Genomic DNA, 111,614 nt, shown 5'->3' with positions numbered 1-111,614 from the left:
CCGGAAGAGCCGAAATCAGCCCATGCCAAGCGCATCCATATAGAGCTGCAGCATGGCTTCTTCTTCCTGTCGTTCATGGTCTTCTTTTTTACGCAGACGAATAATGGTCCTCACGACCTTGCTGTCAAACCCAGAACCCTTCAATTCCGCGTAAACTTCCTTGATATCGTCGGCGATGGTCTTTTTTTCTTCTTCCAGGCGCTCGATGCGCTCGATGAAAGCGCGCAACTGGCCGACAGCAATGGTTTGGGCTTCGCTGGTAATATCGTCGCTCACGAGGAGTTCTCCAATTCAAAGTCTATGATGGTGCGGACACGCATTGCGCGAAAACCGCTTATCGAAAGTCTGGACCGTTTTTCCCGCGAGTCGCAGGTAAAATTAAGAGCCTTTTTCGATGCACGACCCGATTTGGCGGGTCAAGCCCTGTGGATAGCGGGTAAAGCTTCTCCTGACAGGCCTGTTACTCACCGCGATCAGCACGCGAGCCGAAATGCTGGACCACATGAATGCCGGGCAAGGTGTTGATGTGCGCGATCATCGGCGCTAACCTTTCAGTCCACTCAGCCGCGCCCTTGTCATCGGCAATCAGATCCTGCCGCACCTCGATCAGGACATGGGCAAAACCTTTGGCTGTCGCGTGCCGGTACATAGCGTCGTTCCTGAGTGCACCGTCATAGGGCTCGTTGTCGCCGACTGTGAGACCCGGTTCGGCACGCAGCAGAGCCAGGAGCGGGGCAACGGCGCGGTCGTCCTTGTCCCAGAGAAGGCCGATTTGCCAGGGGCGTGCGTTGTTCTTCCAACGCGGCGTGAAGGAATGGATCGCAATGATGAAGGGCGCCGCTCCGCTTTCGGCCGCTACACGCCCGCTCGCCCGTGCAACAGTCTCGTGATAGGGGCGATAAAAGCGTTCAAGGCGCTCCTCGCGCTCACCTGCCGACATTGGATAGTTGCCGGGGATGACCGCACCGTCGGATAGTTGCATGATAAGCGTCGGATCGTCTTCGCCACGATTGGGATCGATCAGCAGTCGCGAAAACCCGCCGAGGACCGCAGGCGCGTTCAGACGGCTTGCAAGTTTGCGGGTCAGATTCTCGACGCCGATATCATAGGCGATATGCCGGTCGAATTCACTTGTCTGCAAACCAAGCGTGCCATATTCGGCCGGAACATCGCGGCGTGCGTGGTCGGCGGTTAGGAGCAGACCGAGGCTGAAATCACCGTTGACATTGTGCACCGGCGAGAATGACATCGAAACATTTGGTCCGGATTGAAGCAGCATGGGGCGAGATCCCGAGGTTAAATTAGGGAATTATTTCTGTGTTGTGCGGGAAGCTGTTTCAGGTCTGTCATGAGAAAGCCCGGATTGCAACGATCATTCTTTGGTCAAGAGTACCTGTTCTCATTGGGATTGCGTTGACATCAAAGGCGAAACTGCCGAAAAGAGAGCGACCCGAGATGGGATTTCCCCGAGATGGGATTTCCCTGTGCAATACAAATTGTTCGATAAAACCGATAGCGGGCTGAAGGGGTTCTGCGTATGCGACTTCCACTATCTCTAGTTTTGTTTGCCGGTGTGCTGATGACTGCGCTGGGGATGACATCCATAGAGGCCCGTGCGGATTTCCGCGTATGCAATGCAACCCAGAACCTGGTTGGCGTATCCATCGGCTATAGAGCCAAGACGGGCTGGGTGACCGAAGGCTGGTGGCACATCGACGGATCGAGCTGCAAGACTCTCATCGAAGGGCCGCTGACCTCGCGCTATTATTACCTCTACGCCGAAGACGCTCAGGGCGGCGGACGTTGGGAGGGCAAGGTCAATATGTGCGTGGCCGAGAAAGAATTCCGTATTACTGGCGTCCAGGATTGCTTTGCGCGGGGGTTCCAGCGCAACGGCTTCCAGGAATACGACACCGGGGAACAATCGAGCTGGATGGTTCAGCTCACCGATGAAACGCCGACAGAAAACCCCACTGTTACAGGAACGAATAGTCAATGAAGCGCAACCGCAAGGTCAAGATTCTCGCCACACTAGGTCCGGCGTCGGGTGAGGAAGCCGTCATCCGCAAGCTGTTCGAGGCAGGCGCGGATGTGTTCCGCATCAATATGAGTCACGCTGACCATGATCTGATGCGCACCCTCGTCAAGCGCATCCGCAATGTGGAAAAGGAACTGGGGCGTCCGATCGGCATTCTGGCCGACCTCCAGGGTCCGAAGCTGCGCGTTGGCAAGTTCAAGGACGGTAAGGCCGATCTCGTTCCCGGTCAGACCTTCACCCTCGACAACAATGAAGCGCTCGGTGATGAACATCGTGTCTATCTTCCGCATCCCGAGATTCTTGAAGCTGTCGAACCGGGTCATCGTCTGCTGATCGATGATGGCAAGCTGCATCTAGTTGCCGAGGCAAGCGATGGCAAGTCGATCCGTTGCAAGGTGATTTCCGGAACGCGTATTTCAGATCGCAAGGGCGTCAGCCTGCCGGATACGACGCTTGGCGTCGGCGCACTGACCGAAAAGGACCGCAAGGATCTCGATGCTGTTCTGAAGGAAGAAATCGACTGGGTTGCGCTTTCCTTCATCCAGCGTCCGGAAGATCTGGCCGAGGTGCGCAAGGTATCGCGCGGCAAGGTCGGCATTATGTCGAAGATCGAGAAGCCGCAGGCGGTGACGCGCCTTGATGAAATCATCGAGCTTTCCGACGCATTGATGGTTGCGCGTGGCGATCTCGGTGTTGAAGTGCCACTTGAAAGCGTTCCGGGTATCCAGAAGCAGATTACCCGCAAGGCGCGCCGTGCCGGCAAGCCGGTCGTTGTCGCGACGCAGATGTTGGAATCGATGATTACGGCTCCGGTCCCGACCCGCGCTGAAGTGTCCGACGTTGCAACCGCAGTGTTCGAAGGTGCCGACGCGATCATGCTTTCCGCGGAATCGGCTTCGGGCCAATATCCGGTCGAAGCTGTCGCCACCATGAACCGCATCGCCGAGCAGGTGGAAAAGGAACCGACCTATTCGACCATCATCGATGCACAGCGTGCTGCGCCAGAACCAACGGGTGCCGACGCGATTTCACTTGCTGCACGCCAGATCGCAGAAACGCTGAAGCTTTCGGCTATCGTTACCTATACCGCTTCCGGCACGACCGGCCTGCGTGCCGCCCGCGAGCGTCCGCGCACACCGATCATTGCCCTGTCGCCGGTCGTTGACACCGCGCGCAAGCTGTCGCTCGTCTGGGGCCTGCATTGCGTGGTCACTGCCGATGCGCATGATCTTGAAGACATGGTCAACCATGCCTGTGAAATCGTCTTCCACGAGGAGTTCGGCAAGGCTGGTGATCGCGTCATCATTACCGCCGGTGTTCCATTCGGAACGCCCGGTGCGACCAACATGCTGCGCATCGCCTATATCGGTCCCGATGGAAAATCAGGCATCTAGACCGGCATATTCCGGCCTTGACGGCCTGCAAATGGCGTTGTTTGCGCTTCCGGTTCTCATGTACCCAAATGTACATTGCGCTCCGGTTCTCAAACTTCACCATTTTCGACTCATCACAGCCGGAATCTCATCCAGTCGCGGCGCACGGCATCTAAAGAAACGCACTCCTTCGGAGTGCGTTTTGTTTTGGTCTGGATAAATTTTGAGAATGTTTCGCGGACAGGTGCGAAGCAGCCCTAAGTCCGTGTATCTGTCAATTCGTCGGCAAGATCGTTGAAGTTCTTTTGTGCGTCGCGCATCATCGGATAGACGAGAAGCGCCTGCTCATAGGCTTTCAGCGCCTGTTCCTTGAGGCCACGCAGGCGCAAGATGGCTGCCATGCCTGTCAGGGCGCCATAATGGCGCGGCTCCAGCTCCAGCGTCCGATTGATGTCGTACATCGCGTGGGCATAGTCTTTTTGCAGGAAATACACCGTAGCGCGGCGGTTCCAGGCTTCCGCATATTCCGGGTCGAGTGCGATCGCCTCGTTCAGGAAGTCGATAGCCGAAGGATAGCGGCGCTCGAGCATCGCAGCATTGGCCCATTGCATCAGGAGATCGACTGTTGCGCTGCCTGACTGCGACCACAGCGTATTGATCTGTGAAGCGATACGCCGTGCCTTGGCCTCATCCGTTGTGCGACGAAGATCGGCAAAGAGCTTGTCGAGGCGCTCTTCTGGCGTCTGTGCTGCGGCTGATGCGGGCTTTTCGGGGGCGGGGTTCTGTTCGCTGTCGGGGCCGGTCTGAACGGGCGTCAGAGGTGCGATAAGCGGTACTTTGCCGGGCGCCACTTCGGCATAAGCCGATAGCATCGTCGTGCCAAGCGACGCGAGCGCAGAAAAAGAAATCAGACATGCAAAAACGTTCCGCATGCGCATAGATTTTACCATGCGCAGCGAAACGTCAAATGCAAAATCAGAAATAAGATTAGCCCTGACGAGCCTTGTAGCGCGGGGCAGTCTTGTTGATGATGTAAACGCGGCCCTTGCGGCGGACCAACTGGCAGTCGCGATGACGGGCCTTAAGCGCTTTAAGCGAGTTCTTGATCTTCATGTCAATCACCGGTCTTGTTGGCCCGTTGACGTGCAGATGCCGCGGGGCTTCATAAAAACAGGCGCCCAAGGCGCCAATTGGTTACAGGCACTGTTAGATGCCCGAAGGGTTGGCCGAAATACACAAGGTTTCAGGCAAATGTCAACTCCTGAGCCGCAGATTCAGGGCGCTGGAGCTGAAATTCTTGGCGAGTAGCAAAAGATTCATTGGGAATCGACGGGATTCCCGATGAACATTATTTCCCGCTGGCGTGGATGCGCGTCACATGACCCATCTTGCGGCCCGGACGCGCTTCCTTTTTACCGTAAAGATGCAGCACCGCGTCCTTTTCGGAGAGAATCGCCGGTACTGTGTCGACATCGTCGCCGATCAGGTTTTCCATCACGCAATCCGAATGTCGGTCGGTGTTACCCAAAGGTAATCCGGCGACGGCGCGGATGTGTTGCTCGAACTGCGAAATGGCGCAGGCCGCTTCCGTCCAGTGGCCCGAATTATGGACACGCGGGGCAAATTCGTTTGCCAGCAGCGTGCCGTCCTTCAGGACGAAGAATTCAAGTCCGAGTACGCCGACATAATCAAGCGCGTTCAGAAGCTTCGTAGCGGCCTTGCGGGCTTCTTCCGCCGTGCTATCGGAAATGGCAGCCGGTACTGTTGAGGTCGCCAGGATGCCGTCCTTGTGCACGTTTTCAGCAATATCGAAAATGGCGACATTGCCAGTACGGTCGCGCGCTGCGATTACCGAGACTTCGCACTCGAAATCGATGAAACCTTCGAGGATTGCCGGGGCACGATTAATGGCGAGAATTGCCTTGTGGGCTTCTGCCTCGTCGAGCGATGTCAGGCGGACCTGTCCTTTGCCGTCATAACCAAGACGCCGCGTCTTGAGAATACCGCGCTCGCCAAGTGCGGCCAGAGCCGCGATCAGGGTTTCTTCGTCGTCCACAAGGCGCCAGGGTGCCGTCGCGATGTCGCTGGAGTTGAGAAACTGCTTTTCCGTAAAGCGATCCTGCGAGACTTCGAGCGCTGCCGGGGGAGGAAAGACCAGAGCGGTTTCGGCCAGCTTGTCGGCGGCGCTGACCGGCACGTTCTCGAATTCGTAGGTGATGACGTCGGAGGCTGCTGCAAGTTCTGCGAGCGCTTTTGGATCGTCATAGGCAGCGACGATCTGGCGATTGGCGACCTGTGCTGCCGGGCAATCGGCCTGCGGCTCCAGGATCACGGTTTCAAAGCCGAGACGCGCTGCGGCCATGGCAAGCATTCTGCCAAGCTGTCCGCCGCCGATAATGCCGATGGTTGCACCGGGCTTCAGTACAGAATTTTTCATATCAGGCCTCATTCGAAGGGCGCTCGGCCACGCTTTCCGTTTGCGCCTTGCGCCACTCGTCGAGGCGGGCGGCCAGCGCTTCGTCATAAAGCGCCAGAACGGCTGCGGCCAGGAGGGCTGCATTGACCGCCCCAGCGCGGCCGATGGCCAGCGTGCCGACAGGAATGCCGGCTGGCATTTGCACGATGGAGAGGAGTGAATCCTGGCCTGAAAGCGCCTTGGATTGGACCGGAACGCCGAAAACAGGCAGCGGGGTCATGGCAGCGGCCATGCCCGGCAGGTGAGCTGCGCCGCCAGCGCCCGCGATGACGACCTTGAACCCTTCCGCCTTGGCGCCCTTGGCAAAGGCAACGAGCCGATCAGGCGTGCGATGCGCGGAAACGATCCGGGCATCGAAGGAAATGCCGAGTGCTTCCAGTGTGTCTGCTGCATGGCGCATGGTTTCCCAGTCAGACTGGCTTCCCATGATGATGGCGACATCGGCAGTAACGCTCATTGATCTTCCTGCTCCGCTTCTTTCATATGCATTTAGCGTGATGTTAAAATGATAAAGCCGGGCGAACCCCGGCTCTGTCATGGATTATTCTGGACATTCAGGCGATGATGTCGGGGATTACCTGATCTTCCATCTCCTGCAGCTTGTCCTTGATTGCGAGTTTTTTCTTCTTCATGCGCTGGACGCGCAATTGGTCGCAGCCAACAGCTATCATGGCGTTGATGGCAGCATCGAAGTCCGCGTGTTCCTGTTTCAGTCGTGCGACGGCCAATCTGATTTCGGCCTGTTCCTGATCGGACATGCGGTGCCCCGTTCTGTTGAATAATTTTACGGGCCGCGCCAAACCATAAAAAGGTGCGGCGTCAGCCCGTTTCTGGCGAAGCCCTTATCACATTTTTCGCGTCAGGAAAATGCTACCATGACAAAATCGACTTTGCATCAAACTCGTGCCAAACTGTCATGGTTCTGTCATGGATAGCGGCTGTCGAAGGCGACAACAATCCGTATCCTTGGCAGCCGGGACTGCGTGTTTGGCCCGGAATACAGGAGGTGTGCCGGGCGTTCATGCAGGTTGAATGGCGGGATAGCGGAAAAACGGGCAAACGAGGTCCGCGCTGTTCCGTAAATCAGGGAAATCAACCAAAGGAGATCTGATGATGGCTATCGAGTCCCATCTTGCCACGCTCGAAAAGAAGCACGGCGCTCTGGAGCAGGAAATTTCCGAAGCTATAGCGTCACCGGCAATGGACGACCTGCACGTTGCATCTCTCAAGCGCAAGAAGCTTATGCTTAAGGACCAGATCGAAAAACTGAGATCCCAGGTAACACGTCACTGACAGGGAAGCCGCGCTTAGAGCGCCTGCGTCCTTATGGATGCACAAAGGATGCTCTAACCTCTTGAGTCTACGCATCGCGCTTTCCGAAAGTCGATTCCGATTTTCGGGCCGATGCTGTAGGTCGCGGTTCGATAAGGTGTATCAAGCCAAAGACATCGGCTGTTGAAAGGTTCTCGCGAGCCTGAATTGCCATGTCGTGGTTATGACGCCGGATTGCCGTGTTGGCGGCTGCGCCACAGCCGCCGAACATATTGATTCAACTATTTAATTAGCTTTATTTATCGGCGTCATTTTCAACGCTCGTCATCCTTCCGTCTCAGCTCTCGGATCGAGGTTCAGCGCTTCCGGTGTTGCACCACGTTCCGAAGGCATGCTCTTGAACTGGTCCTTCTCTTCCTTCGGAACGGAAGCACGCTTGCGGGAACGGAACAATGCGTAGCCGGTGATGGAAATATGGGCGAGCATGGTGATGGCGAAGAGCCCGGATGGCCAGAAAATATCCATAGCCACCGCCGCCAGCAATGGTCCGAGCATCGTGCCGAAGCCATAAAGCAACAGAAGCCCGCTCGATACTTTCACAAAGCTTTCGGACGTCGCATGATCGTTCGCGTGAGCGACTGCAACGGGATAAAGCGCATAGGCAAGCGCGCCATAACAGCCGGTCATCGTGATGATGACTGGGCCGCTGGAAGGGGCGACCAGAAAGGCGATAAGGCCGACCAGTGCCGCCAGCGCCGCAACGCTTGCCAGTACGAAACGCCGATCGACCAGATCGGATATGCGTCCGATCGGAATCTGCATCAAGGCGCCTGCTGCGATAGTGACACTGACCATCAATGCGATTTCGGTGGTCGATATGCCGGATTTCGCGCCGAAGACGGCTCCGAGCGTACCCCAGGCTCCGTTGGCGATGCCGATCAGAATACAACCCACAAAAGCCGCGGGTGAGTTATTATAGAGCGCCTTGAGATCGAGTTGCACTTCCGTCAGTGGCTTGGGGCTGACAGCCGTAGAGATTGCAGTCGGAATGAGAGCCAGACAGAAGAAGATGCCGCTGATCATGAACAGATGATCGGAGTGCACGTCTCCCGCTGCAACCAGCATCTGGCCGGACATGGTCGCCCCATAATTGACCATCATATACATGCCGAAAATCTTGCCGCGCGATTCATTGGTTGCACGCTCATTCAGCCAGCTTTCGATAACCATGAAAGCGCCCGCCATGGAAAAACCGGTGAAGGCGCGCAGGATCACCCAGATCGTCGCATCCACGAAGATGCCGGAAAGCAGGGCGATGATTGCCGCCGATGCGGCAAAGCAGCCGAACGCCCTCACGTGGCCGACGCGACGCACAAGGCGCGGCGCAAACAGACAGCCCGCGACGAAGCCGCCTGCCCATGTCGTGCCGAGCATGCCGAGCGATGCGACCGAAAAGCCTTCCGCGCCGCCGCGCAATGGCAACAGAAGGCCATGAAGGCCCGAAGCGATGAGGAGAAAGGCTGTGCCGCAGAGAAGGGCCAGAACCTGAATGTAAATGCGCAAAATTCTATTCCCGAAATCTGAAACTGGACCGTCAGTACGCAGGCTTATGAGTGGTTGGTGCGATCAATGCCTATTGTTCCCAAACGTTTCGTCCGCAATTGGTTCCAGTTCTTTCGCACTGGTATCCATCTTCGTGGGCGACCCGATCCCTATCGAAACAATGCTTCCGCCGCAGCGCGACTGTCGCCCTTTTTGAGGCGCTCGGTTTTTAGCCGCTCTATCTCGGATTGCAGAAAGGCAATGCGCTGGTCGATCTCGGTGACCGAAAGCAGCGACAGTTCTTCTTCGCTTAGTACCACGCTGTTGCGCGGCTTCACTACATCCTCATCAAAACCGCTCATAGCCGTCCTCCGTGGTCAATGATGGCTCAGAAAAGATTTAACACCTTGAATCTTCGCATATATATTTGGGAAAATCGATGACGATTTCCCTAACGTGACGTCTTGCATCCGTCTTGAGGCATTTCTGCGACGACGCGTAGGGCAAGAAATCTGAATGGAGTTTGAAGATGATGGCCGACTTGCCTTCCCAGATGACCGCTATTGAAATCTCCGAGCCGGGTGGAGCCCATATGCTTCGCCCCGTTCAGCGATCGGTGCCGGACCCGAAGGAAGGTGAAATTCTGGTGCGGGTACGCGCCGCCGGGGTTAACCGACCGGACGTCCTGCAGCGACAGGGGCAATATGCGCCACCACTCGGCGCGTCGGATATTCCAGGGCTGGAAATTGCCGGTGATATTGTTGCGGTCGGCAGCGGCGTCAATCGGTTCAAGACCGGGGATCAGGTTGTGGCACTGCTGGCTGGCGGCGGCTATGCCGAATATGCGGTCGTGCATGAAACCAATGCGCTGCCGTTGCCTTCCGGCTATGGCTATATCGAAGCAGCAGCGATCCCGGAAACTTTTTTCACTGTCTGGCATAATGTGTTCGAACGCGGTGGGCTGAAGAAGGGCGAGACTTTTCTGGTTCACGGTGGATCGTCCGGTATAGGCACGACGGCTATCCAGCTTGCAAAAGCTTTTGGCGCGACCGTCATTGCAACTGCGGGTTCAAAAGAGAAATGCGAAGCCTGCGTGAAACTCGGGGCTGATCGCGCGATCAATTATCGGGAAGAAGATTTTGTCGAGGTCGTAAAGGATATGACCAAGGGCAAAGGCGTCAATGTGATTCTCGATATGGTTGGTGGTGATTATGTCGACCGCAATTATAAAGCTGCGGCCGAGGATGGTCGCATCGTGCAGATCGCTTTTCTCAACGGTGCGAAAGCCACGGCCAATTTCGCACTCTTGATGACCAAGCGTCTGACCCATACCGGTTCCACGCTGCGACCGCGCCCGGTTGACTTCAAGGCTGGCATCGCACGGGAGCTGGAAGCAAAAGTCTGGCCGCTTCTCGCGCAGCGTCGTGTTGCGCCGGTGATGGACATGATCTTTTCGCTGAAAGACGCCTGGCGCGCGCATGAACGCATGGAGGAGGGAAGGCATATCGGCAAGATTGTGCTCGATATCGCTTAAGCTCGCGCGCCATTCTTGCTCTGGCGAAAAAAAAACGATATATAGGCCGTGATTTCCCGGAAATTGTGGTTTTGCCCACGTCCCGCGCCACCGGAGCGGACGAACAGAAGGATTATATCTAATGGCCACCCAGCTTCTTATGCCGAAGGCAACGGCCGTTTGGCTTGTCGATAATACGGCTCTGTCGTTTGACCAGATTGCCGCTTTCTGCAAGCTGCACCCGCTGGAAGTGAAGGCTATTGCCGACGGTGAAGCTTCGCAGGGCATCAAGGGTCTCGACCCGGTCATTACAGGTCAGATTTCGCGTGAAGAGATCGCGAAGGGCGAGAAGGACCCATATTATCGTCTAAAGCTTTCCGAACCGAAGGTTCGTGTTCCGGAAGCCAAGCGCAAGGGTCCGCGTTACACGCCGCTTTCCAAGCGTCAGGATCGCCCGAATGCGATTCTCTGGCTGGTTCGCAATCATCCGGAACTGAAGGATGCGCAGGTCTCGCGCCTGATCGGCACGACCAAGTCGACCATCGAGCAGATTCGCAATCGCTCGCACTGGAACTCGGCAAATCTGACGGCGATGGATCCGGTTACGCTCGGCCTCTGCTCGCAGATCGATCTCGACATTGAAGTCGAACGCGCCTCCCGCAACCGTCCGGCCACGCCGGAATCAGACAGCACCTTGCTGCCAGCTTCTGCGACCGAGAATTTCGACTATCGTGACGAGCAGCCCGCAGAAGAAGAACTCGATGCGGACAAGGTTTTCGCCAAGCTCTCTTCGCTCAAGAGCTCGACCCCGGACGAAGACGAAGACGAATAGTCGCAAAGCGACATCGCCTTACCGAAATATCAAAAAGCCCGGCTTCATCAGTCGGGCTTTTCTGTTGAATCAGGCGGCTTCCTCATTTTTGGAAAGAGGTGTCGCAGCTATCCAGTCTTTCAAAATGTCTGCATAGCGGCTGGCCGCATCCTCAAGTGCTTCGGTTGAAAGCTTGTCGGCGGCGTAAAGCACGAAGGGGGCTGTCCAGTCCAGCCCGCAACGATTTGCTGTTGCCCGCAGAGGCGCAAACAAATCGATCATCGGGAACATATTGCGCCCGCCCTCGCAATAAGCCTCGGGAACATTTCCTGCCGTCGCTGCGATCATGAACGGCGTACCTTCGAGCCTTCGCCCTTCCTGGTCGTAAGCAACGTAAAACATGCGGGTTAGTGCAGCATCCTGCCATGCCTTCAGAAGCGGGGGCGTGGAATACCATTGAACTGGAAATTGCAGGACAATGCGATCGGCAGACAAAAGACGTCGGGCCTCCTGCTCTCCATCTTTGAAGAAGTCGATCCCCTGCGGATAAGTGGCCTGCATATCGACGATCTCTACGCCCGGCAGTTTTGCTGCGGCTGCGGCAAGCGTTGCATTGGCTCGTGATTGCGCCAAATCTGGGTGAAAAAGTAAAATCAGCGTCTTGCTCATCGTCGTCTCCTTCAGGGTTGGAAGGACGATGCGGCGAATAGTGAAATTATTCCAATTTATTATCAATATAGTCTATTATTGATTTCATGAATTTACGTCGTCTCGATCTGAATCTTCTGGTCATATTGGATGCCCTTCTGGATGAAGCGCATGTGAGCAGGGCTGCCGATCAGCTTAACCTGACACAACCAGCCGTATCGAATGCTTTGCAGCGCTGCCGTGCCTTGTTCAACGACCAGCTTCTGGAACGTGGGCAGGGCACGATGAGGCGCACACCGAAAGCGGAAGCGTTGCGAGCTCCGCTCAAGACAATTCTTGCGGGTGTGGTCGATCTGGTTGATCCGCCCGAAGTGCCTCTTGCGTCACTGCGGCAGACGATACGCATCTGCATGGCGGATTATCCGGCCATTTTTGTCATAAGACCGCTGTTGAAGGCGCTTGGGCTCGCTGCACCCGGTATCGATATCATCGTCCAGCCCTGGCAGGGGCCTGTCGTGGCGCGTGATGCGCTGGTGACAGGAGAAAGCGATCTTGCTCTGTCCGTTTTTCCTGACGCCGATGGAGAACTTCAGCGCAGACTGTTGCTTGAGGAAAATTACGTCATCGCGATGCGCCGGGACCATCCGGCAGCAAAGGCATTTTCGCTGAAGTCCTGGCTCGACCACCCGCATATCCTTGTTTCAGGACGCGGAGACAACAGAAGCCCCGTCGACAGCGCTCTGGCCGAGCGGGGATTGAGCCGCCGGGTCGGCGTGGTTGTGCCCAATTTCGGCATGGTGCCTGAATTGCTGGCCAGCACCGATATGATTGCCATGCTGCCATCGCGCTGTATGCCGGAGGATATGTCTGCTCTCGTCGCTTTTACGCCGCCTGTCCCCATTGCAGGATTTCCTTTGCATGTTGCCTGGCACAGGCGACGTCAGGAGGATCGGGGGCTGCGGTATGTCATTGATCAGCTAATTGCCATCATGACTGAAAAAGAGAGCCAGCCCGACATGTCTGCATGAACAGACTGCCGGACCAGCTCGCGCGGTCGTCTTGGGAGTATTGCCGCAATAATCAGTCTTTGAAGGCGTTGTATTCGCTCAATTCCATGAGACGATAGAAATCGGAGAGCGTCTTGCCGCGTTCAGCCCGGAAGAGGCGACCAGCGTCGCTGGCTTCGACGATACGGTCGGTGCGAAACGTGCGGAACGCGTTGCGCAACTCGCACCAGCCGATAACCGTCCAGACCTTGCCCCAGAACCACAGTCCCAGTGGACGAATATCACGCTCGCTTTCGCGCGCTTCCAGATCGCGATAGCGGATATTGAGAACATTGCCCTGATCGACGGCGCGTTCCACTGCGTCGATGATGCGGCGTTCGTCCATGCTGATGCGGGCCGTAGGCGCATGAATCTGGGTGCTGGTGATACGGGCGCGCTCTTCCTTGGGTAGGACGGCTTCGATCTTGACCAGCGCCTCTTCCGCGCCACGCGCCATGGAAACGCCGCCCCAGGCGCGAATGAGACGCGCTCCGGCGACAAGAGCGACGATTTCATCGCGCGTGAACATGAGTGGCGGGAGTTCGAAACCCTGCCGCAGAATATAGCCGACACCGGCTTCGCCGTCGATGGGAACGCCTGTCGACTGCAGATCGGAAATGTCACGATAGATGGTGCGTTCGGAGACTTCCAGCCGTTCCGCAAGCTGGCGCGCGGTGACAAGCCTGCCACCGCGCAGGTGCTGAACAATCTGGAAAAGGCGGTCTGCACGGCGCATTCCGGTTTATTCTCCGTTGCAGTACTTGGTGTTGCGCTGCTCCAGATAGCGATCCGGCCAGCCCAAATCCTTGCGCAGGTCTCTTGGCAGGCCGTCGATGACGCGCTGTGTTCGGATAAACCGGCGGCGCTCATCCTGCCTACGCCTGTATTCCTTCAAAACTGCGATCAATGGTGCGATTGCGAGTGCCATGGTGAAATCTCCCTCATCCTTGGATACGCAGTATCGCACACCCCTCCTGACAGCTATCTGTCAGGAGCGAAGTTCTATTTCATTATCTTCCTAATATTACGAAGCCGCAACGTCACGCCTTGTAGCGTGGTGCTGCCGTATAGCTGAGGGGCAGGCGCCCGCCATCCGCATAGATGGTTTGTCCTGTCACATAGCTCGCATCCCGCGATGCCAGAAACGACACTATTGAAGCAATTTCAGAGGTTTGGCCTATACGACCAAGCGGGGTTCTGGAAAGAATCTTGTTGCGAGCTTCCACGTCGGTATTCACAGCGGAAAGCATGTCAGTCTCGATGGAGCCGGGACCGATCGCGTTGACGCGAATCCCCCAGCGGGCGAGTGCTACTGCCATGGTGCGTGTCAGTTGGTTCAATCCGCCTTTGGAAACAGAATAGGCGAGTTGCTCCGGCAAACCAAAAATCGCATTGATCGACGACATGTTGATGATCGTGCCTGGATCGCCGCCCGATTCGACCCGTTCCACCATGCGTTTGGCCACGGCTTGACCGCACAGAAAAGCACCCTTGAGATTGACCCGCATGACGCGGTCAAAATCCTCTTCCTTCAGGTCGAGAAAATCTGCCTGATGAACGATGCCGGCATTGTTGACGAGAATATCGATCTCTCCGACATTGGTGACGGTAAAAGTCAGGAGATTATGAATGTCGAGCTTGTCGCCCACATCCGCCGCCATATGGCGAACCGGGCCAAATTGCTCCAGATCCTTGGCTGCGCGCATCGCTGCGGTGGTGTCGATGTCGGACAACACGACGCTTGCACCGTCCATCAGGAAGCGCTTTGCTATCGCATAGCCAATACCGCGGGCAGCTCCGGTGACGATTGCCACCTTGCCTTCTAATTGCATGGTTGATCTCCAATTCGCGCGGAGAGTGGACCGGCGAAAACCGCCGGTCAATAGTCCTGAACCTTACGGTCAGGCAAAGGCGAGGCCGGTGTGACGCTCGCGCAGAACGATACTGATTTCGTCCAGAATCGCCGGATCGTCGATTGTGGCCGGCATCTTCCATTCTTCGCCGTCGGCAATCTTCTGGATGGTTGAGCGCAGAATTTTGCCGGATCGTGTCTTGGGCAGTCGTTTTACGGTCAGTGCCAGCCGGAAGGCTGCAACCGGTCCGATGACGTCACGCACCATGCTGACACATTCCTTCTCGACCTCTTGCGGGTCGCGGTCGATATTGGATTTAAGCACGAGGAAACCGCATGGCACCTGGCCCTTCATCGGGTCGGAAATGCCAAGCACGGCACATTCGGCAACGTCGGGATGGCTGGAAAGCACCTCCTCCATTGCACCCGTTGACAGGCGATGGCCGGCGACATTGATGATATCGTCCGTCCGGCTCATGATATATAGATAGCCGTCCTCATCCATATAGCCCGCATCGGCGGTTTTATAGTAACCGGGAAATTCGTTCAGATAGGCTTTGCGGAAACGCTCATCGGCGTTCCACAGCGTCGGCAGGCAGCCGGGCGGTAGAGGCAACTTGATGAGAATATTGCCGAGCTGGCCGCGTTCGAGCTCATGGCCTTCGTCATCCAGCACGCGGATATCGTAACCCGGAAGACAGACGGCGGGCGAGCCGTATCTGGTTTCCAGAAGACCCAGGCCGAGCGGATTGGCGACCATGGGCCAGCCGCTTTCCGTTTGCCACCAATGGTCGATCACGGGGCAGCCCAGCAGGTTTTCGGCCCAGTGGATCGTATCGGGGTCGGCGCGTTCGCCAGCAAGATAAAGGGCGCGGAACTTTGAAAGGTCGTGGCGGCGCACGAAATTGCCGTCCGCATCGTCTTTCTTGATTGCCCGCAATGCGGTCGGTGCGGTGAACATCACTTCCACGCCATGTTCTTCGATGATGCGCCAATATTCGCCCGCATCCGGCGTCCCGATGGGCTTGCCCTCGAACAGGATGCTGGTCGCACCATGTAGCAGCGGCGCATAGACGATATAGGAATGGCCGACCACCCAACCCACATCGGAGGCCGCCCACCAGACCTGTCCGGGCTCCACACCGAAAACATGCCTCATCGACCAGACGAGCGCCACCATATGCCCGCCATTGTCGCGCACGACGCCTTTCGGCTCGCCGGTCGTGCCCGACGTGTATAGCACGTATAGCGGATCGGTTGCATGGACCGGCGTGCATGGGACGTGACGACCGCGCGCCGCTTCGACAGCCTCGCGATAGTCGATGTCACGCCCTGCCACCGGTTCATGCCGATACTGCTCGCGCTGCAATATGATGCAGTTATGGACCTTGTGGCTTGCAAGGGCAATCGCCTTGTCGAGCATGGCCTGATAGGGCACGACGCGGGTCGGTTCGATACCACAGGAACCGGCGATGATCATCACAGGCTTGGCATCGTCGATACGGGTTGCGAGTTCATTGGCGGCAAATCCGCCGAAGACGACGGAGTGGACGGCGCCGATACGGGCCGATGCCAGCATGGCGACGGCTGCTTCCGGTACCATCGGCATATAGATGAGAACGCGGTCGCCCTTCGACACACCATTGTCGAGCATGACGGCGGAGAGCGCCTCCACTTCTTCCAGCAGTTCGCGATAGGTGAATTTGCGCACGCTGCCGGTGACCGGGCTTTCATAGATGAGCGCAACCTGTTCGCCACGTCCATTGGCGACATGGCGGTCGAGCGCGTTATAGCAGGTGTTGCACTCAGCACCCTTGAACCAGCGGCCATAAACACCTTCATCGCCCGCAAAAATCTGGTCCCATGGCTTGAACCAGTCGATTCCCTGCGCCGCTTCAGCCCAGAAGCGTTCAGGATCGGTCTGCCATGCGGCATAGGTTTCGGCATATTTCGAAGTCATGCTCTTCCTCCCAGAAACACGCGCAATGTCCACTCTGGTGGGTGGTTGTCGCGTCGTGATTAGTCTGCTGACGAAAGCACAAGATCGACCTGTTCCAGTCCATCTCCTCCATGCGCTTTGGTCACCTCCACATGCAGTTTACGCCGCCCGGCGGCGGCTCGTCCATGAAACTTAAGATGAAGATCGAAGCTTACCGGTAAAACGGCTGTGTCTGGTGCAGACGTCTTGCGGCGATGGCCTGTCTGCGTCACAAGGAGGCAGAGAGGTGATTTGTGACAAAAATCCTGCCTGTGCTGCTTGTTCTTCTGATGGGACTGCACATCATCAAACCGCTTGGCCTGCCGGGCTTGAAGCGGCGCGGTGATTTCTGGAAGATCGCAGCCATTGCCATATTGATCATGGCACTAGCGGTAGGGTTCCACCTGCACGAGGGCTGACGAAAAGCCCGGCTGAAATGGCCGGGCTCTTGTTTTTCAAGGCAAGTCAGGCTGCCTTTTCGAGATCTTTTTTCCAGCCGCCGGTTGCAGCCAGACCGTTCATCTTTGCCCGATGTGCAAAAGCGCGCTGACCGGCAGCGATATTTTCATCCTTGCCGCCCCAGGCTTCCAGCGCTGCCGCTTGCAGGGCACGGCCATAGGAGAAAGTCATTTTCCACGGCATGTCGAAGCCTGCATTCATCGCGGAAAGATGGGCTGTCGCTTCTTCGCCGGTCTGGCCTCCGGAAAGGAAGGCGATGCCGGGCACCGCTGCCGGGACCGTATTGCGGAAGCAACGCACGGTTTTCTCTGCTACTTCTTCGGTCGAAGCCTTGCGGGCGTTCTTGCCGTCAATGATCATGTTTGGCTTGAGGATCATGCCTTCCAGCTTGACGCGGGCATCGTAGAGTTCGGTAAAGACGGTTTTCAGAACCCATTCCGTCACGTCGTAACAACGGTCGATTGTGTGATTGCCTGGCTGGCCGTCCATCAACACTTCCGGTTCGACAATGGGTACAATGTTCGCCTCCTGGCAAAGTGCTGCATAGCGGGCGAGGGTCTGGGCATTCTGTTTCACTGCGCCCCATGTGGGCAGGCCATCGGAAATCGAGATCACCGCGCGCCATTTGGCGAAACGCGCGCCAAGGCCGTAATATTCGGCAAGCCGTTCCCGCAGGCCGTCCAGCCCCTCTGTGATGGTTTCACCTTCGAAGCCTGCTAGCGGCTTCGCGCCCGCATCGACCTTGATGCCGGGAATGGCTCCTGCCTTGCGGATGATTTCAACAAGCGGTGCACCATCCTTGGCCTTCTGCCTTATTGTTTCATCATAGAGAATGACGCCCGAAATATAGTTCTTCATCGCGTCGTCAGAGCGAAACAGCATTTCGCGATAGTCGCGGCGCGTTTCCTCCGTCGAGGCGAGGGGGATGGCGTCAAAGCGCTTCTTGATGGTACCCGAGCTTTCGTCGGCGGCGAGAATGCCCTTGCCCTTCGTAACCAGAGAAAGCGCAATATCTTCAAGACGTTCGGTCATTCACAATGCTCCTTCTGTCAGAGATTTTAGGAGTGTTGGTTAAAACTGTGGCGGGCGCAAGTCATTGAAACGTTTGAAATAATTTTCAAACGGTTTAGGCGAGATAAGTTTTCTTAAGGCCTGTCGGATTGGCTATCGCAGTTTTTGCCGAAACCCGTTTTGATATCCGCGTCTCAAACCCCATGTAAGAAACCAGTGAGAAAACCAGCCTGTTTTCCGTTGTCCAGATTTGAGGAGGAGATATGCGACGCGCCCTTTTGAGCCTGCCGTTTGTTCTGGCTGCATCAATGGTTGCTCTGCCGGTGTTGGATGTTTCTGCTGAGAGCATCAATGCCGGTGGCAGGCAGGCCGAAGCAAGTGCTCCGTTTAAGGTAGCATCGGTTGCCGAATTCGACACGCCCTGGGCTATCGCCTTTTTGCCCGATGGCAGACTTTTATTGACTGAGAAGGGCGGCAAGATTTTCATCGTCACGCAATCAGGCGACAAGACCGCCGTTGCCGGTGTGCCGGAAGTCGCCTTTGGCGGCCAGAACGGTCTTCTTGATATTGCGCCCGCTCCGGATTTCGAAAAGAGCAAGGCAGTTTACTTTTCCTATAACGAACCGGCGCAGAACGGCAGTAGCGTCGTTCTGGCGCGCGCGGTTCTGGAGGAAGGAGACGGCAAGGCAGCGCTGAAGGACAAGACCACGATCTGGAAACAGGATGCGGCGGCGCGCGGTGGACAGCCGGGCGGCATTATTGCTTTCGCGCCGGACGGCAAACATCTGTTCTTTTCCGTTGGCGACCGTATGTTGCCTGCAACAGCGCAGGACGATGCAGCGCCCATGGGGAAAATTCTCCGTATGAATCTCGATGGTTCCGTGCCGAAGGGTAACCCACACGCGGATGCGGAAGGTGTGCAGGCGTTGACGTGGTCGACCGGCCATCGCAACCCGTATGGGCTGGCCTTCGGTCCCGATGGAAAGCTCTGGGAACATGAGATGGGGCCGCGCGGCGGCGACGAGTTCAACCTCGTCAAGCCCGGTCTCAATTATGGCTGGCCCGTCGTCTCCAATGGCGACAATTATAGCGGCAGGCCCATCCCGCGCCATAGTACACGTCCCGAATTCGAGCTGCCATTGGTGTACTGGACGCCGGTTATCGCTCCAGCCGGGCTTGCTTTTTACGAGGGAGACATGTTCCCCGAATGGCGTGGTTCGGCTTTGATCGGAGGGCTTTCGGTCATGTCGCTGGTGCGTGTCGTGATCGACAAGGACGGCAAGGCGGACGAAGCCGAGCGCTTTGAAATGGAAAACCGTATCCGCGATGTGGCTGTCGGGCCGGACGGTGCCATTTGGCTGGTCGAGGATAATAATCCGGGGCGGCTTTTGAAGCTCACACCCAAAAAATAAGCCCGGCAGCAGCCGAGCTTATTTGAATGCAGTTTATCACATTACTTCTTCAGCACATCGACGCCGGGGAGGGGCTTGCCTTCCATCCACTCAAGGAAGGCGCCACCTGCGGTCGAGATGTAAGTGAAGTCGTCGGCCACGCCAGCATGGTTCAACGCTGCGACCGTATCGCCGCCGCCGCCGACTGAAACCAGCTTGCCAGCCTTGGTGCGGGCTGCGACGTGTTTTGCGGTCTTGACCGTTGCCGCATCGAACGGGCGCAGTTCGAACGCACCGAGCGGACCGTTCCAGACAAGCGTTGCTGCGTCGTCGATGGCCGACGCGATAAGGTCAGTTGAAAGCGCGCCCGCATCGAGAATCATGCCGTCGCTTGGTACGGCATCTACACCATAGGTCTTGTTCGGCGTGTCGGCTGCAAAGTGCCAGCCCACGACGGCATCGACCGGCAGGATGATCGCGCATTTGGTGGTTTCGGCCTTGGCCATGATTTCGCGGGCGGTGTGGGCCAGTTCGTGCTCGCAGAGCGACTTGCCGACATCATGTCCCTGCGCTGCCAGGAAAGTGTTGGCCATGCCGCCGCCGATGACGAGCGCATCGACCTTTTCGATCAGGTTGGACAGGAGATCGAGCTTGGTTGAAACCTTGGCGCCGCCGACGATGGCCACTACCGGGCGAGCCGGGTCGCCGAGACCCTTTTCCAGCGCTTCAAGTTCAGCCTGCATGGCGCGGCCGGCAAAAGCGGGCAGGACATGGGCCAGGCCTTCCGTCGAAGCATGGGCGCGGTGGGCAGCCGAAAACGCGTCGTTCACGTAGAGATCGCCATTGGCGGCCAGAGCCGCGACGAATTCCGGATCGTTCTTTTCCTCGCCCTTGTGGAAACGGGTGTTTTCCAGAAGCAGGACATCGCCGTCCTTCAGCGCATCGACGGCTGCCTTTGCCTTGTCGCCGATGCAGTCTTCAGCAAAATGGACACCGTGACCCAGCACTTTCGAAAGCGGCTTTACGACATGCTTCAGAGAGTTTTCATCCGAAGCAACGCCTTTTGGACGACCGAAATGGGCGAGCAGGATGACCTTGGCGCCCTTTTTCGACAGTTCGGCAATGGTCGGAACGATGCGTTCGATACGGGTCAGGTCGGTGACTTCGCCGTTCGCCATTGGCACGTTGAGGTCGACGCGAACCAGTACGCGCTTGGAGCTGACGTCGGCATCGTCGAGAGTGCGGAAACTCATGATCGTTCTCCCAGAACTGTCTTTCAGGAGCCAGAGGAGCAGAGGTGCTCAAACAGGCAGGCGCCGGAAAAGGGTTGGATAGTCGGTGACAAGCCCGTCCTCATCGACGGGCAATTCGGCAGTGAAGGTGCGGTCGGCCGCCGCGTAGCGATAGCGCCGCCCTTCTTCGATACAGGTATAGCGCTGCTGGTCGCGCAATGGACGGAAATTATCAAATGGCACGTAAAGCATGTCGAGCTGAACGGTGCCGCTTTCCGGTGTAAGACCAAGACGGCGGATCGGCAGGGTGTTGGTGAAGGGCGTTCCTGCCAGATCGATATCGATACAGCCGTCGAACTCGGGCAATGCATCGCCCGCCATCGTGTTCCAGCGGCCGTCTCCGTCGGAAATAAGCTCCAGCCGATGGCCTGATGTGGTTTCGATCAGGAAATGGAGGACATGCCAGGCACTGTTACAGTTGATGCTGTAGCGCACGCCATAAGGATTTCCGCCGCGTTCTCCGATCACCACGCTTTCGGCGCGGATCGAGCGGCCTGTGGGGCCGATATCGAGATGTTCGAGCCCTTCTCCTTCCAGCGGACGCCAGCGCGCAACGGTGGGGAGAAGGGCGCGAAACATGGTCGAAGGCTTAGATCAGCTTGCCAAAGGCGACAGCGGTGTCGCCCATGCGGCTGGAGAAGCCCCACTCATTGTCATACCACGACAGGATGCGCACCATGGTGCCTTCCATAACCTTGGTCTGATCCGTGTGGAAGACCGAGGAATGAGAGTCATGGTTGAAATCGTGCGAGACAAGCTTCTCGTCGGTGTAACCAAGGATACCCTTGAGGCGGCCATTGGCAGCTTCGCGGATAGCGTTGTTGACTTCATCGACAGTCGTTTCACGCTTGGCGATGAAAGTGAGATCGACAACCGAAACGTTCGGGGTCGGAACGCGGATGGAAACGCCGTCGAGCTTGCCCTTCAGTTCCGGCAGAACGAGGCCGACGGCCTTGGCTGCGCCCGTTGAGGTCGGGATCATGGAAAGAGCGGCTGCGCGAGCGCGATAGAGATCCTTATGCATGGTGTCCAGCGTCGGCTGGTCACCGGTATAGGAGTGGATCGTCGTCATGAAACCCTTTTCGATGCCGATGGCTTCGTTGAGGACCTGAGCCACTGGCGCAAGGCAGTTGGTGGTGCACGACGCGTTGGAGATGACCAGGTGGTCCTTGGTCAGCTTGTCGTGGTTGACGCCATAGACGACAGTGAGGTCAGCACCATCGGCAGGAGCCGAAACGATGACGCGCTTTGCACCAGCTTCAAGGTGAAGTGCTGCCTTGTCGCGCGAGGTGAAGATACCGGTGCATTCCAGAGCGATGTCGACGCCTTCTTCCTTCCACGGCAGTTCAGCCGGGTTGCGGACGGCGTGAACCTTGATCGGGCCGTAGCCGACGTCGATGGTATCGCCTGCAACCTTTACTTCCTTGGGGAAACGGCCATGAACGCTGTCATAACGCAGAAGATGCGCGTTGGTTTCCACCGGGCCAAGGTCGTTGATGGCGACGACCTGAATATCGGTGCGGCCCGACTCAACGATGGCGCGAAGGATGTTGCGGCCGATGCGGCCAAAACCGTTAATTGCGACGCGAACTGCCATTTTCTCTTAATCTCCCGGTAGGGTACTGCACATGCAGTGCTTCAAAAGTCCATTGGAACGAGCAAATCGAACAGGATTCGTCCGACCGAACAGGAATGGAAACTCAAACGCCGGCGTTTTTGCGACGCCGGCGTTCTTTTAAATCATGCGGCGTTGAGCTTCTTCTCCGCAGCTTCGGCGGCATGTTCTGCCGTGATGCCGAAATGCTTGTAGAGATCGTTGATCTCGCCTGATGCGCCGAAGCCCTTCATGCCGATGAATATGCCGTTTTCGCCAATGAAGCGCTCCCAGCCGAGCGAGATTGCCGCTTCGATGGCCACCTTGACCGGCGCATCGCCGATGGTTGCCGTCTTGTAAGCGTCGCTCTGCTGTTCGAAAAGCTCGAAGCAAGGAACGGAAACGACACGGGTGGCAATGCCCTTGCCTTCCAGCAGGTCGCGGGCCTTGAGCGCGATTTCCACTTCCGAGCCGGTCGCGAAGATCGTCACTTTGGCATCCTTGCTTGCCGCAGCAAGTTCATACGCGCCGAAAGCCGAAAGGTTTTCGTCGCGATGTTCGGTGCGCACCGTCGGCAGGTTCTGGCGGGTCAGAGCCAGCGTCGACGGCGTCTTCTTCGATTGCAGGGCGATCTGCCAGCATTCAGCCGCTTCGACAGCGTCGGCAGGGCGGAACACATTATGGTTCGGAATGGCGCGCAAGGCGGCGAGCTGCTCGACCGGCTGGTGGGTCGGGCCATCTTCACCAAGACCGATGGAGTCGTGCGTCATCACATAAATGACGCGGATGCCCATCAGCGAGGAAAGACGCATGGCCGGACGGCAATAATCCGAGAAGGTCAGGAAGGTGCCGCCGTAAGGGATCAGGCCGCCATGCAGCGTCATGCCGTTCATGGCCGCAGCCATGCCGTGCTCACGGATACCGTAATGGACGTAACGCTGGCCGTAATCTTCCGGCGTTATGGCCTTGGTCTGACTCGTCTTGGTGTTGTTTGAACCGGTGAGGTCGGCGGAACCGCCGATGGTTTCCGGCACGACACCGTTGATGACTTCCAGTGCCATTTCCGAAGATTTGCGGGTTGCGACCTTCGGCTTGTCGGCGGAAAGCTTCTTCTTGTATTCGATGATGGTTGCATCGAAGTTGGAAGGCAGATCGCCACGCATCCTGCGCTCGAATTCAGCGCGGGTTTCCGCGTTGGCAGCAGCAAAACGCTTTTCCCATTCCTGGCGCTTCTTGGCGGCATTGAGACCGGCAACGCGCCAGCCGTCCAGCACTTCTGCCGGAACGACGAAAGGTTCCGCGCTCCAGCCGAGCGCCTTGCGGGTTGCAGCGATTTCTTCAGCACCGAGCGGTGAGCCGTGCACCTTGTTGGTGCCGGCCTTGTTCGGCGCACCGAAGCCGATGGTCGTCTTGCAGGCAATCAGCGTCGGCTTTTCGGAAACCTTGGCCAGTTCGATAGCCTTGGCAATCGCATCCTGGTCATGACCGTCGACAGCCATCGCGTTCCAGCCGGAAGCGGCGAAACGGGCGGGCTGATCGGTATTGTCGGAAAGCGTGACCGGGCCATCGATCGAGATGTTGTTGTCGTCCCAGAACACGATCAGCTTGTTCAGCTTCAGATGACCGGCAAGCGCGATAGCTTCCTGGCTGATACCTTCCATGAGGCAGCCGTCACCGACAATTGCATAGGTGTAATGGTTGACGAGGCTGTCGCCGAACTGTGCATTGAGGATGCGTTCGGAAAGCGCCATGCCAACGGCATTGGCGATGCCCTGTCCGAGTGGTCCGGTCGTCGTTTCGATACCGGCGGCGTGACCGTATTCCGGATGGCCTGCCGTGCGTGAACCGAGCTGACGGAAATTCTTGATTTCGTCGATGGTGATATCTTCGTAGCCCGAAAGATAGAGCAGCGAATAAAGCAGCATCGAGCCGTGACCTGCCGAAAGCACGAAACGGTCGCGATCCGGCCAATGCGGGTTCTGCGGGTCGTGCGAGAGGAAACGGGAATAAAGCGTCGTCGCTATATCGGCTGCACCCATCGGCAGGCCGGGATGGCCCGAATTGGCTTTCTCGACCGCGTCCATAGAGAGGAAGCGGATTGCGTTGGCCATCTGGTTTTGTTTGTCGGAATTGGTCATGGTCTCAGCCGTCTTTCCTTGGAAGGGTTTAACGGGGTTGCGGCGATGCCTTTTGCCTGAGCACGATCCGTATCCAAAACGGCGTCATGCGTTTCGGGATCACGCTCCAGAAGGCACCGGGACACATAGCACCTGCGTATAAGGAGTCAATAAACCGATGACTTTTGGGCAATAAACTGTCCGCGACTAATCGATTGAGTTGTGTGGAAAGCTGGAGAACAATCACCGAAAAGCCGTTTTTGCACCGATAACGGTGCATGAACGTTCACATAAGCCCCTCATTTGTTGCTTATCTGACGGGTGATTATTACAATCTTTTCAAAGATGCCCGTCCGGCAGGCGCGATTCGATGCCCATAATTGGCCCGCGAATTGGCATTGGAAAGGATATGGATGGCACCCGAAACGACCCTCAGGCAAGTCTTGGAACGGCTGGAAAAGGCACTCAATACGCTTGAACAAGCGGTCGATCTGCGGCTGGACAAGGAAGGCGATTTCGCCGAGGCCGAGGAGGAGGTGCAGCGTATGAATGCGGATCGCAGCCGTCTCGCCCAGGAACTCGATCAGTCGGAAGCACGTGCCGAGCGGCTGGAAGCTGCAAACCGCGAAGTTTCGCGCCGCCTTGTGACAGCGATGGAGACAATCCGCGCCGTTCTGGACCGATAGGAGGCTACCATAGCGACCGTAACCGTTACCATCGATGGCAAGGCCTATCGTATGGCCTGTGACGAAGGGCAGGAAGAACACCTGTCCGGGCTTGCCGACCGTTTCGATCAATATGTCACGCATCTCAAAACCTCCTTCGGGGAGATCGGCGATCTGCGCCTGACCGTCATGGCCGGGATCATGGTCATGGACGAGATGGCCGAGATGCAGAAGCGCATCAACGGTCTGGAAAGCGAAGTCGAAACGCTCCGCCGTGCACGCGATGAAGCGCTTGGTCGCGCCGATAGCAACGATGCCGCCCTGACCGGTATGCTGTCGGATGTGGCATCGCGCATCGAGCAGGTGGCTTCACGCATTGCACCGAGAAGCAGCTAATCCTGTTTTGGATTTTTCTGAAAAGTTTTCCTGTTGAGCCGGTGCAAGCCACTGGTGTTCCTGTTGGGCAGGTACTATATTGGCTCTCGGCGAACTGCGCTTCCCGACAGGTGTAACAGCATCCCCGGGGCCTTATTGATCTCTAAGGGAGCTGTCCCTGTGAAGGCTTGCGGGCTTTCGCATATGGCGCCCACCTACTTTGTAGGTTCCCGGGATCAATCACTACCATCGGTCGTCGTGGTCGCCACTTTCTTTCTTCAGGCTTTCGCAGGATAGTTAAGAGCTTGATCTGACGGACAATTTGTTCGTAAACATGCGTGAATCTCAACAGTTCGCGCTTTTTTATGACTTCTCCCCAATCAGCACCACCCGATTCATCTGAAAGACTGGCCGTCGCGATACCCATCGCATTCATCTACGGTCTTCTGCTTTATATCATGATCTGGTCGCGCCACTATGTGGATGCGATGCCTGTCATTGCGGGGTTGATGCTGCTGCCGATGGCTGTCGCCAGCCTTGCTTCCAGCCTCTCCGATCCCCGTGCCCAAAAGAGCCTGTGGCGGCATGTCCGCATGGGATGGGCTATCATCGCCGGGCTTGTCGTCACCAGCATGATCTTTTTCCATGAAGCTGGGATTTGCGTGGCCATGGCCGCTCCGTTCTTCATGGTGTTTTCGGCACTAGGGTCGGCTGTGACTTTGTGGATCATTCGGCAGTTTCGCTCGCGTCGCACAACGACGCTGGTGATCGCGCTGCCGCTACTCGTTCTGCCAGCCGAACTTCAAATGTCCTACAATCCGCATGATGGCGCTGTGACGACGGTGATCGAGATCGCGGCGGCGCCTGAAGTCGTCTGGCAGCAAACGGTTGAAATCCGCAATGTGCGCCCCGACGAGCTGTCGTGGACATTCAGCCATAGTATAATTGGCGTGCCGCAGCCGGTGGACGCAAGGCTGAATGGCGCAGGCATCGGCGCGGTGCGCGACTTGCAGTGGACACATGGTGTCAACTTTCAGGAAATCGTGACCCAGTGGGAAGAAAACCGGCTTCTGGCGTGGGATTTCCGCTTCGGCCCCGGTTCCATACCGCCCGAGGTGGAAGCGCATATCAAGGTCGACAGCACCTATCTGAAGCTTGCGCAGGGTGATTATCGTCTTGAACCGTTGGCGAATGGTCATACACGCCTGACGCTGACGACCCATTATCAGATCGCCACGCCGATCGACTTCTACTGTGATCTGTGGGGCAGACTGTTCCTGAATGACTTCCACGGCGTCGTCTTGAAGGTCATCCGCCACCGTTCAGAGGAGATCGCGCGCGGGATGAGCGGGATCACTTGACGGATCGGCTCAATGCGGTTCCACTGCATGATGAAACACGGCAGCAGGGAGTGGCTTGGAATGACGGCGACGGAGCGTAGCCCCGGTTTGGAAAAGCAGGAGCTTAGGCGCAAGATTCTGGCAGTTCGTGATGCGCTTGATCCCCGCTTTCATTATGAGGCTTCCCTGGCTGCAGCCAAAAAGGGTGAAGCCGCGATCGACGTTCCCAAAGGTACCTTGATTGCTGGTTATTGGCCGATCCGTTCCGAAATCGACCCGCGCCCGCTGTTGTCGGCCCTTCGTGCCAAAGGCGCGCGGCTCTGCCTCCCGGTTGTTCTGGACAAGGAAACGATTGCCTTTCGCGAATATCTGCCCGATGCCCGATTGCGGCAGACAGGTTTCGGCACGATGGGCCCTGGAGAAGATGCACCACTGGTTGACCCAGCGATCATGCTGATGCCGCTTGCGGGCTTTGACCGGCGCGGACATCGGCTTGGCTACGGTGCGGGACATTACGACCGCGCGCTGGCGCGTTTCACGGAGCGCGGCCTACAGCCGCTTCTGATCGGCATGGCCTTTGACTGCCAGGAGGTCGAGCGTGTGCCCGATGAGCCGCACGATATAGCTCTCGATCAGATACTGACCGAGAGCGGCTTGCGTTCGCTTGGCGCAGGTTTATAAGGCATTCTCATGAGATTGCTTTTTCTTGGTGATATGGTGGGCCGGTCGGGCCGCACCGCGGTATATGAAAAACTGCCGGGGCTGATTTCCGATCTGAAGCTGGACTTCGTCATCGTCAACGGCGAAAACGCCGCGGGCGGTTTTGGCATTACGGAAGAGATTTTCCACGATACCATTCGTGCTGGTGCCGACGTCGTCACGACCGGCAATCACGTATGGGATCAGCGCGAGGCTTTGGATTTCTCCAGGCGCGAGGATCGCTTTTTGCGCCCGGCAAATTTCCCGAAAGGGACGGCCGGAAAAGGCGAGGGGCTTTATATCGCCAAGAACGGCGCCCGCGTTCTGGTTTCGAACGTCATGGGCCGGGTGTTCATGCACCCCGATCTCAACGATCCGTTTATCGCGGCCGAGAAAATTCTGGAAGCCTGCCCGCTCGGCGAGCAAGCCGACGCGGTCTTTTTCGATTTCCACGCTGAAGCGACAAGCGAAAAGCAGTGTTTCGGTCACTTCGTTGATGGCCGCGCCAGCGCCGTTGTTGGAACACATACGCATGTCCCGACGGCAGACTGCCAGATACTGCGCAACGGCACAGCCTATATGTCCGATGCAGGCATGTGCGGTGATTACGATTCCTCGCTCGGCATGGACAAGGAAGAACCACTCAACCGTTTCCTGTCGAAGGTACCGAAAGGGCGCTTTGAGGCAGCCAACGGCCCTGCAACCGTCTGCGGTGTGGGTATAGAGATTTCAGACCGTACGGGGCTTGCCGAAAAGATTGCTCCTTTGCGCATCGGGCCGCATCTGGAAGAAACCATTCCGGAATTCTGGCGGTAACATCTTATTATGCTTTGAAGCATGATGTTATCTGTAATGGGCGAGCTATTGTCGGCTCTCAGCTTTCTGCCAGTTGAACGGACATTTCGCGTTCCTATCTCCTTGCAACGAGTTTTTTTGCAAGGGGACGCAGCTTAATGGAATTTTTCACCGAGTATCTGGGATTTCTTTCGACCCCCGCCGGTTGGGCGGCGCTGGTTACGCTGGTGACGATGGAAATCGTCCTCGGTATCGACAACCTGATCTTTATCTCGATCCTCACCAACAAGCTTCCCGCTTCGCAGCAGGCTCGCGCCCGGCGCATCGGTATCGGTGCGGCACTCATTCTGCGACTGGCGCTTCTTTTCACGATCTCGATCATCGTCCAGCTCAAGGACCCTATTTTCGAGGCATTCGGCCATGGCTTCTCCTGGCGTGATCTCATCCTGATTGCCGGCGGTCTGTTTCTTGTCTGGAAGGCGACCAAGGAAATCCACCACACGGTCGATCCCGATGACGGCAAGGAGAATATCGGCGGCAAAGTGGCCCAGCTCACCATGAGCGCCGCCATTGTTCAGATCCTTATCCTCGATCTGGTTTTCTCGGTCGACTCGATCATCACCGCCGTCGGCATGACCGACGAAATCGCTATCATGGTGATTGCCGTGGTCGCAGCCGTTACCGTCATGCTGCTTGCAGCCGATCCGTTGTCGCGGTTCATTGCGGCGAACCCAACCATCGTCATGCTGGCGCTGGGCTTCCTGCTGATGATCGGTATGACGTTGATTGCCGATGGTTTCGGCTTCCATGTGCCGAAGGGCTACATCTACGCCGCTATGGGTTTCTCGGCGCTGGTCGAGGCGCTCAACATGCTGGTTCGGCGAAAGCGCAAGAACCAGCAGTAAAAGCCGTATATAACAAGGCCGCCTGTCTCATGCCGAGTTGGGTGGCCTTGTTATTTTAACGCCGTGAAACTGGTCCGTTGTGGCAATTCTTGTACAGAGGTTCGACCATTCGCACCGCTCGCAGGCTTTGCGCAATGCGCCTTTTGCAAAAGCGCCCCGCATTACGACAAGCCGCTCCGTGTCGAGTTCAAAAGCCTTCTGCGTAGAAAGCGTCTGGCCGAGAAGTTCGCCCACAGCCTCCATTGCAAGTCGGTCACGCTCACGGATACTTGCTTCGTAACAATGGCAATCGCCCCCGCAGAGCAGGGGCGCGCATATGTCGTCCGGACCATCGACCAGAAGGATATCTTCCCCTTCGCTCAACCGCCCGGCAATCCTGTCGTAGTTTTCGACGAAAGCCGGGCTGTAGCCTTTGCCGACATAAGTCAGCATGCAAAGGAGATGATGGCCGCGCAGGCGTACTGTCACCTGTTTGATCAGGCCTTGTCGTCGCGGGCGATGGCCTTGAGGATCGCAGCACCAAGGGCCGACTTGATGAGAGCGCCGATGAGGAACGGCGTCACGCCGAAGGCAACGGCCTTTTCAACGCCGATGATGCTGGACAGCCAGGCTGCGCCAAGAGCAAGACAGACTGCATTGGCGGCAAGGAACGAAACGAAGGCGAGGCCGACGCGGTTACCGTTCCAGCCACGTTCGGCCAGGTAGCCAGTCAGGGCGGCGATAATCGGGAAAGATACAAGATAGCCTGCGGTCGGGCCTGCAAAATGCGGAAGACCACCGGCACCGCCTGCAAGAACCGGAAGGCCGAGCATGGCTTCGCCGAGCCAGGCCAGAATGGTGGCCATGCCGAGACGCCAGCCATAGAGCGCACCGATCAGCGGAACGATCAGGGTCTGCAGTGTGATCGGAACCGGAATCATCGGAACTTCAATCTGCGACGAGATGGCGAGAACCAGCGTGCCAAAGGCGACGGCGGCAAGGCGCATCGCAGGGGAACGGGATTCCAGATTGAGCGGGCTGAAGGATGGACGCGTCTGCGTGATGGTCGTCATGGCTTCCTCAAATTATAGATAAAATTCAAATTCGATCTATATCTTCTTAGCGTCCCTGACGATAAACGCAAGAGGTGGTGCAAACTGAACGGCATGTTGCTGTGGGAGTCACGCGCAGGATACCGATCTCGCAGCTTGGAATGCACGTGAATATTGAGAGCAGTGAAAACAGGAACGGTGCATTTGCGATGGCGTCAGCCGACAATCGCGAACGAATCGCGCGTCTTGCCCGACGCTGTCTTGACCGGGCGATGTCCGATCCATTGCACGTGCCGGGCGAGAATCGTAACCGCGCTTTCGACATCGTTCTGACGCAGCGCCCGCAATATGGCGCGATGGTCGTGATCGGTGCGGGTTTCCCATTCCGACCGCCATGTCGCGAAGAGAAACCGGGCGCTGGCAGCGTGGAGATCGTCGATGGCTGCAAGCAGACGCGGCATGTTGCACGGTTCGAGTATGAGCCGATGGAAGCGGCGGTTGGCGTCTTCCCAGCTTCTGACATCGCGTGATTTGTCGCCTTCCAGTGTGGCCTGTTCGGCGGCATCGAGCGTTGCTTGCGTGATGTGCGGCGCGGCATGACGCAGCGCCAGAACTTCCAAAGCGGCCCGCATCTCTGCCACTTCCTTGATCTCGCCGATGTCGAACGACGCAACCCGCACGCCGCGACGCGGTTCTGACACGGCAAGTCCCTGAGCCTCCAGCCGCCGGAAGGCTTCGCGGACCGGCACGTGGCTGGTCTCGAATTCTTCGGCAATGTGATCCTGTCGCAGTTTCGCACCGGGCTCGATTTCGCCTGCGATAATGCGGTCGGCGAGAATACGGCTGATGCGGGCTGCGATGGTTTCGCTTGGGGTGTTCTGGGCGGGCTGAATCATGAATTTATAGATAATCTGCTTTGCCTGACGGGTCGAGCGATATTGCTTTTATTGACAGAGAATCGATGTTGGCGGCGCTTTTGCTGGACGAATGAGCCTGAATTCCTTATAACGCCGCCATTCTGCACGGAAAGCACTGTGGCCCGCTTGCGGCCCTTCTCTGCTTGATCTCTGTTTCATGCGTGACGCTTTCTCCGTGCACAGCATTTTAAACAGAACAGGGGTGCCATGGCCGGCCATTCACAGTTTAAGAATATCATGCACCGCAAGGGCCGCCAGGATGCGGTGCGGTCGAAAATGTTTTCCAAGCTCGGGCGCGAAATCACCGTTGCGGCCAAGCAGGGTCTGCCTGATCCGACGATGAACCCGCGTCTGCGTCTGGCGATCCAGAACGCCAAGGCGCAGTCCATGCCAAAGGACAATATCGAGCGCGCCATCAAGAAGGCCGCAGGTAATGACGGCGAGAACTATGACGAAGTGCGTTATGAGGGCCGCGGCCCCGGTGGCGTATCGGTCATCGTCGAAGCGCTGACGGACAACCGCAACCGCACGGCATCGAATGTGCGCGCAGCCTTTACGAAGTCGGGCGGTGCACTGGGCGAAACCGGTTCGGTGTCCTTCATGTTCGACCGGGTTGGCGAGATCGTCTACAAGACCTCCGTCGGCGACGCTGACAAGGTGATGGAGGCAGCTATCGAAGCTGGTGCCGACGACGTTCAGTCCGGTGAGGAAGAACACGTCATCATCTGCGCTTTTGAAGATATTGGCGAAGTGTCGAAGGCTCTGGAAGCTGCTCTCGGTGAGGCCGAATCGATCAAGACGATCTGGAAGCCGCAGACCAATACCGAACTGGACGAGGAAAAGGCGCGTTCCGTTCTCAAGCTCCTCAATACGCTTGAAGACGATGACGACGTGCAGAACGTCTACACGAACTTTGAAGTCAGCGACGAAGTCATGGAAAAACTGAGCGCCTGATTTGGTTCTTGGAGTTAGAGCGCGTTTCGATCTGATTGAATCAGATCGGCGCTCTAATCATTTGTTTTGACGCGCACCTTATCCGAAAACCGTTTCACACTTTTCGGGATGCGCTCTAACTCTGAAAAATCCCGGCTTTGTCCGGGATTTTTTGTGTCTCGTCGAGTAGGAAATCAGACAATAAAAAACCCCGCCGAAGCGGGGCTTTCCAACCAAATTCAATATCGAATTAGATACCGAGATTGCCAAAACGGCTCTTGAATTTCGTAACGCGACCGCCGCGATCGAGCAAGGTCTGCGAACCGCCCGTCCAAGCCGGATGGGTGGTCGGGTCGATATCGAGGTTCATCGTATCGCCTTCCTTGCCCCAGGTCGAACGGGTCGTGTATTCGGTGCCATCGGTCATCACGACCTTGATGGTGTGGTAGTCGGGATGGATATTGGCTTGCATCTTCTCAATCCTGAAAGTCTGGGGAGAAAAGCGTAGCTTTGACTATCAAAACTGCGGCACTTTCGCCCAATGGCAGATATGAAGACCCATTACCTACAGGCAACGGCTTCCAAAAGGGTTGGCGAGCCTATACATCAGGCGCACGGCAATAACAAGGGCGCAATCATAAGAATGGCCGACCGAGATACTGAAATTGATATGAATCACGAATTGACTGCAGAAGAAAGTCGCAAACGTCGCAGGCTGACACCTTTGAAGAGAGTGATGCCGTTTCTGGCACCCTATAAGGGGCTGGTCGCGGGCGCGCTTTTCTCGCTGGTTCTGGCGGCGATGACGACCCTTGCGGTACCTGTCGCGCTGCGTCGCATGATTGATCATGGCTTTACCGGTTCGAACGCCATCTTCGTCAATAATTACTTCGGCATGCTGGTGATGCTGGCGCTGGTACTCGCGCTGGCATCGGGTCTTCGCTATTTCTTTGTGATCTCGCTTGGCGAGCGGGTGGTGGCTGATCTCCGCAATGCGGTCTTTTCGCATGTGACGGCACTTTCGCCGGAATTCTTCGACCGGTCGCAGTCAGGCGAAATCGTTTCACGCCTGTCTTCGGACACGACACAGATCAAGTCGGTGGTCGGTGCCACGGCCTCTGTGGCGCTGCGCAACATGATTCTGGGTGTTGGCGCGCTGGCGATGATGGTTGTGACGAGCCCGAAACTTTCCGCGCTGGTTATCGCCGCTATCCCGATCATTGTCGTGCCGCTGATCGCCTTTGGGCGCTCCGTGCGTCGCCGTTCCCGCATGACACAGGACATGCTTGCTCGTGCAAATGCCTATGCCAGTGAACAGATTGGTGCAATGCGCACACTGCAGGCCTTCACCAACGAGAACATGGTGGTTGGGCGATTTGGTCATGCGGTGGAAAAGGCCTTTCAGGCGGCGCGTTCCTCCATTCAGGCGCGTGCAGTCCTGACGGCTTTCGCCATTTTCCTTATTTTCTCCAGCATTGTGGCCGTGCTCTGGTTCGGTTCGCGCGATGTGCTGGCGGGTACGATGACGGCCGGTACGCTGGGTCAGTTCGTGCTTTATGCGGTGTTCGCTGGCAGTTCCTTCGGCGCCTTGTCGGAAGTGGGGGGTGAGCTTGCGCAAGCGGCGGGTGCGACGGAACGGCTTGTCGAAATTCTGGACGAGCAGCCGGGCATTGCCGCGCCAGCCAGACCAGTTGCCATGCCAATGCCGCCGCGCGGCGAGATCGTGTTCGATTCCGTGCATTTTTCCTATCCGACACGACCGGATGCACCGTCGCTCAACGGCGTCAGCTTCACTGTGAAGCCGGGCGAGACGGTTGCGATTGTTGGTCCCTCGGGTGCTGGTAAGAGCACCATCTTTGCGCTGGTCATGCGCTATTACGACCCGCAGTCCGGCAAAATCCTGATCGACGGTGTGGCCTTGCCCGATGCAGATCCCCAGGCCGTTCGCGCGCGCATCTCGACCGTGCCGCAGGATGTTGCGATTTTCGCCACCAGCATACGCGAGAATATAGCCTTCGGCAGGCCGGGAGCGAGTGACGAAGAGATCGTAGCGGCGGCAAAAGCGGCTCTTGCGCATGATTTCATCATGGCGCTCGACAAGGGCTACGACACGGAAGTTGGCGAACGCGGCGTAACGCTTTCAGGCGGTCAACGCCAGCGCATTGCCATTGCGCGGGCAATTTTGCGTGCTGCGCCCATCCTGCTCCTCGACGAAGCCACATCAGCGCTCGACGCCGAAAGCGAGATGCTTGTGCAAAAGGCTCTGGACGGTTTGATGGCCGATCGCACGACGCTTGTGGTCGCGCACCGGCTTGCGACCGTGCTCAAGGCCGACCGCATTCTGGTACTCGACCAGGGCCATATTGTCGAAGAGGGCACACATCAAAGCCTTGTCGAGAAGGGCGGTATCTATGCCCGCCTCGCCAAGCTGCAATTTGAGGCAGGTGCAGGAGCCTTCTCTGCCAAATGAACGGGGAGGGCGTTGTCCTCTCGCTAGAGCATTTCCAACAAAAGTGCGAAGCGGTTTTGCGTAGGATAATGCGTAAAAACAAAAGGATAGAGCGGTTCTACTGATTCCGTTTTAACTGGAACCGCTCTATCTCCGTTAACGTTTTATCTCTCGGTCAGCTTCAGCTCGATGCGGCGGTTTTTGGCGCGGGCATCAGCAGTGTCGGAGGCGTCGAGCGGCTGATATTCCCCGAAGCCTGCCGCTACGAGTCGGTTGGCCGGGACGCCATTGGCGATCAGGAATTTGACCACGGCGGTTGCGCGGGCCGATGAAAGCTCCCAATTGTCGCGGAAACGTCCAGTGCCGGCCAGAGGCACATTGTCCGTGTGGCCGTCAACGCGCAGCACCCAGTTGATGTCATCCGGGATTTCCTGATTGAGCTGGTTTACCGCATCGGCAAGTTTCTTCATCTCGTCCTGACCGGCTGGATTGATATCTGCCGAACCAGTCGGAAAAAGAACTTCCGACTGAAAGACGAAACGGTCACCGACTATGCGAATATTTTCCTTGTCTGATAGGATTTCACGCAAGCGCCCGAAAAAATCGGAACGGTAGCGGTTCAGCTCCTGCACGCGCTGGGCCAGCGCGACATTCAGGCGGCGGCCGAGATCGGCGATCTTGGCGTTCGATTCGCGGTCGCGGCTTTCGGAAGCATTGAGCGCATCTTCAAGCGCCGCGATCTGGCGGCGAAGAGCCGAAATCTGCTGGTTCAGCAACTCCACCTGACTGAGTGCGCGGGCGCTGACCTGCTTTTCGGTATCGAGGCTCTCGGACAGTTCACCAGCGCGCTTTTCGGCTGCCGCACCTGCGCCGCTGCCTTCGTTCAAAAGGCTTTGCAGACGCGAACGCTCATTTTCCGCGCTGGACAGCGAAGCCTGCAGATTGGCGATGGTATCCTGCATATCCTGTGAGTTGCTGCGCTCCAGCGACAGGAGCTGGGTGAGCTCCTGAATCTGGCTGTTGAGGCGCGCAAGCACGCTGTCCTTGTTGTTCACCTCACGGCTGAGCAGGAACTGCGCCAGCACGAAGACGGTGAGCAGGAACATGATAGCGAGCAACAGCGTCGTCAGGGCGTCGACAAAGCCGGGCCAATAATCGACGTGCCTTTGGGTACGGCGGTTGCGGGCGAGGGACATGGCGGCTTACTCCACCTTGTCCGTGCGATCGGATTTGCGGTCATGCGAGCGCTCGCCGATAGCCTTGGTGAGACGATCGAGTGTCTGGCGGATGGCCTTCTGCTCATCGGCCTGCTTTTCCACCCAGTCACGCATGATCTGCTGTTCGCTGCGCATGTTCTTGACGAGGCCCTGTATGCCTTCCGCGAGGTTGGCAAGCGCTGCCGTGGTGCGCTGAGTGGAGGCATCGCCGCCATGCAGGTTCTGCAGCCGATCGGCCAGGACGCGGATTTCTTCCGTGCCGCCGCTCTGGTCGGCGCCAACATCGGAACCAAGATCGGTAACAGAGGAAAGCCAGTTTTCCAGTTCCGTATAGAACCGGTTTTGCGCGCGGCCTGCCTGAAGATCGAGGAAACCGAGAATGAGCGAGCCGGAAAGGCCGAACAGGGAAGACGAGAAAGCAGTACCCATGCCGGAAAGCGGAGCCTGAAGCCCGGCTTTCAATGCATCGAGAACGTCGCCGGTACTGCCCGAACTGGGGTCGAGCGTCTGGATGGTGCGCCCGATGGAGCCGACCGTTTCCAGAAGGCCCCAGAAGGTGCCGAGAAGACCGAGAAAGACCAGAAGCCCGATCAGGTAGCGCGATATATCGCGGCTTTCATCAAGGCGTGTCGCTATCGAATCGAGAATAGAGCGCATGGACACGGTGGAAAGCGCCATCGACTGGCGGCGACCGATCAGTGCACGCATCGGTGCAAGCAACACAGGCGGACGTGTGGTGCCGTCGCGGTCACCGTCGCGAAAGGAATTGACCCAGCGGATTTCCGGCAGAAGCCGCAGCACCTGTCCGAAGGCGAGCAGGATGCCGACCAGCAGAACACCGAGAATAAGCCCGTTGAGACCGGGATTGGTGATGAAGAAAGTGTGGATCTGTCGCATCAGGATCGCTGCCAGAAAGGCCACGATAATGATGAAGATCACCATGGAGAGAATGACGATGCGCGGGCTTGACAGGCGGTAAGGGTCGAAATCGCGCCCCTCATCCAGACGTTCCCGGGAAAGTCTCAAATCGCTCATGCGCTGCGCTCCATGGTCGCGTGTTTGAACAGGAGCCTACTTCATTAATTCGTGAAGCGGAATCGTCTGGATACGAAAAAATGAAGGCAAAAATGCTTCAGCGCGTCGCTTTTGCACGACGCGCTGATTTGAAAAGTCGGTAATGCCTGAATAAGAGCGTCCACCGAAAAGTGTGGAACGTCTACACAGAGAAATCAGTCCACTGGACCGATTTCAAACCCTGCTTCGATCAGATCGGCTTCTTGATCGTCTTGAGAAGCGCACCGTGAATGGCCTCGTTTCCGGCAACGATCGTCTGATTGGCGAACATATCCTGTCCGCCATTCTTGTCCGAGACGAAACCACCGGCCTCACGTATCATCAGGATGCCCGCACCAAGATCCCAGGGATGCATGCCGTCTTCCCAGAAGCCGTCCAGACGACCGCCTGCAACATAGGCGAGATCAAGCGCGACAGCGCCCATGCGACGAATGCCTGCGGTTTCGGCCATGACATTGCGCAGTTCGACCAGATAATGGCCGTGCTGGCCGCGGCCCAGATGCGGGATGCCGGTGCCGATGACAGAATCGACCAGCTTGTTACGCGATGCAACGCGCAGGCGGCGATCATTAAGGAATGCGCCGCCACCGCGTTCTGCAGTGTAAAGCTCGTCCATGGCCGGATTGTAGATGACGCCGGCGACGATCTGTCCCTGACGTTCCAGAGCTATGGAGACAGCAAAAACAGGGATGCCGTGCAGGAAATTCGTGGTGCCGTCGAGCGGATCGACCAGCCAGCGGTGCTGTCCGTCCTTGGCTTCAACCTCGCCGGATTCTTCCATCAGGAAGCCGTAATCCGGGCGGGCGCGGCTCAATTCCGTGTAGACGATCTTTTCGGCGCGGCGGTCCGCCTGGCTGACGTAGTCGCCGGGGCCCTTGAGAGAAACCTGAAGATTCTGGACTTCGCCAAAATCACGAGCGAGGCTGCGGCCGGCCTTCATAGCGGCCTGGACCATAACGTTGAGAAGGGCTGAGCGGGCCATTTCATTGTCCTTGTAAGCACGATCCCGAAGCGTGGATTTTTAAGGGGATCACGCAGTTAGTTATAAACAGAAGGTCGAACATCCAGCCAGAAACATGTTTGGTACCATGTTCGGCGGATGGTCGAGGAATTGAGCGATCTGAGAAAGAACGGTCGCAATCTTTGCGACATGCGGCGTCCGTGGACGCCGCAGATAGTGTGCAGATCAGGCGCGGCTGACGTAGGTCAGTTCGTTGGTGTCGACGATCACGCGTTCACCGGATGCAATGAACGGCGGAACCAGGATACGGATACCGTTTTCAAGCACAGCCGGCTTGTAGGACGAGGCAGCGGTCTGACCCTTTACGACCGGATCGGCTTCGGTAATGGCAAGCGTGACCTGATCCGGCAGGCGGATACCGATCGGCTTTTCTTCGTAAAGTTCGACGGTGACCATCATGCCGTCCTGCAGGAAAGCTGCGCGGTCGCCGACGAAATCCTTGGCCAGCTCAAGCTGTTCGTAGGATTCGGTGTCCATGAAGATCAACGCTTCACCCTGTTCGTAAAGGAACGAGAAATCCTTCTGTTCCAGACGAACGCGCTCGACTGTTTCAGCGGCGCGGAAACGTTCGTTGAGCTTGGTGCCGGTGATGAGGTTCTTCAGTTCAACCTGATTGTAGGCGCCGCCCTTGCCAGGCTTGACGGCATTGGTCTTGACCGCAACCCACAGGCCGCCAGCATGTTCGATGACATTGCCGGGACGGATTTCGTTACCATTGATCTTCATGAGCTTGATCCGGAATGAAAATGTGAAACCATGTGTGGTCCGACCTACGACGACGAAAAGGCAACCGTCCGGCTTCATTCCGGAGATTGCGCACCTGCCTTATACTCGAACCACGATAATCGGCGTCTCAAGACCATAAAACAACGCTCTGCGCAAGCCTGAGCACGAAAAGAGAGCCGGTCCAGCCATAAAATTCGCCCGAAAATCAGCGAACGCGCAGATTATTGGCGGTTTCTATGGCCTGCTTGATCTGGTCGTCAGCCAGTCCGTCCATCATGTCATTGAGGTCAGGCGAGCGGAAACCGGCCCGCTGGGCAACGATATACCAGGCCGCTGCCTTGACGAGATCGCCATCGGTGCCGATGCCGTCGCGATAGAGACGGGCGAGCCATACCTGCGCCATGACCATACCGCGCTGCGCACCAAGGCGCATCCAGCCGAAGCCCTGTTCGTAATCGCGGTCGCCACCGCGCCCTTCGATCAGCCAGCGGCCCAGATCGAACTGCGCTGTATCGTAACCCTGTGCGGCTGCAAGGAGCAGATAGACGCGCGCCCTCTTGTCATCGCGGGGGATGGTGGGGGTGCCATTGGCGTAAATCTGGCTGAGTGCATATTGTCCATCCGCCAGCTTCGCTTCGGCTGCCTTCTCGAACCATGGGAAGGCGAGATCAATACCTGGCTTGCCCGGCGTCTTCACCATCAACATCTGGCCGTAGTTGAACTGTGCCATGGCATTGCCGCCTTCAGCAGCTTTCTGCATCAGTTTTTCGGCCTCGGCGGGATCCTTCTTGACATAGGCGCCTTGAAGCAGAAGCGCCGCATAGCGGAATTGCGCTTCGATAACACCGTTATTGGCTGCTTTTTCGTACCATTTGGCCGCCAGTTTCTGATTGGCGGGAATGCCAAGGCCACGCGCGTAAATTTCCGCAATGAGTGCCTGCGAAGCGGCGTCGCCCTTTTCAGCCTGCGGCTTGGCAAGGTTGAAGGCAGTCAGATAAAGCCCGCGCTGAAACGCGCCAAAAGCCTCGTCCGCCGGCTTGTCGCCGAAGCGGCTCTGATCGATGGGCGGCATCGGCTCCGTGGTTGCCGGTTGCGGCAACATCGCCGGCTTGGCCGGTTTATCGGCCTTCTTGTCCTGATGGCTGTTCTTCTGACCGTGCACCGGCTCGCCCGCAGCCAGAGCGGGCAGGGTGGGCAGTGCGAATGTCAAAGCAGCAGCGAGAAGAAATTTGCTCTTCATGGGCATCAGCAAGACCTTGATGAAGGGGTCAGTTTTCAAAGCGTGGCGCGTTCTCATCGAGAAGCCGGTTGGCTTCCGCAACGGCCTTCGCAGGGTCTTCGGCGTCGAAGACGGCGCGTCCGAGCGCGACGAAATCCGCGCCGGTTTCGGCTGCGGGAATAATGCTTTCCAGCGAGGCTCCGGCCTGCGCGATGCTTGGGATTTCCACCATCTGCGCCCACCATTCGGCCAGCGACAGGTTTCGCGGATGGGCATCCGGCTTGTTGTCGGCGCCGATCTTGCCGAAGAAAACGTAGTCGGGCTGCAATTCGCCGATTTCCATCGCGCTGTGGCGGTCGCGGAAGTTTCCGGTGCCGACGATCATCTTTGGCGTGTGTTTTTCAATGGCGTCTGCCAGATCGGCAGGTTTGCCCTCAATGTGAATGCCGTCAGCCCCGACGCGACCTGCGATGCGCGTATCATTCAGGATAAGCGCGGCGGCGCCGTTTTCCTGAATGATGGGGACGGCCTTTTCGGCTGTGGCCTGAAAGGTGGCTTCGTCGAGGTCGCCGGTGTCGAGGATGACACTTGCAACATCGCCGCCCGAGAGCGCAGCCGTCAAAAGCTTTGCGAGAGCCGCGCCGTCGGCAAGCGGAGGCGCAACCAGCACGATGCGGCAGCGTTCGGTTTCAGTCTTGTGAGCGGGCGTGTTCATGAGCCAAGCCTAACGGGATAAACGTGATGGAATTCGGGCAATAGAAGCATTGTGTTTACCGGAAACGGAAGCAGCGCTCTATCTATTTGTTTTGCCGCATTTATGCGAGGCGACCGGGCTTCGGCAAGTATTCATTGGCGAAACACTCTCAGGCTCACATCTGTCCGGGCTGGCATAATGTTATCCACTGGAACGAAAGTTGATCGGAACCAACCCGGTTCTGCCGGGATTAAAGCGTATATAACTCGCACCGATAACGGGCACTGAACGCCCCGGAAAAACGTGTGAAACTGTTCCGGACACCCATCTGGAATGACACGAAGAAGATTGGAACGCCCCGCAATCCCAAGTGCAGGTGCTTCCTTCAAAGATAGGCAGGCTGGTAAATGAACATTGCGACCGCTAGAGAAGCGATGCCCGCACAACCGACGAAAATGCGTGATACACGCATTGACGTGTTCCGTGCGCTCGCGCTGCTAACGATCTTCATCAACCATGTGCCCGGCACGATCTACGAGCATTTCACGCACAAGAATCTCGGCTTCTCCGATTCGGCTGAAGCTTTCGTGCTGATTTCCGGCATGGCCGTGGCGCTTGCCTATGGATCGAAGTTCGCCCCCGGCAACCGTCTGCTGCTGACGTTCAAAATGTGGCGCCGCGCCGGTGTGCTCTATACCACGCACATCATGACGACCATGGCGACCATCGCCATTTTCGCTGCCGCTGCCATCTTCCTCAAGCGCTCGGAACTCCTGACGCAGATCAACATTGCTCCGCTGGTCAAGCATCCGGTCGAGGCGCTGTTCGGCATCGTCACAATGGGTCACCAGCTCGGCTATAACAACATCCTGTCGATGTATGCCGTGATGTTGGTTCTCACGCCGATCCTGCTCCTGCTGGCGCGCATCAGCCTGCCGCTCATGCTCGGTGTTTCCGGTACGGTCTGGTTCCTGTCCGGTCTGTATCACGTCGCGCCGGTCAATTATCCGACCGAAGGCGTCTGGTTCCTCAACCCGCTGTCGTGGCAGTTCCTGTTTGCGATCGGCATAGCAGGCGTAATGCATGTGCGTCGCGGTGGCGAGTTGCCGAAGCATCCGCTGCTGATCGGTCTTGCCGTCGGCTATCTGGTGCTGGCGCTCGCCTGGGTCCGTATCCCGCTCTGGGGTATCGATGCATCGATGGGGATGCCGATGATTGTGACCGGCTTCGACAAGACGTTCCTGTCGGGTCCACGCCTGCTGCACGTGCTGGCGATTGCCTATCTCATTGCCGTCGTCCCGACGCTGAACAACATCGCCCGGACTGCGCCGGATAATCCACTGGCCATTCTCGGCAAGCATTCGCTGCCGGTCTTCATTGCCGGCACGCTGCTGGCGATGGTCGCTCAGGTGATGAAGCTCGTGAATCCGGGCGGCCTGCCTTACGACACGCTGCTGATCGCAACCGGCATCGTTATGCAGTTTGCGCTGGCTTATTATCTTGAGTGGCTGCCAACCATCGGTTGGAACAAGAAGGGCTCCGTTGCTTCGGCAAAGCCCGCCGTTCCAGCTGCCGAACCCGTCAAGATGCAGGTTGCCCCAAGCTCAAAGCCGGCGATGCAGCGCTACTGACACTTAACGATCGGCCGCATCGGACCAGTTCCGAGGCGGCTTTTCTTTGGGTGAAAAGCGCCGGAATGCGCGAGATTATCCACAGCGCTGCGCGGAAATTAACCATTCATTAATCTTAAGAATGTTAAATGGTTTACATCCAGTTCGGCTGGATTCTTACCGAGTGGTTTAGCCACTCTGTTTGACGCCTCCCTGTTAAACTCCTGAGAGCCGCCATTGCGGCTCTTTTTTTATGCGCTTTTTGCTGCGCACCGGGAAAATATTGATCTCGCATGCAGGGGCGGAACGGAACGACTGCCCATCCGTTCTATTTGAAGGCTTTCATCAAAAGTCTCTGAAAATGTTAACCGAATGTTAAACATAAACTTGCGCGACGGTGCATGAAGGTGCAGTTTATCGTGGACTTGTTTAGCGTAGCTGTTCCGTCTCAGCCTCCCCCATGGTCGAACAGCGGTTCAATGGTTTCATTCGTATCCGTCTGGCATATCCCACCGGACGAATACGGCAACGGAATGGGCCGCCGATCCCGGCGGTCATGCAAGGTGGCAGAGCAGTGATTAGCGAACAGGGCCAGATGCCGAGCAATATGATCAGCCTCGCGGAGCGCATGGTCTTCTCGGATTCGTTCAAGCCGATCTACGCCGAAGGCATGGATATGGTCGAGGAAGCGGCAAGCTATCTCGACGGCGAAGGCCGTGAGGACGCGCGCAATCTTTCCCGCGTGGCCGCGACGCTCTATGCCGCCGAATCGATGCGATTGACCACGCGCCTCATGCAGATCGCTTCCTGGCTGTTGCTGCAGCGTGCGGCGCGCAGCGGCGAAATGACCCGTCAGCAGGTTTCCGCCGAAAAGGCCAAGGTGCGTCTCGACACGCCGTCGGCGGGCGAAGTGGCCCAGGGCTGGTCTGAGCTGCCTGCTGCATTCATGGAACTCATTGACCGTTCCATGCGCCTTCAGGCACGCGTGCGCCGCATGGACCGCGAAGTTTACGGTGAAGTTGTTTCGCTGCAGGGCGTTCCGCGTGGCAATCCGGTTTCTGAGCAGATCGTATTGCTGAAGACCGCTTTCGGCGCTTCATAACAACGGATCATATGCGCTCTTCGCGGCGCATGTTTCTCTTTTGTTCACTTTTCTGCTGTCAAGTGAATCCGTCTGAGGATAGGGTTCGCTTATGAAAGAAACGATTCGCATCATTGGTATTGATCCGGGCCTGCGCCGTACCGGCTGGGGCATCGTCGAATCGCTTGGAAATTCACTGCATTTCATAGGCTCGGGGACCGTGACCTCGAATGCCGAGATGGATCTGGCATCGCGCCTCTGTCAGTTGCATGAAGGGCTTTCCAAAGTCCTGCACGAATATATGCCGCATGAAGCGGCGGTCGAGCACACCTTCGTCAATAAGGACGCAACGGCAACACTCAAGCTTGGCCAGGCGCGCGGCATCGCGCTGCTGGCTCCGGCGCAAGTCGGGCTACCCGTTGCAGAATATGCGCCGAATGCCGTCAAGAAGGCTGTGATCGGAGTCGGGCATGGTGAAAAGCAGCAGATCCATATGATGGTGAAAGTGCTGATGCCGCGCGCGTCGTTCGATACGAGCGATGCAGCCGATGCGTTGGCCATCGCCATTTGCCACGCCCATCATCGCCAGAGCATTGTAAGCGCCCGCCGTATGCAGGCGTTGTTAGCGGGGTAAGACCAGAATGATCGGCAAGCTTAAGGGCGTGATCGATGAAATTGCCGAGGATCATGCCGTCATCGACGTGCATGGCGTCGGCTATGTTGCGTTTTGTTCGGCGCGCACGCTGGGTAATCTTGGTGGTGCGGGCGAGGCGGCTATTCTGTTCATCGAAACCTATGTCCGCGAAGACATGATCCGCCTTTATGGGTTTGCCAATCAGCTTGAGCGCGAATGGTTCCGCCTGCTGCAGAATGTGCAGGGCGTCGGCGCCAAGGTAGCACTGGCGGTACTGGGTACGCTGTCGCCGTCCGAACTCGCCAATGCGATTGCGTTACGCGATATTGCCATGGTTTCGCGCGCGCCGGGTGTCGGCAAGAAGGTCGCTGAGCGCATCGTGACCGAACTCAAGAACAAGGCGCCTGCCTTTGCCGGAGAGGCAAGCGGCACCATCGGGCTGAAGCAGGAGCTTGGCGCGGGCGCTGCTCCGGCACCGGTTGCCGATGCGGTGTCGGCGCTTTCCAATCTTGGCTATTCGCGCGATCAGGCTGCCAATGCCGTTGCTGCAGCGCTGAAGGAAGCGGGCGAGGGCGCCGATTCGGCCAAGCTCATCCGTCTCGGTCTGAAGGAATTGTCGCGGTGATTACCTTGTCTCGGCGGGATGTTCATGCGAGGAGGGAGGCATGAGCGACCGCAACCCTCTTATCGATGCAGATAGACGTGTAGACGAAGACAATACGCTGCGCCCGCAGACGCTCGACGATTTCGTCGGGCAGGCGGCAGCGCGCGCCAATCTCAAGGTCTTCATCGAAGCCGCCAAGGTGCGGGGCGAGGCGCTTGACCACGTCCTTTTCGTTGGCCCTCCGGGTCTCGGCAAAACAACGCTGGCGCAGATCATGGCCAAGGAGTTGGGCGTCAATTTCCGCTCAACATCCGGCCCGGTCATTGCCAAGGCGGGCGATCTGGCGGCGCTCCTCACCAATCTGGAAGAGCGCGATGTCCTGTTCATCGATGAAATTCATCGCCTGAGCCCGGCAGTGGAAGAAATCCTTTATCCGGCCATGGAGGATTTCCAGCTCGATCTCATCATTGGAGAGGGGCCTGCAGCGCGTTCGGTGAAGATAGATCTCGCCAAGTTTACGCTCGTTGCGGCAACAACCCGTCTAGGGCTTTTAACCACGCCGTTGCGGGATCGCTTCGGCATTCCGACACGGCTCAACTTCTACACGGTCGAGGAACTGGAATATATTGTGCGGCGTGGCGCGCGCATCATGCAGATGGGCATTTCGCCGGATGGCGCGCTGGAAGTCGCCCGCCGTTCGCGTGGTACGCCCCGCATTGCTGGACGCCTGTTGCGCCGCGTGCGTGATTTCGCGCTGGTCGCCGGTGCCGACGTCATAGACCGGAAGATCGCCGATGAGGCGCTGTCGCGTCTGGAGGTGGACAATCGCGGGCTGGATCAACTCGACCGGCGCTATCTCGATATAATCGCGCGCAACTTCGGTGGCGGGCCGGTGGGGATCGAAACCATTGCTGCCGGTCTGTCCGAACCGCGTGACGCGATCGAGGACATTATCGAACCCTATCTGATCCAGCAGGGTTTCCTGCAGCGCACGCCACGCGGCCGCGTTTTGACGGCTGTTGCCTGGCAGCATCTTGGATTGCCAGCGCCTGCTGAGATCATCCAGCAGTCGCAATATGGCCTCTTCATGGAAGACGAATGACAATGGAACATGCGCAGGTTGCCGGCGAACTGAAAGACGGCGCGCATCTGCTTTATGCGCGCATCTATTATGCCGATACGGACTTTTCCGGCTTCGTCTATCACGGTCGCTATCTCGAATTCTATGAACGCGGACGCACGGATTTCTTGCGCCTGCAGGACGTTCATCATATCGAACTGGCCGAAGGTGCGCTTGGCGAAGAAATGGTCTGGGTCGTTCGCCGCATGGAGATCGATTACAAATCGCCGGCGAAGATGGATGACCTTATTCTGATTGAAACCCGCGTCAGCGAAATTCGCGGGGCGCGGGTCATCATGGCGCAGAAAATTACCTGCGGTGAGCGGCTGCTTTCGGAAGCGAAGGTAGAGGCCGTGATGATAACCAAAGAAGGCCATCCGCGCCGCATTCCCGACGAGTGGCGGGGAGCTTTCACGAAAGGAAGTCGCGCGTGATTACGAAAGCTCTCAATCGTTAATCAGATTGTGTAGCTTTTGCTCTACTGGAAGCATTGAAATAAGTTGCGCATCGATCCCATGAAGCTCTCTCTTAGAGTGACTTGACTGGTTTTTGTGTAATCAATCAGCTTATAGCTCGATTTAGGTATTCTATAGCTTTTCATATAGTCATCAATAATATTAAGAGATGAGACCGACGGCTTATAATGCCCGGACATATTCGTAAATATCAGCTTTTTATTATGGACGTGTAAGGTTCCGGCGGTTAAAATGTCTTTATCGTTTTGAAATATATTCTGATGATGGAACTCTATATGTGATAAATGAGAGAAGAATTTCGGTCTCTCTAGTATTCTTATCCCTTTTGAATTGGAAACAGAAAATATATAATCAGAACTAATTCTTTCTGTGGAAATTTCCTCGATAAAACCAGAAATATTGTTATTATTTATTTTATGAATAATCAATTCACCTCGATCTATCTTTCTCTGCATAGCAGGGATACCTATTGCATCTGTGCCGCGGTTGATAAGAAAATCTGGTTTCAATGAGCTAATTTCATTACTTTTCTTGTTAGTATTTCTTCCTTTCATCAATCCAGATTCGCGAATAGGTGTTTTTTCTGAAGTCAGAGGTGTGTCTTTTGCGGCAACTGTATCTAAATGTATGGTTTCTTCAAAGAATCCGTCAAATAATTCAATAAATTCTTCCAATTTATTTATCCTTTACTATATGATAATACATATCTATCTCGTTATTATTCTGATATTTTAATTATATATCGAAATTATGTTCTATTGTTTATTTTTATACCTCATATTTGATGTGCGGATATCGATTATTGTTGCCTGTATTGGCGTGCAGGCCGCGTTTCTGTTCAATTGTCCATTTCAATTTTCAAGCCGATGTAGCTGCAAATGCTAACGCATCTTTAACCATAATAATCCATTAATCACCCTGACGGAATCGGTGGAGAGGCAGGCTTGAAGCGCAGCGCCTTCCTTTCACCAAAATTAACCGTAACAAGCGCGTGATGGATTTAAAGTTGAAATCCGGAATGGCGGTTGCGGTGCGAAGTGTCGGCCGCTCGTCGGGCAGGTACGGCTTCAAGTTGAAAAGCTGCGCAGGTTTGGAGCGTCTGTTTTCAGACGTTGAGTAACGGATTTGCGATACCGCCCGGTCATGTGGCCGGGCGTTTGGATTCGAGGACGATAGATCGATGGAAAATGTTGCGTTAGCGGCCCCCGCCGCCGATGTTACCCTCTGGGGCCTGTTCATGCAGGCGAACTGGGTCGTCAAGCTGGTTATGCTTGGCCTGCTGTTCGCCTCGATCTGGACCTGGGCTATCATCGTGGACAAGACGATTGCTTACGGACGGGCGCGCCGCGCGATTGATCGCTTCGAGCAGACGTTCTGGTCCGGCCAGTCGCTTGAAGAACTCTATCGCAATCTCGGGGAACGCCGCACCACCGGCATGGCATCCATCTTCATGGCCGCGATGCGCGAGTGGAAGAAGTCATTCGAGAAGGGCGCTCGCTCGCCCATCGGCCTCCAGATGCGTATCGACAAGGCCATGGATGTCGCGCTGGCGCGTGAAAGTGAAAAGCTCGACTCGCGTCTGGGCTTTCTGGCGACCATCGGCTCTGCTGCCCCCTTCATCGGGCTGTTCGGTACGGTTGTCGGTATCATGACCTCCTTCCAGGCAATCGCTGCTTCCAAGAACACCAGCCTTGCCGTTGTGGCGCCGGGTATCGCCGAAGCGCTTCTGGCAACAGCTATCGGCCTTCTCGCCGCTATTCCTGCCGTTATTGCCTACAACAAGCTGTCGTCGGACGCGGGCAAGATCGGTGGACGGCTCGAAGGCTTTGCGGACGAGTTCTCCGCCATACTGTCGCGCCAAATTGATGAGAAGCTGACGCCGCGCAACTAAGCGGTTTCGAGCATCGAGTGTAATTTCAGCCTTCGGGAATCTTGCAATGGGCATGTCGGTAGGAAATCAGGGAATGCAGTCGGGCGGGCGCCGCAGGCGTGGTCGCAAACCCGCATTGATGAGCGAGATCAACGTAACGCCATTCGTCGACGTGATGCTTGTTCTCCTTATCATCTTCATGGTTTCCGCCCCGCTTCTGACTGTGGGTGTGCCGATTGATCTGCCTGACACGCAGGCAAAGGCCATGAATGCCGACACGCAGCCGATCACCATTTCGGTTAACAGCGAAGGCAAGATCTATCTGCAGGAAACCGAAGTTCCGATCGACGAAGTGGTGCCGAAACTCCAGGCCATCGCCAAGACAGGCTATGAAGAGCGCATTTTTGTGCGTGGTGACAAGGCTGCCGATTACGGTACCGTCATGAAAGTCATGGCCCGCATTTCCGCCGCCGGTTTCAAGAATATCGGCCTTGTGACCCTCCAGGAGCAGGATAGCTGACGCCATCATGAAGGCTGGCCTGACATCTTCTGTTGCCTTGCATGCCGTTGCGGTCGCGCTGGCAGTGGTTTCGTTTTCCTCGCCGAAGGCTTTCGACGTGCAGGATTCGGAATCATTCCCTGTCGATATTGTACCGATCGAGTCGATGACCCAAATCCAGCAGGGCGACAAGAAAGCGCCCATGAAGGAAAAGTCGGCTCCCGTGCCGACGACCAAACCACAGACGGTTCCTAACGCCGAGAATTTCGGCGATCAGGATATCGATACCCAGACGCCGCCCAAACCCGACGCCAAGGCGAAACCGATCGAGGCGGCTGAAGAGCCAAAGGCACAACCGGAACCAGTGAAAAAGCCGGAACCGAAGCCTGATCCCAAACCGGAACAGAAGCCGGAGACGAAGCCGACGCCGGTTCCTGCGACGGAAGTTCAGACCAAGCCGGAAGAAAAGCAGGAAGTGAAGCCTGATCCAGTGGCGGAAGCCATTGAAAAGCAGGCTGAATCGCCCGACGCGGAGGCGCCGAAGCTGCCGGACAAGGTTCCCGCACCCGACGCCAAGCCGAAGCCGCCACAGGCACAGACTGCGAAGACGCCGGATCGCAAGCCGACGGAAGATAAGAAGCCGACGCAGAACGCTGCTCAGACTTCGAAATCGAAAAACGATGCGATTGCGGATGAGGTCGCAGCCCTTCTGAACAAGCAGAAGGCAGCAGGCGGCGGCGCCAAGCGTTCCACCGATCAGGCATCGCTGGGCGGCAAGAAGAATACTGGCGGCTCTAAGCTCAGCCAGAGCGAAATGGATGCACTGCGCGGTGCGATTTCCAAATGCTGGAACGTGCCTGCCGGTGTGGCCGACGCGCCGGGGCTGGTCGTAACCGTCAAGATGAAACTGAACCAGGATGGCTCCATTCAGGGCGCTCCGGAAGTGACGTCAGGCGGTGGCGGTGACGGTGTGGGTCGTGCTGCAGCCGAGAGTGCAAAGCGCGCTGTCGCACGCTGCGCGCCGTACAATCTGCCAGTCGACAAATACGATTCATGGTCGGAAGTGATCGTCAACTTCGACCCGAGCGAAATGTTCTGACCGGGTTCCGGTCGCCAATCAACTTACTTGCCAAGGACAAAGAGGTCCCAGAAGACATGAAAATCGGCATCATCAATACAAAGATCCGGACGGTCTTTTCGGCTTTCGCGTGTATGATTGCCGCAAGCCTTGTCTGCACCATGCCGGCGCGCGCCGTCGTGGAAATCAATATCAACAAGGGTGTGATCGAGCCGCTGCCGATCGCCATCACCGATTTCCTTTCGGCCGACCAGCTCGGACCGAATATCACGTCGGTTATTGCGGCTGATCTTGAGCGGTCGGGTCTTTTCGCGCCTATCGACAAAGGCGCCTTCATCGAAAAGATTTCCAATCCGGACGCGGCCCCGCGTTTCGAGGACTGGAAGGTCATCAATGCGCAGGCGCTCGTCACGGGCCGTATCACCAAGCAGCCGGACGGCCGTCTCAAGGCCGAGTTCCGCCTTTGGGATACGTTCGGTGGTCAGCAGATGATCGGCCAGCAGTTCTTCACCACGCCGGACAACTGGCGCCGCGTCGCCCACATCATCGCTGACGCCATCTATGAGCGCCTGACCGGTGAAAAGGGCTATTTCGATACGCGCGTTGTTTTCGTCGACGAATCCGGCCCGGCACAGAAGCGCGTGAAGCGCCTTGCCATCATGGATCAGGACGGCGCCAATGTGCGTTACATTTCCGACGGCCGCGCCATTTCGCTGACGCCGCGTTTCTCGCCGAACCGTCAGGAAGTCACCTATATGTCGTTCGAAGGCGGTTCGCCGAAGGTGTATCTGCTGCAGCTCGAAACCGGCCAGCGTGAACTCGTCGGCAATTTCCCTGGCATGACCATCGCCCCGCGCTTCTCGCCGGATGGCCAGAAGGTCGTGATGAGCCTGCTTCAGGACGACGGCAGCGCCAACGTTTATACGATGGATTTGCGCAATCGCTCGACCACGCGTCTGACCAACAGCCAGGCGATTGATACAAGCGCGTCATATTCGCCAGACGGATCGCAGATTGTTTTCTCCTCCGACCGTGGCGGACGCCCGCAGCTTTACATCATGGGTGCCGATGGATCCAATCCGCGCCGCATTTCGATGGGCGATGGCAGCTACTCCACGCCGGTCTGGTCGCCGCGCGGAGACCTGATCGCCTTCACCAAGCAGTCGCAAGGCCAGTTCTCTATCGGCGTGATGAAGACCGACGGTTCGGGCGAACGCCTGTTGACCTCAGGCTTCCACAATGAGGGTCCGACCTGGGCTCCGAACGGTCGTGTGCTGATGTTCTTCCGCAAGGCGGCAGGGGCAGGCGGTCCGAAGCTTTTCACCATCGACCTGACTGGCCGCAACGAACGCCAGATCCAGACGCCAAACTACGCATCCGATCCGGCCTGGTCGCCGCTGCTCGAATAGCGCATTCGCGAATAGTTACCGAAAGTGAAGGCGCGAAGCTCCGGTTTCGCGCCTTTTTCATGGATAGAGCGGTTCCGGTTAAACCGGAATCGGGGAACGGCTCTATCTCATTGTTTTGTCGCATTATCCTAACGCAAAGCCGCTTCGCAGTTTTGCTGGAAAAGCTCAATTTGCCACAATCATTGCCGGGAAGCCGTGTTTCTGCCGCATTTTGCCCCCAAGGGCTAGAACCAGAACTGCTGCCGGAAACTGCCGGTTGCATCTGGCCGCAAGAAAATATTAACCATACTTCTTGAGCCTGTCTTAACCTCAATATGATTATTGGATGGTTACGCAGGAACATCAAATCTTAAGGAGCTCCGGCCCATGCGCCGTATCCAGTCGATTGCACGTAGCCCGATCGCTATTGCCCTTTTCATGTCGCTCGCCGTTGCCGGTTGTGCGTCCAAGAAGAACCTTCCGAACAATGCCGGTGATCTGGGTCTCGGTGCAGGCGCTGCTACGCCAGGTTCCTCGCAGGACTTCACGGTCAATGTCGGCGATCGCATCTTCTTCGATCTCGACTCGTCGCTGATCCGGGCGGACGCACAGCAGACGCTTTCGAAGCAGGCCCAGTGGCTGCAGCGTTACCCGCAATATTCGATCACCGTCGAAGGCCATGCCGACGAACGCGGTACGCGTGAATACAACCTCGCTCTCGGCCAGCGCCGCGCGGCTGCCACCCGTGACTTCCTCGCTTCGCGTGGCGTACCGACCAACCGTATGCGCACCATCTCCTACGGTAACGAACGTCCGGTCGCTGTTTGCGATGCCGACTCGTGCTGGTCGCAGAACCGCCGCGCTGTCACCGTGCTCAACGGTGCAGGCAGCTAATCTGCGAACACCTGACAGTGTTACGGAAAAGCGGCTTTCGGGCCGCTTTTTTCGTTTTTGGCCACATGATTAACCGTTTCGACAAACTTTGGCCGAAGTCGCACTTGTCATAGTGAGCGTCAAGAGGCCTTCGCTTTTCGCATTATCCGACGCAAAACCGCTTCGCACTTTTGCCGGAAATGCTCTAAAAGCGGAGCTGGTCGTGCGGCAAACCACGTTCAGCGTCCGTTCAGGCGCGGCACCCGATCATCTTGTTCGTTGTGAATCAGATGGGTGAATTACAGGGGCAAAAGGGAATGAGGAAACCAATGAGGAAAGTGACGCTGGCAATTGCCATGCTGCCGCTTTTGGTGAGTGCTCCGGTTATGGCGGCATCTGTTTCTTCGCAAGGGGGGATTCAGCTCGCGCAGGCAGGCGCTCCCGGCGGGGATCAGTTTTCGCAGCAAGTCTGTAATCTGGCACATCAGAACGCCCAGTCCTATGCGCGGATTTTGCAGCTTCGCGACAAGATGCTGAAAATCCAGCGCGATAACGAAGCGCGGTTCCAGGCGCTGGAAAAGGGCCGTGGCGGCGCACAGAACCACGTCAGCATCGGCTCGATGGCGATTCTGGATGAAGCCATGCGGGATAGCGGCGGCCCCGGACAGGGTGGCGGCTATCAGAGTCCTGGCCTTCAGCAGGAACTGGTTCGCAACCTGACCGGTAAGGTCGAGGATGTGGACGCCCAGATTTCGTTTACCGATAATCAGTTGCAAAAGACGCAGGAAGACAACGAATTCCGGTTCGAGGAACTGGAAAAGAAGATCGGCGTAACCTCGCCTTCTTCCGGTAGTGGGGTTCAGTCTGCTGCGGCGGCTGCCTCTCCCGGTGCCGATCTCTGTGCACAGGGTACGGGCAATCCTGCCGCGATAGCAGATGCCTTGGGCGCACGTGCGGAAGCCATGAACTTCCAGATCCTCGAAATGCAGGACCAGATGCAAAAGATGCAGGAAGCAAACGAAGGCCGCTTCCAGTTTTTGGAAACTGGAAAGCGTGCCGATACGGGTGCTCAGCAAGGCGGTGGCGACACGTCGCTCGCCGATGCCGGTTCAAATCCGGGCAGCAACGGAAACCTCGATGGCGGGGTTTCCGGAAATGCTCCGCAGGGCGGTGGATATGATGCATCCAGCCAGTCTTCTGGCGCCGATTCCGTGGCTATTGGTTCGAATGCGCCTGCACAGGGTGGACCGGCACGTGGCGAACCGCCGCAAACGCTCGGTTCCATCCGGTTCGACGCCAATGGCAATGTAATCGGCGAAACGCTTGACACCACACCGCGCGCAGCACAGCCAGGCGCGGTACCCGGCGCTGCGGCGGGTGGTACGGCTGCAGGCGATGCAGTTGCATCTCTTCCGACCGACGATAATCCCAATTCGCTTTATCAGGCATCCTATCAATTTCTGATGTCGGGCGATTACAAGTCGGCCGAAACCGGTTTCCGTGAGCATGTGAAGCGCTATCCGGCTGATCCCAATACGGCGGAAGCGCGTTTCTGGCTTGGAGAATCGCTCTACGGTCAGGGCCGTTTTCCGGAAGCCGCAACGGTTTTCATCGATACGCAGCGCGATTACCCTGATTCGAAGCGCGCGCCGGAAAACATGTTCAAGCTCGGCATGACGCTTGAAAAGATGGACAATCGCGATGTCGCCTGCGCAACTTTTGCGCAGATTCCAGACCGTTACCCCAAGGCGGCGCCTGCCATATTGAAGCGCGTTGCTGATGAGCGCAGCCGCGCTAAGTGCTGATTGCGGAGTTATTTCGTGGGGCTCACCCCAAGCAATATTTTCAAACTATTCGAGCCATTCGGATTTAAGCAGGCCAGTGCCATTGTTGCTGCCGTTTCGGGTGGCAGCGATTCAATCGGCCTGCTTTTCCTCCTTCGGGATTATCTGGCCATGCTACAGAACCCACCCCGGTTGATTGCCGTTACGGTGGACCATCGGCTGCGAGTCGAATCGAAGGATGAAGCCGAGAATGTCGGCCTGCTTTGCCGACAATATGGGATCGAACACCGCATTCTGGTCTGGGACGAGGCCAAGCCGACAAACGGGCTTGCCGCAGCCGCGCGCACGGCGCGCTATCGCCTGCTGGTACAGGCGGCACGGGATGCGGGCGGGGCCTTCATCGTCACCGGTCATACGCAAGATGACCAGATCGAAACCTTTCTGATGCGCAAGGAACGCAGCGGCCATGCCGAGGCGCGTGGGCTTGCCTCCATGTCGTCGCGCTCTTGGCTGGAAGGATCGATCGAACTCGATCGCCCGCTACTCACTGTTTCCCGGCAGGCGCTACGCGACGAATTGCGCAGCAGAGGTATCGCCTGGGTGGATGACCCCAGCAACGCAAATACGAAATATGAACGACCGCGGATTCGTCTGGGCATCGCAGCCGAGACCGACAAGGAGGTGGTTCTTGACCAGATTGCCGGGGCCGGGGCCGCGCGTGAGCGTGACAATGCGGCCTTGATCGCCGCACTCGCCGATCCGGCAAGCTTGCGCGTTGATGCAAACGGAGCTTTGCTCGTTGCTCCAGAGCTTTACGCCGCTCTTCCTGTCAATGTGAGGCGTCTTTTCTCGGGGTTGCTGGCGGCAATCGCCGGTGGGCGTCGTTTCCTGCCGGGCGATAGCGAGCGGTCACGCATTGAACGGGTTCTGTCTGGGGGAGACGACAGCCATCGTCTGACGGTATTCGGTGCCTTGATCGAGCGCGGCGAGGACGGTTCACCACATCGGTTCCGTCGCGAAAAGCGCAACCTGCCGAAACTGCCGCTGGAGCCGGGCAAAGAAATTGTCTGGGACGGCCGTTTCCGTTTTTCAAATGAAAGCGAAACAGGTTTCGATCTTGCTGCGCCGGGACGACAGGAACTTACGGACTTTCTGAAGTCGCGGAACATTGAAACCGAATCTCGAAAACGTGAGGCCTTGCTGGTTTCACCGGCTCTTTATCTGGAAGGCAGACTTTTCGCTTTGCCATTCCTGCCGAATGAAAATTTTCCGCAAAATATTCATATCGAACGGCATTTTGCGATCTTCGATCACGTCCTGCCGGGGCATGATTTCGATCTCGCAAAGGCCGTCGAAGCGCGTATCGGGCGCGGCTGCGCGGAAATGTCTTAATTTTTATAAACCAGAGTGCGAAGAATCGAGGATGCGGGGCCGAACGCGCCTTGGCAAGGCCATCCTTCGATCCTATGTTAGACCGAAACATCGTTCCGTGCCCGCGGAATGGCCGTGGTATCGATTGGACCCGATATGAATCCGAACTATCGCAACTTCGCCCTCTGGGCGATCATTGCTCTTCTTTTGATCGCGCTGTTCAACCTGTTCCAAAGCCCAGGTCAGCGCTCTAATTCCCGTGAAGTTTCCTATTCGCAGTTTATTGACGACGTATCCAACGGTCGCGTGAAATCGGTCACGATCACCGGCCAGCGGATCACCGGTACGTTTGCCGACAATGGTTCGACCTTCCAGACCTATTCGCCGGGCGATACGGGTCTCGTTTCGCGCCTTGAAAGCAAGGACGTCGCTATTACCGCGCGCCCTGAAACCGATGGTTCCAGTTCGCTGATCGGCATTCTCCTGTCGTGGCTGCCGATGATCCTGATCCTCGGCGTGTGGATTTTCTTCATGCGACAGATGCAGGGCGGCTCGCGCGGGGCGATGGGTTTCGGCAAGTCCAAGGCCAAGCTTCTGACGGAAGCGCATGGCCGTGTGACTTTCCAGGACGTTGCCGGTGTGGACGAAGCCAAGCAGGATCTTGAGGAAATCGTCGAATTCCTGCGCGATCCGCAGAAGTTCCAGCGTCTGGGCGGCAAGATTCCGCGCGGCGTTCTGCTCGTAGGCCCTCCCGGCACCGGTAAGACGCTTCTGGCGCGCTCGGTTGCGGGTGAAGCCAATGTGCCGTTCTTCACCATTTCCGGTTCGGACTTCGTTGAAATGTTCGTTGGCGTTGGCGCAAGCCGTGTCCGCGACATGTTCGAACAGGCCAAGAAGAATGCGCCTTGCATCATCTTCATCGATGAAATCGATGCTGTCGGTCGTCATCGTGGCGCCGGTCTTGGCGGCGGTAATGATGAACGCGAACAGACGCTCAACCAGCTTCTGGTCGAGATGGACGGTTTTGAAGCCAACGAATCGATCATCCTGATTGCGGCAACCAACCGCCCCGATGTTCTCGATCCCGCATTGCTGCGTCCGGGCCGTTTTGACCGTCAGGTCGTGGTTCCGAACCCGGATATCGTCGGCCGCGAGCAGATCCTCAAGGTGCATGTGCGCAATGTGCCGCTTGCACCCAATGTCGATCTCAGGGTTGTCGCACGTGGTACGCCGGGCTTCTCCGGTGCTGATCTCGCCAATCTCGTCAACGAAGCTGCCCTTATGGCCGCACGCCGCAACAAGCGTCTTGTGACCATGCAGGAATTCGAAGACGCCAAGGACAAGATCATGATGGGTGCGGAGCGTCGTTCCGCCATGACGCCGGAAGAAAAGGCCAATACGGCCTATCATGAAGCTGGTCATGCCATCGTCGCGCTCAATGTGCCGAAGGCTGATCCGGTTCACAAGGCAACCATCATTCCGCGCGGTCGTGCGCTCGGCATGGTTATGCAGCTTCCGGAAGGCGACCGTTATTCGGCGACCTATACCTGGATGGTGTCACGTCTTGCCATCATGATGGGCGGCCGCGTGGCAGAGGAGCTGAAGTTCGGCAAGGAAAATATCACCTCTGGTGCTTCCTCCGATATTCAGCAGGCTACCAAGCTTGCCCGTTCAATGGTGACCCAGTGGGGTTATTCCGACAAGCTTGGTCGTGTGGCCTATGGCGACAATCAGGAAGAAGTCTTCCTTGGTCATTCCGTGTCCCGCACGCAGAACGTTTCGGAAGAAACTGCGCAAATCATCGACGCCGAAGTGCGTCGTCTGATCGACGAGGCTTATGCCGAGGCGACCCGCATCCTGACCAAGAAAAAGAAGGACTGGATCGCGCTCGCCGAAGGTCTGCTCGAATATGAAACGCTCTCCGGCGACGAGATCAAGGAACTGATTGCGGGCAACAAGCCGTCACGCGATCAGGGCAATGATACGCCGTCCCGCGGGTCGGGTGTGCCGAAGGCTGGAAGCCCGCGCAAGCGCAAGGGTAGTGAGCCCGGCAGCGAACCCGGTATGGAGCCGCAGCCGCAATAAACTGCTTGAAAGCGAATGAGAGAAAGCCGGGCTTGTCCCGGCTTTCTTGTTTCCTGACGTTATTTTGGCTCAGGCCTGCCGCAAAGGCTCGTTAAGGATTTCGGTGCATCATATTGCACCAGCTTACGACTTTGGACGTGGGAACGTTGAACCTGCCGCCAAAGGCGAAATTGCTTTTGTGAGTGTTTTCGCGTTAAGAACAGCGAAAATCTGCTGTCCAATCGACAGCCCTTGCTCACCGATCATTTCGGGCGGCATATATTTGAAGGCATAGAGAGCGTTTCATGGCTCAGCGCAAGGCGAAACAGATGACACGGAAATATTTTGGAACCGATGGCATTCGCGGACAGGCAAACAGCTTTCCGATGACACCTGAAGTCGCCATGAAAGTCGGCATGGCGGTTGGCCACATCTTCCGCCGCAAGGGTCAGGCTTCGCGCGTTGTGATCGGCAAGGATACGCGCCGCTCAGGCTATATGCTGGAAAATGCGCTGGTGGCAGGTTTCACCGCCGCCGGCATGGATGTTTTTCTTCTTGGCCCGATCCCGACGCCCGCTGTTGCCATGCTTTGCCGCTCGCTGCGTGCCGATATTGGCGTGATGATTTCCGCATCGCACAATCCATTCTACGACAATGGCATCAAGCTTTTCGGCCCGGATGGGTACAAGCTTTCCGATGAGATTGAGCTCAAGATCGAAGCGATGATTGACGGGGACCTGTCGTCCTACATGGCAAGCCATGGTGATGTCGGTCGCGCCAAGCGCGTTGATGGCGATATCTATCGCTATATCGAGTTCGCCAAGCGCACCCTGCCACGCAATATCGATCTGAATGGTCTGCGCGTCGTTGTCGATTGCGCCAATGGTGCCGGCTACAAGGTCGCTCCTGCCGCCTTGTGGGAATTGGGTGCGGAAGTCATCACCATCAACAACGAACCGAACGGCATCAATATCAATGAGGATTGCGGTTCAACGCATCCGATCGGTCTGATGAAGAAGGTTCATGAAGTGCGCGCCGATGTGGGCATTGCGCTTGATGGCGATGCAGACCGCGTGTTGCTGGTCGATGAAAACGGTACCGTCATCGATGGTGACCAGTTGATGGCCGTTATTGCCGAAAGCTGGGCTGCAACCGATCGTCTTGAAGGCGGCGGCATCGTCGCTACGATCATGTCCAATCTTGGACTGGAGCGTTTCCTCGCCGACCGTCATCTGACGCTGGCTCGCACCAAGGTGGGCGACCGTTACGTGGTCGAGCACATGCGCGAACATGGCTTCAATGTCGGGGGCGAACAGTCCGGCCATATCGTCCTGTCCGATTTCGCGACAACGGGTGACGGTCTGATTTCGGCGTTGCAGATCCTTGCCGTTGCACAGGAGCAGGGCAGGCCGATCAGTGAAGTCTGCCGCAAGTTTGATCCGGTGCCGCAGCTTCTGAAGAATGTGCGCACCGCTGGCGGCAAGCCGCTGGAAAACAAGCGGGTAAAGAGCGCAATCGACGAAGCGACCGAGCGCCTTGGCGTTCAGGGGCGTCTGGTTATCCGTCCGTCCGGCACCGAGCCGCTCATCCGTGTCATGGCGGAAGGCGATGATCGCGGTTTGGTGGAAAAGGTCGTCAATGACATCATCGATGTGATTTCGTCCGAAAGCAGCGCTGCGGCCTGATCATCGCAAAGACAATTTTAGCAAGGCGCGGGCGAGACCCGCGCCTTTTTGCGTTTAGTAAATTAGCGAATGTTAATGAACTTGGTAAAAAAACAAGGTTAAGTTGTATTTAACTTTTGCCGAATAGTCTCCCCCTCAAATATCCGTACCCGTCGCCTTCGGCGGTACGATTCTCCGATGGGGCAGACATATGAAAAGTCTTACGAAAACTCTTTTTGCCGGTGTGGCAGCATCGGTTGCCCTAATGGCTGCGGTGCCTGTCGTTCTTGCGGCGGATATCATCGAACCTGTTCCTGAAGTTGTTGTGGCTCCGCCTGCCGTTGGTGGTTGGTATCTGCGCGGCGACATCGGTTACTCCAAGGCCAAGTTCAAAGACGCTGATTACGCGACTATAGATAATTGCGCGACTTGCGGTGGTGGTTCGCCGACCTTCGGTAGCAATACGCTCTATGGCGACCTGAAGGGTTCGTTCCTTGTGGGTGGCGGTGTTGGTTATCAGGTGACGGATTATTTCCGTACCGATCTGACGGTCGACTACATGACCCGCGCCAAGTTCAATGGTCATACTTATGGCTCGGCCTGTAATGGCGATATCAATTGCGCTTCTGACGAGCGCAGTCATTTCTCGGCCCTTTCCATTCTGGCCAATGCCTATGTCGATCTTGGTAATTTTGCTGGCTTTACACCCTATATTGGTGCCGGTATTGGCGGCACACGTGTGAAGTGGGCTGATCTGGATGATGTTCGCTATGGCGGTACACAGGAAGGCGCTGCCAATTGGCGCTTTACCTATGCGCTCATGGCCGGTGCATCGGTTGATCTCACGCAGAACCTCAAGCTCGATGCAGGCTATCGCTATCGCCACATCAACGGTGGCAAGATGTTCGAGGGCAATCAGTGGCTTGGCGACGGGCACGACAATGGCATGAATGTGCACGATGTACGCGTCGGCCTGCGTTATATGTTTGGCGGCGCAGGTCCAGTCTATGCCCCGCAGCAGGTTTCGACCATCGTGGATGGTCCCGTTTACAAATAAATAGCAAATCGCAAGATGAGATAAGGCCCGGTCATCCGGGCCTTATTTGTTAGAGATCGCATCATCCCACGCAAAACCGCTTCGCACTTTTGCTGGAAATGCTTTAGAAACATAGTAAAAATATCCCTATATTTATGCGATCTTAACTATGTTCATTCATACATGATGATAAATTCATAAGCGGGGATTTCATCATGTCTATGCAATGGCGTGCTTTCTGTTCGTCGGCTGCTTTGCTGGCCGGATTGTGCTTTGCATCGCAGTCTTTTGCGGCCGATCTCGATATGATCAGCTATGAGCCGGGCGTTCCGATGCAGCAGCCGGTCGAGGTGGGTTCCGGTTGGTATCTGCGTGGCGATATCGGCTACAACCTCTCCTCCAAGGTCAAGATCCAGACAGAGACGTCTTTCTGGAATGGCTCTCAAAGCTATGATCTGGCCAAGACTGTCGTGCCCTCCATCGGTATCGGTTATCAGTTCACGGATAATCTGCGCGGCGACGTGACACTCGGCTATTCCAAACAGAGCTTCGACGATTATGACGTCGATGTCCGTAGCTGGGATATGATGGCCAATGCCTATGTCGATCTCGGCAACTACTCCGGCTTCACGCCCTATCTCGGTGCAGGCCTCGGCTTTGCCAATGTGCGTTATTCCATTGATACGGCCTATGGCGAATACAAGACCGATGATGATTATCGTCTCGCCTGGGCTCTCATGGCGGGTGTGGGCATCGACGTGGCGTCCAATATCAAGCTCGATATCGGCTATCGTTATGGGGTCATCGAAGGCGCGGATATTGCAAGTGCCGCAGGCATCACGCTCAGCGACAAGGACATTCAGTCCCATCAATTGCGTGCCGGTGTGCGCTTTACGACCTGGTGATACCAAGTCTCATCGAGACTTGGTTAAGCCCGTGCGGCAATTGAGTATTTTCAGGGCGTGATGCGTTAGCATCTTAGCGCCCTGCTATAATTGCGGCGGGCCTTATGGCCCGCTTTGCAATTCATTGTTTTAGCTATTTCGAATTTTTCGTTTTCATGTGCGGCCCGATTCCTTACAGGTGACAGAACGCGACGAATGCGTGTCCTGAAAGGGGAGGGTTATGAAAGCAATTGCAGCATTTTCAGATTTCGTAGGCCGGACATTTGCCGTCTGGGTCATTGTCTTTGCCATTCTCGGTTTTGTTCTGCCGTCGACATTCAGCGTGTTTGCGCCGTGGATCGTGGTTCTGCTCGGCATCATCATGTTCGGAATGGGTCTGACGATTTCCGGCAAGGATTTTGCAGAAGTTGCCAAAAGACCTTTCGATGTCGCCATCGGTGTGCTGGCACAGTTCATCATCATGCCGCTTCTCGCCGTCTTGCTGACGCGCATCATTCCGATGTCGCCGGAAGTGGCCGCGGGCGTCATTCTGGTTGGCTGCTGCCCCGGTGGAACCGCCAGCAACGTCATGACCTATCTTTCGAAGGGCGATGTGGCGCTGAGCGTTGCCTGCACCAGCGTCACCACGCTGCTGGCGCCGCTGGTCACGCCTTTCCTCGTCTGGTTCTTCGCCAGCCAGTATCTGCCGGTCGACGCGATGAGCATGTTCATCAGCATTGTGAAGGTGATCCTCGTGCCTCTGGCGCTTGGCTTCATCCTGCAGAAACTGGCTCCGGGACTGGTCAAGGCGGCGGTGCCCATGCTGCCGCTGGTTTCCGTCGTCGGGATCGTGCTGATCGTCGCGGCGGTGGTCGCGGTCAACAAGGCTGCAATTGTGCAGTCCGGCCTGCTGATCTTTGTGGTCGTCGTTCTGCACAATTGCTGCGGCTTGCTTCTCGGCTATTTCGCCGCGCGTTTCGCGGGATTGTCGTTGGCAAAGCGCAAGGCGATCAGCATCGAGGTCGGGATGCAGAACAGTGGCCTTGGCGCGGCGCTCGCCAATGCTCATTTCTCGCCGCTGGCGGCTGTGCCGAGCGCCGTTTTCAGTGTCTGGCACAATATCTCCGGTGCGCTGATTGCGAGCTATTATGCGCGCATGGAAGAAGAGCCGTCTGAAACGAAGACAGCGACCCGATAACGAAATTCTACCCGCCCGAAGCAATTCGGGCGGGTTGGGTAAAAATATTCCCAGAAAGGCGTATTGATGAAAAATGCGCTTTCAGCTATCCCAGTAAGTGGGCCACGTCTCCCCAACGAGACGCGTGCTATCTGAGAGGATAGAAACAACATGACGACGATTGCGAAGCCGGCAGTTCGCCCGGCTAATCCTAATTTTTCATCCGGTCCCTGTGCAAAACGTCCCGGCTGGTCGCTGAATGCGCTGGTCGATGCGGCGCTTGGCCGTTCGCACCGTGCGAAAATCGGCAAGACAAAGCTCAAAGAGGCCATCGATCTTACCCGCGAAGTGCTGCAGGTGCCTGCCGATTACCGTATCGGTATCGTGCCGGCTTCCGACACCGGCGCTGTCGAGATGGCGCTGTGGTCCATGCTCGGCGCGCGTGGCGTCGATATGGTTGCATGGGAAAGCTTCGGCTCGGGCTGGGTCACGGATGTGACCAAGCAGCTCAAGCTCGAAGATGTCCGCACCTTCGAAGCGCCTTACGGTGAGATTGTCGATTTTTCGCAGGTCGATTTCGACCGCGATGTCGTTTTCACCTGGAACGGCACCACGTCTGGTGCGCGCGTCCCGAATGGGGATTTCATTCCGGCAGACCGCAAGGGTCTGACCTTCTGCGATGCGACCTCTGCCGCTTTCGCGCAACGCCTCGACTTCCCGAAGCTCGATGTCGTCACCTTCTCCTGGCAGAAGGTTCTGGGCGGCGAGGGCGCGCATGGCATCCTGATCCTCAGCCCACGTGCTGTCGAGCGTCTGGAAAGCTACAAGCCTGCATGGCCAATGCCGAAGATTTTCCGCATGACTAAGGGCGGCAAGCTGATCGAAGGCATCTTCGTCGGCGAAACCATCAATACGCCGTCCATGCTCTGCGTGGAAGATTATCTCGACGCGCTGAAATGGGCGAAATCGCTTGGTGGTCTCGATGCGCTGGTTGCGCGCGCCGATGCGAATTTTGCGGTTCTCGACGGTTTTGTCGCAAAGACGCCGTGGATTGCCAATCTGGCCGTGAAGCCGGAAACGCGTTCGAACACTTCCGTCTGCCTTACGATTGTCGATCCGGAAGTGACTGCCTTGTCTGCCGACGAGCAGGCCGCTTTCGCCAAGGGCATCGTCACCGCGCTCGACAAGGAAGGCGTTGCCTATGATATCGGCGCCTATCGCGATGCACCTTCGGGTCTGCGTATATGGGCTGGTGCCACGGTGGAAGCTTCCGATCTGGAAGCGCTGACGCATTGGCTGGATTGGGCTTTTGCAACGCAGAAGGCTGCGCTGAAAGCGGCTGCCTGAGCATTTCGTGCATGACGCCGTGGTCCGCGTTGGGGCGGCCACGGTCCGCATCCCCCTTAGAGCGCATTTCGATCTGATTAAGTCAGATCGACGCTCTAAGTGATTGTTTTCACGCGCATCTTATCCGAAAACCGTTTCACACTTTTCGGGATGCGCTCTATTCATAGCATTTCCTGAAGCAGATCGGTCTGCGTTTACAGGAAATGTTTGGTCTGAAAATGTTTGAAGGAGGCCTCCATGGCACCTCGCGTTCTCGTATCCGATAAGCTTTCGCCCACTGCCGTCCAGATTTTCAAGGATCGCGGCGTGGAAGTCGATTACCTGCCTGATCTCGGCAAGGACAAGGAAAAGCTTCTCGAAGTCATTGGCAATTATGACGGTCTGGCGATCCGTTCGGCCACCAAGGTCACGGAAAAGCTGATCGCAGCCGCCAAGAAGCTCAAGGTTGTCGGTCGCGCCGGTATCGGCGTGGACAATGTCGATATTCCGGCGGCTTCGCGCCGTGGTATCATCGTCATGAACACGCCTTTCGGCAATTCGATCACCACTGCCGAACATGCCATTGCGCTGATGTTCGCTGTGGCGCGGCAATTGCCGGAGGCAGACACCTCCACTCGCGCAGGCAAGTGGGAAAAGAACCGCTTCATGGGCGTGGAAATCACCGGCAAGACGCTGGGCGTCGTCGGTTGCGGCAATATCGGTTCGATTGTCGCGACCAGGGCCATTGGCCTGAAGATGCATGTGGTGGCTTTCGATCCGTTCCTGTCCGAATCCCGTGCGCAGGAACTGGGCGTTGAAAAGGTTGAGCTTGACGAGCTGCTTGCCCGCGCCGATTTCATCACGCTGCACACGCCATTGACCGACAAGACCCGCAATATCATCAATGCGGAAAATCTTGCCAAGACAAAGCCGGGTGTGCGTATCGTCAATTGCGCCCGCGGCGGCCTGATCGTGGAAAAGGATTTGGTGGCGGCGCTGAAATCCGGCCATGTGGCCGGTGCCGGTATCGACGTTTACGAAACGGAACCGGCGACTGAAAACGAACTTTTCTCACTGCCCAATGTCGTTTGCACGCCGCATCTTGGTGCATCGACCTCGGAAGCACAGGAAAATGTCGCGCTTCAGGTGGCCGAACAGATGTCGGACTATCTGGTGAAGGGCGCCGTTTCCAACGCCATCAACATGCCCTCGATCACGGCCGAAGAAGCGCCGCGTTTGAAGCCGTTCGTGAAACTTGCCGATGTGCTTGGCGCTTTCGTCGGTCAGGTCACGGACGAGCCGATTCAGGAAGTGGAAGTGCTGTTCGACGGCTCCACCGCAACCATGAATACGCGCGCATTGCTGAGTGCGGCTCTGGCCGGTCTCATCCGTCCGCAGGTCGCCGATGTCAACATGGTTTCTGCACCGATCATGGTGAAGGAGCGCGGCATCATCGTTTCGGAAGTCAAACGCGACAAGTCCGGCATCTTCGACGGCTATATCAAGCTGACGGTGAAGACCACCTTGCGTGAGCGCTCCATTGCCGGAACCTGCTTCTCGGATGGCAAGGCGCGTTTCATCCAGATCAAGGGAATCAATCTCGATGCCGAGGTCGGCCCGCACATGCTTTACGTCACCAACAAGGACGTTCCGGGCATGATCGGCCTGCTTGGCACGATCTGCGGCAAGCACAATATCAACATCGCCAACTTCTCGCTCGGACGTGACCATCCGGGTGGCGATGCGATCGCCATGCTCTATGTGGATGAACAGATTCCACAGGCAGCACTTGACGAACTGACGGCTCAAGAGGCAATCAAGGCGGCAACACCGCTTGAGTTCAACGTCGGAGAAGTTTGAGAAAATGGTTGAAGAGATGGTACAGCCGGAATGGCGGCGCATGCACGAGCAGGATATTGCGAGCGTGACTGCGGTTGCCAATGTTGTCCATCTCGATTTCTTCGAAGATGAGGCGGTCTTCCGGGACCGCTTCAAACTCTATCCGGCTGGCTGTTTCGTGCTCGCCCGTGACAATGAAATCCTCGGTTATGGCATCAGCCATCCGTGGAAGCTGGATACGGTCCCGGCTCTCAACGCCGTTCTGGGCGAACTCCCCGACGATACCAACACCTACTATATCCACGATATAGCGCTTCTGCCCGAAGCCCGTTCCAGCGGTGCAGCCACACGCGTCGTCGAACTGATGGCCTTGCAGGCTGAACGCGATGGTTTCGTCACCATGTCTCTCGTTGCCGTCAGCGGCTCGCAGGGCTTCTGGGAAAAGAAGGGCTTCGTCGTCCGCGACCTCCCGGCGCTTGAGGAAAAGCTCAAGAGCTATTCGGATGATGCACTCTACATGGTCCGCGCCGGCTAGGTTCGGTGATATTCAGTCTCTGGTGGTCTGCAAATGGCGCTTTTTTGCGCTTCCAGTGCTCACGTACCATAATACGTTGCGCGCCGGTTCTCAAATCCCACCATTTTCGCCTTCCCAGAGACTGAATCTCTACCGACCTAGTTCTGCGCACTAAAAATCGGGAATTTCTTGCACGAAAGAGTCGCGCAATCCCGTTTCAATCTGTATAGAGACGAGGGATCAGCACCCTGTAGCCTCAACTGGCGATGACCGGGCCGCTTTGATCCTTGGATTTTCAAATAGAGGCCAAGGAGTTTCTTCAATGGCAAATGTGGTTGTCGTCGGGTCGCAATGGGGCGATGAGGGCAAGGGTAAGATCGTTGACTGGCTGTCCGAACGCGCCGATGTCATCGTGCGCTACCAGGGTGGTCATAACGCAGGTCATACGCTTGTCATCGACGGCGTCAGCTACAAGCTTTCGCTGCTGCCATCAGGCCTCGTGCGCGGCAAGCTGAGTGTCATCGGCAATGGTGTCGTTGTCGATCCGCATCATTTTGTTGCCGAAGTCGAGAAGTTGCGCGCGCAGGGCATCGACATCAATCCTGATGTGCTGCGCATTGCCGAAAATGCGCCGCTTATCCTCTCCATTCATCGTGAACTCGATGCCATGCGCGAAGGCTCCAATTCGGGCCTCAAGATCGGCACGACCAAGCGCGGTATTGGCCCGGCCTACGAAGACAAGGTCGGCCGTCGCGCCATCCGCGTCATCGACCTGACCGAGCCGGAAACGCTGCAGCCGAAGGTCGAACGTCTGCTCGCGCACCACAATCTGCTGCGCCGCGGCATGGGTCTGGAAGAAATTGCGGTCGAGACCATTTTGAAGGAACTGAACTCGGTTGCCGATCAGATTCTTCCCTATATCGATCAGGTCTGGCGCGTTCTCGATGAACGCCGCAAGGCTGGCGACCGCATCCTGTTTGAAGGCGCGCAGGGCGCACTGCTCGACAACGACCACGGCACCTATCCGTTCGTGACGTCTTCCAACACGGTTGCCGGTCAGGCTGCTGCCGGTTCGGGCCTCGGTCCGACAGCCATCGGCTATGTGCTCGGCATCACCAAGGCCTATACGACCCGCGTTGGCGAAGGCCCGTTCCCGACAGAGCTTGACGATGAAATCGGTGAATTCCTTGGCACCAAGGGCCATGAATTCGGCGTGGTGACGGGTCGCAAGCGTCGCTGCGGCTGGTTCGATGCCGTGATCGTGCGTCAGACGGTTCGTACTTCCGGCATCACCGGTATTGCGCTGACCAAGCTCGACGTTCTCGACGGTCTGGATGAAATCAAGATTTGCGTTGCCTATGAACTCGATGGCAAGCGCATTGACTATCTGCCGTCCTCCATGGGCGCGCAGGCACGCGTGAAGCCGATCTATGAAACCTTGCCGGGCTGGTCGGAAACGACCGCCGGTGCGCGTTCGTGGAACGATCTTCCAGCCCAGGCTGTCAAATATGTCCGTCACATCGAAGAACTGATCGGCGCGCCGGTGGCGATGCTCTCCACCAGCCCGGAACGCGAGGACACGATCCTCGTCACCGATCCGTTCCACGACTAATTGTTTGCAGTCACGGACTGATATGTTCGGAGCAGCTTTTCCGGAAGCTGCTCCGATTTTGTTTCGACCGTTGTACAAAGAACGCAATCGCCCACACAAAGCTTCGCGACAGGGTGAATTTTGCCACTATTTTACCGCATCATTTTGAAAGTCTTCGCTAAATCGTAGCCGCAGACTTTGCTTTCCCTTGATTATTGTGATTATTGGGACATTTATTGCATCCTGTGCTTATTGTTCATCTGGACGGGCGGAAACCGGGTAAGACGGAATGGCGGATTTTGTAGCGGTACTGAAAAAGACGATCGATGCGCAGGCGGACAAGTCGCCCGAATTGCGCCAGCGTGTTTACGCGAAAGCGCGCGCCACGATCGAGCAAAAGCTTGTTACGGCGAATGCCTCGCAGGCTGTGGCTGTCCGCCAGCGTAATATTCTCGAAGATGCCATTGCCGAGGTTGAAGCTTTTTATGCGCCGCCAGCCGCGGCGCCGGAAGAGCCGGTCGAGGATGCACTGGAAGATTTCCTGCAGGAGGCGAATCAGGACGCAGCAGAGCGCACGCCGTCTCATGAAGATGATGACGAGTCCGCATTCTCCGGTGCACCGCGCGATGAGCGTCGCGACAATTTCTCCAGCGAAGATGATGATGCACCGGCCTTTGCAGCCGAGCGCAGCGACGACTGGAAACTGGACCGTGCCAAGGAAAAGGCGCAGGCCCGCCGCAGCGAATATATCGAACGCACCTCCAAGAAGGAGAAGCGCTCCTATAAGGGGCTGATTGCAGCTCTGGTCGCCGTTCTGGTGCTTGGCGGCGCGGGTTATGCGGTGTGGGCCAACAAGGACAAAATTCAGGAACTGGCATCGAGTCTTGGACGCAGCGACGCGCCTGCGACCGGTTCCGATACCGAAACGCATCCCGAAGATACGACGCCGCCGCCAGCCGACACCAACACGGCGACGACGGGCGGCGAGCAAACGCCCGAGCAGCCGCAACAGCCCGCAGGCGAGCCGAAAATGACGCAACGGCTGATGCCTGATGGCAGCGAAACCGATAGCGGACCAGCCGCAGGTGCCAATGGTATCGGCGAGGGCACGTCGACCGCCGCTTCCACGCCTGCGCCTGCCGAAACGAATACGCAAAACGGCGCGCAGCCCGGACAGAACCAGACGGTTGCCGTCGGCCAGCAGGCGCTTCTTTATGAAGAACGCGGCGGCGCGGGTTCAGATTCGGTCGAGCGCGGCAATGTGGTCTGGTCCACGATCGAAGAAAGCCCGGAAGACGGCCAGCCTGCCGAACCGGCGGTCCGCGCGACCGTCACGATGCCGACCAGCAAGGTCGAGCTGAAGATGACGATCCGCAAGAATACGGACCAGTCTATCCCGGCGAGCCACCTGATTGAACTGGTGTTCACCGTGCCGGAAGGTTTCCCCGGCGGCGTGGTGGATAATGTGCAGCGCATCACCTTCAAGGATACGGAGCAGGCGGCGGGCAACCCGCTGATCGCCGTGCCGTCAAAGATCGGCGATAACTTCTTTATCGTATGGCTGAACGATGCCCGTACCGCGCAGGACACCAATCTTTCGCTGATGCGCCGCCTGCAGTGGATCGATATTCCGATCTCCTATCGCAATGGTCGTCGCGCTCTTATCAGTCTTGAAAAGGGCGTGCCGGGTGAGAAGGCGTTCAACGACGTGCTGGGCACAAACTAGCTCTTGCATATCGAAACAGAAAAGGCCGCTTCGAGCGGCCTTTTTGTTTTGAAGCGATCAGGATCGCACAGTGATTATTTCTTCTCGGCAAAAGCTTTCATGGCCTTGGCAATTTCGTTTCGTGCAGCTTCGGCGCTGTCGAAACCGCCCAGTTCAACGACCTTGCGGCCTTCCGGCAACTGCTTGTAGACGCGGAAGAAAGCTTCGAGACGCTGCTGTTCGATCTTCGGCAGATCGGTGATTTCCTTGATATTGTCATAGGTCGGATCGATATCCGTGGTCGGGACGGCGACTATCTTGTCGTCCTGGTCGCCGCCGTCGATCATCTTCAGGACGCCGATGGGACGAACCTTGATGATCGCTCCCGGAACAATCGGCTCACGCGTATAGATGAGCGCGTCGAGCGGATCGCCGTCACCGGCAAGCGTGCTGGTGATCGAGCCGTAATTGGCCGGATAGATGACAGGCATGGACTGGTAGCGGTCGACGACGATGTGACCGGTCTTGTCGTCTATTTCGTATTTGGTGAAGCTGCCTTGCGGGATTTCGATGGCGGTGAAGAACTCCGTCCCGTCCTGTTCCTTTTGCGGATAATCGAGGAAGGACACATATTCCGAAGCCGATGCGGCGGTGACAGTGGTGAGCGCAAGAGCTGCGGCGAGCAGAAGCTTTTTCATGGGACAACCTTCAGGCTGGAGCATGTCTCCCGAAAGTGGAAACCGGTTTCGGGAGACATGCGTAAGAACAAATGACTGGAGCGGTTCCAACGATTCCGTTTCAACTGGAATCGCTCCAGGGTGAAACACGCCCTGTTGCCTAAAGGTCTTCCATTGCAGTTATTTGAAGCTTTTACTGCGTTTGCATGACGGTCTCAGCGAGGAACCGCCTGCGATATTCCGCCGGGCTGATGCCAATTTTCTGGCGGAAGTGGTGGCGAAGCGTGTGGGCGCTTCCAAAGCCGACTGAAGTGGCAATGTCGTCAACGCTTGCCTGTCCCTGAGAAAGGAACTCCTTGGCAGCCGCGATGCGCTCCATGACGAGCCAGTCGCCGGGTGTGGCACCGGTAGCTTCGACAAAGCGACGCAGGAAGGTGCGCAGGCTCATCCGGCATTCGGCGGCCATTCGCTCGATTGTCCATTCTGCAGCAAGATTGGCGCGCATCCTGTCCAGAACCGGGCTGATGGCGGTGCCTTCGCGCTTTGTGACCGGACGTTCGAGGAACTGTGCCTGCCCGCCGGTGCGATGAGCGGGCATGACGAGCCGTCGCGCAACGGAATTCGCAGCAATGGCTCCAAAATCCTGCCGTACGATTTCGATCAGGAGGTCTATTCCAGCGGCACTTCCGGCCGAAGTGAAGATGCGATCATGTTCGCGATAGAGCGACGCATCATCGACATCAATCTCGGGGTGTTTTTTGCGCAGCGCATCGGCGTAGCGCCAATGGGTGGTGGCAAGGCCGCCGTCGAGCAGTCCGGTCGCAGCCAGCACGAAGGCACCCGAGCAGATGGAGGCAAGCCGCGCTCCGCGCCGATGCGCGTGACGCAGCTTTTCGGTGATCGTTCGCGGTACTGGAATGTCTGTGCCTTTCCAGCCCGGAACAACGATGATGTCAGCCTCATCAATCAGATTGGCGCTACCATCCGGAGTGATGACAATCCCGCCATGCGCACGCAACGGGCCATCCTCTATCGGACAACTGGCAAATCGATACCAGCCGGTTCCCATTTCCGGCCGGGGCAGACCAAAGATTTCGGCAACGATGCCGAATTCAAAAGTGCAAAGCCGATCATAGAGAAGGGCTACGACAAGCGGGCCTTCGAGGTCTTGTGCTGGGTTTGTCATTATCTTTACGTATATTGTCAATCACGCCAATTGCAAGTGAATTGGCAAATGGGCGAAAACCTTTTCGAAGATAAAGGAGAACGTCCATGGATAGTGTAGCCAGAACCGACAGGAAATCAGCCGTGACTGCTATATCGCCAGCACCGAGCGCGTTGGCGCGCGATCATTTTGCGGCAGAATTTGCATTCGAGACGGATTGCTGGGACGTGCATGATGCCTTGTCGGGAGGAGCCGATTTCGTGCTGCTCGATGTGCGCAGCCCGGCGCTTTTCGCTAAAGCGCATATACCGGGCGCAATCAATCTGCCGCATGGCAAAATCATCGGGTCCAGAATGGCGGAATGGCCGCAGGAAACGATTTTCGTCACCTATTGCGCGGGACCGCATTGCAATGGCGCGGCGCGTGGTGCCTTGCGGCTCGCCAATCTCGACCGGCCAGTCAAGATCATGGCGGGCGGACTGACTGGCTGGATCGATGAGGGGTTTGAACTCGCCAAAGGTGAGGCGGATAATTAGAGCGCCGATCTGATCGAATCAGATCGGCGCTCTAGCCATTTGTTTTGACGCGCATCTTAACCGAAAACCGCTTCGCACTTTTGCTGGAAATGCTCTGAAACAATTCTGCCGCAAAATGGTCTCCCACTTTGCGGCAGTAAAAGGACTTGCTGATTATATCAGTTTCAGGCGTGCGCTTCCTCGACGTGGTTCAGCGCCTTCTGCTGCTTGTAGGCTGCGGCTTTCACTGCGGCTTGCACCTTTTCAAAGGCACGCACTTCGATCTGGCGCACGCGCTCGCGGCTGATACCGAACTCGCCGGAAAGGTCTTCCAGCGTCATCGGATCGTCCGATAGACGGCGAGCCTCGAAAATACGGCGTTCACGGTCATTCAGTGTATCCATCGCCTGTTCAAGCATGGAGCGGCGGTTTTCCAGTTCGTCCTGCTCGATCAGCACTTGCTCCTGGCTGCTGCTGTCATCGACCAGCCAGTCCTGCCATTCGCCGGATTCACCTTCCGAAGCGCGCAAGGGCGCATTCAGCGAAGCGTCACCGGACAGGCGGCGGTTCATGGAAACCACTTCGTCTTCGCTGACGTTGAGCTTGGTTGCAATCTGCTTGACCTGATCTGGCCGGAGATCGCCGTCGTCGAGCGCCTGAATCTTGCTCTTCATCTTGCGCAGATTGAAGAACAGACGCTTCTGATTGGCGGTCGTGCCCATCTTCACAAGGCTCCATGAACGCAGGATATATTCCTGGATGGAAGCCTTGATCCACCACATCGCATAAGTGGCAAGACGGAAACCGCGTTCAGGTTCGAAACGCTTGACAGCCTGCATGAGACCGACATTGCCTTCCGAGATCACTTCACCGATCGGCAGGCCATAGCCGCGATAACCCATGGCGATCTTGGCCACGAGGCGCAGATGGCTCGTTACCAGCCTGTGGGCGGCCTTGGGGTCGGTATGTTCGTGATAACGCTTGGCCAGCATATATTCTTCCTGTGGCTCAAGCATGGGAAAACGGCGAATTTCTTCCAGATAACGGGTAAGACCACCGTCACCTGACGTGATGCTTGGGAGATTCATCTGGGCCATAGAGCACCCTCCTTTATAATTTCAGGTTCCCGTTTGGCGAACCTGTCGCGGGGGCTGCCTCCTGCACTTCCCTCACGCGAGCCTTCATATATAGGCATGATTTTGGCGAAAACACGATCCTTTAACTCATGAAACAATCTGTCACTGCAATGTGAACGTCGCCGCGTGGCAAAGGTTGCAAGGCGCGCTTGAAATATATGGTCATTATGGGGTGGAGAGCGGCTTTCATTCCAACCGCGCCCCGATCTTGATGATGAAACAGCCTTTTATTTACAGGCTGTCATCCGTTCAGCCAACCATGATGGTTGCCAGTATTATATAGAGTGTTTCCGGAAGTTTTCCAGAAGGTGCTCCATATCTTCCGGCACGGGCGCTTCGAAACGCATCAGCTCTTCTGTCGCGGGATGGGTGAAGGCGAGCAGCCAGGCATGCAGCGCCTGCCGGTGGAAACCGCGCACGGCCTCTTTCAATGGTTCCGGCAGCTTGTTGGCCTTGGTCTTGTAGGCGCTGCCATAGTCCATGTCGCCGACAAGCGGATGACCGATATGCGCCATGTGCACGCGGATCTGGTGGGTGCGGCCTGTCTCGAGACGGCATTCGACGAGCGAGGCCAGTGCGGTGGCATCGTCGCGGGGCCCGAATTTTTCCACTGTCACATAATGGGTGACGGCGTGGCGGGCATCTTCCCGCTCTTCATTGACGACCGCCTGTTTGGTGCGGTCGCGATGCGAACGTCCGAGATGCGCGTCGATGAAGCCTTGCGGGCGCTCGGTCATGCCCCAGACGAGCGCAAGATAGGCGCGTTCCAGATCGCCGGTGCGGCCATGGTCGGCAAACTGTTCGCTCAAATGCCGGTGCGAGCGGTCATTCTTGGCGACAACCATGACGCCGCTCGTGTCCTTGTCGAGACGATGAACGATGCCGGGGCGGCGAATTCCGCCGATGCCCGACAAGCTATCGCCACAATGATATATAAGGGCATTGACGAGCGTTCCCGTCCAGTTGCCGTTGCCTGGGTGAACGACGAGCCCGGCGGGCTTGTTGATCACGATGAGATCATCATCCTCGTAAAGAATATCGAGCGGTATGTTCTCGGCAATCGGTTCGGCTGGCTCCGGCTCAGGCAGCACGATGGCGATTGTCATGCCTTCGCGCAGCTTCTGCTTGGTTTCACGGGCGGGCGCGCCGTCGATGGTCACATGGCCTTCGGCAATAAGGGACTGGACGCGGCTGCGCGAGAGTTCCGGCCCCAATGCTGCGGCCAGCCACTGGTCGAGACGCTTGCCTGTGGCATCGGAGTCGGTTGTTAGCTCTTTCACTCGTGTCTTTCCTTCATGAGAGCTGTTCTGCCTTAACGAAATCGTCAGAACTGCTCTATCTCTTGGTTTTACCGCATTTATGCGGCGTCAAATGTTTCCATTTGGCTGCAAAATGCTCTATCACGCGCCACACGCCGTAACACGGCGAAGTTCGAACCGGAGTCGTTGAATGCAGGATCCACACTATCCGAGATACCAGAATCATCAGGATTCAGGCTATCAGGACTATCAGCAGGGCTATTACCCGGATGAACAGGCCGAGCCCCAGCTTGATCCAGCCATGGAACGTGTGCGCCGCAAAATGATCCGGCTTCTGGCCGTCTCCATCGGTGTCATGCTGATCGGTCTTATGGCGGTGCTTGTCGCCGTTGTCTACAAGATCAATCGTGCGCCGGAAACCCCGCCGGTTGAAGAAGCCCGTTCCGATATCCCAGGACAGGCCGTGTCCGCTCCGGTAAAGCCGGAACCGCCGAAGCTGATCGAATCGCAGATCAACCTGACGCCCGGCACCCGTCTTCTTTCGCAAAGCCTTTCCGGCAACGAACTTTCGCTGGAAACACTGCTGCCGGATGGCGGTACGGAACTCATCATCTATGATTATCGCGAGTCGCGTATCATTGGTCGCATCAAGCTCGGCAATGTCGAGTAGAACGGATAGAATCTGATCAGGGCGGCATCAGACCGCCTTGATTGTTTCTGCCTTCGAGGATTGCGCTTTTTCTTTTTGGCGATTATATCAGCGAGGCTACTCAAGCGCCCATCGTCTAGCGGTTAGGACGGCGCCCTCTCACGGCGCAAACAGGGGTTCGATTCCCCTTGGGCGTACCAATAACAAGCATGGCTTGGCTTTCTCTTCAAACGACACATGGCTGGTTATTCTCGGTCAGCATTCGCTTCCGGTTTTTGTAAAACAAAATAAGCGTATCTCTCATCTTTAACGAGAGCATCATATGGTTTGAGTGAGACGGAGATCGGTCTGAAGCCGACGCTTTCAGCCAGTAACCAAAACTGGTCGATGGAGTAAGTCGTCATATTGGCCAGATTCCGTCGATATCCCCACTTATGGCCACGTGTATTTGACTGGTGTGTGGAATATTTGATTTGGATAACAGCAAGCCCGCCTGATCGTAGATGCTGAAAAGCTATTCTCAAAAGGTCAGCGCCGTATTCCTCTGTCGGAATGAGTTCGAAGACATAGGTGCAAATGTAGATGTCGACTGGTTGTTTGACCTGCTCCAGTGACTTTTGTGGTTTCTCCACGTCAATGAGCACAGGAGAAAAATGCCTATATCCCACGTCCGACATTCGAGCCGCACATTCCTTGAGGGACGCGGCAGATACATCGACGCCCAGATATTCATTGGCCAGATCCACAAACTGAACTGCATTCGCACCGCCGCCACAACCCCATTCCAATATTCGGGAGCCTTGCAGGTTCAAGCCGACGGAAGCGGCCGCATCCTGCACGAGCTTTCGATGCGATTGTCCAATTTGCATCCATGCGGCATCAGAGAGGCCGTCGCTTCCCTTCCAGTGGGAATTCGATTTATGATTCTTTGAAGTTTGATCGGCCCAATAGTCTTGAGCATCGGATGCGATCCTGTCGATCGATTGTCTGTAATTCAGTTTCGTCGCTGCATACGCAACTGAACGTCTGACATATTGCGCTATCGGGGTTACCATTTGTTGCGCCCTCTATTGTGTCGCCAGAATAACAACAAAGCCTTACAATCCGTAGGCGAAACGAGGTGCGGGGACTACTCCATTGGTAGTGCCATTCGGGGCGAAATACTAATTTCGGTTCATTGTTTTACACGTTTGCTGATGGGCGTTAGGGTGGGTGCCGGTGCGGGGTCAACCAAACGCGGAGGAACGATGAGCATTTCAATCAAGACCGGATCAGCGAGCCTCATTTGCGACGGTATCGACAAAGGCGCGGTGGAATATAGCGTGGCTATTCCTGCAGACGGCGCGGATCTGACAAAGCGCGGCAAGTTCTGGGGCAACAAGGATGCGATCGGCGAGGCGATGAAAGCATCGGCAGTTGGCCTCAAGTCGCATGAAGGCGACACCTATCCTGTTGCGGTCGAAGAACTGGATCGTGATGGAGCGGCGCTTTTTACTGTGCTTGCTTCCGCCGAGTGAGGAGCACGCTCAATGGTCCTGGACAAAGCAGATACGCTTCGATTTGTTACCTGAGTGGGGCTGGTAATTGCCTGCTCATCTAATTGAGCATTTTCTGAGCAAGCAAAAAATATGCAGTCATCCCGTGTTTACGGGATATGAACGTCATATATGGTAGTGCTAATGTTAAAGCATGTGGAAAATTGGAGCGAATATTTATCCTCAAATCCATAATGCTGTCAGGGTGAAAGGTGTTCTTACCGAACCTTTCTCGCCGAGAGATGTGCGCCGTGTCGCTCCGGGCTGGCCTTACTCCAGATACTTCTCGTTCCTTGCCGAAAACTGCACCGACAATCAACCGGAAAGCGATGCGCTTTTCGTGCGGGTAGGCCGCGGGCAATACCATCTCAACGATAAGGCTACTATGTCCGATGTGCCCGATTACGGGCAGTTGATGGACATGAGCCATTAAAGAGCATCCGCAGCAATGGGTTGGGGAGATCGGACAGGCGTCAGTTGCGAAAATTTGCAACTGGCAGTGTGTCGGTGCATAATCGCGGTATGAGAGAATCGTACAAGAAGCCCGATTATGAGCAGGAACTGCGCCAGGCAGGTGTCCGTATCACGCGCCCGCGCCGGATCATCCTGGACATACTGACCGAGACGGAAGATCATCCCGACGCACTCGAGATTTTTCGTCGGGCGGTCGAGATCGATAGCAGCATCTCGCTTTCGACGGTTTATCGCACGATGAAGCTTCTCGAAGAGCGCGGTGCCATTCACCGGCATGCCTTTGCCGGAGGGCCTTCGCGTTTCGAACAGGCAAGCGGCGCGCATCACGATCACATCATCGATATGGATTCCGGAGACGTGGTGGAATTTCGCTCTGACAAGATCGAAAAATTGCAGGAAGAAATCGCCCGTTCACTCGGTTATGAGATCGTGCATCACCGGCTCGAACTTTATTGCAAAAAAATCGGAAACTGACGGAACCAAGTTTCATCTGTGGCGTTAAGCGCGCATGAAGGTCGTGACCCCGCCCCCACAACACGACTTTCAGAGTTCGCCTCAACCTCCCCGCACGAGGCGAGCGGCGAGAATGCCGCGCTGACGTCAAACGTTATGCCGCTGGCGTTCCGCAAATTCAGAGCAAGCCGCCGTGGTTCAGGTTCAGGCCTGACCATGGCGGCTTTTTTTGTGGCTGGTGAGGGCGTTGCCGATCCCGATCAGGCGTCAAACTGCTCTGTGGGAATGACGAGGGAATAGACTGCGCCGGTTCCGTCGATGCGATAATCGGCATGGCCGTTGACGGATGCAGGAACAATGCGTTGCAGCACGGCGCTGCCGAAGCGCGGATCGTGCTCGAAAACTTCCGGCATTGCGGGATTGGTTTCTTCCCAGTGAAATTCCAGCCTGTCGTCGCCGCTGGCCACATGGGCAACCTTCGCCGAAATCTTCACCCGACCATAGGGTATCGAAAGACCGCCGAAAGAGGTCGCGTTGACCACCAGTTCATGCAGCGCAAGCCCGACATGCAGCGCGGCACCGGGGAACAGATAGGGGTTGTCGCCCTCAATGGTCAGGCGTTCGTCATTGACATCGATGTATTTCTCCACCTGCGAATGCACGAGGTCGCGAAACAGCGCGCCGCGCCAGTTGGAATCGGTCACCAGATCCTGCGAATAGGAAAGTGACTGAATGCGCCCGCGGAATTTCAGCAGGAAATCGTCGATGGAATCGGTGAAACGCGCCGTTTGACTCGCGATGCTTTGCACGATGGCAAGAAGATTTTTGGAGCGATGGCTGACTTCGCGCAACAGTGTCTTCAACACCTGCTCGCGTCGTTTCAGTTCGCTGATTTCGATGGCCGTGGTGACGAGCCCCAGTATATTGCCGTTCTCGTCGCGATCGCAGTCGATGTGGAATTCGATCCAGCGCAGCCTGTCGCCGTCATTGATGGCAAGCTCAACATTTTGCGCCTCGCCGGTCTCGAGTGCCGCGCGCTTGGCGCCGTCGAGCTTGTGCAGGCTTGCGGAGAAAATGAAATCGCAGTCGCTTCCGCCGACTTTCCATTTTTCCTGCCAGTAGAGCGGGATATTCTCACCCCATGAATAAACCAGATCGGGTGTCTGGTAGAGTACGCAGACATTGCTGTTGCGCACTGCCCTCAACAGCGCCCGCAGACGGGCTGCGTCGGGTTCGGTTTCCTGTAGGGTGAATTTTGTGCCTGCGGTCATATTTGCCCCGATTGTCCCGCAACCGAACTCAGAGCATTTCCAGCAAAAGTGCGGAGCGGTTTTGCGTCGGAGAATGCGACGAAACACATATCTGGATCGCCCATTGGCAAAACGGCAAAAACTCCGGAAATGCTGAGCGGAAATTTGCGTGCCATAACGTCCATTTCATCGACTGTTCGGCGGGTCACGGTCGAGCGATCGTTTTTTGATCCTTGAGCTGGCCCGGATTTTGGAACCGGTAAACCGCCGCATAATCGGATGCGGCGGCTAATTTCAATAAGCAGCAATATAGGCTGATATATCTTCAGGTCAAAAACAGCCTTTGATTTAATACCTGTTATGCCTTGCGGATCGCCGAAGCGATGAGCGAAACGACGAGCAGCGCAAGGAACACGAAGAACAGAATCTGCGCTATACCGGCTGAGGCACCAGCGATGCCGCCGAAACCGAGCGCACCTGCCACGAGTGCCACCACAAGAAATACGAGCGCATAATAAAGCATGTCTGGTCTCCTCTTTATTGTGTGAAGGAGAAACGACATCGAAGCCGTATTGGTTCCGTGGTTCCGGGAAAATTAAGGCACTCACAACTCTAAATACTCATGACAAGGCGTAAGGCGGTTTGACTTCGGGACAGGGCAGCGCCAACAAGGAAACTCCCGAAAGACGTCTGCCTTTCGGGAGTTGATGACCTTTGGTTCAGGCTGCGACTTGCGAGGCTTCTTCGAAGAAGAGAGCCTGGCTGATCAGCGCTTTCACCATATCCGGATTGAACGGCTTGGTGACGAGGAAGGTCGGTTCCGGGCGTTCGCCTGTCAGCAGGCGTTCCGGGAAAGCGGTGATGAAAATGACAGGAATCGTATCATTCTGCAGGATTTCATTCACCGCATCGATGCCCGAGCTTCCGTCTGCAAGCTGGATATCGGCCAGCACCATGCGCGGCTTTTCCTGGTTATAAAGCGCCAGCGCCTCGTCCTTGGTGCGTGCGATGCCAACGACTTCATGGCCGAGGCTTTCCACCATCTGCTCGATATCCATCGCGATCAGCGGTTCGTCTTCGATAATCATGATGCGCGTTGCCACCTGACGCGAAATCTCGGTCGAAGCAGCCGACAGGATGCGGCTCAGCTCGGCATCGTCCAGCTCGAGAACTTCGGCGGCTTCCTTGTCCGAGAAACCTTCCACCGCTACCAGCAGGAAAGCCTGTCGGGGCAACGGGGCGATATGCGAAAGATTTCTTGCTGCCTGCTGTTCCCAAGCAAATTCCGATGTCGGCTCCGGCATACGAACCGCGGCCGTCTTATAAAGATCGCAGAAAAGGCGATACAGGCCGATCCGGTCGGAAGAGGCACGCGGAAAAATGCTCACATCGGCAATCAAGGCTTCGAGGGCAGCCGCAACATAAGCGTCGCCGGAAGCTTGAGAGCCGGTAAGAGCACGGGAGAAACGACGGAGATAGGGAAGGTGCGGCGCGATACGCGTCGATAACGTCATGGTATTGGAACTCCTCAACTGCCGCTTTCGTTCATTAAATGCACATTGGCGAACAAGGCTCTACGGCCCTCCCGCCATGCTTTGAGCGCAGCATTATGATACACATAACGGGGCGCTTTGAAAAAAGTTCCGAGATTGGGGGTATATCAGGGAACTTTTTGGGAACCCGTGCATTTCCCGGTCAAGCAGGGGCTTAGATTAATAGGGTAGGGCAATCAGCCCGGAACGATCAAGATATGGCAGAAAAAGAAAACCTTCATATGAACGGAGCCGGGGTCAGGTCGCCTCGCCGCGTTCAGAGGGATATATTAGGACCAAATTGTGAAGTCGGATTGAAACTAAAGGCACTGTACACCTCGATACAGGATGAGACGATTCCGGATCGCTTCCTCGATCTTCTCGAAAAACTCGATCAGGCTGAACAGGAGAGTATGCGTGAACACAGCACCCGGTCCGTCGGTTGAGAGTAATGCACAGTTCAAGCGAGAGCTTCTGTCATCGCTGTCGAGCTTGCGCGCCTTTGCGGTGTCGCTCATAGGCCAGCATGACAAGGCGGATGATCTCGTTCAAGATACGATCATGAAAGCATGGGCCAAGCAGGAGTCCTTTGAAATGGGGACGAATATGAAGGCCTGGCTCTTTACTATCCTGCGTAACGAGTTTTACACGCAGATGCGCAAGCGTGGCCGTGAGGTTCAGGATACGGATGGCGTGTTCAGCGAACAGCTTGCCGTGCATCCCTCGCAATATGGCTCGCTCGATCTGCAGGATTTCCGCGCAGCATTGGAGCAATTGCCCGATGATCAACGCGAAGCGATCATTCTGATCGGCGCTTCAGGCTTCGCCTATGAGGAAGCTGCGGAAATCTGTGGGTGTGCCGTGGGGACGATCAAGAGCCGTGTCAGCCGTGCCCGCGCGCGCCTGCAGGAAATTCTCAAGATCGAAGGCGAAAGCGATTACGGCCCGGACGCCGATTCATCGCGGGCAACTTTGAGAAGCTTTGCGTAAAGCAAGATCGCTTTATACCAAGGCGCTGAGATGCTAACGCATCACGCCTTGAAATAGTTCAATCGCCACTCGGGCTTAACCAAAGTCCAATGAGTGAAACTCATTGGACTTTGGTTAAGCCCCTCTTTCCAATGGAAAGGGGGGCTTGTGTTGCTAAAAACTCAAACCATCGCCTGTTTTTGCCCGCAACGATTGCTTTTTATCTCCAGCCACTTGTAGGTTAGCGTTGGCTGATATTTCTTGTCGGCAAAGTGATCGTTTGTTTGTGGGTTGCGTCCTTGCCATCAGTTTTGTTGCAAAAACTGCTTCAATCGTCATCGAAGCCGGTTGCGGTTATCGTGTCGCTCGGTCTCGTGCTGTTATCGGCGATCATGACGCTGTTTCTGTCGTCCGGGGTCAACCATCAGGTGGTTGATATTTCCCGCAATTATGCATTGCGTCAGCAGGTCGACAAGGTTGCCCGCCTGGCCAGCAATATTGAGATGAGCCGTCGCGGCTATCTTCTGACGCTCGACGAGACTTACCTCGATCTCTATCGCAATACGATCCTGAGTGTCGACAAGACGCTCGCTGATCTTGAGGCTCTGACGGATCAGAATCCGCTGCAGGATGCGCGGGTCAAGCAGATCCGTGCGTTGGTCGAACGCGAGCAGGAGGACGTTCGTCAGACCGTCAATCTAGCCCAGTCGGGTAATGTGGCGGCCGCGGTTGAAAAAGTGCGCGGTGACGAGGGTAAGGTGCTGATGGACCAGCTTGCCAATACGGTCACGCAATTCATCGATGCGGAAGAACAGCAGCTTCTCGAGCGCAACAAGCGGATCAACCGCATGCGCTACTGGATGACGGCGACGTCGATCGTGGCGCTGGCTTCGGCTGCCATGCTGGCACTTTTGCTGTTTACCCGCGTTCAGCGCTATGCGCGTTCCATGTTCGAGGGGCAGACGGCGCTGCGTTCTGAAAAGCAATTGCTGGAACAGCGCGTGCAGGAACGCACTGCCGAGCTTGAGCAGGAGCGTCGTATTGCCGAACGGGAGCGCCAGCGGGTCGAGCTTTTGCTACAGGACACCAATCATCGCATCGGCAATTCGCTCGCAACGGTTTCGTCCTTGCTTGGCCTCCAGATGCGGCAGACGCGCAGCGAGGATGCCCGTGCCGCCCTTGCTGCCGCACGTGATCGCGTCCAGACTGTGTCAACTGCGCACCGGCGCCTGCGTCTGGGCGAGGATATGGAATCAGCGCGCGTCGACGATTTTCTTGGCACCGTTATCAACGATATCCGAAATGCCATCGGTCAGGATCGTAAGATCGAATTCTCGACGGATTTCGCGCCGCTTGACCTGAAGGCGCGCGATGTGACGACAATCGGCATCATTCTGGGCGAGCTTGTCACCAACGCGATCAAGCATGCATTCAAGGGTCGTCCAGAAGGGCATATCCGGATCAGCCTCAAGCCGGGCGAAGATGCTATCCCGGTGCTGGTTGTGGAAGACGACGGTGTCGGCTTTGACAAGGAGCAGCAGGAATCCGGCGAAAAGAACGGTCTTGGCACGCTGGTTATCGAACAGCTTTGCATGCAGTTCGGCGAAAAGCCGGTTTACTGCAAGACCGACGGCGGTGCAGGAACCAGGGTGATTGTTCGCCTGTCGTCGCTGGTCGAAGAGGGCGATGCCCCTGTCGGTAAATAGCCAATCGGTCGCTGGAAGGAAAACGCCGACCAATAGCGGTCGGCGTCTGTAGACTTCTGTGAGGTGATTCAGCTCTGCGGAGGACGCTTTTTCTTATCTGAAAGCAGCGAGACGAGCGCGATACCGGCAAGCGGCAGGGCGGCAGCAAGTATAGGGCGCTTGAGAATGGCGGGCACCGTTGCGATCGCTGCCGTTGCCATCATTGCCGACTTGTCCGCTTCGAGTTTCTGCTTGCGTTTTCTGGCTTCGGACGCAGCCTGAATTTTCAAAACGGCGAGAATGAGCAGCGCCACGATCAGCGACAATGCAGCCAGAATGAGCGCTGCCAGCGGGCCGCCATAGTTCTGCGCCAGTGCCAGAAAGGCGGCGACACAGAAGAAGGTAATCGCAATGATGGCGAAGATCGCGATTGCCGTGCCGAAAATCGCCGCACGTTTCGTTTGACCTGCGACGAATTTCAGTTCCTCGCCTGCCAGGGCAGACAATAGGGGCATGAGAGCTTTTAGCATGGTACGCTTCAGCGGCGCGAGAGCAGGGCCAGCAGATAGCCGACGCCGAGTGCAGTGGCGAGCGAGGCAATAGGACGTTCGCGCACCGTTGCCGTCAGTTGGGCTTCAACATCCTGCGCCTTGTTGCGCAGATCGTCGATGACGTCTTCGCCCTGAATATAGGCGCTCTTGTAGGTTTCCTTCGCGCCGCGTTTTGCGTCGCGGACGGTCTGCGAACCGAGATTGGCAAGTGTTGCCGCAATGGCAGCGATGTCTTCCTTCAACTGCTCGACCTGAGCCTGAAGGTCTTCAGTGCTGGCATCGGTCAGCGCTTCTTCGATCTTTTCTTCGATCTTGCTCGTTTTCGCGGATGCACGCGCCATATCAGCTCTCCTGTTCATTCTCCGATTATCGTTCGGATAACGTGTGGCTGGCTGAATGGTTGCATGCAAAGCCATCAGCGGCAACAACACCAGCCGGTTGTTGCAAGTCATGGTAAATGGTGGGGTGAATAGCTGAAAGAGGCGGAAGCATTGCCGATAATGCTTCCGCAAATATCGCGAAGTGTCACTCCGCTTCGCCGTGAAGGATCGTGCCTTCCGGGTCCTTCTTATAGGCTGCGTCCGAATAGGCGGGCTGTGCCTGCAACTGTTCCTTCGTGAACTGCGTGAAGACGTTCACCTTGTCGTCTTTGCTGGACGCGACGTCGAGATTGGCGATGGAAACGGCAACGGGCTTGGAATTGATGCCAAGGAAACCACCCACATCGACGACAAATGCCTCGGTCTGTCCGTCAGCGGACATCAGGACGTCGCCCACCGTTCCGATCTTCGTTTCATCCGCACCGAAAACCGTTGCGCCGATCAGTTTGTCTGCGCTTAGTCCCTCGGAGGGGACCGGCTTCATGCCGTCCGGCATAACCCTGTCGGCCTTTTGCGTCGTAATCGTCTTTTCGGCGGCTGGCGGCTCGGCACGCGGCGCGCCGTCAGCTTCGAAAGCTGCGCTGCGATCGAATGCGGGTGCTTTTTCGAGCTGTTCCTTGGTGGCATCCACGATCAGCCAGCGCTTGCCGTCGTCGCGAACCACCCATGACAGATGATCGAAGCCGATGGCGACATTCTTTTCCCCGACGCCGAGAAAACCGCCGACCCCGATGACGACTGCCTGCGGGCTGCCATCGGCACCGAGGATCATGTCATTGACCGTGCCGATATTGGCAGCATCGTTGGAAGGGCCGTTGTAAACCGCCTGCCCGACAAAACCCGATACCAGCAACTGGCCGGGCGATGCCACGAAATATCCGTTCTCGCTGGCGACCGGTTTTTCCTGTTTCTCGTCGGAGAAAATCGGTGAACCATCCTGCGCGAAAGCGGGCAGGGCGATCAGCGCGGCAAGAGCCGTGGAGGCGAGAAGTCTTTTCATGGAAACTCCTGTCGGTAATTAAGGCAAACCGAAGGCGAGAGGCAATCTCGCCTTCAACAGGAGAAAAAACGAGGGGAAACGGTTTCCGTTCCGCTCAAAATCTGTGTTATTCGAGCGTCAAAATTGTGAAACTGGTGTCTTCCCTGTGGCGAAACCGTGGCAAGCGCTCTTTTGAGTTGCAGATTTGGGGTCAGGCCAGCAGCAGGTAAGCCGCACCGGCCAGCATGATAAAGGCCAGTCCCACATGTGTCGGCTTTAATGAACGCTGTTGTACCGGCAGCGGATCGTCATTTCCCGCCATTGCAGTGCGTGCCGCATGTTCAAGCGTCTGGATATCCTTGAGCATCATTGGCATGTCCTCCAGAATCCGGCTGAATTCCGGTCAGCTCGGAACCGCATTTCCTCCCGTGCACCCGGAATTTGTGTTTAGATCCAACCCTCAAGCGCCTCGGTTGAACCTATCAGGTCTGATTTGGCGTGAATGTGCAACTGGCAAAAAGGCGAGAGTCGAAAAATGTTCGCCTATCCCTGGATTGGCGGACGAAATTACCGTTAAAATGAAAACATGACTTGCGTCATCATATTATTGGGAGTTAAGAAGAAGCCCAACAAGCGGTGCGACGGCCTGCATGAGGGTTTAGTCATGTGCGCGCGGATTTGAACAATCAAAAGGCGATCAAAATGACTGGTTTCTGGCGAAAAGGCTTCATGGCTGCGGCGATGGGCATCGGCTTGCTGGGTGCGGCTTCTGCATTGGCCCAGAATGTGGCTCCGGATGCATCCCCCTCGACGAATGCCCCGGCGACCCCCGCTGTGGAAGCGCCGTCCAGCCTGGCTCCAGCCAATACAGCGCCTGCGAACGAACCGGGAGCTCCTGCAGCGACCGCCCCGGCTTCTGCACCTTCGCCTGAATTGATCCAGTCGCAGACCGCCGCTCCTGCTGCCGCACCTGTCGAAAGTGAGAGCGGTCTGATCCTCCCGCACGACCTGTCGCCATGGGGCATGTTCATGGCTGCCGACTGGGTCGTGAAGGCCGTGATGATCGGTCTGGCGCTCGCTTCGCTGGCCACATGGACGATCTGGGTTGCCAAATCGCTTGAGCTGGCCGGTGCGCGCCGCCGGGCGACCAAGGCATTGAAGGTTATCGGCCATTCGGCAACGCTTGCCGAAGCCGTCCGTTCGCTGGAAGACGCCAAGGGACCGGGGGCGATCCTCGTTCGCGCTGCGGAAGATGAGGTTCGCCTTTCGGGGCCTGCACTGGCACGTGCCGGTGGCGAGGGTCTCAAGGAACGCGTTTCTTCACGGCTGTCACGCATCGAAGCCAAGGCCGGGCGCCGTCTTTCCAAGGGTACTGGCATTCTTGCGACCGTCGGTTCGATTGCGCCTTTCGTCGGTCTGTTCGGCACCGTCTGGGGCATCATGAATTCGTTCATCAACATCAGCCAGGCGCAGACGACAAACCTTGCTGTGGTGGCGCCGGGTATTGCAGAAGCGCTGCTTGCAACGGCCATTGGTCTCGTCGCTGCTATCCCCGCCGTGGTCATCTATAACGTGTTCGCCCGTTCCATCACCGGCTACCGCGCGCTGCTCGCCGATGCGTCGGCAGGGGTCGAGCGTCTTGTCAGCCGCGACCTCGATTTCAGGACGGCCGGTGTGCGTGAAGGCACGCTGCACGCAGCGGAGTAGGTACGATGGCTGGTAAAGTTCGCGAAGGCGGCGGTGACGATCTCGAGCTGAACCACGAGATCAATGTAACGCCCTTCATCGACGTCATGCTGGTTCTGCTCATCATTTTCATGGTGGCAGCACCGCTGGCCACTGTGGATGTGAAGGTGGATCTGCCTGCCTCGACGGCAGCACCCGCGCCGCGTCCCGACAAGCCGCTTTATGTGACGCTGAAAGACGATCTCAGCATCAGTGTCGGCAACGACACCGTTGCCCGCGAGCGCCTTGGCGTGGCGCTCGACGGTCTGTCCGAGAAGAACAAGGAAGCCCGCATCTTCCTGCGCGCTGACAAGAATGTCGGCTATGGCGAATTGATGCGCGTGATGAATCTTCTGCGTGAAGCCGGTTATCTGAAGATCGCGCTGGTTGGTCTCGAAACCGTCGGCGCGGACCAGACCGGAACCGCGCCCGCCGGTGCGCCAACGCAACCGGCACCCGCCTCGCAAACGCCTGCTGCGCAGGGAGCCGCGCAATGAATGCACTTCCGCCCGACCATCCTCCTGTAAAGGTGGCTGCGGCCGATACCCCTCATCATTCCTTCTGGCATGATGCAGGGCGCTGGTTGGGTGCGGGCATTCTTGTTCTGACAGTGCACGCCGCAGGTGCCTACGCCATTCACATGGCACAGGAAGAAGACCAGCCCGATGGCTCGCAGGTTGCCGCCATGGTGGTGGAGCTTGCGCCGGAGCCGGAAGCGCCGATGGAAGAACAGGTTGCGGAAGAAGCCCAGCCTGAAACGGCTGAAGCACCGCAGGAACAGGTAGAGCCGGAACCGACCCCGCAGCCCGAACCGCAGCAGGAAGAGCCGACACCACCTGAACCGGAAGCGGTAACGCCGCCGGAGCCTGAGCCGGAACCACAGGCTGTTCAGGAGCCTGAAGAAGTCATTCCGGATGTGGTCGAGGCTGAAAAGCCGGAGGTTGCCGTTCCGCTGCCGGTCGAAAAGCCGGAAGTAAAGCCTGAACCCAAGCCGGAGCCGAAGCCAGAACCGAAAAAGGTTGAAAAGCCGAAGCCGGAAAAACCAAAGGTCGAGAAACCGAAGCCCAAGAAGGCTGAGAAAGCCCCGGAAACCCGTCAAGCCGCTGCACCGCGCATGGACGTGGACGCGGGTGAGAAGGCTGCTGCGAATCGCCGGGGTGACAATTCGGCGTCGGCAGGTGTCGCCTCCAACAAATGGCAGGCGAAGATGAATTCTCATATGGCGCGTAACACGCGTTTCATGCAGCGTAAGGCACGCAATGCGAAAGGACGCGTGGTCATCAACTTCGTGATTGATCCTTCCGGCAATGTGCTTTCGGTCAAGCTGGCAGGTTCATCCGGCAATCCAGAGGTTGACCAGCTTGCACTGGAAGCCGCGCGTCGGGCTTCGCCTGTGCCCGCGCCGCCAGCAGCCATTGCGAAGGCGCGTATGCCAATTACCTTGCCGTTACTCTTCAAGTAAGCCGGTACAGCAAGCACGATTTCGAGGGCCGGTCTGGAACATCAGGCCGGCCTTGCTGCTTCCGCCGGTTCAATATCACTCCACAAGCCCGAAGATCGGGCCATAACCACCGTGCCAGGATATGTCGTTCCGCTGTAACGCGGGAACATAGATGCCAGCGCCGCCGCCGCCATCCAGAAACAGCGCGTTCGGGCATTTAAGATGGTCTCGAAACAGTCGCGCGAAGTCGTGGAAATTGACTGCTCCCTCGCTAACTGCGAAGCGGATTGCGCCGCCATCGCAAATGCCGACGCCGCTACGTCGGGTCTTGTCGGTTGAGGCGACGATGAAAATCGGGTTGATCCTGTCGCGGATAACCAGCATCGGCCCGGACTGGGTGGCGAGCCGAGGTTTGATCTTTTGTTTTAGAAACCGGTCTGTCGGCAGGATTCCCGCACCCTTTTCACCGAGGTAAAAGATGCCGTTGGGCTTCTTGTAGAAGTTCGGCACGGGGCCGGTCCCACGAGCGGGCTTTGTCTTGCTTGCCGGGCGAAGCTCACGGCCATCTTCGACGTAGAGGCCCATCGGTGAAAAATCAGGCTGATACATGCCTGCATTGAGCGCGAAAACCAGTGTCTTGGCGCGACTTGCGGCAGCGTCGGCGACTTTTGAAAAATTGCGATAGGGCTCGTCGTCGCCATTTTTCCAGAACAGATGCAAGCCCGTGCCATCCGCCTTTGCATCGCAGATGATATAGTCTGTACCTTCAATGGTTTCGCGGTTGCAGGTTTCGGTGCGGCCCGGCTGCGTCATCGCAGCAAGCACAATCGCGGCAGCGAACAGGCTTCTCTTGAACGGAATCATCGCTGTGCTGCCTCCCGTCAGCGTTTGCTATTCGGATGACAGTGCCACGGCGGGCAGCAGGCGGGAAGCCTTGCGCGCAGGCAGGAAACCGAAGATCAGGCCGGTGGCGAAAGCGCAAGCGAAGGCCAGCAGGACAGGCCCGATGCTGTAGCCGACCGAAAGACCGGCCCAACCCGCCACGGCGGCAGCACCCAGCCCGATCACGACGCCGAATGCACCGCCGATGGCCGAGACGGTCAATGCCTCAGTGATGAATTGCAGCAGGATATCGCGCCGCCGTGCACCGGTCGCCATGCGCACGCCGATCTCGCGGGTGCGCTCCGTCACGCTTACCAGCATGATGTTCATGACGCCGATGCCGCCGACGAGAAGCGAGATCGCCGCGACGGACCCCAGAAACAGCGTCATCGTATTGCCCATGGCCGTCGCGTCCTCGCGGATGGACGACATATTGGTTATCATGGTGTCGCGCTTCTTGTGGCGCTGGTCGAGCAGGTCCTGAATCTGTTCCTGCGTCGTGTTGATGAGATCGGAATCCTTTACCTGCACGGTGATGGTGCGTACATATTTCTGGCCGAACAGCCGCAGATTGCCGGTCGAGAGCGGCACGATCACCACATCGTCCTGATCCGAACCACCAAAACCGGCGCCCTTCGGCTCCAGTGTCCCGATCACCTGGAACGGGATCTTCTGGATCAGGATATACTGGCCGATCGGGTTGCTGCCTTCGGGAAACAGCGTCTTGACGACAGTGGTACCAAGGACTGCGACGGGCGCATAGTTGTCCAGATCGCTCTGGCTGATGAAATCGCCGGTTGCGACCTTCCACGATTTGGCTTCGGAAAAGGCGGGAACAGTGCCGTTTGCCTGCGACTGATAATCGACATTGCCACGGCGCAGCGTCACCGTGCCGGTAACCTCCGGTACGGCGGTTCTGATATTCGGCAGTTCCAGAATGGCGGTGGCGTCTTCGGGAATCAGCGTCGCTATCTGGCCTGTACCGCGGAAACCCGCCATGGAGGGACGCACCAGAATGAGATCGGTGCCCATCGCATTGATGCGGTCGAGAATCGAGTTCTGCGCGCCGGTGCCGATGGCGAGCATTGTCACCACGGAACTGACGCCGATGATGATGCCGAGCAGGGTCAGAATCGTCCGGAAGATATTGGCCCGCAAGGCGCGCATCGCCATCTTCACCGCTTCCGAAACATCGGCAATGCGGGCGGAACTGCCTTCAAGGCTCTTCTGCAGCCGGAAAGGGGCCTGCGTATCGGGAATGGCACGCTTTACAGTATCGGAAAGTATCTGGCCGTCGCGGATTTCGATCAGCCTGTCCGCACGTTCAGCCACTTCGCGGGCATGCGTGATGACGATGACCGTGTGCCCCTGCTGGTGCATGGAGCGCAGCAGCTCCATCACGTCCTCGCCGCTCTGGCTGTCGAGCGCACCGGTCGGCTCGTCGGCAAGGATGATGCGCCCGCCATTCATGAGCGCACGGGCGATGGAAACGCGCTGCTGCTGGCCGCCGGAAAGCTGGTTCGGGCGATGGTCGAGGCGGTCGCCGAGCTTTAGCGAATGGAGCAGTTCGGCGGCGCGCGCATGGCGTTCCGATGCGGGCAGGCCCGCATAGATCGCTGGAACCTCGACGTTTTCCTGCGCCGTTGAGGTCGAGATGAGGTTGTAGCTCTGGAAGACGAAGCCGAACGTGCGGCGGCGCAACGTTGCCAGTGCGTCGGCGTCCAGTGTTGATACGTCCTCGCCATCGAGCAGATATTGCCCGCCGCTCGGGCTGTCGAGGCAGCCCAGAATGTTCATCAGCGTCGATTTGCCGGAACCGGACGCACCCATGATCGCGACGAATTCGCCAGCCTGAATATCGAGCGTGATGCCATGCAGGACTTCCACGGCAAGGTCGCCATTGTGATAGGTTTTGCGGATATCATCCAGTCTGATGAGCGGCGTGTCGGTTATTGGAGTGTCGGGCATGAGGCGGCTCATCAGAACAGGCGCATGCCGGGCCTGCGGCCACGCTGCCCTGCGGCGGCTTCGGCTCCGCTGGAAGCGCTGGTGACGATAACCTTGTCGCCTTCCTCAAGGCCGCTCTTGATTTCGGTCTGCACGCGATTGCGTACGCCGATCTGAACCTGACGTTCGGTGATCGAGCCGTTATCGCTCACTACCTTGACCGAAATCTGCGGCTTGCCTTTCTGGTTCTGGGGGCCTTCGCGCTTGTAATTCAGCGCTGACGAGGGGACGATCAATACGTTCTTCGCCTCATCGAGAATGAAATAGACCTGCGTGCTCATATTGATCATCAGTTCGCCGGTCGGGTTCGGGACGTCGAACAGCGCATAATAGAGCACGACATTGTTCTCGGTCGCGGGCGTGGGCTTGATCTGGCGCAGCGTGCCGGCAAAGCGCTTCTCCGGCTGGCCGAGCAGGGTGAAATAGACCGGCATTCCGGGCTTCAGCCTGCCGATATCGGCTTCCGAAACCTGCGCTTCCACCGTCATGACCTTGAGATCGGCCACGGTCACGATGGTCGGTGCGCTCTGTACCGCATTCAGCGTTTCGCCTTCCTTGGCGGTCTGGTCGACGACCGTGCCTTCCATGGGGCTGTAGATCTTGGTGTAGCCGAAATCGACCTTGTCGCTGGCAAGCTGAGCTTCCTGCTGGCGGATCTGCGCGCCGAGCGCCTTGACGTCGGCATCGGCCATGGCAAGATCGGCATCGGCCTGATCGACTGTTGATTGCGATACGCCGCGCGTGGCCAGCAGCGAACGCTGGCGCGCCGCATTGGCTTTTTTCAGCGTCAGTTGGGCGTCTTTGCTCAAAAGCTGCGCCTTGAGATTATCGAGCTGGGCGCTTGATATTTCCACCTTCTTTTCGAAAGGTGAAGGGTCGATTTCGGCGATAAGCTGGCCCTGCTTGACTTGATCGCCCACTTCGACCTTCACACTTTTGAGCTGGCCGGAGACCTGCGCGCCGACATTGATGCTGCGCAGTGCACTGAGCGTCCCGACGGCTGTGATGGCGTTTTCAATATCGCCGCGCGTGACGGTTTCGGCGAGATAACTCGTCTTCTGGCCGCCCGCTTCACCCGAGCCGTAAAAATACCAGCCCGCACCGACCACGATTGCCGCTACCGGAAGCCAGAGCCACCAGCGGCGCGCCTTGCCGCGCACGCGCTTTTGCGAAGGTGCCGTTCGCTGCCTGGTTTTGGAAGAATCGGAAGATGTAAGCACCGTCAAACCCTCTAGCTTTCAGTACCTCCGAACTCCGGAGATTCATCAATATGTCCCGCAAATTCTCTGTCGCATACAACCAAAGCGGGACGGTATTGCCAGCTATGGATAGCTAACCGGATATCTATGCTTCTCCGCTCAGGATTTCATCTTAATTATTTGTCATGCAATAATTGTCGGCGACACAAAGGCTGGACGCTTCCGGGCTCCTCTCGGTGATTGCGCGAAAACATGCGATGAAGCGAACCAAGTTGGTATCAATATACAACTTGCGGTTATTCTTTCAGAATTTACCAATGGAAACAAACTGATCGAAGTAATTAAGTGTTCTTAAATTATCTCCTGATTAAATAAGATCGGGAATCTACAATCAGAAAGTAGAGAAGAAAATTTAGACGTGATCTATCCGTAGAGGCGGATGGTCGACGCATGCATGATGCATGTTGTTTCGAACTGGCATGGAAATAAGGTTTCAATGCTCTTGGACGGGAGGGCAAATGGCTTACCTTATTATGGAGAGAAAAAGGTTTTCAGCTTTGCCGAGCAAGCTTTCGAGCTTGTCTTCAAGAATACCTTTGTTGTTATTTTTCAAACGAAATAAAAGCGGCACCGCAGCGGTCGAATTTGCAATATTGGCGCCGGTTTTTCTTCTGATCCTGATGGGCATGATCGCCTTCGGTCTCTATCTGGGCGTGGCGAATGCCGTGCAGCAGCTTGCGGCTGACGCCACGCGGACGGCGCTGGCGGGTATCGATCCCCCGGAACGGCTGATGCTGGCGACAACTTATATCCAGAAGAACGCCGCAAAATATTCACTGATCGATCCGGCGAAGATGCAGGTGAATGTCGACAATGCGCAGTCGGACCCCAACCAGTTCACGCTGACGATCCGCTACAACGCGCAAAACCTGCCGATCTGGAACCTGATGACCGGCCTGCCGCTTCCGGACACGACCATCACAAGGGCGTCGACAATAAGACTTGGTGGAATCTGACAGGGGCTGGGGGCATAAGATATGCGGGGTTTGGTATCACGTTTCCTGCATGCGCGGGGCGGTAATCTGGCGACGATGGCGGCGCTGGTTTCTCCACTGTTTCTGGCGATTGCAGCTTTCAGCGTGGACACGAGTTCGCTGTTTTTGGAGCGCCGCCAGCTACAGAGCATGGCTGATTTTGCTGCCGTCGCCGGAGCGGCTTCTCTTTCGCAAGCCAATGATTCGGTGCTGCGGCAATTGCGGGCGAACGGTCTTGATCCGGTGTTGATGACAGGCGCTTACGACCCATCAATCGTCAACGGAAAGACGGACAACAAGACCCGCGTATGGGTGGAAAAGGGCAACTATTTTCCCGACAAGAACCGCGCTGTCGAAAACCGTTTCGTGGCTGGTGGGGCCAGCCCCGATGCGGTTCGCGTCCGGCTGGCACGTCCGGGCAATCTTTATTTTGGCCAGGCATTCATCAATCGACCGGCGCTCGGCGCTACCGGCATGGCGGCCACAAAGGCCGAGGCGGCATTTTCGATCGGTTCGCGACTGTTGAGCCTGAATACCGATCAGAGTGTGTTGAACGGACTTCTCGGTGGCCTGTTGGGGACCACTCTCAATCTGAAGCTTGTTGATTACAATGCACTTGCGGCAACTGATATCAACCTGCTCGGTTTTCTGGATAAGCTTGCTCCCAAAGTAGGGCTGACGGCTGGTACTTATGACCAATTGCTGAACACGGATGTTTCAGTCGGCATGCTGGCAAATGTGTTGGCCGAAGTGGTGACGAACAATCCAACGGCGAAAGCAGCACTCGGTATTCTGGGCAAGGATGCCGTTGCACTGGCTACGAAACTGCCGGTCGGTAAGCTGCTGGGGCTTGGGTCGCTGGCGAATGCCTCAATAGGCTCTGGAGCCGGATACAACATAACCGCGAATGTTCTGCAGCTTGTTTCTGCAGCGGTCATGATTGGAGGCAAGCATCAAGTCAAGATCGACAAAGGATTGAATGTCCCGGGATTACTGGGTGTTACATTGGAGGTGCTGGTGGGAGAACCGCCGCTGAACACTCCTTTTTTCCGAGTTGGCGCAGCAGGCTCTTTTGTTCGTACCGCTCAGATTCGACTGAAACTCGGTATCGGCGTCGGGGGGCAATCGGGCAATAAATTACTTGGCGTTGAACTTCTTAATCTCAATCTGCCGTTAGCAGTCGATATTGCTTCGGGCGAAGGGGAACTCAAGAGTATAAGTTGTCCATCAGGCCCGACAAGCGCCAATGTTACGATTGCAGCAAAACCCGGTATCGCTGGTATCTACCTTGGAGAAACCGGCTCCTCCTTTTATGATTTGAACCGAAAGCCCTCCGTGAGCCGAGCGAAAATAGCAAAAGCGAAGCTGTATCTTTTAGGAATTCAAGTTGATCTTATCGATCTTGAAGCAAAAGCTGAAGTAAAACTGGGAGAAAAGACGAATTCCCTGTCATTCAACTACAGTGATATACAGAATAAAAGGATCAAGGCTGCTTACTCAAGTGACCTGGTGTCTTCTCTTTCGAGCTCCCTTCTCAAGAATATGGAAATAGACCTCAATCTGCTGGGAATAATCAAGCTGCCGCTGGGCGATGTGGTGGGGCTGGTGGGAGTCTTGCTGACCCCGGTAGCGCCTCTGATCGACAATCTTGTTTTCGGAATTCTCGACCTGCTCGGCGTCAAACTGGGTGAGGCTGATGTTCAGGTCACCGGCGTTCTTTGTCAGCGCGCGGCGCTGACGCAGTAAAAAAACAGGCAATAAAAAGCCCGGCTCAGCCGGGCTTTTGCGTGCGAGTTGTCCGTTTATGCCGTGCCGGTCGAACCGAAGCCGCCAGCGCCGCGCGCCGTATCGGTCACCTCGGCGCGTTCTTCAATCTGCGGCTGAACGACCGGCGCGAAAACAGCCTGCGCAATGCGCATGCCCCGTTCGATGCGGAAATCGTCATCGCCGAGATTGATGAGAAGAACCTTCACCTCGCCGCGATAATCGGAATCGATGGTGCCGGGCGTGTTGAGGCAGGTGATACCGTTCTTGAAGGCAAGGCCCGAGCGCGGACGAATCTGTACCTCGAAACCTTCCGGAATTTCGAAGATCAGCCCTGTCGGCACCAGCGTGCGGCGTCCCGGCAGGAGAACGATCTGGCGGTCTTCGGCAACGGCCGCACGCAGGTCCATGCCAGCCGAACCTGATGTCTCATAGGCCGGGAGTTCAAGGCCTTTCGCATGTTCGAGGCGGATGATGCCGAGCGTTGGCGCGGAAGAAGATACTGCGGTCATGAGGGAGCCTTTCCTGCAAGAATTCAGTTGGCCTGCGAGACACTGGTTCATCGCGCATCTTGTCTGAAAGCCGTTTCACACTTTTCAGGATGCGCTTTAAATTGGCGACGCTCATACGTGAAAACCAATGAAAGGTGTACCGCCTATTTGCTGTTTTGCAATGATAGTACGGCACAGGGTCATGCAATTTGCACCGGCAATTAGTCTGTCTGGCATGAAAACCGGTCCAGTGCCCTTATGGAACAAATCAATCATTCACCTGTTGGACTTTCGTGTTTCAAGAATGAGGATTTGAAAATGCCAAGCCCTGAAATGAATAAATGTATCGATGTCTGCCTGGATTGCTATCGGGTTTGTCTCGACACGGCCTCCAGCCACTGCCTGGAAGAAGGTGGCGCGCATGTCGAGCCGAAACATTTTCGGATCATGCTGGCTTGCGTGGAAACTTGCCGGACGGCGGCTCACGTCATGTTGCTGGATACGCCCCTGCATCGCGAAACTTGCGCTGCCTGCGCGAAGATTTGTGAAGCTTGTGCGCAATCCTGTCGCGAGGTTGGTGGCATGGAAAAATGCGTTGAGGTTTGCGAGCGTTGCGCCACGCGCTGTCGCGAAATGGCCCGGCACTAAGGCGTCTGGCGGGGGATTGCACTGTCATTCCTTCAGCGGAACCGCAGTCGTTTCCTTGATCTCTTCCATGACGAATGAAGCCGAAACATCTGACAGCGGAACGCTGGCGATCAGTCGCTGATAGAGGCGGTCATAGGCTTTGACATCGGAAACGCGTGCCTTCAGCACGTAATCCAGATCGCCGGTCATACGATAAACACCCACGATTTCCGGATAACGGCCCATGGCCGTGCGAAATTTCGTCAGCCATTGGGGGTCGTGGCTCGATGTACGTACAAGGATGAAGACGGAAAGTCCGCACCCTGCCATCTCGGCATCGACCAAAGCGACGCGCGCCTTGATGATGCCCTCGTCTTCCATGCGCTTGACGCGACGCCAGCAGGCGTTGCGGGAAAGATGCACGCGCTCGGAGAGAGAATCAACGGACAAGGTACCGTCGATCTGCAGTTCATCCAATATTTTGCGATCAATTTCGTCCAAGATGAGCTTCATATTGAGATAAATGTCTCATAAAATATCAATTATCAAGGACAAATTGAGATTTCATCTCGTCTGCTTTTGCTAAAATGATTTTCTATAACAGTGCTTATGGCGCTGGCTAAACGGGAACAAATTACTCATTGACGGGAGTATTTCCAATGACCACACGCATCACACGCCTCTTCACCGAGCACCCTCAGTCGGTTGACGAAACCTATTTCGAACATATGGCCTTTGCCGGTCGTTTTTCGTTCAAGCTTTTTTGTGCGGCATTCGCAGCACTGATCCATGCAATTTTGCCATTTTTGTTCGAGAAGACGGCGAGCACAATCGTTCGCCAGCTTTATGAGCGGACGCACAACCGGGGCCGGTAAACACCGGATCGCAAATGTGTCGTTGGGCCGCCTATCTCGGACCGGAAACCTATCTGGAAGACGTTATATCGTCTCCCTGCCATTCGCTCGTGGCGCAAAGCCACGATGCGCATGAAGCCAAAACACGTACCAATGGCGACGGATTCGGCGTCGCCTGGTATGGCCATCGAGACGAGCCGGGTCTTTATCGGGATATTCTGCCCGCTTGGTCCGATCAGAATCTCGGCAGTCTGGCGCGACAGATCCGGTCGCGCCTTTTCCTTGCGCATGTGCGGGCCTCGACCGGCGGGTTGACCAGCCGCTCCAACTGCCATCCTTTCGTTTCCGGGCGCTGGAGCTTCATGCATAATGGCCAGATCGGTCATTTCGACCGGCTGCGCCGCAGGCTGGAAAGTCACTTGAGCGATGAGGTCTACGGTCGCAAACATGGCGCAACCGATTCGGAGCTGATTTTTCTGCTGATGCTGGAATTTGGCCTCGACAATGATCCGATACTGGCGATGAAGCGCATGGTGGCAACGGTCGTTGAGGAAGCGGTTCGCGGCGGAGTGCCGCCATTTCTGCGGCTGACAGCGGCATTTTCTGACGGCAACCAGCTTTATGCCATTCGTTATGCCACCGATGCCTTTGCGCCGACGCTTTATACGGCGACGCTGGGCGGATCGTCCGGTGTATGTGTGGTGTCCGAGCCGCTGGACGGTGAGGCCGCCAACTGGATGGCCGTACCGGCAAACAGCTTCGTCACTGTTTCCCGACAAGCCCGCATTGCGATCGAGACTTTCGAGGAACCGATTTCCCGACCGCAGGATGCGAAGGCAATGCTGAGTAGCTAGGCCGAAGCCTTTTATGTGTCAAAAGGCGCTTGACTTATGTGAGCCGATCAAACGTTGCCTTAAAGATCGCCACCTGTCCTGCAAGAATATCACGCTGAGGTAGAATAAGTTTGGCTAAGGGCGTTTCGGCACTCGGTTTCACGCTGCCAAAATTTCGAGTCATAAAATCAATTGATTCTAGTATCGCTTCCAGTCGACTTCCATACACGGGCTCATGATGTGCAAGCCGATTACGAACTTCATAAATAGCTTCAAGATGAGAGGCGATCATCGCTCGTGTGAGTGTTTTATTAGGGAAAATCTTCTTTAAAGCTCTTTTCCATAGTGTCTGTTCGTAATTCTCTGAAAAGAGCCTTTTCCAGAAGTGCATTGTTAAATGTGCAATGATCTGACCATCTGAAACAGGATTTATACTCGCTTGACGCTTCTCCGCCAATTTACGGTGTTTTATACCGGCAGGCACCCCATTGGGGAACGCCAAGGCGTCTAACGCCACTTTGTCTGCATTGGTCATTTTAGAATAAATCGCTCGACGGGCCTGTTGTTCGGCTTTCTTGATTGCATACACTTCGAGCGCAGACCATTTGAGCGATCGCGGCGGACTTCTTAGCCACCCGTTTATTTGCAGCGCATTGTCCAATTCGTGGCAAACTGCATTGCGCAAGCTCACTTCGATCAATCCGGTGACGGCCATGATTGCTATGCCGAGACTCATTGTTGCTTGATGGAGTTCGATGGCATCTTCGGATGTGTGTGAACGAGTGATTGCTAGATATGTTCCTAAGCGCGGCGCTGAAAGGAATGTGCTGATTGAGGCGACTTCAACAGAAGAAAGGTATCTTGACATGGCTTGTTACTATCAATATACTTTTTGGTGAAACGTCGGGAATCGGTCGGCAGCACGCTCGTTCGTGACGGACCCCCGACGCTCTAGAAGGCTACTGTAACAGTAGCCTTTTTTATTTCTTTTGATTTTCATGCGCCCTCCCAACATGTATTTGTCCAAAGCCTATTAAATCTACTTCTCCATTGTCAATATGCTGATATTATTGGATTTATATTATTTGTAAGCAATATAAGATGTTTACTGATCAGGCGTTCCCGATCAGGATACCTGCCGCCAGCACGAGGCTACCACCCAGAACCACCTGAAGCACCGAGCGCAAAAATGGTGTTTCCATATAGCGGTTCTGGATGAAGGCGATGGCCCAGAGTTCGAAGAAGACCAGAATCGCAGCAATGCTTGTCGCGGTCCAGAAATCCTTGATCAGATAGGGCAGGGTGTGGCCGAGGCCGCCCAGCGTCGTCATGATACCGCAGGACAGACCACGCTTGATCGGTGAGCCGCGGCCGGACAGCTTGCCGTCATCGTGGATCGCTTCAGTGAAGCCCATCGAAATACCGGCGCCGACCGAGGCCGAAAGGCCAACGAGAAAAGTCTGCCACGTATCCTGTGTTGCAAAGGCGGCCGCGAAGATTGGGGCAAGCGTTGAGACGGAACCATCCATCAGCCCCGCCAGTCCGGGCTGGACATAGGTGAGGATGAACTGTTTGCGCTCGGCGGCGCGTTCCTCATCCTGCACATCGCCTGGTGTCAGCGTGTGTTCCAGCGATTCAGCTTTGGCTTCGTGCTGCTTTTCCTGCTGGGCAAGGTCGCCCAGCAGTTTGCGGGTGTCGGCATCGCTGACGCGCTTGGCGGCTTCGATATAGAATCGATAGGCCTGTTCCTCCATCTCCGATGCGGCTTCGCGCACCTTGTCGATGCCGAGCGGACGCACCAGCCAATCCGGCTTGCGATCATAGTAACCACTGACATGCTCGCGGCGGATCAGTGGAATCCGATCGCCAAAGCGAGCTTTGTGCCGTTCAATCAGCGCATCGCGATGACCGTGTTCTTCCGCTGCCATCTGCTCGAAGATTTTTGCCGATTGCGGGAACTCGTCGCGCAAGCCATCGGCATAGGCGAGATAGATGCGCGCATCGTCCTCTTCGGAGGAGATGGCGAGCGCCAGAATTTCCTGTTCGGAAAGCGAATCGAAAGGGCGGCGGTCGGTGCGAAAGAATCGGCTCAGCATTTCGGGAATCCAAAGTTTAGAATAATTCTAAAATAAGAATCGGCATCTGGAAGTCAAGTCTTGCAGTACAAGCGCATTTGGCGCATTAAAACCCACCCGAAATGATCGGGCTCAAGCAAGTAAACGATTAGAGCGCCGCGCGCCCATTGGGTGCAGAAGGGACGCTCTGAACTTCTGAAACCACGCATTGAGCTTTCCGAAAATCGATCACGATTTCGGGCCGATGCGATAGAAAGAGTCGGATCGATGGCATCGGCGAATCTCCATGCAAGCAACAGTCCCCGTCCGCTGAACCGGCAGGATTTCCGCACGCTTGGCCTTTCGGCCCTTGGCGGCGCGCTGGAGTTTTATGATTTCATCATCTTCGTGTTTTTTGCGAGCGTTATCGGACATCTGTTTTTTCCGCCCGACATGCCGGACTGGCTGGTGCTGATCCAGACTTTCGGCATTTTCGCAGCAGGCTATCTGGTGCGCCCGGTGGGTGGCATCGTGCTGGCGCATTTCGGCGACAAGTTCGGCCGCAAGCGCGTCTTCGCTTTCTCGGTGTTTCTGATGTCTATCTCGACATTGGCCATGGCCTGCCTGCCAACCTATGCAACGCTTGGCGTTGGCGCGCCGATCCTGCTGATCATCTTCCGCATGTTGCAGGGGGCTGCCATTGGCGGTGAAGTTCCGGGCGCATGGACCTTTGTGGCGGAGCATGTGCCTGCCAATCGTGTTGGTATGGCGTGTGGCTTTCTCTGCTCGGGCCTGACGCTTGGCATCATGATCGGTTCGCTGATCGCCACCGCCATCAACTGGATTTTCACACCGGAAGAACTATCCGCCTATGCATGGCGCATTCCGTTCTTCATCGGCGGTATTTTCGGCCTGCTTGCCGTTTATCTGCGCCGCTGGCTGGCGGAAACGCCGATCTTCACCGAGATGAAGAACAGCCATCTGCTGAAAGACAAGCTGCCGCTTGGCACCGTCCTGCGCAACTACATGCATGGCGTTGTCATTTCCGTGCTGCTGACATGGATCTTGTCGGCAGGCATCGTCGTCACCACGCTGATGACGGCGACGTTTCTGCAGAAACTCTATGGTTACACGCCTTTGCAGTCGCTTGCCGCCACAAGCTTCGGCACGCTGTTCCTGATGTTCGGAACGGTGAGTGCCGGCGCGATTGTCGACCGCATTGGCAGCGGCCGCTTCTTTGCGGTTGCAGGCATTTTCTTCGGTGTAGCGACTTTCGTTTTCTACACTTATGCAGCGGTTTCCCTGCCAGTTTTGTTCGCGCTTTATGCGGTGATGGGGCTTTCGGTCGGCATGGTTGGCGCGGTGCCTTATGTAATGGTGCGCGCATTCCCGGCGCCGGTTCGCTTCTCGGGTCTGTCGTTTTCCTACAATGTTTCCTATGCGGTCTTTGGCGGTTTGACGCCGGTGATCGTAACTTCGCTTCTGGCGGTCAACCCGATGGCGCATGCCTGGTATCTGGTGTTCATCGCGGTTTTGACCTCTGTGCTCGGCCTCTACCTGATGGCCCGCAGCGATCAGGTAGAAGGTGATATCGGTCTGACAGAGCTTTCGACCGGGACTGCCGTTCCACAGCCGAACTGATAAAAAAGGGCCGCGAAAGCGGCCCTTGTTCTTTGTTTTTAAGCATGTCTTTGTCCCAAAACCGGTTCCCACTTTTGGGAGACATGCTCTAGTGTACCGCCAGTTTTGCGGCACCGATTGCCTTATCATGGACAGCGAAGCGGTCGATCATATCGCTACTTGCTTCATTAAAGCCGATCACCGAAACATCCGTACCGCTGGCACGATATTTCAGCACCACCTTGTCGAGCGCACCGACCGAGGTGATGTCCCACAGATGGGCATGGCTGACATCGATCGTTACCCTTTTTGCAGGCGATGAAAAATCGAAAGCTGCAATGAAGTTTTGTGCCGAGGCAAAGAAGATCTGGCCCTGAACGGTATAGGTGCGCTCGGTTCCATCCTCGCTCGTGGTTTCGATCACGCGGAACATCTTTGCGACCTTGCCTGCGAAGAACACGCCGGAAAGCAGCACGCCAACCAGAACGCCCTTGGCCAGATCATGGGTGGAAACCACTGTCACGACGGTTGCGAGCATGACGATGGAGGAGGATGGCGGGTTGCGGCGCAGATCGAGGATCGAGCGCCATGAGAAGGTGCCAATCGACACCATGATCATCACGGCCACCAGAGCGGCCATCGGAATGATCCGCACCAGATCGTCGAGAACGAGAATGAGAAACAGCAGGAAAGAACCAGCCACAAAGGTTGAAAGCCTGCCGCGACCGCCGGACGACACATTGATCACCGACTGTCCGATCATGGCGCAACCACCCATGCCGCCAATCATGGCGGATGCAATATTGCTGGTGCCCTGACCAATGCATTCCTGGCTTTTGTTGCTGTTGGTATCCGTCATGTCATCGACAATCTGGGCAGTCATCAACGATTCAAGCAGGCCGACTGCTGCCAGCGTGATCGAATAAGGCAGGATGATCTGCAGCGTTTCCAGCGTCAGCGGTACTTGTGGAAGCGCGAAGATCGGCAATGCAGATGGCAATTCACCGAGATCGCCAACCGTGCGCAGATCCATACCGGTTGTCCATGCAAGCGTGGTGAGCGCGGCAATGGCAACGAGCGGCGAGGGGATTGCTTTGGTTAAGCGCGGGAAGAGATAGATGATGGCGAGACCGCCTGCGATCATCCAGTAGGTCTCAACCGGAACATGAATGAGTTCCGGAAGCTGCGCCATGAAAATGAGGATCGCCAAGGCATTGACGAAGCCGGTGATGACCGAGCGCGATACAAACCGCATCAGGCGCCCGAGTTTGAGGAAGCCTGCAAGGATTTGTAAAATGCCCATCAGGATCGTGGCAGCAAAGAGATATTGCAACCCGTGTTCCTTGACGAGTGAGACCATCACCACAGCAGTTGCAGCGGTTGCAGCAGAGATCATGCCGGGACGTCCACCAGTGAAGGCGGAAACACAGGCAATGGCGAAAGAGGCGAAGAGGCCGACCTTGGGGTCGACGCCAGCGATGACCGAAAAGCCGATGGCTTCCGGGATAAGGGCAAGTGCTACGACGATGCCGGAAAGAATATCGCCGCGAATATTGGAGAACCACTCGCGGCGGTAGGCAGCAAGACGTGTCATTGAATTTTCCGCAAATAGAAAACAGACAGAAATGTCTGTCTCAACATGGCCGATTGTAAAAATGGGGGATGTTGTTGCGTTGTCTGGCGGATAGGCGGCCAGAAGAGCCACCCGGGCTTTCACCGGGTCCTTGCGAATACGCTTGTATAAACAAAAAAAGCGCAGCAGGGCAATAACCCGCTGCGCTTTCTATTGAGCCTAGAGTATCTTCTGCATGAATGTCAGATCGAGCCAGCGCCCGAATTTCTGGCCGACCTGTTTCAGCGTACCGCAATCGGTAAAACCCTGCGATTTGTGCAGCGCGATGGATGCGGCATTGCCTGCTTCGATGCCTGCCACGAGCACATGGACTTTGCGCTCGCGTGCTTCTTCCACGAGCTCGGCAAGAAGTGTGCGGCCGATACCGCCGCCGCGTGCGTCACTTGCCACATAGACAGAGAGTTCGGATGAATGGCGGAACCCCTCGAAAGGGCGGAACGGGCCATAGCTTGCATAGCCTGCGACCTGTCCCTCCCGTTCGGCAACCAGAACGGGAAAGCCGTCACGATTACGGGCTTTGAGCCATTCGCGACGGTTTTCCAGATCGACAAGGGTTTCGTTCCAGATGGCGAGCGTGTTCTCTACCGCATCATTATAAATGGCGAGCAAGGCAGGGAGATCGGTTTCTGTCGCGTGGCGGATTAGAAGGGTCATTTCAGAGCCTTATTGAACAAGAAAACGGCGGGATTTCTCCCGCCGTTTTCGATTACTTGCAAGTGAAAAGAATTACCCCTGAGCTTTTAGCTCCAGACGACGGCGATGCAGGACTGGCTCGGTGTAACCGTTCGGCTGTTCGCGGCCCTTGAAGACCAGATCGCAGGCAGCCTGAAACGCGATGGACTTGTCGAAGTCAGCAGCCATCGGGCGATAAAGGGCATCGCCTTCGTTCTGCTTGTCGACGACGGCTGCCATGCGCTTCATGGTTTCCATGACTTGTGCTTGCGAAACGACGCCGTGATAGAGCCAGTTGGCGATGTGCTGTGCGGAGATGCGCAGCGTTGCGCGGTCTTCCATCAGGCCGACATTGTTGATGTCCGGAACCTTCGAGCAGCCAACGCCCTGATCGACCCAGCGCACGACATAGCCGAGAATGCCTTGCGCGTTGTTGTCGATTTCGTGCTGGATGTCTTCCGGCGTCCAGTTCGGACGGGTTGCGACCGGCACTGACAGGATGTCGTCGAGCTTGGCGCGCGGACGGCTCGTCAGCTTTTCCTGAACGGCTGCAACGTCCACCTGATGATAGTGGGTCGCGTGCAGGGTGGCAGCAGTCGGCGACGGCACCCATGCGGTGTTCGCGCCAGCCTTTGGATGGGCGATTTTCTGTTCCAGCATCGCAGCCATCAGGTCAGGCATGGCCCACATGCCCTTGCCGATCTGCGCATGGCCGGAAAGGCCGCATTCAAGACCGATATCGACATTCCACTGTTCATAAGCGCTGATCCAGGCGGCCTGCTTCATGTCGCCCTTGCGGATCATCGGACCCGCTTCCATCGAGGTATGGATTTCGTCGCCGGTGCGGTCGAGGAAGCCGGTATTGATGAAGACGACACGCTCCTTGGCGGCGCGGATCGCTTCCTTGAGGTTGACCGTGGTGCGGCGCTCCTCGTCCATGATGCCGATTTTGAGCGTGTTCGGCTTCATGCCAAGCAGTTCTTCGGTACGGGTGAAGATTTCATTGGCAAATGCCACTTCTTCCGGCCCGTGCATCTTCGGCTTGACGATATAGACCGAACCTTCGCGCGAATTCATGTGACGGCCGTTCGGGCCGATATCGTGCAGCGCAATCAGGCTGGTGAAGGCTGCATCCATGATGCCTTCCGGCACTTCATGGCCTTCGGCATCGATGATCGCCGGGTTGGTCATCAGGTGGCCGACGTTGCGAACCAGCATCAGGGAACGGCCCTTGAGGGTCAGGTCGGAGCCATCGGCAGCCTTGTAGGTGCGGTCGCCGTTGAGGCGGCGCGTCATCTGCTTGCCGTTCTTCTCGAACGTGTCTTCCAGCTTGCCGTTCATCAGGCCAAGCCAGTTGCGATAGACAGCAACCTTGTCTTCCGCATCGACGGCAGCAATCGAATCTTCGCAATCCTGGATCGTGCTGACGGCGGATTCCAGAACAACATCGGCAATATGGGCCGGATCGGTCTTGCCGATCGGGTGGTCCGCATTGACGACGATATCGACATGCATGTTGTTCTTGGCCAGCAGCACATTGGTCGGGGCGGCGGCGTCGCCATTATAGCCCTTGAACTGGCTTTCATCCTTCAGCGCCGTTGCCGAACCGTCGGTGAGCTTGACTTCAAGCTTGCCGTCCTTGACGGCGAGACCGGCGACATTGGCCCATTTGCCGGTGGCAAGCGGCGCGCTTTCATCGAGGAAGTTTTTCGCCCAGGCGATGACCTTTTCGCCGCGCTTCGGATTGTAGCCCTTGCCCTTTTCCGCGCCGTCGGCATCGGAAATAGCATCGGTGCCGTAGAGCGCATCATAGAGCGAACCCCAGCGCGCATTGGCGGCGTTCAGCGCATAGCGGGCATTCATGACCGGGACGACAAGCTGCGGGCCTGCGATATGGGTAATTTCCGGATCGACATTGGTGGTCGAAACCGAAAACTCCCCGCCTTCCGGCAGGAGATAGCCAATATCCTTCAGGAACTGCTGGTAATCGGCCTGCGTGTAGCCCTTGTCGCGATTCTGCTTGTACCAGGCGTCGATCTTGGCCTGCAGGTCGTCACGCTTGGCGAGGAGGGCGCGATTCTTCGGTGCGAGATCGCGGATGATGGCGGCAAAGCCCTTCCAGAACTTTTCCGGTTCCACACCGGTGCCGGGCGCGGCCTCCGTGGCCAGGAACTCCACCAGTTCAGGGGCAACGCGCAAGCCTTCAATCTCAACGTAATTACCGGCTTTCTGAGAAACCATGGCTATGCCTCCTTCAAAATAAACAAATCCACCACCGGCACTCTTCAGTGCCAGCTATCATGCTGCCTTTGAACCGCTTTGGTGCGCTTTCGTCAATCGGGGCGAGGGCACATCATCTGTGACGCTGCGGCGAAAATAGCTTTTATAATGACAGTTTGGCTCGAATATCATGGAGCGTAAAGCCTTGCTCACGCAATGATGCAAGTGCCGTATCCTGTCGGCTCTTCGACAGTTTCATTCCGTCATCGCCGAGTACCAGATCATGGTGATGATAAAGCGGCTCGGGCAGGCCGAGAAGCCTCTGCAGCAGCCGGTGTACGGAGGTCGCGTGAAACAGATCATGCCCGCGCACGACATTGGTAATGCCCTGCAACGCATCGTCCACCACCACGGAAAGGTGATAGCTGGTCGGCGTGTCCTTGCGTGCAATCACCACGTCGCCCCAGCGGGCGGGGGCGGCGGCAATGCGCCCGGCCTCGCCATCCGGGCCTTGGCCGCTTTCGTTCCAGAAGAGCGCTTCGCCAGCCACGTCGAGCGCTTTCTCCATATTGAGCCGCCAGGCATAGGACATGCCCGAGGCGATACGTTCCATTTGTTCCTTTTCGGTCAGATCGCGCTCGCCTTGCGGATAAAGCGGTGTGCCGTCCGGGTCGGAAGGCCAGTCCTTGCCCTTGGCGAAAGCTTCGCCGATCCGCTCGCGAACTTCACCCCGACTGAGGAAAGCGGGGTAGACGAGCCCCTTGTCGGCAAGTTTGGTGAGGGCGTTGCGATATTCGCCGAAATGTTCCGACTGGCGGCGCACAGGGGTTTCCCATGTCAGGCCCAGCCAGCGCAGATCGTCGTAAATGCCCTGTTCCAGCGCGGGTGTGCAGCGCGCCGTGTCGATATCTTCCATGCGCAGCAGGAAGCGGCCGCCGCCTTGTTTGGCCATATCCGCGTTCAAAAGCGCGGAATAGGCATGGCCGAGATGGAGCTGGCCATTGGGGCTGGGAGCAAAGCGGAACACGGGTGCGGTCATGGCAGCTTGTTGTCAGTTGAATGTCATCTGATTCCATTGGTACGTTGTGTACCGAGAGAATGAAAGGCTGTGCGATGCGGCGGATCGATACATTGAGCGACATTGAGGCAGGACTGGAAGCTCTGGTTATTGCCGATATTCGGCTGGCCGATATTCGCAGCCGCTCCCATGCGGTGCCGCTGCGTAGGTCCGAACCCGGATTTGAAAGTCTGGCTTCCATCATTGTCGCGCAACAGGTTTCGACCGCCAGTGCCGCCGCGATCTGGGCGAGGCTGAAACAGGCCATCGATCCGCTGACGCCCGAAACCTATATTGCGGGCGGGGAGGACGCCTGGCGCTTTGCTGGTCTCTCGCGTCCCAAGCAGAGAACGCTTCTGGCAGTTGCGCAAGTGCTTGCCGAAGGTGGCCTCGACCTGCACGGGCTTTGCGAGCTGCCTGCCGAGGAAGCAATCGCAGCCCTGACGGCGGTCAAGGGCATCGGCCCATGGACGGCGGAGGTCTATCTTCTGTTTGCCGCCGGTCATCCGGATGTGTTTCCGGCTGGCGATGTGGCCTTGCAGACGGCTGTTGGCCACGCCTTTGCCCATGAGATCCGGCCCGATGCTGTTGCCCTTCGCAAGCTGGCGGAAGACTGGGCGCCATGGCGCGGTGTGGCGGCGCGATTGTTCTGGGCTTATTATGCGGCGATCAAGGGACGCGAGGCTGCGCCGCTTCTGTAGATGCTTCTGTAAAACTTGCGTGTTTCCCGAAGCGTAAATGCGTTTCCGCTTCACAATCCTGTCACGTCGGGCTTACATTATCCGTATCGGCTGATGACGGAATTTCGATTCGCGGAAGCTTGATTTTCTGCTGATTGCAGTCCCGTCCTCATGAGGTTGGAGCGTCGTTGTTGCGCCCAGATGGACGCGCGGCGCTTCGATGAAAGCGCAATTCCGCATGGAGAGCCATTTCGCCCTTTTTCGGAGTTGCTCTGAAGGAGGTGCGCCCTTGACTGTTGCCGTCTCACCCAGAACCGTCTCGACCAGTGGCTTGCCCGCGCTGGTTCTGAACGCTGATTACCGTCCGCTCAGCTATTATCCCCTGTCGCTCTGGTCCTGGCAGGATGCGATCAAGGCGGTGTTTCTCGAACGTGTGAATATCGTGGCGGAATACGATCACATCGTTTCATCGCCATCTTTTTCCATGCGCGTTCCGAGCGTAATTTGCCTGAAGGATTATGTGAAGCCGCCGCGCTATCCGGCGTTTACCCGCTTCAACCTCTTCCTGCGTGATCGTTTTGAATGCCAGTATTGCGGCTCGCCGCATGACCTGACCTTCGATCACGTTACCCCGCGTTGCCATGGCGGCGAGACGACGTGGGAAAATGTGGTCGCCGCCTGCTCACCATGCAATCTGCGCAAGGGCGGCATGATGCCCGCCGTCGCGCATATGTGGCCGCGCCAGAAGCCGATTACGCCGACCGTGCAGGACCTGCACAATAACGGCCGTCTTTTCCCGCCCAACCATCTGCACGATAGCTGGCTCGATTTTCTCTATTGGGATGTCGAACTGGAGCCATAAGCATGTTGCGCAAAAGTGCGCAGCGGTTTTGCGATAACAACATGCGATAAAAGAAGAATCAGCCCTACAGTTTTTCGCTCTTACTTCCCACTTTTCGCAAAAGCACCGTAGTAGCCGATAGCTGCAAAGAGCAGGCTTGCGACGACGTTCCATCCGGCAAAGGACAAGCCGAGGAAGTGGCCCGGCGCGCTGTCGCATGCAGGAGGATGCGTGTTGAGATCGCTTAGGAGACTACCCGCATCGAGCGTGACTTTCATCGTCGCTGCGCTGCAATCCGTCGGGCCGGGCCAGTATTTAAGCTCGACGCCCGTATGAAAAACGGCCAGGGCCAGCCCATAAGTCATTAAAAGCGCGCCGATTAGAATGAGCCCGCGCGTCAGGATCGGCGGCCATTTCAATCCATAGGAGAGCCAGGCTGCAGCCAGAACCGGGGCGCCGATATAATAAGGTGTACGCTCTTCGAGGCAGAGTTTGCAGGGCATGAAGCCTGCGAGGTGCTCGAAGCCGAGCGCCGTGCCGACAGTCGCGGCAAGGCCGATTGTCATGATCCCTGCGGTCCATGCCTGAACTTTGCCGACCGGATTAGTGAGTGCAAACGCCATATGGAATTCCTTGAAAAGGCTTTCTTATTCTTAAGGCAAATAGCTGGCTTGTCTCCAAGCAATTTATTTTGACCGAGTTTGGGCGAACCCTTCAGGCGTGAAGATATTTCACAGCGAAGAAGAGGGCGATCAAGGCCACGGCCACGAGGCTTGCGATCAGACCGAGGCGCTTTTCGATGAAATCGCGGATCGGTTCGCCATATCGGCGCAGCAGCCAGGCCAGAAAATAGAAGCGCGCGCCGCGCGCCACGATAGCCGACGCGATAAAGAGCCAGATATTGATGCCAGCCGCACCTGACAGGATTGTCACCACCTTGATTGGTGGCAGATGCGCAAGGCCGGAGGTGATCAGCATCAACAAAATGGTGTCGGCGCTGGTCGTACCGCGCAACTGCTCGAACGCGTCCAGCTTGCCGTACATTTCGAGCACCGGTTTGGCGATCTGCTCATAGGCGTGATAGCCGAGATACCAGCCTGCAATGCCGCCGAGGACAGACGAAACCGTCGCGATGAAGGCATAGCGCCAGGCGCGTTCGGGGCGGGCAAGCGCCATGGGCAGAAACAGGATGTCGGCAGGGACAAGAAAGACGGAGCTTTCTACAAAGGCGATGATGGCAAGCCACCATTCGGCGGATTTTCTTGCGGCAAGCGAAATCGTCCAGTCGTAAAGGCGGCGCAGCATATATTTTCCGGATTATCTTAGGCGAGAGCCATATTAGCGGTTGCACCGTCTATAAATAAAAAAGATGGCACGAACAATGCGCGCCATCTTCTTTGATACTGCTTTGCACCGGACAGCTTGGGAACGGTACGGAAGCAGCAGTTTTTAACGCTTGTAGGCGCTGCAGATATATTTGGTTTCGAGATATTCCTCGATGCCGTATTTGGAGCCTTCACGACCGAGGCCCGACTGCTTCACGCCGCCAAACGGCGCGACTTCGTTGGAAATGAGCCCGGTATTGTGGCCGACCATGCCGTATTCCAGTCCTTCGCTGACACGGATCGCGCGGCTGAAATTCTCCGTGTAGAAATAAGCAGCCAGACCGAAGATCGTGTCATTGGCCATGGCGATGACTTCTTCTTCCGTGTCGAAGGCAAAAAGCGGTGCCAATGGGCCGAAGGTTTCTTCTTTTGCGACTATCATGTCTGGGGTTACGCCCGTCAGAACGCCGGGTTCGAAGAACAGGCCGCCCAGTTCCTTGCCGCCGGTGATGAGCTTTGCGCCCTTGGATACGGCATCGTCAATATGTGCCTTGACCTTGGTAATAGCCTTCGGCTCGATCATCGGGCCGATGACTACGCCCGGCTCGGTGCCGTTGCCGACCTTGAGTTCCTTGACCTTGGCCGCGAGCTTTTCGGCGAACTTGTCGTAAATCCCGCGCTGCACATAGATGCGGTTGGCGCAGACACAGGTTTGCCCCGCATTGCGGTATTTGGAGATCATGGCGCCATCGACGGCTGCATCAAGATCAGCATCGTCGAACACGATGAATGGCGCGTTGCCGCCAAGTTCAAGCGAGATGCGCTTGATGGTTGGGGCACACTGCGCCATCAACAGACGGCCAACTTCCGTCGATCCGGTGAAGGACAGCTTGCGCACAATATCATTGCTTGTCAGTTCGGCGCCGATTTCACGCGCCTTGCCGGTGACGATTTGCAGAACGCCAGCCGGAATGCCAGCCTTTTCAGCGAGAACACCAAGCGCAAGGGCAGTCAGTGGCGTGAGGTCGGCAGGGCGCACGATCATGGTGCAGCCAGCGGCAAGTGCAGGTGCTGCCTTGCGGGTAATCATCGCCGCCGGGAAGTTCCATGGGGTAATCGCTGCCGTCACGCCGACAGGCTGGCGGATGACAGTCAGGCGCTGCCCGGCTTGCGGGGCAGGGATGGTGTCGCCATAAACACGCTTTGCTTCTTCTGCGAACCATTCGATGAATGATGCCGCATAAAGAACTTCGCCGCGCGCCTCGGCAAGCGGCTTGCCCTGCTCGGACGTCATGATAAGAGCAATGTCATCGGCATTGGCAACGATGAGATCGAACCATTTGCGCAGGATCGCGGTGCGCTCCTTGGCGGTCTTGGCGGCCCATGCCGGGAAAGCCTTTGCGGAGGCGTCGATGGCTTCCTTGATGGTCGCGACAGACAGGGAGGGAACCGTGCCGATGACCGAACCGTCTGCCGGATTGGTCACGTCGATCTTGGCGCCGTCCGTGGCGTCTATCCAGCGCCCGTCAACAAGGCATTGCGATTTGAGCAGCGAAGGGTCTTTCAAAGCGAGCATATTGATTTCCATCCCAGTCTTGCAGAGAAAGCATGTTCAGTATATTGAACAGCTTACGATATTTTGAATTAAACAGGCCGTGATAACCAAAGTCAAACAGTTAATCAGGCAGTCTATCGGGTGAATGGCAAAGCTATGACGAAAACGGTGAGCAACGAGGAGAGTTCCCAGAAACTGGTGCCAGCGGTTATGCGCGCGGCACAAATTCTGGATCAGATTGCTAAATCCGCGCAGGAAAGCGGCAAGGGATCAGTGGACGGGCTCAAGCTTTCCGATCTTGCGCGCCGGACAGGCCTGCCGAAAAGCAGTGTGCACGGACTTTGCCAGACGCTGGTTCATCTCAAGCTTTTAAAGCTCAACAGCGACGGAAGTTTCACAATGGGGTCGCAATCGGTGCGCTGGGCCAATGTATTTATGGCAGGCAGCGACATTGTCGATGCGTTTCATGAGGCGGTTGCGGAGGCGGACGGGCTTGGAGCCCATACATTGACGCTTTCGCATCTTGAAGGGCCGGATGTCATCTATCTGTCTTGCCGCAACTCGACAGCGCCGCTGGGAATCACATTCCGCATCGGTATGCAGGTTCCCGCCGTCTTTACGGCGACCGGTAAGGCCATGTTGGCGGCGATGTCGCCACAGGAATTGGCGCGTCACCTGCCAGCGGAATGGCCAGACCTGATTACACCGGCCAGTGCGCCTTCGCTCGAGGTGCTGGAGGCGGAGATAGTTGAGGCGAAAGCAAAAGGCTATTCACTCGATAATGGCCAGTTGCGTGAGGGCATGTTCTGCATCGGGGCTGCGATCTGTGATCGCCCGTTCCATCCTGCTGCCGGTATCGCCCTGTCCATGATGGCTGCAGAGGCGCGCGCCGATATTATAGAGGACATGGGCACGCGGGTGCGCGCACTTGCGAATGATGTGGCGGACCGGATGGGGTGGCTCTCCACCTGAAGCGGAATGGACACTTATATAAAGGGCTGCTTTTAGAGCGGCTCTTTTTGTTTGTTGGCCTGTGGAAAGAATTTTTGGAAAAAGTATGGAATGATCGTTGACAGTTTGGAATGATGGGGTCTATATGGCGCCACAACGAGGGCGGCGACGCTGCTAGCGGCAGGTTGGTTCGTCCGTTGAGTTGGTTGATTGGGTTTGGCGGTGACGTTGGATTTGGTTGGCTGGCGGCATTGACGGGATGAGAGTTCTGTTGATGTA

At 56.7% G+C, this 111,614-nt stretch carries 116 protein-coding genes, 1 tRNA gene, 1 other RNA gene and 1 other annotated feature; of the genes, 60 read left to right on the top strand and 58 right to left on the bottom strand.

What is annotated here, in order from left to right; all coding sequences use genetic code 11:
* Positions 1-15: 15 nt before the first annotated feature.
* Positions 16-276 carry a DUF2312 domain-containing protein gene (locus ACYSN1_RS18845; RefSeq protein ID WP_061348000.1) on the bottom strand — a complete coding sequence of 87 codons (261 nt, stop codon included), beginning with the start codon at positions 274-276 and terminating at the stop codon, positions 16-18.
* 184 nt (positions 277-460) lie between these two features.
* Positions 461-1,279 (bottom strand): N-formylglutamate amidohydrolase, encoded by an 819-nt coding sequence (locus tag ACYSN1_RS18840; RefSeq protein WP_461727073.1) that lies wholly within the window; start codon positions 1,277-1,279, stop codon positions 461-463.
* Positions 1,280-1,537: 258 nt separating this feature from the next.
* Here ACYSN1_RS18840 and ACYSN1_RS18835 point away from each other — a divergent pair, with 258 nt between their 5' ends.
* Positions 1,538-1,999 (top strand): DUF1036 domain-containing protein, encoded by a 462-nt coding sequence (locus tag ACYSN1_RS18835; protein ID WP_061348002.1) that lies wholly within the window; start codon positions 1,538-1,540, stop codon positions 1,997-1,999.
* A complete protein-coding gene (gene pyk, locus ACYSN1_RS18830) occupies positions 1,996-3,432 on the top strand; it encodes a pyruvate kinase (protein ID WP_461727072.1) in 1,437 nt (478 codons plus the stop codon). Before ACYSN1_RS18835 ends, pyk begins: the two co-directional genes overlap by 4 nt.
* Positions 3,433-3,668: 236 nt before the next feature.
* Here the strand turns inward: pyk and ACYSN1_RS18825 are convergent, their stop codons facing one another.
* The 5 genes from ACYSN1_RS18825 to ACYSN1_RS18805 all read right to left on the bottom strand — a co-directional run bounded on the left by ACYSN1_RS18825 (position 3,669) and on the right by ACYSN1_RS18805 (position 6,645).
* Positions 3,669-4,361: a tetratricopeptide repeat protein gene (locus ACYSN1_RS18825; RefSeq protein ID WP_461727071.1), complete on the bottom strand. Its 693-nt coding sequence runs from the start codon at positions 4,359-4,361 to the stop codon at positions 3,669-3,671.
* Positions 4,362-4,398: 37 nt separating this feature from the next.
* On the bottom strand, positions 4,399-4,524 hold the full coding sequence (gene ykgO, locus ACYSN1_RS18820; protein ID WP_006467766.1) for a type B 50S ribosomal protein L36: 126 nt from the start codon (positions 4,522-4,524) through the stop codon (positions 4,399-4,401).
* Positions 4,525-4,759: 235 nt separating this feature from the next.
* Positions 4,760-5,848, bottom strand: a complete 1,089-nt coding sequence (locus ACYSN1_RS18815; RefSeq protein WP_461727070.1) for a 5-(carboxyamino)imidazole ribonucleotide synthase — start codon at positions 5,846-5,848, stop codon at positions 4,760-4,762.
* Between the two features lies 1 nt (position 5,849).
* Positions 5,850-6,344: a 5-(carboxyamino)imidazole ribonucleotide mutase gene (purE, locus tag ACYSN1_RS18810; protein ID WP_140021971.1), complete on the bottom strand. Its 495-nt coding sequence runs from the start codon at positions 6,342-6,344 to the stop codon at positions 5,850-5,852.
* A gap of 97 nt (positions 6,345-6,441) precedes the next feature.
* A complete protein-coding gene (locus ACYSN1_RS18805; protein WP_078339590.1) occupies positions 6,442-6,645 on the bottom strand; it encodes a YdcH family protein in 204 nt (67 codons plus the stop codon).
* 352 nt (positions 6,646-6,997) lie between these two features.
* Between ACYSN1_RS18805 and ACYSN1_RS18800 the strand changes: the two genes are divergently transcribed.
* Complete coding sequence (locus ACYSN1_RS18800) at positions 6,998-7,180, top strand: YdcH family protein (RefSeq protein ID WP_012091308.1); 183 nt, start codon at positions 6,998-7,000, stop codon at positions 7,178-7,180.
* 303 nt (positions 7,181-7,483) lie between these two features.
* Here the strand turns inward: ACYSN1_RS18800 and ACYSN1_RS18795 are convergent, their stop codons facing one another.
* Both ACYSN1_RS18795 and ACYSN1_RS18790 read right to left on the bottom strand, forming a co-directional pair.
* Positions 7,484-8,722: an MFS transporter gene (locus ACYSN1_RS18795; protein ID WP_461727069.1), complete on the bottom strand. Its 1,239-nt coding sequence runs from the start codon at positions 8,720-8,722 to the stop codon at positions 7,484-7,486.
* A 149-nt stretch (positions 8,723-8,871) separates the two neighbouring features.
* Positions 8,872-9,063, bottom strand: coding sequence for a DUF1192 family protein (locus ACYSN1_RS18790; protein WP_461727068.1), 192 nt, complete (start codon positions 9,061-9,063; stop codon positions 8,872-8,874).
* A 167-nt stretch (positions 9,064-9,230) separates the two neighbouring features.
* Here ACYSN1_RS18790 and ACYSN1_RS18785 point away from each other — a divergent pair, with 167 nt between their 5' ends.
* Both ACYSN1_RS18785 and ACYSN1_RS18780 read left to right on the top strand, forming a co-directional pair.
* Positions 9,231-10,235, top strand: coding sequence for an NAD(P)H-quinone oxidoreductase (locus tag ACYSN1_RS18785; RefSeq protein WP_461727067.1), 1,005 nt, complete (start codon positions 9,231-9,233; stop codon positions 10,233-10,235).
* 121 nt (positions 10,236-10,356) lie between these two features.
* Positions 10,357-11,046, top strand: a complete 690-nt coding sequence (locus ACYSN1_RS18780; protein WP_105542687.1) for a DUF1013 domain-containing protein — start codon at positions 10,357-10,359, stop codon at positions 11,044-11,046.
* A 69-nt stretch (positions 11,047-11,115) separates the two neighbouring features.
* Here the strand turns inward: ACYSN1_RS18780 and ACYSN1_RS18775 are convergent, their stop codons facing one another.
* Positions 11,116-11,694 (bottom strand): NAD(P)H-dependent oxidoreductase, encoded by a 579-nt coding sequence (locus ACYSN1_RS18775; protein WP_461727066.1) that lies wholly within the window; start codon positions 11,692-11,694, stop codon positions 11,116-11,118.
* A gap of 86 nt (positions 11,695-11,780) precedes the next feature.
* Here ACYSN1_RS18775 and ACYSN1_RS18770 point away from each other — a divergent pair, with 86 nt between their 5' ends.
* Complete coding sequence (locus ACYSN1_RS18770; RefSeq protein WP_461727065.1) at positions 11,781-12,701, top strand: LysR family transcriptional regulator; 921 nt, start codon at positions 11,781-11,783, stop codon at positions 12,699-12,701.
* A 52-nt stretch (positions 12,702-12,753) separates the two neighbouring features.
* On the opposite strand, the gene ACYSN1_RS18765 is transcribed toward ACYSN1_RS18770, so the two are convergent.
* The 4 genes from ACYSN1_RS18765 to ACYSN1_RS18750 form a co-directional block, all read right to left on the bottom strand.
* The gene (locus tag ACYSN1_RS18765) at positions 12,754-13,455 is read right to left on the bottom strand and encodes a helix-turn-helix transcriptional regulator (protein ID WP_105542684.1); all 702 of its coding nucleotides are present in this window, start codon (positions 13,453-13,455) and stop codon (positions 12,754-12,756) included.
* A 6-nt stretch (positions 13,456-13,461) separates the two neighbouring features.
* Positions 13,462-13,647, bottom strand: a complete 186-nt coding sequence (locus ACYSN1_RS18760; protein ID WP_461727064.1) for a hypothetical protein — start codon at positions 13,645-13,647, stop codon at positions 13,462-13,464.
* A 112-nt stretch (positions 13,648-13,759) separates the two neighbouring features.
* Positions 13,760-14,551 carry an SDR family NAD(P)-dependent oxidoreductase gene (locus ACYSN1_RS18755; protein WP_461727063.1) on the bottom strand — a complete coding sequence of 264 codons (792 nt, stop codon included), beginning with the start codon at positions 14,549-14,551 and terminating at the stop codon, positions 13,760-13,762.
* 69 nt (positions 14,552-14,620) lie between these two features.
* Positions 14,621-16,531 (bottom strand): propionyl-CoA synthetase, encoded by a 1,911-nt coding sequence (locus ACYSN1_RS18750; protein ID WP_461727062.1) that lies wholly within the window; start codon positions 16,529-16,531, stop codon positions 14,621-14,623.
* A gap of 272 nt (positions 16,532-16,803) precedes the next feature.
* On the opposite strand from ACYSN1_RS18750, the gene ACYSN1_RS18745 reads away from it, so the two are divergent.
* Positions 16,804-16,968 (top strand): hypothetical protein, encoded by a 165-nt coding sequence (locus tag ACYSN1_RS18745; protein ID WP_181394320.1) that lies wholly within the window; start codon positions 16,804-16,806, stop codon positions 16,966-16,968.
* Positions 16,969-17,014: 46 nt separating this feature from the next.
* On the opposite strand, the gene ACYSN1_RS18740 is transcribed toward ACYSN1_RS18745, so the two are convergent.
* Positions 17,015-18,040, bottom strand: a complete 1,026-nt coding sequence (locus tag ACYSN1_RS18740) for a class I fructose-bisphosphate aldolase (RefSeq protein ID WP_461727061.1) — start codon at positions 18,038-18,040, stop codon at positions 17,015-17,017.
* A gap of 242 nt (positions 18,041-18,282) precedes the next feature.
* Here ACYSN1_RS18740 and ACYSN1_RS18735 point away from each other — a divergent pair, with 242 nt between their 5' ends.
* Positions 18,283-19,431, top strand: a complete 1,149-nt coding sequence (locus ACYSN1_RS18735) for a PQQ-dependent sugar dehydrogenase (RefSeq protein ID WP_461727060.1) — start codon at positions 18,283-18,285, stop codon at positions 19,429-19,431.
* A gap of 41 nt (positions 19,432-19,472) precedes the next feature.
* Here ACYSN1_RS18735 and ACYSN1_RS18730 read toward each other — a convergent pair whose 3' ends face one another.
* From ACYSN1_RS18730 to tkt, 4 genes are all read right to left on the bottom strand, one after another.
* Positions 19,473-20,663, bottom strand: a complete 1,191-nt coding sequence (locus tag ACYSN1_RS18730; protein ID WP_461727059.1) for a phosphoglycerate kinase — start codon at positions 20,661-20,663, stop codon at positions 19,473-19,475.
* Positions 20,664-20,711: 48 nt separating this feature from the next.
* On the bottom strand, positions 20,712-21,281 hold the full coding sequence (locus ACYSN1_RS18725) for a putative glycolipid-binding domain-containing protein (RefSeq protein ID WP_461727058.1): 570 nt from the start codon (positions 21,279-21,281) through the stop codon (positions 20,712-20,714).
* Positions 21,282-21,291: 10 nt separating this feature from the next.
* A complete protein-coding gene (gene gap, locus ACYSN1_RS18720; protein ID WP_461727057.1) occupies positions 21,292-22,299 on the bottom strand; it encodes a type I glyceraldehyde-3-phosphate dehydrogenase in 1,008 nt (335 codons plus the stop codon).
* A gap of 143 nt (positions 22,300-22,442) precedes the next feature.
* Positions 22,443-24,434: a transketolase gene (gene tkt, locus ACYSN1_RS18715; protein WP_461727056.1), complete on the bottom strand. Its 1,992-nt coding sequence runs from the start codon at positions 24,432-24,434 to the stop codon at positions 22,443-22,445.
* Between the two features lie 392 nt (positions 24,435-24,826).
* On the opposite strand from tkt, the gene ACYSN1_RS18710 reads away from it, so the two are divergent.
* The 7 genes from ACYSN1_RS18710 to ACYSN1_RS18680 all read left to right on the top strand — a co-directional run bounded on the left by ACYSN1_RS18710 (position 24,827) and on the right by ACYSN1_RS18680 (position 29,192).
* Positions 24,827-25,099: a DUF4164 domain-containing protein gene (locus ACYSN1_RS18710; RefSeq protein WP_010661399.1), complete on the top strand. Its 273-nt coding sequence runs from the start codon at positions 24,827-24,829 to the stop codon at positions 25,097-25,099.
* A gap of 9 nt (positions 25,100-25,108) precedes the next feature.
* A complete protein-coding gene (locus ACYSN1_RS18705; RefSeq protein ID WP_105542674.1) occupies positions 25,109-25,474 on the top strand; it encodes a cell division protein ZapA in 366 nt (121 codons plus the stop codon).
* An 88-nt stretch (positions 25,475-25,562) separates the two neighbouring features.
* Positions 25,563-25,721: non-coding RNA, 6S RNA (gene ssrS, locus ACYSN1_RS18700), on the top strand.
* A 97-nt stretch (positions 25,722-25,818) separates the two neighbouring features.
* Positions 25,819-26,814, top strand: a complete 996-nt coding sequence (locus tag ACYSN1_RS18695) for an SRPBCC family protein (protein WP_461727055.1) — start codon at positions 25,819-25,821, stop codon at positions 26,812-26,814.
* 60 nt (positions 26,815-26,874) lie between these two features.
* Complete coding sequence (locus ACYSN1_RS18690; protein ID WP_461727054.1) at positions 26,875-27,474, top strand: 5-formyltetrahydrofolate cyclo-ligase; 600 nt, start codon at positions 26,875-26,877, stop codon at positions 27,472-27,474.
* Between the two features lie 9 nt (positions 27,475-27,483).
* Positions 27,484-28,308, top strand: a complete 825-nt coding sequence (locus ACYSN1_RS18685; RefSeq protein ID WP_461727053.1) for a TIGR00282 family metallophosphoesterase — start codon at positions 27,484-27,486, stop codon at positions 28,306-28,308.
* A 137-nt stretch (positions 28,309-28,445) separates the two neighbouring features.
* Positions 28,446-29,192, top strand: coding sequence for a TerC family protein (locus ACYSN1_RS18680; RefSeq protein ID WP_461727052.1), 747 nt, complete (start codon positions 28,446-28,448; stop codon positions 29,190-29,192).
* A 27-nt stretch (positions 29,193-29,219) separates the two neighbouring features.
* Here ACYSN1_RS18680 and ACYSN1_RS18675 read toward each other — a convergent pair whose 3' ends face one another.
* The 3 genes from ACYSN1_RS18675 to ACYSN1_RS18665 form a co-directional block, all read right to left on the bottom strand.
* On the bottom strand, positions 29,220-29,660 hold the full coding sequence (locus tag ACYSN1_RS18675) for a DUF1284 domain-containing protein (protein WP_461727051.1): 441 nt from the start codon (positions 29,658-29,660) through the stop codon (positions 29,220-29,222).
* Positions 29,661-29,668: 8 nt separating this feature from the next.
* Positions 29,669-30,244, bottom strand: coding sequence for a biotin transporter BioY (locus ACYSN1_RS18670; RefSeq protein ID WP_461727050.1), 576 nt, complete (start codon positions 30,242-30,244; stop codon positions 29,669-29,671).
* Positions 30,245-30,438: 194 nt separating this feature from the next.
* Positions 30,439-31,119: a GntR family transcriptional regulator gene (locus tag ACYSN1_RS18665; RefSeq protein WP_140021948.1), complete on the bottom strand. Its 681-nt coding sequence runs from the start codon at positions 31,117-31,119 to the stop codon at positions 30,439-30,441.
* 228 nt (positions 31,120-31,347) lie between these two features.
* On the opposite strand from ACYSN1_RS18665, the gene ACYSN1_RS18660 reads away from it, so the two are divergent.
* A complete protein-coding gene (locus tag ACYSN1_RS18660) occupies positions 31,348-32,094 on the top strand; it encodes a YebC/PmpR family DNA-binding transcriptional regulator (protein WP_461727049.1) in 747 nt (248 codons plus the stop codon).
* A 229-nt stretch (positions 32,095-32,323) separates the two neighbouring features.
* Here the strand turns inward: ACYSN1_RS18660 and rpmE are convergent, their stop codons facing one another.
* Positions 32,324-32,545 carry a 50S ribosomal protein L31 gene (gene rpmE / locus ACYSN1_RS18655; RefSeq protein ID WP_105542665.1) on the bottom strand — a complete coding sequence of 74 codons (222 nt, stop codon included), beginning with the start codon at positions 32,543-32,545 and terminating at the stop codon, positions 32,324-32,326.
* A 69-nt stretch (positions 32,546-32,614) separates the two neighbouring features.
* Here rpmE and ACYSN1_RS18650 point away from each other — a divergent pair, with 69 nt between their 5' ends.
* Positions 32,615-34,543 (top strand): ABC transporter transmembrane domain-containing protein, encoded by a 1,929-nt coding sequence (locus ACYSN1_RS18650; protein ID WP_461727048.1) that lies wholly within the window; start codon positions 32,615-32,617, stop codon positions 34,541-34,543.
* Positions 34,544-34,686: 143 nt separating this feature from the next.
* On the opposite strand, the gene ACYSN1_RS18645 is transcribed toward ACYSN1_RS18650, so the two are convergent.
* The 6 genes from ACYSN1_RS18645 to ACYSN1_RS18620 form a co-directional block, all read right to left on the bottom strand.
* The gene (locus ACYSN1_RS18645) at positions 34,687-35,718 is read right to left on the bottom strand and encodes a peptidoglycan -binding protein (protein ID WP_461727047.1); all 1,032 of its coding nucleotides are present in this window, start codon (positions 35,716-35,718) and stop codon (positions 34,687-34,689) included.
* 6 nt (positions 35,719-35,724) lie between these two features.
* Positions 35,725-36,774, bottom strand: coding sequence for a flagellar motor protein MotA (locus ACYSN1_RS18640; RefSeq protein WP_461727046.1), 1,050 nt, complete (start codon positions 36,772-36,774; stop codon positions 35,725-35,727).
* Positions 36,775-37,003: 229 nt separating this feature from the next.
* Positions 37,004-37,795: an inositol monophosphatase family protein gene (locus ACYSN1_RS18635; RefSeq protein ID WP_461727045.1), complete on the bottom strand. Its 792-nt coding sequence runs from the start codon at positions 37,793-37,795 to the stop codon at positions 37,004-37,006.
* Between the two features lie 204 nt (positions 37,796-37,999).
* Entirely contained in the window at positions 38,000-38,560 is a 561-nt protein-coding gene (efp, locus tag ACYSN1_RS18630) for an elongation factor P (protein ID WP_140021942.1), read from the bottom strand.
* A 205-nt stretch (positions 38,561-38,765) separates the two neighbouring features.
* Positions 38,766-39,800, bottom strand: coding sequence for a tetratricopeptide repeat protein (locus tag ACYSN1_RS18625; RefSeq protein ID WP_461727044.1), 1,035 nt, complete (start codon positions 39,798-39,800; stop codon positions 38,766-38,768).
* A 28-nt stretch (positions 39,801-39,828) separates the two neighbouring features.
* Positions 39,829-40,494: a thiamine phosphate synthase gene (locus ACYSN1_RS18620; RefSeq protein ID WP_461727043.1), complete on the bottom strand. Its 666-nt coding sequence runs from the start codon at positions 40,492-40,494 to the stop codon at positions 39,829-39,831.
* A 386-nt stretch (positions 40,495-40,880) separates the two neighbouring features.
* On the opposite strand from ACYSN1_RS18620, the gene ACYSN1_RS18615 reads away from it, so the two are divergent.
* The 6 genes from ACYSN1_RS18615 to ACYSN1_RS18590 all read left to right on the top strand — a co-directional run bounded on the left by ACYSN1_RS18615 (position 40,881) and on the right by ACYSN1_RS18590 (position 45,956).
* Positions 40,881-42,104 carry an OpgC family protein gene (locus tag ACYSN1_RS18615; RefSeq protein WP_461727042.1) on the top strand — a complete coding sequence of 408 codons (1,224 nt, stop codon included), beginning with the start codon at positions 40,881-40,883 and terminating at the stop codon, positions 42,102-42,104.
* A gap of 574 nt (positions 42,105-42,678) precedes the next feature.
* The gene (rcdA, locus tag ACYSN1_RS18610; RefSeq protein ID WP_140022061.1) at positions 42,679-43,185 is read left to right on the top strand and encodes a protease adaptor protein RcdA; all 507 of its coding nucleotides are present in this window, start codon (positions 42,679-42,681) and stop codon (positions 43,183-43,185) included.
* A gap of 91 nt (positions 43,186-43,276) precedes the next feature.
* Entirely contained in the window at positions 43,277-43,798 is a 522-nt protein-coding gene (gene ruvC / locus ACYSN1_RS18605) for a crossover junction endodeoxyribonuclease RuvC (RefSeq protein WP_140021938.1), read from the top strand.
* A gap of 7 nt (positions 43,799-43,805) precedes the next feature.
* On the top strand, positions 43,806-44,423 hold the full coding sequence (gene ruvA, locus ACYSN1_RS18600) for a Holliday junction branch migration protein RuvA (protein WP_461727041.1): 618 nt from the start codon (positions 43,806-43,808) through the stop codon (positions 44,421-44,423).
* A 40-nt stretch (positions 44,424-44,463) separates the two neighbouring features.
* The gene (ruvB, locus tag ACYSN1_RS18595; protein WP_461727040.1) at positions 44,464-45,504 is read left to right on the top strand and encodes a Holliday junction branch migration DNA helicase RuvB; all 1,041 of its coding nucleotides are present in this window, start codon (positions 44,464-44,466) and stop codon (positions 45,502-45,504) included.
* 2 nt (positions 45,505-45,506) lie between these two features.
* Complete coding sequence (locus ACYSN1_RS18590) at positions 45,507-45,956, top strand: YbgC/FadM family acyl-CoA thioesterase (RefSeq protein WP_461727154.1); 450 nt, start codon at positions 45,507-45,509, stop codon at positions 45,954-45,956.
* Positions 45,957-46,000: 44 nt separating this feature from the next.
* Here the strand turns inward: ACYSN1_RS18590 and ACYSN1_RS18585 are convergent, their stop codons facing one another.
* The gene (locus ACYSN1_RS18585) at positions 46,001-46,672 is read right to left on the bottom strand and encodes a hypothetical protein (RefSeq protein ID WP_461727039.1); all 672 of its coding nucleotides are present in this window, start codon (positions 46,670-46,672) and stop codon (positions 46,001-46,003) included.
* A 506-nt stretch (positions 46,673-47,178) separates the two neighbouring features.
* Here ACYSN1_RS18585 and tolQ point away from each other — a divergent pair.
* The 17 genes from tolQ to ACYSN1_RS18500 all read left to right on the top strand — a co-directional run bounded on the left by tolQ (position 47,179) and on the right by ACYSN1_RS18500 (position 68,682).
* On the top strand, positions 47,179-47,889 hold the full coding sequence (tolQ, locus tag ACYSN1_RS18580; RefSeq protein ID WP_461727038.1) for a protein TolQ: 711 nt from the start codon (positions 47,179-47,181) through the stop codon (positions 47,887-47,889).
* Positions 47,890-47,935: 46 nt separating this feature from the next.
* Entirely contained in the window at positions 47,936-48,388 is a 453-nt protein-coding gene (gene tolR, locus ACYSN1_RS18575; protein WP_140021934.1) for a protein TolR, read from the top strand.
* 7 nt (positions 48,389-48,395) lie between these two features.
* Positions 48,396-49,466, top strand: coding sequence for a hypothetical protein (locus ACYSN1_RS18570; protein ID WP_461727037.1), 1,071 nt, complete (start codon positions 48,396-48,398; stop codon positions 49,464-49,466).
* Positions 49,467-49,522: 56 nt separating this feature from the next.
* Positions 49,523-50,854: a Tol-Pal system beta propeller repeat protein TolB gene (gene tolB / locus ACYSN1_RS18565; protein WP_140021932.1), complete on the top strand. Its 1,332-nt coding sequence runs from the start codon at positions 49,523-49,525 to the stop codon at positions 50,852-50,854.
* 366 nt (positions 50,855-51,220) lie between these two features.
* Complete coding sequence (gene pal, locus ACYSN1_RS18560; protein ID WP_010661371.1) at positions 51,221-51,727, top strand: peptidoglycan-associated lipoprotein Pal; 507 nt, start codon at positions 51,221-51,223, stop codon at positions 51,725-51,727.
* 296 nt (positions 51,728-52,023) lie between these two features.
* Positions 52,024-53,511 (top strand): tol-pal system protein YbgF, encoded by a 1,488-nt coding sequence (gene ybgF / locus ACYSN1_RS18555; RefSeq protein WP_461727036.1) that lies wholly within the window; start codon positions 52,024-52,026, stop codon positions 53,509-53,511.
* A 15-nt stretch (positions 53,512-53,526) separates the two neighbouring features.
* Positions 53,527-54,882 (top strand): tRNA lysidine(34) synthetase TilS, encoded by a 1,356-nt coding sequence (gene tilS / locus ACYSN1_RS18550; protein WP_461727035.1) that lies wholly within the window; start codon positions 53,527-53,529, stop codon positions 54,880-54,882.
* A gap of 135 nt (positions 54,883-55,017) precedes the next feature.
* The gene (gene ftsH, locus ACYSN1_RS18545; RefSeq protein WP_461727153.1) at positions 55,018-56,946 is read left to right on the top strand and encodes an ATP-dependent zinc metalloprotease FtsH; all 1,929 of its coding nucleotides are present in this window, start codon (positions 55,018-55,020) and stop codon (positions 56,944-56,946) included.
* A 308-nt stretch (positions 56,947-57,254) separates the two neighbouring features.
* Positions 57,255-58,610, top strand: coding sequence for a phosphoglucosamine mutase (glmM, locus tag ACYSN1_RS18540; protein WP_461727152.1), 1,356 nt, complete (start codon positions 57,255-57,257; stop codon positions 58,608-58,610).
* A 190-nt stretch (positions 58,611-58,800) separates the two neighbouring features.
* Positions 58,801-59,646 (top strand): outer membrane protein, encoded by an 846-nt coding sequence (locus tag ACYSN1_RS18535; RefSeq protein ID WP_461727034.1) that lies wholly within the window; start codon positions 58,801-58,803, stop codon positions 59,644-59,646.
* Positions 59,647-59,840: 194 nt separating this feature from the next.
* Positions 59,841-60,530 (top strand): outer membrane protein, encoded by a 690-nt coding sequence (locus ACYSN1_RS18530; protein WP_461727033.1) that lies wholly within the window; start codon positions 59,841-59,843, stop codon positions 60,528-60,530.
* A gap of 220 nt (positions 60,531-60,750) precedes the next feature.
* On the top strand, positions 60,751-61,707 hold the full coding sequence (locus ACYSN1_RS18525; protein WP_461727032.1) for a bile acid:sodium symporter family protein: 957 nt from the start codon (positions 60,751-60,753) through the stop codon (positions 61,705-61,707).
* Between the two features lie 150 nt (positions 61,708-61,857).
* The gene (locus tag ACYSN1_RS18520) at positions 61,858-63,033 is read left to right on the top strand and encodes a phosphoserine transaminase (protein ID WP_461727031.1); all 1,176 of its coding nucleotides are present in this window, start codon (positions 61,858-61,860) and stop codon (positions 63,031-63,033) included.
* Positions 63,034-63,270: 237 nt separating this feature from the next.
* Positions 63,271-64,872: a phosphoglycerate dehydrogenase gene (serA, locus tag ACYSN1_RS18515; protein WP_461727030.1), complete on the top strand. Its 1,602-nt coding sequence runs from the start codon at positions 63,271-63,273 to the stop codon at positions 64,870-64,872.
* A gap of 4 nt (positions 64,873-64,876) precedes the next feature.
* Positions 64,877-65,386 carry a GNAT family N-acetyltransferase gene (locus ACYSN1_RS18510; protein WP_140021922.1) on the top strand — a complete coding sequence of 170 codons (510 nt, stop codon included), beginning with the start codon at positions 64,877-64,879 and terminating at the stop codon, positions 65,384-65,386.
* A gap of 301 nt (positions 65,387-65,687) precedes the next feature.
* Complete coding sequence (locus ACYSN1_RS18505) at positions 65,688-66,977, top strand: adenylosuccinate synthase (RefSeq protein ID WP_109989146.1); 1,290 nt, start codon at positions 65,688-65,690, stop codon at positions 66,975-66,977.
* A 268-nt stretch (positions 66,978-67,245) separates the two neighbouring features.
* The gene (locus ACYSN1_RS18500; protein ID WP_461727029.1) at positions 67,246-68,682 is read left to right on the top strand and encodes a transcriptional regulator; all 1,437 of its coding nucleotides are present in this window, start codon (positions 67,246-67,248) and stop codon (positions 68,680-68,682) included.
* Between the two features lie 74 nt (positions 68,683-68,756).
* On the opposite strand, the gene ACYSN1_RS18495 is transcribed toward ACYSN1_RS18500, so the two are convergent.
* The gene (locus tag ACYSN1_RS18495; RefSeq protein ID WP_461727028.1) at positions 68,757-69,359 is read right to left on the bottom strand and encodes an inorganic diphosphatase; all 603 of its coding nucleotides are present in this window, start codon (positions 69,357-69,359) and stop codon (positions 68,757-68,759) included.
* A 172-nt stretch (positions 69,360-69,531) separates the two neighbouring features.
* Complete coding sequence (gene ftrA, locus ACYSN1_RS18490; RefSeq protein ID WP_461727027.1) at positions 69,532-70,524, bottom strand: transcriptional regulator FtrA; 993 nt, start codon at positions 70,522-70,524, stop codon at positions 69,532-69,534.
* Between the two features lie 86 nt (positions 70,525-70,610).
* On the opposite strand from ftrA, the gene ACYSN1_RS18485 reads away from it, so the two are divergent.
* Positions 70,611-71,039 (top strand): rhodanese-like domain-containing protein, encoded by a 429-nt coding sequence (locus ACYSN1_RS18485; protein ID WP_461727026.1) that lies wholly within the window; start codon positions 70,611-70,613, stop codon positions 71,037-71,039.
* A 164-nt stretch (positions 71,040-71,203) separates the two neighbouring features.
* Here the strand turns inward: ACYSN1_RS18485 and rpoH are convergent, their stop codons facing one another.
* Together rpoH and ACYSN1_RS18475 are read right to left on the bottom strand one after the other, a co-directional pair.
* Positions 71,204-72,115, bottom strand: coding sequence for an RNA polymerase sigma factor RpoH (gene rpoH, locus ACYSN1_RS18480; protein ID WP_461727025.1), 912 nt, complete (start codon positions 72,113-72,115; stop codon positions 71,204-71,206).
* Between the two features lie 314 nt (positions 72,116-72,429).
* The gene (locus ACYSN1_RS18475; RefSeq protein ID WP_461727024.1) at positions 72,430-73,434 is read right to left on the bottom strand and encodes an RluA family pseudouridine synthase; all 1,005 of its coding nucleotides are present in this window, start codon (positions 73,432-73,434) and stop codon (positions 72,430-72,432) included.
* A gap of 169 nt (positions 73,435-73,603) precedes the next feature.
* Here ACYSN1_RS18475 and ACYSN1_RS18470 point away from each other — a divergent pair, with 169 nt between their 5' ends.
* Complete coding sequence (locus ACYSN1_RS18470; protein ID WP_461727023.1) at positions 73,604-74,083, top strand: hypothetical protein; 480 nt, start codon at positions 73,604-73,606, stop codon at positions 74,081-74,083.
* A 104-nt stretch (positions 74,084-74,187) separates the two neighbouring features.
* A tRNA-Glu gene (locus ACYSN1_RS18465) sits at positions 74,188-74,262 on the top strand.
* 45 nt (positions 74,263-74,307) lie between these two features.
* Here the strand turns inward: ACYSN1_RS18465 and ACYSN1_RS18460 are convergent.
* Positions 74,308-75,117 carry a class I SAM-dependent methyltransferase gene (locus tag ACYSN1_RS18460; protein ID WP_461727022.1) on the bottom strand — a complete coding sequence of 270 codons (810 nt, stop codon included), beginning with the start codon at positions 75,115-75,117 and terminating at the stop codon, positions 74,308-74,310.
* Positions 75,118-75,309: 192 nt separating this feature from the next.
* On the opposite strand from ACYSN1_RS18460, the gene ACYSN1_RS18455 reads away from it, so the two are divergent.
* The 3 genes from ACYSN1_RS18455 to ACYSN1_RS18445 all read left to right on the top strand — a co-directional run bounded on the left by ACYSN1_RS18455 (position 75,310) and on the right by ACYSN1_RS18445 (position 76,545).
* A complete protein-coding gene (locus ACYSN1_RS18455; protein ID WP_461727021.1) occupies positions 75,310-75,579 on the top strand; it encodes a hypothetical protein in 270 nt (89 codons plus the stop codon).
* A gap of 172 nt (positions 75,580-75,751) precedes the next feature.
* Positions 75,752-76,030, top strand: coding sequence for a hypothetical protein (locus ACYSN1_RS18450; RefSeq protein WP_461727020.1), 279 nt, complete (start codon positions 75,752-75,754; stop codon positions 76,028-76,030).
* A gap of 89 nt (positions 76,031-76,119) precedes the next feature.
* Complete coding sequence (locus ACYSN1_RS18445; protein WP_105542630.1) at positions 76,120-76,545, top strand: transcriptional repressor; 426 nt, start codon at positions 76,120-76,122, stop codon at positions 76,543-76,545.
* Between the two features lie 239 nt (positions 76,546-76,784).
* On the opposite strand, the gene ACYSN1_RS18440 is transcribed toward ACYSN1_RS18445, so the two are convergent.
* The 3 genes from ACYSN1_RS18440 to ACYSN1_RS18430 form a co-directional block, all read right to left on the bottom strand.
* Positions 76,785-77,795, bottom strand: a complete 1,011-nt coding sequence (locus ACYSN1_RS18440; RefSeq protein ID WP_461727019.1) for a sensor histidine kinase — start codon at positions 77,793-77,795, stop codon at positions 76,785-76,787.
* Positions 77,796-78,132: 337 nt separating this feature from the next.
* Complete coding sequence (locus ACYSN1_RS18435; protein ID WP_007876538.1) at positions 78,133-78,297, bottom strand: DUF1328 domain-containing protein; 165 nt, start codon at positions 78,295-78,297, stop codon at positions 78,133-78,135.
* Positions 78,298-78,493: 196 nt separating this feature from the next.
* The gene (locus ACYSN1_RS18430) at positions 78,494-79,288 is read right to left on the bottom strand and encodes a response regulator (RefSeq protein WP_461727018.1); all 795 of its coding nucleotides are present in this window, start codon (positions 79,286-79,288) and stop codon (positions 78,494-78,496) included.
* A 236-nt stretch (positions 79,289-79,524) separates the two neighbouring features.
* Here ACYSN1_RS18430 and ACYSN1_RS18425 point away from each other — a divergent pair, with 236 nt between their 5' ends.
* The 3 genes from ACYSN1_RS18425 to ACYSN1_RS18415 all read left to right on the top strand — a co-directional run bounded on the left by ACYSN1_RS18425 (position 79,525) and on the right by ACYSN1_RS18415 (position 81,981).
* On the top strand, positions 79,525-79,752 hold the full coding sequence (locus ACYSN1_RS18425; RefSeq protein WP_140021908.1) for a NepR family anti-sigma factor: 228 nt from the start codon (positions 79,525-79,527) through the stop codon (positions 79,750-79,752).
* The gene (locus ACYSN1_RS18420; RefSeq protein ID WP_140021907.1) at positions 79,724-80,296 is read left to right on the top strand and encodes an RNA polymerase sigma factor; all 573 of its coding nucleotides are present in this window, start codon (positions 79,724-79,726) and stop codon (positions 80,294-80,296) included. Before ACYSN1_RS18425 ends, ACYSN1_RS18420 begins: the two co-directional genes overlap by 29 nt.
* Before the next feature lie 278 nt (positions 80,297-80,574).
* Positions 80,575-81,981 carry a sensor histidine kinase gene (locus ACYSN1_RS18415; RefSeq protein WP_461727017.1) on the top strand — a complete coding sequence of 469 codons (1,407 nt, stop codon included), beginning with the start codon at positions 80,575-80,577 and terminating at the stop codon, positions 81,979-81,981.
* Positions 81,982-82,049: 68 nt separating this feature from the next.
* Here the strand turns inward: ACYSN1_RS18415 and ACYSN1_RS18410 are convergent, their stop codons facing one another.
* The 4 genes from ACYSN1_RS18410 to ACYSN1_RS18395 form a co-directional block, all read right to left on the bottom strand.
* Positions 82,050-82,490 carry a hypothetical protein gene (locus ACYSN1_RS18410; protein ID WP_461727016.1) on the bottom strand — a complete coding sequence of 147 codons (441 nt, stop codon included), beginning with the start codon at positions 82,488-82,490 and terminating at the stop codon, positions 82,050-82,052.
* Between the two features lie 8 nt (positions 82,491-82,498).
* Positions 82,499-82,852, bottom strand: a complete 354-nt coding sequence (locus tag ACYSN1_RS18405; protein WP_140021903.1) for an ElaB/YgaM/YqjD family protein — start codon at positions 82,850-82,852, stop codon at positions 82,499-82,501.
* Positions 82,853-83,036: 184 nt separating this feature from the next.
* On the bottom strand, positions 83,037-83,891 hold the full coding sequence (locus ACYSN1_RS18400) for a PRC-barrel domain-containing protein (RefSeq protein WP_461727015.1): 855 nt from the start codon (positions 83,889-83,891) through the stop codon (positions 83,037-83,039).
* A gap of 190 nt (positions 83,892-84,081) precedes the next feature.
* Positions 84,082-84,240, bottom strand: a complete 159-nt coding sequence (locus ACYSN1_RS18395) for a hypothetical protein (protein WP_167522198.1) — start codon at positions 84,238-84,240, stop codon at positions 84,082-84,084.
* Positions 84,241-84,536: 296 nt separating this feature from the next.
* Here ACYSN1_RS18395 and exbB point away from each other — a divergent pair, with 296 nt between their 5' ends.
* From exbB to ACYSN1_RS18380, 3 genes are read left to right on the top strand one after another with little or no spacing between them, the layout of a single operon-like run.
* Positions 84,537-85,577, top strand: coding sequence for a tonB-system energizer ExbB (gene exbB, locus ACYSN1_RS18390; RefSeq protein ID WP_461727014.1), 1,041 nt, complete (start codon positions 84,537-84,539; stop codon positions 85,575-85,577).
* A gap of 5 nt (positions 85,578-85,582) precedes the next feature.
* On the top strand, positions 85,583-86,092 hold the full coding sequence (gene exbD, locus ACYSN1_RS18385) for a TonB system transport protein ExbD (RefSeq protein ID WP_461727013.1): 510 nt from the start codon (positions 85,583-85,585) through the stop codon (positions 86,090-86,092).
* Positions 86,089-87,057, top strand: a complete 969-nt coding sequence (locus tag ACYSN1_RS18380) for an energy transducer TonB family protein (protein WP_461727012.1) — start codon at positions 86,089-86,091, stop codon at positions 87,055-87,057. The genes exbD and ACYSN1_RS18380 overlap by 4 nt, the downstream gene beginning before the upstream one ends.
* Positions 87,058-87,132: 75 nt before the next feature.
* On the opposite strand, the gene ACYSN1_RS18375 is transcribed toward ACYSN1_RS18380, so the two are convergent.
* The 3 genes from ACYSN1_RS18375 to ACYSN1_RS18365 are packed head-to-tail and all read right to left on the bottom strand — an operon-like array spanning position 87,133 to position 91,145.
* Positions 87,133-87,900, bottom strand: a complete 768-nt coding sequence (locus ACYSN1_RS18375) for a phosphodiester glycosidase family protein (RefSeq protein ID WP_461727011.1) — start codon at positions 87,898-87,900, stop codon at positions 87,133-87,135.
* 27 nt (positions 87,901-87,927) lie between these two features.
* The gene (locus ACYSN1_RS18370) at positions 87,928-89,898 is read right to left on the bottom strand and encodes a MacB family efflux pump subunit (RefSeq protein ID WP_461727010.1); all 1,971 of its coding nucleotides are present in this window, start codon (positions 89,896-89,898) and stop codon (positions 87,928-87,930) included.
* Entirely contained in the window at positions 89,898-91,145 is a 1,248-nt protein-coding gene (locus ACYSN1_RS18365) for an efflux RND transporter periplasmic adaptor subunit (RefSeq protein ID WP_461727009.1), read from the bottom strand. Before ACYSN1_RS18365 ends, ACYSN1_RS18370 begins: the two co-directional genes overlap by 1 nt.
* A gap of 536 nt (positions 91,146-91,681) precedes the next feature.
* Between ACYSN1_RS18365 and ACYSN1_RS18360 the strand changes: the two genes are divergently transcribed.
* Both ACYSN1_RS18360 and ACYSN1_RS18355 read left to right on the top strand, forming a co-directional pair.
* A complete protein-coding gene (locus ACYSN1_RS18360; RefSeq protein ID WP_461727151.1) occupies positions 91,682-92,140 on the top strand; it encodes a TadE/TadG family type IV pilus assembly protein in 459 nt (152 codons plus the stop codon).
* A gap of 21 nt (positions 92,141-92,161) precedes the next feature.
* Entirely contained in the window at positions 92,162-93,904 is a 1,743-nt protein-coding gene (locus tag ACYSN1_RS18355) for a pilus assembly protein TadG-related protein (RefSeq protein WP_461727008.1), read from the top strand.
* Between the two features lie 56 nt (positions 93,905-93,960).
* Here the strand turns inward: ACYSN1_RS18355 and dut are convergent, their stop codons facing one another.
* From dut to ACYSN1_RS18340, 3 genes are all read right to left on the bottom strand, one after another.
* Positions 93,961-94,434 carry a dUTP diphosphatase gene (gene dut / locus ACYSN1_RS18350; protein ID WP_461727007.1) on the bottom strand — a complete coding sequence of 158 codons (474 nt, stop codon included), beginning with the start codon at positions 94,432-94,434 and terminating at the stop codon, positions 93,961-93,963.
* Between the two features lie 255 nt (positions 94,435-94,689).
* Positions 94,690-95,058 (bottom strand): hypothetical protein, encoded by a 369-nt coding sequence (locus ACYSN1_RS18345; RefSeq protein WP_461727006.1) that lies wholly within the window; start codon positions 95,056-95,058, stop codon positions 94,690-94,692.
* Between the two features lie 27 nt (positions 95,059-95,085).
* Positions 95,086-95,553 (bottom strand): Lrp/AsnC family transcriptional regulator, encoded by a 468-nt coding sequence (locus ACYSN1_RS18340; RefSeq protein ID WP_461727005.1) that lies wholly within the window; start codon positions 95,551-95,553, stop codon positions 95,086-95,088.
* A gap of 146 nt (positions 95,554-95,699) precedes the next feature.
* On the opposite strand from ACYSN1_RS18340, the gene ACYSN1_RS18335 reads away from it, so the two are divergent.
* Positions 95,700-95,915, top strand: a complete 216-nt coding sequence (locus tag ACYSN1_RS18335) for a DUF6356 family protein (protein ID WP_006473246.1) — start codon at positions 95,700-95,702, stop codon at positions 95,913-95,915.
* Positions 95,916-95,929: 14 nt separating this feature from the next.
* On the top strand, positions 95,930-96,748 hold the full coding sequence (locus ACYSN1_RS18330; RefSeq protein ID WP_461727004.1) for a class II glutamine amidotransferase: 819 nt from the start codon (positions 95,930-95,932) through the stop codon (positions 96,746-96,748).
* Positions 96,749-96,782: 34 nt separating this feature from the next.
* On the opposite strand, the gene ACYSN1_RS18325 is transcribed toward ACYSN1_RS18330, so the two are convergent.
* Positions 96,783-97,595, bottom strand: a complete 813-nt coding sequence (locus ACYSN1_RS18325; protein WP_461727003.1) for an Abi family protein — start codon at positions 97,593-97,595, stop codon at positions 96,783-96,785.
* 244 nt (positions 97,596-97,839) lie between these two features.
* The gene (mbfA, locus tag ACYSN1_RS18320) at positions 97,840-98,823 is read right to left on the bottom strand and encodes an iron exporter MbfA (protein WP_461727002.1); all 984 of its coding nucleotides are present in this window, start codon (positions 98,821-98,823) and stop codon (positions 97,840-97,842) included.
* 246 nt (positions 98,824-99,069) lie between these two features.
* Here mbfA and ACYSN1_RS18315 point away from each other — a divergent pair, with 246 nt between their 5' ends.
* Entirely contained in the window at positions 99,070-100,422 is a 1,353-nt protein-coding gene (locus tag ACYSN1_RS18315; protein WP_461727001.1) for an MFS transporter, read from the top strand.
* Between the two features lie 88 nt (positions 100,423-100,510).
* Here the strand turns inward: ACYSN1_RS18315 and ACYSN1_RS18310 are convergent, their stop codons facing one another.
* The 4 genes from ACYSN1_RS18310 to gluQRS all read right to left on the bottom strand — a co-directional run bounded on the left by ACYSN1_RS18310 (position 100,511) and on the right by gluQRS (position 105,965).
* Positions 100,511-101,995 carry a SulP family inorganic anion transporter gene (locus ACYSN1_RS18310; RefSeq protein ID WP_461727000.1) on the bottom strand — a complete coding sequence of 495 codons (1,485 nt, stop codon included), beginning with the start codon at positions 101,993-101,995 and terminating at the stop codon, positions 100,511-100,513.
* 77 nt (positions 101,996-102,072) lie between these two features.
* Positions 102,073-102,128 (bottom strand) — a sequence feature (sul1 is cis-regulatory element that is thought to sense ions involved in sulfur or methionine metabolism; They are found in Alphaproteobacteria).
* A gap of 65 nt (positions 102,129-102,193) precedes the next feature.
* Positions 102,194-102,688, bottom strand: a complete 495-nt coding sequence (locus ACYSN1_RS18305; RefSeq protein WP_461726999.1) for a GNAT family N-acetyltransferase — start codon at positions 102,686-102,688, stop codon at positions 102,194-102,196.
* A 72-nt stretch (positions 102,689-102,760) separates the two neighbouring features.
* Positions 102,761-104,947: a malate synthase G gene (locus tag ACYSN1_RS18300; protein ID WP_461726998.1), complete on the bottom strand. Its 2,187-nt coding sequence runs from the start codon at positions 104,945-104,947 to the stop codon at positions 102,761-102,763.
* 142 nt (positions 104,948-105,089) lie between these two features.
* On the bottom strand, positions 105,090-105,965 hold the full coding sequence (gene gluQRS / locus ACYSN1_RS18295) for a tRNA glutamyl-Q(34) synthetase GluQRS (RefSeq protein WP_461726997.1): 876 nt from the start codon (positions 105,963-105,965) through the stop codon (positions 105,090-105,092).
* A 74-nt stretch (positions 105,966-106,039) separates the two neighbouring features.
* On the opposite strand from gluQRS, the gene ACYSN1_RS18290 reads away from it, so the two are divergent.
* Positions 106,040-106,684, top strand: a complete 645-nt coding sequence (locus ACYSN1_RS18290; protein ID WP_461726996.1) for a DNA-3-methyladenine glycosylase family protein — start codon at positions 106,040-106,042, stop codon at positions 106,682-106,684.
* A 268-nt stretch (positions 106,685-106,952) separates the two neighbouring features.
* Positions 106,953-107,525, top strand: a complete 573-nt coding sequence (locus ACYSN1_RS18285) for an HNH endonuclease (RefSeq protein ID WP_461726995.1) — start codon at positions 106,953-106,955, stop codon at positions 107,523-107,525.
* 80 nt (positions 107,526-107,605) lie between these two features.
* On the opposite strand, the gene ACYSN1_RS18280 is transcribed toward ACYSN1_RS18285, so the two are convergent.
* The 3 genes from ACYSN1_RS18280 to ACYSN1_RS18270 form a co-directional block, all read right to left on the bottom strand.
* Entirely contained in the window at positions 107,606-108,127 is a 522-nt protein-coding gene (locus ACYSN1_RS18280; protein ID WP_461726994.1) for a disulfide bond formation protein B, read from the bottom strand.
* 91 nt (positions 108,128-108,218) lie between these two features.
* Positions 108,219-108,809: a YqaA family protein gene (locus ACYSN1_RS18275; protein ID WP_461726993.1), complete on the bottom strand. Its 591-nt coding sequence runs from the start codon at positions 108,807-108,809 to the stop codon at positions 108,219-108,221.
* 144 nt (positions 108,810-108,953) lie between these two features.
* Positions 108,954-110,405 (bottom strand): NAD-dependent succinate-semialdehyde dehydrogenase, encoded by a 1,452-nt coding sequence (locus tag ACYSN1_RS18270; protein WP_461726992.1) that lies wholly within the window; start codon positions 110,403-110,405, stop codon positions 108,954-108,956.
* Between the two features lie 135 nt (positions 110,406-110,540).
* Here ACYSN1_RS18270 and ACYSN1_RS18265 point away from each other — a divergent pair, with 135 nt between their 5' ends.
* Positions 110,541-111,356: an IclR family transcriptional regulator gene (locus ACYSN1_RS18265; protein WP_461726991.1), complete on the top strand. Its 816-nt coding sequence runs from the start codon at positions 110,541-110,543 to the stop codon at positions 111,354-111,356.
* Positions 111,357-111,388: 32 nt separating this feature from the next.
* Here ACYSN1_RS18265 and ACYSN1_RS18260 read toward each other — a convergent pair.
* A partial coding sequence (locus ACYSN1_RS18260; RefSeq protein WP_461726990.1) for a hypothetical protein occupies positions 111,389-111,614 on the bottom strand: 226 nt, incomplete at its 5' end.

Source organism: Brucella sp. LJL56 (genome assembly GCF_054871705.1).
Note: the sequence above shows the minus strand (reverse complement) of the source record. Positions and strands in the feature narration are given on the sequence as shown.

Bases quoted from the DNA above. Each gene is read 5' to 3' on its own strand.
- ACYSN1_RS18840 (WP_461727073.1), bottom strand. From the start codon at position 1,279: ATGCTGCTTCAATCCGGACCAAATGTTTCGATGTCATTCTCGCCGGTG.
- ACYSN1_RS18835 (WP_061348002.1), top strand. From the start codon at position 1,538: ATGCGACTTCCACTATCTCTAGTTTTGTTTGCCGGTGTGCTGATGACT.
- pyk (WP_461727072.1), top strand. From the start codon at position 1,996: ATGAAGCGCAACCGCAAGGTCAAGATTCTCGCCACACTAGGTCCGGCG.
- ACYSN1_RS18825 (WP_461727071.1), bottom strand. From the start codon at position 4,361: ATGGTAAAATCTATGCGCATGCGGAACGTTTTTGCATGTCTGATTTCT.
- ykgO (WP_006467766.1), bottom strand. From the start codon at position 4,524: ATGAAGATCAAGAACTCGCTTAAAGCGCTTAAGGCCCGTCATCGCGAC.
- ACYSN1_RS18815 (WP_461727070.1), bottom strand. From the start codon at position 5,848: ATGAAAAATTCTGTACTGAAGCCCGGTGCAACCATCGGCATTATCGGC.
- purE (WP_140021971.1), bottom strand. From the start codon at position 6,344: ATGAGCGTTACTGCCGATGTCGCCATCATCATGGGAAGCCAGTCTGAC.
- ACYSN1_RS18805 (WP_078339590.1), bottom strand. From the start codon at position 6,645: ATGTCCGATCAGGAACAGGCCGAAATCAGATTGGCCGTCGCACGACTG.
- ACYSN1_RS18800 (WP_012091308.1), top strand. From the start codon at position 6,998: ATGATGGCTATCGAGTCCCATCTTGCCACGCTCGAAAAGAAGCACGGC.
- ACYSN1_RS18790 (WP_461727068.1), bottom strand. From the start codon at position 9,063: ATGAGCGGTTTTGATGAGGATGTAGTGAAGCCGCGCAACAGCGTGGTA.
- ACYSN1_RS18785 (WP_461727067.1), top strand. From the start codon at position 9,231: ATGATGGCCGACTTGCCTTCCCAGATGACCGCTATTGAAATCTCCGAG.
- ACYSN1_RS18780 (WP_105542687.1), top strand. From the start codon at position 10,357: ATGGCCACCCAGCTTCTTATGCCGAAGGCAACGGCCGTTTGGCTTGTC.
- ACYSN1_RS18775 (WP_461727066.1), bottom strand. From the start codon at position 11,694: ATGAGCAAGACGCTGATTTTACTTTTTCACCCAGATTTGGCGCAATCA.
- ACYSN1_RS18770 (WP_461727065.1), top strand. From the start codon at position 11,781: ATGAATTTACGTCGTCTCGATCTGAATCTTCTGGTCATATTGGATGCC.
- ACYSN1_RS18765 (WP_105542684.1), bottom strand. From the start codon at position 13,455: ATGCGCCGTGCAGACCGCCTTTTCCAGATTGTTCAGCACCTGCGCGGT.
- ACYSN1_RS18760 (WP_461727064.1), bottom strand. From the start codon at position 13,647: ATGGCACTCGCAATCGCACCATTGATCGCAGTTTTGAAGGAATACAGG.
- ACYSN1_RS18755 (WP_461727063.1), bottom strand. From the start codon at position 14,551: ATGCAATTAGAAGGCAAGGTGGCAATCGTCACCGGAGCTGCCCGCGGT.
- ACYSN1_RS18750 (WP_461727062.1), bottom strand. From the start codon at position 16,531: ATGACTTCGAAATATGCCGAAACCTATGCCGCATGGCAGACCGATCCT.
- ACYSN1_RS18740 (WP_461727061.1), bottom strand. From the start codon at position 18,040: ATGACCGAACGTCTTGAAGATATTGCGCTTTCTCTGGTTACGAAGGGC.
- ACYSN1_RS18735 (WP_461727060.1), top strand. From the start codon at position 18,283: ATGCGACGCGCCCTTTTGAGCCTGCCGTTTGTTCTGGCTGCATCAATG.
- ACYSN1_RS18730 (WP_461727059.1), bottom strand. From the start codon at position 20,663: ATGAGTTTCCGCACTCTCGACGATGCCGACGTCAGCTCCAAGCGCGTA.
- ACYSN1_RS18725 (WP_461727058.1), bottom strand. From the start codon at position 21,281: ATGTTTCGCGCCCTTCTCCCCACCGTTGCGCGCTGGCGTCCGCTGGAA.
- gap (WP_461727057.1), bottom strand. From the start codon at position 22,299: ATGGCAGTTCGCGTCGCAATTAACGGTTTTGGCCGCATCGGCCGCAAC.
- tkt (WP_461727056.1), bottom strand. From the start codon at position 24,434: ATGACCAATTCCGACAAACAAAACCAGATGGCCAACGCAATCCGCTTC.
- ACYSN1_RS18710 (WP_010661399.1), top strand. From the start codon at position 24,827: ATGGCACCCGAAACGACCCTCAGGCAAGTCTTGGAACGGCTGGAAAAG.
- ACYSN1_RS18695 (WP_461727055.1), top strand. From the start codon at position 25,819: ATGACTTCTCCCCAATCAGCACCACCCGATTCATCTGAAAGACTGGCC.
- ACYSN1_RS18690 (WP_461727054.1), top strand. From the start codon at position 26,875: ATGACGGCGACGGAGCGTAGCCCCGGTTTGGAAAAGCAGGAGCTTAGG.
- ACYSN1_RS18685 (WP_461727053.1), top strand. From the start codon at position 27,484: ATGAGATTGCTTTTTCTTGGTGATATGGTGGGCCGGTCGGGCCGCACC.
- ACYSN1_RS18680 (WP_461727052.1), top strand. From the start codon at position 28,446: ATGGAATTTTTCACCGAGTATCTGGGATTTCTTTCGACCCCCGCCGGT.
- ACYSN1_RS18670 (WP_461727050.1), bottom strand. From the start codon at position 30,244: ATGACGACCATCACGCAGACGCGTCCATCCTTCAGCCCGCTCAATCTG.
- ACYSN1_RS18665 (WP_140021948.1), bottom strand. From the start codon at position 31,119: ATGATTCAGCCCGCCCAGAACACCCCAAGCGAAACCATCGCAGCCCGC.
- ACYSN1_RS18660 (WP_461727049.1), top strand. From the start codon at position 31,348: ATGGCCGGCCATTCACAGTTTAAGAATATCATGCACCGCAAGGGCCGC.
- rpmE (WP_105542665.1), bottom strand. From the start codon at position 32,545: ATGCAAGCCAATATCCATCCCGACTACCACACCATCAAGGTCGTGATG.
- ACYSN1_RS18650 (WP_461727048.1), top strand. From the start codon at position 32,615: ATGGCAGATATGAAGACCCATTACCTACAGGCAACGGCTTCCAAAAGG.
- ACYSN1_RS18645 (WP_461727047.1), bottom strand. From the start codon at position 35,718: ATGTCCCTCGCCCGCAACCGCCGTACCCAAAGGCACGTCGATTATTGG.
- ACYSN1_RS18640 (WP_461727046.1), bottom strand. From the start codon at position 36,774: ATGAGCGATTTGAGACTTTCCCGGGAACGTCTGGATGAGGGGCGCGAT.
- ACYSN1_RS18635 (WP_461727045.1), bottom strand. From the start codon at position 37,795: ATGGCCCGCTCAGCCCTTCTCAACGTTATGGTCCAGGCCGCTATGAAG.
- efp (WP_140021942.1), bottom strand. From the start codon at position 38,560: ATGAAGATCAATGGTAACGAAATCCGTCCCGGCAATGTCATCGAACAT.
- ACYSN1_RS18625 (WP_461727044.1), bottom strand. From the start codon at position 39,800: ATGAAGAGCAAATTTCTTCTCGCTGCTGCTTTGACATTCGCACTGCCC.
- ACYSN1_RS18620 (WP_461727043.1), bottom strand. From the start codon at position 40,494: ATGAACACGCCCGCTCACAAGACTGAAACCGAACGCTGCCGCATCGTG.
- ACYSN1_RS18615 (WP_461727042.1), top strand. From the start codon at position 40,881: ATGAACATTGCGACCGCTAGAGAAGCGATGCCCGCACAACCGACGAAA.
- rcdA (WP_140022061.1), top strand. From the start codon at position 42,679: ATGCCGAGCAATATGATCAGCCTCGCGGAGCGCATGGTCTTCTCGGAT.
- ruvC (WP_140021938.1), top strand. From the start codon at position 43,277: ATGAAAGAAACGATTCGCATCATTGGTATTGATCCGGGCCTGCGCCGT.
- ruvA (WP_461727041.1), top strand. From the start codon at position 43,806: ATGATCGGCAAGCTTAAGGGCGTGATCGATGAAATTGCCGAGGATCAT.
- ruvB (WP_461727040.1), top strand. From the start codon at position 44,464: ATGAGCGACCGCAACCCTCTTATCGATGCAGATAGACGTGTAGACGAA.
- ACYSN1_RS18590 (WP_461727154.1), top strand. From the start codon at position 45,507: ATGGAACATGCGCAGGTTGCCGGCGAACTGAAAGACGGCGCGCATCTG.
- tolQ (WP_461727038.1), top strand. From the start codon at position 47,179: ATGGAAAATGTTGCGTTAGCGGCCCCCGCCGCCGATGTTACCCTCTGG.
- tolR (WP_140021934.1), top strand. From the start codon at position 47,936: ATGGGCATGTCGGTAGGAAATCAGGGAATGCAGTCGGGCGGGCGCCGC.
- ACYSN1_RS18570 (WP_461727037.1), top strand. From the start codon at position 48,396: ATGAAGGCTGGCCTGACATCTTCTGTTGCCTTGCATGCCGTTGCGGTC.
- tolB (WP_140021932.1), top strand. From the start codon at position 49,523: ATGAAAATCGGCATCATCAATACAAAGATCCGGACGGTCTTTTCGGCT.
- pal (WP_010661371.1), top strand. From the start codon at position 51,221: ATGCGCCGTATCCAGTCGATTGCACGTAGCCCGATCGCTATTGCCCTT.
- ybgF (WP_461727036.1), top strand. From the start codon at position 52,024: ATGAGGAAACCAATGAGGAAAGTGACGCTGGCAATTGCCATGCTGCCG.
- ftsH (WP_461727153.1), top strand. From the start codon at position 55,018: ATGAATCCGAACTATCGCAACTTCGCCCTCTGGGCGATCATTGCTCTT.
- glmM (WP_461727152.1), top strand. From the start codon at position 57,255: ATGACACGGAAATATTTTGGAACCGATGGCATTCGCGGACAGGCAAAC.
- ACYSN1_RS18535 (WP_461727034.1), top strand. From the start codon at position 58,801: ATGAAAAGTCTTACGAAAACTCTTTTTGCCGGTGTGGCAGCATCGGTT.
- ACYSN1_RS18530 (WP_461727033.1), top strand. From the start codon at position 59,841: ATGTCTATGCAATGGCGTGCTTTCTGTTCGTCGGCTGCTTTGCTGGCC.
- ACYSN1_RS18525 (WP_461727032.1), top strand. From the start codon at position 60,751: ATGAAAGCAATTGCAGCATTTTCAGATTTCGTAGGCCGGACATTTGCC.
- ACYSN1_RS18520 (WP_461727031.1), top strand. From the start codon at position 61,858: ATGACGACGATTGCGAAGCCGGCAGTTCGCCCGGCTAATCCTAATTTT.
- serA (WP_461727030.1), top strand. From the start codon at position 63,271: ATGGCACCTCGCGTTCTCGTATCCGATAAGCTTTCGCCCACTGCCGTC.
- ACYSN1_RS18510 (WP_140021922.1), top strand. From the start codon at position 64,877: ATGGTTGAAGAGATGGTACAGCCGGAATGGCGGCGCATGCACGAGCAG.
- ACYSN1_RS18505 (WP_109989146.1), top strand. From the start codon at position 65,688: ATGGCAAATGTGGTTGTCGTCGGGTCGCAATGGGGCGATGAGGGCAAG.
- ACYSN1_RS18500 (WP_461727029.1), top strand. From the start codon at position 67,246: ATGGCGGATTTTGTAGCGGTACTGAAAAAGACGATCGATGCGCAGGCG.
- ACYSN1_RS18495 (WP_461727028.1), bottom strand. From the start codon at position 69,359: ATGAAAAAGCTTCTGCTCGCCGCAGCTCTTGCGCTCACCACTGTCACC.
- ftrA (WP_461727027.1), bottom strand. From the start codon at position 70,524: ATGACAAACCCAGCACAAGACCTCGAAGGCCCGCTTGTCGTAGCCCTT.
- ACYSN1_RS18485 (WP_461727026.1), top strand. From the start codon at position 70,611: ATGGATAGTGTAGCCAGAACCGACAGGAAATCAGCCGTGACTGCTATA.
- rpoH (WP_461727025.1), bottom strand. From the start codon at position 72,115: ATGGCCCAGATGAATCTCCCAAGCATCACGTCAGGTGACGGTGGTCTT.
- ACYSN1_RS18470 (WP_461727023.1), top strand. From the start codon at position 73,604: ATGCAGGATCCACACTATCCGAGATACCAGAATCATCAGGATTCAGGC.
- ACYSN1_RS18460 (WP_461727022.1), bottom strand. From the start codon at position 75,117: ATGGTAACCCCGATAGCGCAATATGTCAGACGTTCAGTTGCGTATGCA.
- ACYSN1_RS18455 (WP_461727021.1), top strand. From the start codon at position 75,310: ATGAGCATTTCAATCAAGACCGGATCAGCGAGCCTCATTTGCGACGGT.
- ACYSN1_RS18450 (WP_461727020.1), top strand. From the start codon at position 75,752: ATGTGGAAAATTGGAGCGAATATTTATCCTCAAATCCATAATGCTGTC.
- ACYSN1_RS18445 (WP_105542630.1), top strand. From the start codon at position 76,120: ATGAGAGAATCGTACAAGAAGCCCGATTATGAGCAGGAACTGCGCCAG.
- ACYSN1_RS18440 (WP_461727019.1), bottom strand. From the start codon at position 77,795: ATGACCGCAGGCACAAAATTCACCCTACAGGAAACCGAACCCGACGCA.
- ACYSN1_RS18435 (WP_007876538.1), bottom strand. From the start codon at position 78,297: ATGCTTTATTATGCGCTCGTATTTCTTGTGGTGGCACTCGTGGCAGGT.
- ACYSN1_RS18430 (WP_461727018.1), bottom strand. From the start codon at position 79,288: ATGACGTTATCGACGCGTATCGCGCCGCACCTTCCCTATCTCCGTCGT.
- ACYSN1_RS18425 (WP_140021908.1), top strand. From the start codon at position 79,525: ATGGCAGAAAAAGAAAACCTTCATATGAACGGAGCCGGGGTCAGGTCG.
- ACYSN1_RS18410 (WP_461727016.1), bottom strand. From the start codon at position 82,490: ATGCTAAAAGCTCTCATGCCCCTATTGTCTGCCCTGGCAGGCGAGGAA.
- ACYSN1_RS18405 (WP_140021903.1), bottom strand. From the start codon at position 82,852: ATGGCGCGTGCATCCGCGAAAACGAGCAAGATCGAAGAAAAGATCGAA.
- ACYSN1_RS18400 (WP_461727015.1), bottom strand. From the start codon at position 83,891: ATGAAAAGACTTCTCGCCTCCACGGCTCTTGCCGCGCTGATCGCCCTG.
- ACYSN1_RS18395 (WP_167522198.1), bottom strand. From the start codon at position 84,240: ATGATGCTCAAGGATATCCAGACGCTTGAACATGCGGCACGCACTGCA.
- exbD (WP_461727013.1), top strand. From the start codon at position 85,583: ATGGCTGGTAAAGTTCGCGAAGGCGGCGGTGACGATCTCGAGCTGAAC.
- ACYSN1_RS18380 (WP_461727012.1), top strand. From the start codon at position 86,089: ATGAATGCACTTCCGCCCGACCATCCTCCTGTAAAGGTGGCTGCGGCC.
- ACYSN1_RS18375 (WP_461727011.1), bottom strand. From the start codon at position 87,900: ATGATTCCGTTCAAGAGAAGCCTGTTCGCTGCCGCGATTGTGCTTGCT.
- ACYSN1_RS18370 (WP_461727010.1), bottom strand. From the start codon at position 89,898: ATGAGCCGCCTCATGCCCGACACTCCAATAACCGACACGCCGCTCATC.
- ACYSN1_RS18355 (WP_461727008.1), top strand. From the start codon at position 92,162: ATGCGGGGTTTGGTATCACGTTTCCTGCATGCGCGGGGCGGTAATCTG.
- dut (WP_461727007.1), bottom strand. From the start codon at position 94,434: ATGACCGCAGTATCTTCTTCCGCGCCAACGCTCGGCATCATCCGCCTC.
- ACYSN1_RS18340 (WP_461727005.1), bottom strand. From the start codon at position 95,553: ATGAAGCTCATCTTGGACGAAATTGATCGCAAAATATTGGATGAACTG.
- ACYSN1_RS18335 (WP_006473246.1), top strand. From the start codon at position 95,700: ATGACCACACGCATCACACGCCTCTTCACCGAGCACCCTCAGTCGGTT.
- ACYSN1_RS18330 (WP_461727004.1), top strand. From the start codon at position 95,930: ATGTGTCGTTGGGCCGCCTATCTCGGACCGGAAACCTATCTGGAAGAC.
- ACYSN1_RS18325 (WP_461727003.1), bottom strand. From the start codon at position 97,595: ATGTCAAGATACCTTTCTTCTGTTGAAGTCGCCTCAATCAGCACATTC.
- mbfA (WP_461727002.1), bottom strand. From the start codon at position 98,823: ATGCTGAGCCGATTCTTTCGCACCGACCGCCGCCCTTTCGATTCGCTT.
- ACYSN1_RS18315 (WP_461727001.1), top strand. From the start codon at position 99,070: ATGGCATCGGCGAATCTCCATGCAAGCAACAGTCCCCGTCCGCTGAAC.
- ACYSN1_RS18310 (WP_461727000.1), bottom strand. From the start codon at position 101,995: ATGACACGTCTTGCTGCCTACCGCCGCGAGTGGTTCTCCAATATTCGC.
- ACYSN1_RS18305 (WP_461726999.1), bottom strand. From the start codon at position 102,688: ATGACCCTTCTAATCCGCCACGCGACAGAAACCGATCTCCCTGCCTTG.
- ACYSN1_RS18300 (WP_461726998.1), bottom strand. From the start codon at position 104,947: ATGGTTTCTCAGAAAGCCGGTAATTACGTTGAGATTGAAGGCTTGCGC.
- gluQRS (WP_461726997.1), bottom strand. From the start codon at position 105,965: ATGACCGCACCCGTGTTCCGCTTTGCTCCCAGCCCCAATGGCCAGCTC.
- ACYSN1_RS18290 (WP_461726996.1), top strand. From the start codon at position 106,040: ATGCGGCGGATCGATACATTGAGCGACATTGAGGCAGGACTGGAAGCT.
- ACYSN1_RS18280 (WP_461726994.1), bottom strand. From the start codon at position 108,127: ATGGCGTTTGCACTCACTAATCCGGTCGGCAAAGTTCAGGCATGGACC.
- ACYSN1_RS18275 (WP_461726993.1), bottom strand. From the start codon at position 108,809: ATGCTGCGCCGCCTTTACGACTGGACGATTTCGCTTGCCGCAAGAAAA.
- ACYSN1_RS18270 (WP_461726992.1), bottom strand. From the start codon at position 110,405: ATGCTCGCTTTGAAAGACCCTTCGCTGCTCAAATCGCAATGCCTTGTT.
- ACYSN1_RS18265 (WP_461726991.1), top strand. From the start codon at position 110,541: ATGACGAAAACGGTGAGCAACGAGGAGAGTTCCCAGAAACTGGTGCCA.